The 111,499-nt window shown below is 64.6% G+C and carries 101 protein-coding genes, 7 tRNA genes and 1 pseudogene (1 of these 109 cut by a window edge); 64 read left to right on the top strand and 45 right to left on the bottom strand.

Annotation, left to right across the window (positions count from 1 at the left end):
- Positions 1–196, bottom strand: the 5' portion of a protein-coding gene (locus tag ACWKWX_RS10980; RefSeq protein ID WP_027978767.1) for an FmdB family zinc ribbon protein. It extends 26 nt beyond the left edge of the window; 196 of the gene's 222 nt are visible here — the first part of the coding sequence; its start codon is at positions 194–196; its stop codon lies beyond the left edge, outside the window.
- A gap of 131 nt (positions 197–327) precedes the next feature.
- On the bottom strand, positions 328–660 hold the full coding sequence (locus ACWKWX_RS10975) for a ribbon-helix-helix domain-containing protein (protein ID WP_416427450.1): 333 nt from the start codon (positions 658–660) through the stop codon (positions 328–330).
- 597 nt (positions 661–1,257) lie between these two features.
- Between ACWKWX_RS10975 and ACWKWX_RS10970 the strand changes: the two genes are divergently transcribed.
- Positions 1,258–1,860, top strand: coding sequence for a cold shock domain-containing protein membrane protein (locus ACWKWX_RS10970; protein WP_416426303.1), 603 nt, complete (start codon positions 1,258–1,260; stop codon positions 1,858–1,860).
- A 108-nt stretch (positions 1,861–1,968) separates the two neighbouring features.
- Here ACWKWX_RS10970 and ACWKWX_RS10965 read toward each other — a convergent pair whose 3' ends face one another.
- Both ACWKWX_RS10965 and ACWKWX_RS10960 read right to left on the bottom strand, forming a co-directional pair.
- The gene (locus ACWKWX_RS10965) at positions 1,969–2,175 is read right to left on the bottom strand and encodes a SlyX family protein (protein WP_416427451.1); all 207 of its coding nucleotides are present in this window, start codon (positions 2,173–2,175) and stop codon (positions 1,969–1,971) included.
- Positions 2,165–2,602, bottom strand: a complete 438-nt coding sequence (locus ACWKWX_RS10960; RefSeq protein WP_416426305.1) for an HIT domain-containing protein — start codon at positions 2,600–2,602, stop codon at positions 2,165–2,167. The genes ACWKWX_RS10965 and ACWKWX_RS10960 overlap by 11 nt, the downstream gene beginning before the upstream one ends.
- 912 nt (positions 2,603–3,514) lie before the next feature.
- Between ACWKWX_RS10960 and ACWKWX_RS10955 the strand changes: the two genes are divergently transcribed.
- From ACWKWX_RS10955 to ACWKWX_RS10945, 3 genes are all read left to right on the top strand, one after another.
- Positions 3,515–4,840, top strand: a complete 1,326-nt coding sequence (locus ACWKWX_RS10955) for an OprD family porin (protein WP_416426307.1) — start codon at positions 3,515–3,517, stop codon at positions 4,838–4,840.
- A 164-nt stretch (positions 4,841–5,004) separates the two neighbouring features.
- Positions 5,005–6,720: a proline--tRNA ligase gene (locus tag ACWKWX_RS10950; protein ID WP_416426309.1), complete on the top strand. Its 1,716-nt coding sequence runs from the start codon at positions 5,005–5,007 to the stop codon at positions 6,718–6,720.
- 18 nt (positions 6,721–6,738) lie between these two features.
- Positions 6,739–7,689 carry a hypothetical protein gene (locus ACWKWX_RS10945; protein WP_416426310.1) on the top strand — a complete coding sequence of 317 codons (951 nt, stop codon included), beginning with the start codon at positions 6,739–6,741 and terminating at the stop codon, positions 7,687–7,689.
- A gap of 80 nt (positions 7,690–7,769) precedes the next feature.
- Here the strand turns inward: ACWKWX_RS10945 and dinB are convergent, their stop codons facing one another.
- Entirely contained in the window at positions 7,770–8,837 is a 1,068-nt protein-coding gene (dinB, locus tag ACWKWX_RS10940) for a DNA polymerase IV (RefSeq protein WP_416426312.1), read from the bottom strand.
- Between the two features lie 261 nt (positions 8,838–9,098).
- Between dinB and ACWKWX_RS10935 the strand changes: the two genes are divergently transcribed.
- The 5 genes from ACWKWX_RS10935 to ACWKWX_RS10915 all read left to right on the top strand — a co-directional run bounded on the left by ACWKWX_RS10935 (position 9,099) and on the right by ACWKWX_RS10915 (position 13,955).
- Positions 9,099–9,175, top strand: a tRNA-Met gene (locus ACWKWX_RS10935).
- Positions 9,176–9,373: 198 nt separating this feature from the next.
- Positions 9,374–9,450: transfer RNA gene (locus ACWKWX_RS10930), tRNA-Met, on the top strand.
- Between the two features lie 231 nt (positions 9,451–9,681).
- A tRNA-Met gene (locus tag ACWKWX_RS10925) sits at positions 9,682–9,758 on the top strand.
- A 322-nt stretch (positions 9,759–10,080) separates the two neighbouring features.
- Positions 10,081–12,657, top strand: a complete 2,577-nt coding sequence (gene mprF, locus ACWKWX_RS10920) for a bifunctional lysylphosphatidylglycerol flippase/synthetase MprF (RefSeq protein WP_416427452.1) — start codon at positions 10,081–10,083, stop codon at positions 12,655–12,657.
- Entirely contained in the window at positions 12,657–13,955 is a 1,299-nt protein-coding gene (locus ACWKWX_RS10915; RefSeq protein WP_473004154.1) for a virulence factor family protein, read from the top strand. The genes mprF and ACWKWX_RS10915 overlap by 1 nt, the downstream gene beginning before the upstream one ends.
- A 148-nt stretch (positions 13,956–14,103) precedes the next feature.
- On the opposite strand, the gene ACWKWX_RS10910 is transcribed toward ACWKWX_RS10915, so the two are convergent.
- Positions 14,104–14,988 carry a LysR family transcriptional regulator gene (locus ACWKWX_RS10910; protein ID WP_483827762.1) on the bottom strand — a complete coding sequence of 295 codons (885 nt, stop codon included), beginning with the start codon at positions 14,986–14,988 and terminating at the stop codon, positions 14,104–14,106.
- Positions 14,989–15,090: 102 nt separating this feature from the next.
- On the opposite strand from ACWKWX_RS10910, the gene ACWKWX_RS10905 reads away from it, so the two are divergent.
- The 4 genes from ACWKWX_RS10905 to nhaA all read left to right on the top strand — a co-directional run bounded on the left by ACWKWX_RS10905 (position 15,091) and on the right by nhaA (position 19,588).
- Entirely contained in the window at positions 15,091–15,690 is a 600-nt protein-coding gene (locus ACWKWX_RS10905) for a short chain dehydrogenase (protein WP_416426315.1), read from the top strand.
- Between the two features lie 62 nt (positions 15,691–15,752).
- Positions 15,753–16,430, top strand: coding sequence for a COG3650 family protein (locus ACWKWX_RS10900; RefSeq protein ID WP_416426316.1), 678 nt, complete (start codon positions 15,753–15,755; stop codon positions 16,428–16,430).
- A 113-nt stretch (positions 16,431–16,543) separates the two neighbouring features.
- Entirely contained in the window at positions 16,544–18,157 is a 1,614-nt protein-coding gene (locus ACWKWX_RS10895) for an NAD(P)/FAD-dependent oxidoreductase (protein ID WP_473004158.1), read from the top strand.
- 258 nt (positions 18,158–18,415) lie between these two features.
- The gene (nhaA, locus tag ACWKWX_RS10890; RefSeq protein WP_473004160.1) at positions 18,416–19,588 is read left to right on the top strand and encodes a Na+/H+ antiporter NhaA; all 1,173 of its coding nucleotides are present in this window, start codon (positions 18,416–18,418) and stop codon (positions 19,586–19,588) included.
- Between the two features lie 63 nt (positions 19,589–19,651).
- Here the strand turns inward: nhaA and ACWKWX_RS10885 are convergent, their stop codons facing one another.
- The 6 genes from ACWKWX_RS10885 to dinG all read right to left on the bottom strand — a co-directional run bounded on the left by ACWKWX_RS10885 (position 19,652) and on the right by dinG (position 27,943).
- Positions 19,652–20,116 (bottom strand): outer membrane lipoprotein, encoded by a 465-nt coding sequence (locus ACWKWX_RS10885; protein WP_416426319.1) that lies wholly within the window; start codon positions 20,114–20,116, stop codon positions 19,652–19,654.
- A 202-nt stretch (positions 20,117–20,318) separates the two neighbouring features.
- Positions 20,319–20,966 (bottom strand): pyridoxamine 5'-phosphate oxidase, encoded by a 648-nt coding sequence (gene pdxH / locus ACWKWX_RS10880; protein ID WP_473004163.1) that lies wholly within the window; start codon positions 20,964–20,966, stop codon positions 20,319–20,321.
- 18 nt (positions 20,967–20,984) lie between these two features.
- Positions 20,985–21,992 (bottom strand): OmpA family protein, encoded by a 1,008-nt coding sequence (locus ACWKWX_RS10875; protein WP_416426321.1) that lies wholly within the window; start codon positions 21,990–21,992, stop codon positions 20,985–20,987.
- A gap of 116 nt (positions 21,993–22,108) precedes the next feature.
- On the bottom strand, positions 22,109–23,254 hold the full coding sequence (locus ACWKWX_RS10870; protein WP_483827761.1) for a serine hydrolase domain-containing protein: 1,146 nt from the start codon (positions 23,252–23,254) through the stop codon (positions 22,109–22,111).
- A gap of 189 nt (positions 23,255–23,443) precedes the next feature.
- Positions 23,444–25,714, bottom strand: coding sequence for a beta-agarase (locus tag ACWKWX_RS10865; protein WP_483827760.1), 2,271 nt, complete (start codon positions 25,712–25,714; stop codon positions 23,444–23,446).
- Between the two features lie 84 nt (positions 25,715–25,798).
- Positions 25,799–27,943, bottom strand: a complete 2,145-nt coding sequence (gene dinG / locus ACWKWX_RS10860) for an ATP-dependent DNA helicase DinG (RefSeq protein WP_483827759.1) — start codon at positions 27,941–27,943, stop codon at positions 25,799–25,801.
- Positions 27,944–28,039: 96 nt separating this feature from the next.
- On the opposite strand from dinG, the gene ACWKWX_RS10855 reads away from it, so the two are divergent.
- The gene (locus tag ACWKWX_RS10855) at positions 28,040–28,504 is read left to right on the top strand and encodes a CopD family protein (protein ID WP_483827758.1); all 465 of its coding nucleotides are present in this window, start codon (positions 28,040–28,042) and stop codon (positions 28,502–28,504) included.
- 6 nt (positions 28,505–28,510) lie between these two features.
- Here ACWKWX_RS10855 and ACWKWX_RS10850 read toward each other — a convergent pair whose 3' ends face one another.
- The 4 genes from ACWKWX_RS10850 to ACWKWX_RS10835 all read right to left on the bottom strand — a co-directional run bounded on the left by ACWKWX_RS10850 (position 28,511) and on the right by ACWKWX_RS10835 (position 31,260).
- The gene (locus tag ACWKWX_RS10850; RefSeq protein WP_416426329.1) at positions 28,511–29,269 is read right to left on the bottom strand and encodes a collagen-like protein; all 759 of its coding nucleotides are present in this window, start codon (positions 29,267–29,269) and stop codon (positions 28,511–28,513) included.
- Entirely contained in the window at positions 29,262–29,552 is a 291-nt protein-coding gene (locus ACWKWX_RS10845) for a DUF1145 domain-containing protein (protein WP_416426331.1), read from the bottom strand. The genes ACWKWX_RS10850 and ACWKWX_RS10845 overlap by 8 nt, the downstream gene beginning before the upstream one ends.
- A gap of 192 nt (positions 29,553–29,744) precedes the next feature.
- Complete coding sequence (locus ACWKWX_RS10840) at positions 29,745–30,470, bottom strand: PA1041 family peptidoglycan-binding anchor lipoprotein (RefSeq protein WP_416426333.1); 726 nt, start codon at positions 30,468–30,470, stop codon at positions 29,745–29,747.
- An 88-nt stretch (positions 30,471–30,558) separates the two neighbouring features.
- The gene (locus tag ACWKWX_RS10835; protein WP_416426335.1) at positions 30,559–31,260 is read right to left on the bottom strand and encodes a PA1041 family peptidoglycan-binding anchor lipoprotein; all 702 of its coding nucleotides are present in this window, start codon (positions 31,258–31,260) and stop codon (positions 30,559–30,561) included.
- Positions 31,261–31,412: 152 nt separating this feature from the next.
- On the opposite strand from ACWKWX_RS10835, the gene ACWKWX_RS10830 reads away from it, so the two are divergent.
- Together ACWKWX_RS10830 and ACWKWX_RS10825 are read left to right on the top strand one after the other, a co-directional pair.
- Positions 31,413–31,910 (top strand): DUF6231 family protein, encoded by a 498-nt coding sequence (locus ACWKWX_RS10830; protein WP_473004176.1) that lies wholly within the window; start codon positions 31,413–31,415, stop codon positions 31,908–31,910.
- A 4-nt stretch (positions 31,911–31,914) separates the two neighbouring features.
- Positions 31,915–32,391, top strand: coding sequence for a YchJ family protein (locus ACWKWX_RS10825; RefSeq protein WP_416426339.1), 477 nt, complete (start codon positions 31,915–31,917; stop codon positions 32,389–32,391).
- On the opposite strand, the gene ACWKWX_RS10820 is transcribed toward ACWKWX_RS10825, so the two are convergent.
- Positions 32,381–32,917, bottom strand: coding sequence for a hypothetical protein (locus ACWKWX_RS10820; RefSeq protein ID WP_416426341.1), 537 nt, complete (start codon positions 32,915–32,917; stop codon positions 32,381–32,383). The two genes, ACWKWX_RS10825 and ACWKWX_RS10820, sit on opposite strands and share 11 nt — an antisense overlap.
- Before the next feature lie 126 nt (positions 32,918–33,043).
- Between ACWKWX_RS10820 and ACWKWX_RS10815 the strand changes: the two genes are divergently transcribed.
- The 4 genes from ACWKWX_RS10815 (at position 33,044) to ACWKWX_RS10800 (ending at position 37,575) form a co-directional block, all read left to right on the top strand.
- Positions 33,044–33,523 (top strand): LEA/WHy family protein, encoded by a 480-nt coding sequence (locus ACWKWX_RS10815; RefSeq protein WP_473004181.1) that lies wholly within the window; start codon positions 33,044–33,046, stop codon positions 33,521–33,523.
- A 480-nt stretch (positions 33,524–34,003) separates the two neighbouring features.
- The gene (locus tag ACWKWX_RS10810) at positions 34,004–34,207 is read left to right on the top strand and encodes an SEC-C metal-binding domain-containing protein (RefSeq protein ID WP_027977214.1); all 204 of its coding nucleotides are present in this window, start codon (positions 34,004–34,006) and stop codon (positions 34,205–34,207) included.
- Between the two features lie 122 nt (positions 34,208–34,329).
- Positions 34,330–34,974: a glutathione binding-like protein gene (locus ACWKWX_RS10805; RefSeq protein WP_483827757.1), complete on the top strand. Its 645-nt coding sequence runs from the start codon at positions 34,330–34,332 to the stop codon at positions 34,972–34,974.
- A gap of 147 nt (positions 34,975–35,121) precedes the next feature.
- Complete coding sequence (locus ACWKWX_RS10800; RefSeq protein WP_483827756.1) at positions 35,122–37,575, top strand: penicillin acylase family protein; 2,454 nt, start codon at positions 35,122–35,124, stop codon at positions 37,573–37,575.
- 152 nt (positions 37,576–37,727) lie between these two features.
- Here ACWKWX_RS10800 and ACWKWX_RS10795 read toward each other — a convergent pair.
- From ACWKWX_RS10795 to ACWKWX_RS10780, 4 genes are all read right to left on the bottom strand, one after another.
- A tRNA-Asp gene (locus ACWKWX_RS10795) sits at positions 37,728–37,804 on the bottom strand.
- A 13-nt stretch (positions 37,805–37,817) separates the two neighbouring features.
- A tRNA-Val gene (locus tag ACWKWX_RS10790) sits at positions 37,818–37,893 on the bottom strand.
- 169 nt (positions 37,894–38,062) lie between these two features.
- Positions 38,063–38,139, bottom strand: a tRNA-Asp gene (locus ACWKWX_RS10785).
- A gap of 13 nt (positions 38,140–38,152) precedes the next feature.
- A tRNA-Val gene (locus tag ACWKWX_RS10780) sits at positions 38,153–38,228 on the bottom strand.
- Positions 38,229–38,390: 162 nt separating this feature from the next.
- On the opposite strand from ACWKWX_RS10780, the gene rdgC reads away from it, so the two are divergent.
- From rdgC to sugE, 3 genes are all read left to right on the top strand, one after another.
- Positions 38,391–39,311 carry a recombination-associated protein RdgC gene (gene rdgC, locus ACWKWX_RS10775; protein ID WP_416426349.1) on the top strand — a complete coding sequence of 307 codons (921 nt, stop codon included), beginning with the start codon at positions 38,391–38,393 and terminating at the stop codon, positions 39,309–39,311.
- A 99-nt stretch (positions 39,312–39,410) separates the two neighbouring features.
- A complete protein-coding gene (locus ACWKWX_RS10770; protein WP_483827755.1) occupies positions 39,411–40,343 on the top strand; it encodes a bile acid:sodium symporter family protein in 933 nt (310 codons plus the stop codon).
- Positions 40,344–40,469: 126 nt separating this feature from the next.
- The gene (sugE, locus tag ACWKWX_RS10765; protein ID WP_483827754.1) at positions 40,470–40,784 is read left to right on the top strand and encodes a quaternary ammonium compound efflux SMR transporter SugE; all 315 of its coding nucleotides are present in this window, start codon (positions 40,470–40,472) and stop codon (positions 40,782–40,784) included.
- Positions 40,785–40,801: 17 nt separating this feature from the next.
- Here the strand turns inward: sugE and ACWKWX_RS10760 are convergent, their stop codons facing one another.
- From ACWKWX_RS10760 to ACWKWX_RS10750, 3 genes are all read right to left on the bottom strand, one after another.
- Complete coding sequence (locus tag ACWKWX_RS10760) at positions 40,802–42,676, bottom strand: MFS transporter (protein ID WP_483827753.1); 1,875 nt, start codon at positions 42,674–42,676, stop codon at positions 40,802–40,804.
- Positions 42,677–42,771: 95 nt separating this feature from the next.
- Positions 42,772–43,920: a TDT family transporter gene (locus tag ACWKWX_RS10755; protein WP_483827752.1), complete on the bottom strand. Its 1,149-nt coding sequence runs from the start codon at positions 43,918–43,920 to the stop codon at positions 42,772–42,774.
- A 90-nt stretch (positions 43,921–44,010) separates the two neighbouring features.
- Entirely contained in the window at positions 44,011–45,195 is a 1,185-nt protein-coding gene (locus ACWKWX_RS10750) for an MFS transporter (protein WP_476295415.1), read from the bottom strand.
- Positions 45,196–45,283: 88 nt separating this feature from the next.
- Between ACWKWX_RS10750 and ACWKWX_RS10745 the strand changes: the two genes are divergently transcribed.
- Both ACWKWX_RS10745 and ACWKWX_RS10740 read left to right on the top strand, forming a co-directional pair.
- Complete coding sequence (locus tag ACWKWX_RS10745; RefSeq protein WP_416426356.1) at positions 45,284–45,844, top strand: TetR/AcrR family transcriptional regulator; 561 nt, start codon at positions 45,284–45,286, stop codon at positions 45,842–45,844.
- A gap of 163 nt (positions 45,845–46,007) precedes the next feature.
- The gene (locus tag ACWKWX_RS10740) at positions 46,008–49,481 is read left to right on the top strand and encodes a hybrid sensor histidine kinase/response regulator (RefSeq protein ID WP_416426357.1); all 3,474 of its coding nucleotides are present in this window, start codon (positions 46,008–46,010) and stop codon (positions 49,479–49,481) included.
- Here ACWKWX_RS10740 and ACWKWX_RS10735 read toward each other — a convergent pair.
- Positions 49,452–50,828 carry a DNA recombination protein RmuC gene (locus ACWKWX_RS10735; RefSeq protein WP_416427453.1) on the bottom strand — a complete coding sequence of 459 codons (1,377 nt, stop codon included), beginning with the start codon at positions 50,826–50,828 and terminating at the stop codon, positions 49,452–49,454. The two genes, ACWKWX_RS10740 and ACWKWX_RS10735, sit on opposite strands and share 30 nt — an antisense overlap.
- Positions 50,829–52,032: 1,204 nt before the next feature.
- On the opposite strand from ACWKWX_RS10735, the gene ACWKWX_RS10730 reads away from it, so the two are divergent.
- The 3 genes from ACWKWX_RS10730 to ACWKWX_RS10720 all read left to right on the top strand — a co-directional run bounded on the left by ACWKWX_RS10730 (position 52,033) and on the right by ACWKWX_RS10720 (position 54,600).
- The gene (locus ACWKWX_RS10730) at positions 52,033–52,254 is read left to right on the top strand and encodes a hypothetical protein (protein ID WP_027977204.1); all 222 of its coding nucleotides are present in this window, start codon (positions 52,033–52,035) and stop codon (positions 52,252–52,254) included.
- A 447-nt stretch (positions 52,255–52,701) separates the two neighbouring features.
- The gene (locus ACWKWX_RS10725; RefSeq protein ID WP_416426360.1) at positions 52,702–53,184 is read left to right on the top strand and encodes a hypothetical protein; all 483 of its coding nucleotides are present in this window, start codon (positions 52,702–52,704) and stop codon (positions 53,182–53,184) included.
- 144 nt (positions 53,185–53,328) lie between these two features.
- Complete coding sequence (locus tag ACWKWX_RS10720) at positions 53,329–54,600, top strand: OmpP1/FadL family transporter (protein ID WP_416426361.1); 1,272 nt, start codon at positions 53,329–53,331, stop codon at positions 54,598–54,600.
- 51 nt (positions 54,601–54,651) lie between these two features.
- Here the strand turns inward: ACWKWX_RS10720 and ACWKWX_RS10715 are convergent, their stop codons facing one another.
- The gene (locus tag ACWKWX_RS10715; protein WP_416426362.1) at positions 54,652–55,203 is read right to left on the bottom strand and encodes a glutathione peroxidase; all 552 of its coding nucleotides are present in this window, start codon (positions 55,201–55,203) and stop codon (positions 54,652–54,654) included.
- Positions 55,204–55,335: 132 nt separating this feature from the next.
- Between ACWKWX_RS10715 and ACWKWX_RS10710 the strand changes: the two genes are divergently transcribed.
- The 9 genes from ACWKWX_RS10710 (at position 55,336) to pdeM (ending at position 65,644) form a co-directional block, all read left to right on the top strand.
- On the top strand, positions 55,336–56,343 hold the full coding sequence (locus tag ACWKWX_RS10710; RefSeq protein ID WP_483827751.1) for a ligase-associated DNA damage response exonuclease: 1,008 nt from the start codon (positions 55,336–55,338) through the stop codon (positions 56,341–56,343).
- Complete coding sequence (locus ACWKWX_RS10705; protein ID WP_416426364.1) at positions 56,340–57,989, top strand: ATP-dependent DNA ligase; 1,650 nt, start codon at positions 56,340–56,342, stop codon at positions 57,987–57,989. The genes ACWKWX_RS10710 and ACWKWX_RS10705 overlap by 4 nt, the downstream gene beginning before the upstream one ends.
- Before the next feature lie 197 nt (positions 57,990–58,186).
- Positions 58,187–58,966 carry a transporter substrate-binding domain-containing protein gene (locus tag ACWKWX_RS10700; protein WP_416426365.1) on the top strand — a complete coding sequence of 260 codons (780 nt, stop codon included), beginning with the start codon at positions 58,187–58,189 and terminating at the stop codon, positions 58,964–58,966.
- Between the two features lie 66 nt (positions 58,967–59,032).
- A complete protein-coding gene (locus ACWKWX_RS10695; RefSeq protein WP_416426366.1) occupies positions 59,033–59,761 on the top strand; it encodes an ABC transporter permease in 729 nt (242 codons plus the stop codon).
- A complete protein-coding gene (locus ACWKWX_RS10690) occupies positions 59,758–60,468 on the top strand; it encodes an ABC transporter permease (protein WP_416426368.1) in 711 nt (236 codons plus the stop codon). Before ACWKWX_RS10695 ends, ACWKWX_RS10690 begins: the two co-directional genes overlap by 4 nt.
- A 9-nt stretch (positions 60,469–60,477) precedes the next feature.
- On the top strand, positions 60,478–61,596 hold the full coding sequence (locus tag ACWKWX_RS10685; RefSeq protein WP_416426369.1) for a succinylglutamate desuccinylase/aspartoacylase family protein: 1,119 nt from the start codon (positions 60,478–60,480) through the stop codon (positions 61,594–61,596).
- A gap of 13 nt (positions 61,597–61,609) precedes the next feature.
- Entirely contained in the window at positions 61,610–62,374 is a 765-nt protein-coding gene (locus ACWKWX_RS10680; protein ID WP_473004210.1) for an ABC transporter ATP-binding protein, read from the top strand.
- A gap of 151 nt (positions 62,375–62,525) precedes the next feature.
- Entirely contained in the window at positions 62,526–64,964 is a 2,439-nt protein-coding gene (locus ACWKWX_RS10675; RefSeq protein WP_483827750.1) for a ligase-associated DNA damage response DEXH box helicase, read from the top strand.
- Complete coding sequence (pdeM, locus tag ACWKWX_RS10670) at positions 64,961–65,644, top strand: ligase-associated DNA damage response endonuclease PdeM (protein WP_483827749.1); 684 nt, start codon at positions 64,961–64,963, stop codon at positions 65,642–65,644. Before ACWKWX_RS10675 ends, pdeM begins: the two co-directional genes overlap by 4 nt.
- On the opposite strand, the gene ACWKWX_RS10665 is transcribed toward pdeM, so the two are convergent.
- Both ACWKWX_RS10665 and dcd read right to left on the bottom strand, forming a co-directional pair.
- Positions 65,617–65,832 carry a hypothetical protein gene (locus ACWKWX_RS10665; RefSeq protein ID WP_416426377.1) on the bottom strand — a complete coding sequence of 72 codons (216 nt, stop codon included), beginning with the start codon at positions 65,830–65,832 and terminating at the stop codon, positions 65,617–65,619. The two genes, pdeM and ACWKWX_RS10665, sit on opposite strands and share 28 nt — an antisense overlap.
- Positions 65,833–65,932: 100 nt before the next feature.
- Positions 65,933–66,499 carry a dCTP deaminase gene (gene dcd, locus ACWKWX_RS10660; RefSeq protein ID WP_003184751.1) on the bottom strand — a complete coding sequence of 189 codons (567 nt, stop codon included), beginning with the start codon at positions 66,497–66,499 and terminating at the stop codon, positions 65,933–65,935.
- A gap of 361 nt (positions 66,500–66,860) precedes the next feature.
- Here dcd and ACWKWX_RS10655 point away from each other — a divergent pair, with 361 nt between their 5' ends.
- Positions 66,861–67,070 (top strand): cold-shock protein, encoded by a 210-nt coding sequence (locus ACWKWX_RS10655; RefSeq protein ID WP_008365925.1) that lies wholly within the window; start codon positions 66,861–66,863, stop codon positions 67,068–67,070.
- Positions 67,071–67,170: 100 nt separating this feature from the next.
- Here ACWKWX_RS10655 and apbC read toward each other — a convergent pair whose 3' ends face one another.
- A complete protein-coding gene (apbC, locus tag ACWKWX_RS10650) occupies positions 67,171–68,265 on the bottom strand; it encodes an iron-sulfur cluster carrier protein ApbC (protein WP_416426379.1) in 1,095 nt (364 codons plus the stop codon).
- Between the two features lie 430 nt (positions 68,266–68,695).
- Here apbC and metG point away from each other — a divergent pair, with 430 nt between their 5' ends.
- The 4 genes and pseudogenes from metG to ACWKWX_RS10630 all read left to right on the top strand — a co-directional run bounded on the left by metG (position 68,696) and on the right by ACWKWX_RS10630 (position 72,438).
- Positions 68,696–70,738 carry a methionine--tRNA ligase gene (gene metG, locus ACWKWX_RS10645; RefSeq protein ID WP_416426381.1) on the top strand — a complete coding sequence of 681 codons (2,043 nt, stop codon included), beginning with the start codon at positions 68,696–68,698 and terminating at the stop codon, positions 70,736–70,738.
- 103 nt (positions 70,739–70,841) lie between these two features.
- A pseudogene (gene rsxB / locus ACWKWX_RS10640) lies at positions 70,842–71,358 on the top strand (electron transport complex subunit RsxB); the annotation flags it as partial.
- A gap of 154 nt (positions 71,359–71,512) precedes the next feature.
- Positions 71,513–72,151, top strand: a complete 639-nt coding sequence (nth, locus tag ACWKWX_RS10635; protein WP_416426382.1) for an endonuclease III — start codon at positions 71,513–71,515, stop codon at positions 72,149–72,151.
- Between the two features lie 107 nt (positions 72,152–72,258).
- Entirely contained in the window at positions 72,259–72,438 is a 180-nt protein-coding gene (locus tag ACWKWX_RS10630; RefSeq protein ID WP_416426384.1) for a PA3496 family putative envelope integrity protein, read from the top strand.
- 44 nt (positions 72,439–72,482) lie between these two features.
- Here ACWKWX_RS10630 and ACWKWX_RS10625 read toward each other — a convergent pair whose 3' ends face one another.
- Entirely contained in the window at positions 72,483–73,109 is a 627-nt protein-coding gene (locus ACWKWX_RS10625; RefSeq protein ID WP_416426386.1) for a response regulator, read from the bottom strand.
- A gap of 601 nt (positions 73,110–73,710) precedes the next feature.
- On the opposite strand from ACWKWX_RS10625, the gene ACWKWX_RS10620 reads away from it, so the two are divergent.
- Entirely contained in the window at positions 73,711–74,391 is a 681-nt protein-coding gene (locus ACWKWX_RS10620; RefSeq protein WP_483827748.1) for a hypothetical protein, read from the top strand.
- A gap of 67 nt (positions 74,392–74,458) precedes the next feature.
- Here the strand turns inward: ACWKWX_RS10620 and ACWKWX_RS10615 are convergent, their stop codons facing one another.
- Both ACWKWX_RS10615 and ACWKWX_RS10610 read right to left on the bottom strand, forming a co-directional pair.
- A complete protein-coding gene (locus tag ACWKWX_RS10615; RefSeq protein WP_262147423.1) occupies positions 74,459–75,676 on the bottom strand; it encodes an argininosuccinate synthase in 1,218 nt (405 codons plus the stop codon).
- A 207-nt stretch (positions 75,677–75,883) separates the two neighbouring features.
- Entirely contained in the window at positions 75,884–76,828 is a 945-nt protein-coding gene (locus ACWKWX_RS10610) for a flagellar protein MotY (RefSeq protein ID WP_416426389.1), read from the bottom strand.
- A gap of 131 nt (positions 76,829–76,959) precedes the next feature.
- Between ACWKWX_RS10610 and pyrC the strand changes: the two genes are divergently transcribed.
- The 5 genes from pyrC to ACWKWX_RS10585 all read left to right on the top strand — a co-directional run bounded on the left by pyrC (position 76,960) and on the right by ACWKWX_RS10585 (position 80,318).
- Positions 76,960–78,006, top strand: coding sequence for a dihydroorotase (gene pyrC, locus ACWKWX_RS10605; protein ID WP_416426391.1), 1,047 nt, complete (start codon positions 76,960–76,962; stop codon positions 78,004–78,006).
- Entirely contained in the window at positions 78,003–78,674 is a 672-nt protein-coding gene (gene rnt, locus ACWKWX_RS10600) for a ribonuclease T (RefSeq protein WP_416426392.1), read from the top strand. The genes pyrC and rnt overlap by 4 nt, the downstream gene beginning before the upstream one ends.
- Before the next feature lie 230 nt (positions 78,675–78,904).
- A complete protein-coding gene (locus tag ACWKWX_RS10595) occupies positions 78,905–79,123 on the top strand; it encodes a bacterioferritin-associated ferredoxin (protein ID WP_008365903.1) in 219 nt (72 codons plus the stop codon).
- A 201-nt stretch (positions 79,124–79,324) separates the two neighbouring features.
- Positions 79,325–79,801, top strand: coding sequence for a bacterioferritin (gene bfr, locus ACWKWX_RS10590; protein ID WP_416426394.1), 477 nt, complete (start codon positions 79,325–79,327; stop codon positions 79,799–79,801).
- Between the two features lie 334 nt (positions 79,802–80,135).
- The gene (locus ACWKWX_RS10585; protein ID WP_416426396.1) at positions 80,136–80,318 is read left to right on the top strand and encodes a hypothetical protein; all 183 of its coding nucleotides are present in this window, start codon (positions 80,136–80,138) and stop codon (positions 80,316–80,318) included.
- 71 nt (positions 80,319–80,389) lie between these two features.
- On the opposite strand, the gene ACWKWX_RS10580 is transcribed toward ACWKWX_RS10585, so the two are convergent.
- From ACWKWX_RS10580 to ACWKWX_RS10550, 7 genes are all read right to left on the bottom strand, one after another.
- Positions 80,390–80,929 (bottom strand): DUF2058 domain-containing protein, encoded by a 540-nt coding sequence (locus tag ACWKWX_RS10580; RefSeq protein WP_416426398.1) that lies wholly within the window; start codon positions 80,927–80,929, stop codon positions 80,390–80,392.
- Positions 80,930–80,954: 25 nt separating this feature from the next.
- On the bottom strand, positions 80,955–81,788 hold the full coding sequence (mazG, locus tag ACWKWX_RS10575; protein ID WP_483827747.1) for a nucleoside triphosphate pyrophosphohydrolase: 834 nt from the start codon (positions 81,786–81,788) through the stop codon (positions 80,955–80,957).
- Between the two features lie 131 nt (positions 81,789–81,919).
- Entirely contained in the window at positions 81,920–84,166 is a 2,247-nt protein-coding gene (gene relA, locus ACWKWX_RS10570) for a GTP diphosphokinase (protein WP_416426401.1), read from the bottom strand.
- An 85-nt stretch (positions 84,167–84,251) separates the two neighbouring features.
- The gene (gene rlmD, locus ACWKWX_RS10565) at positions 84,252–85,634 is read right to left on the bottom strand and encodes a 23S rRNA (uracil(1939)-C(5))-methyltransferase RlmD (RefSeq protein ID WP_416426403.1); all 1,383 of its coding nucleotides are present in this window, start codon (positions 85,632–85,634) and stop codon (positions 84,252–84,254) included.
- Positions 85,634–86,536, bottom strand: a complete 903-nt coding sequence (gene cysM, locus ACWKWX_RS10560; RefSeq protein WP_416426405.1) for a cysteine synthase CysM — start codon at positions 86,534–86,536, stop codon at positions 85,634–85,636. The genes rlmD and cysM overlap by 1 nt, the downstream gene beginning before the upstream one ends.
- 80 nt (positions 86,537–86,616) lie before the next feature.
- Positions 86,617–87,972: a histidine kinase sensor domain-containing protein gene (locus tag ACWKWX_RS10555; RefSeq protein WP_483827746.1), complete on the bottom strand. Its 1,356-nt coding sequence runs from the start codon at positions 87,970–87,972 to the stop codon at positions 86,617–86,619.
- A 1-nt stretch (position 87,973) separates the two neighbouring features.
- Positions 87,974–88,693 carry a response regulator transcription factor gene (locus ACWKWX_RS10550; RefSeq protein WP_416426408.1) on the bottom strand — a complete coding sequence of 240 codons (720 nt, stop codon included), beginning with the start codon at positions 88,691–88,693 and terminating at the stop codon, positions 87,974–87,976.
- A 157-nt stretch (positions 88,694–88,850) separates the two neighbouring features.
- Here ACWKWX_RS10550 and ACWKWX_RS10545 point away from each other — a divergent pair, with 157 nt between their 5' ends.
- Genes ACWKWX_RS10545 through ACWKWX_RS10530 form a run of 4 tightly spaced genes read left to right on the top strand, consistent with a single transcriptional unit; the run spans position 88,851 to position 93,503 of the window.
- Complete coding sequence (locus ACWKWX_RS10545) at positions 88,851–91,610, top strand: response regulator (protein WP_483827745.1); 2,760 nt, start codon at positions 88,851–88,853, stop codon at positions 91,608–91,610.
- A gap of 25 nt (positions 91,611–91,635) precedes the next feature.
- Positions 91,636–92,625 carry a 2-hydroxyacid dehydrogenase gene (locus ACWKWX_RS10540; protein WP_473004229.1) on the top strand — a complete coding sequence of 330 codons (990 nt, stop codon included), beginning with the start codon at positions 91,636–91,638 and terminating at the stop codon, positions 92,623–92,625.
- A 42-nt stretch (positions 92,626–92,667) separates the two neighbouring features.
- Positions 92,668–93,105: a hypothetical protein gene (locus ACWKWX_RS10535; protein ID WP_416426413.1), complete on the top strand. Its 438-nt coding sequence runs from the start codon at positions 92,668–92,670 to the stop codon at positions 93,103–93,105.
- A gap of 23 nt (positions 93,106–93,128) precedes the next feature.
- Positions 93,129–93,503 carry an META domain-containing protein gene (locus tag ACWKWX_RS10530; RefSeq protein ID WP_416427454.1) on the top strand — a complete coding sequence of 125 codons (375 nt, stop codon included), beginning with the start codon at positions 93,129–93,131 and terminating at the stop codon, positions 93,501–93,503.
- 88 nt (positions 93,504–93,591) lie between these two features.
- On the opposite strand, the gene ACWKWX_RS10525 is transcribed toward ACWKWX_RS10530, so the two are convergent.
- Positions 93,592–94,047: a TlpA disulfide reductase family protein gene (locus ACWKWX_RS10525; RefSeq protein WP_416426415.1), complete on the bottom strand. Its 456-nt coding sequence runs from the start codon at positions 94,045–94,047 to the stop codon at positions 93,592–93,594.
- A 104-nt stretch (positions 94,048–94,151) separates the two neighbouring features.
- Here ACWKWX_RS10525 and arsC point away from each other — a divergent pair, with 104 nt between their 5' ends.
- From arsC to ACWKWX_RS10500, 5 genes are read left to right on the top strand one after another with little or no spacing between them, the layout of a single operon-like run.
- Positions 94,152–94,505: an arsenate reductase (glutaredoxin) gene (arsC, locus tag ACWKWX_RS10520; protein ID WP_416426417.1), complete on the top strand. Its 354-nt coding sequence runs from the start codon at positions 94,152–94,154 to the stop codon at positions 94,503–94,505.
- Complete coding sequence (gene wrbA, locus ACWKWX_RS10515) at positions 94,502–95,107, top strand: NAD(P)H:quinone oxidoreductase (protein WP_416426419.1); 606 nt, start codon at positions 94,502–94,504, stop codon at positions 95,105–95,107. Before arsC ends, wrbA begins: the two co-directional genes overlap by 4 nt.
- On the top strand, positions 95,100–95,516 hold the full coding sequence (locus ACWKWX_RS10510; RefSeq protein ID WP_416426421.1) for a DUF2069 domain-containing protein: 417 nt from the start codon (positions 95,100–95,102) through the stop codon (positions 95,514–95,516). Before wrbA ends, ACWKWX_RS10510 begins: the two co-directional genes overlap by 8 nt.
- A complete protein-coding gene (locus tag ACWKWX_RS10505) occupies positions 95,517–96,188 on the top strand; it encodes a DNA-3-methyladenine glycosylase I (RefSeq protein WP_416426423.1) in 672 nt (223 codons plus the stop codon). It abuts the gene before it with no gap.
- A 15-nt stretch (positions 96,189–96,203) separates the two neighbouring features.
- Complete coding sequence (locus ACWKWX_RS10500; protein WP_483827744.1) at positions 96,204–97,037, top strand: SMP-30/gluconolactonase/LRE family protein; 834 nt, start codon at positions 96,204–96,206, stop codon at positions 97,035–97,037.
- Between the two features lie 69 nt (positions 97,038–97,106).
- On the opposite strand, the gene ttcA is transcribed toward ACWKWX_RS10500, so the two are convergent.
- The gene (gene ttcA, locus ACWKWX_RS10495) at positions 97,107–97,931 is read right to left on the bottom strand and encodes a tRNA 2-thiocytidine(32) synthetase TtcA (RefSeq protein ID WP_027977162.1); all 825 of its coding nucleotides are present in this window, start codon (positions 97,929–97,931) and stop codon (positions 97,107–97,109) included.
- Positions 97,932–98,144: 213 nt separating this feature from the next.
- On the opposite strand from ttcA, the gene ACWKWX_RS10490 reads away from it, so the two are divergent.
- Both ACWKWX_RS10490 and ACWKWX_RS10485 read left to right on the top strand, forming a co-directional pair.
- Complete coding sequence (locus ACWKWX_RS10490; protein ID WP_416426428.1) at positions 98,145–98,744, top strand: Yip1 family protein; 600 nt, start codon at positions 98,145–98,147, stop codon at positions 98,742–98,744.
- 83 nt (positions 98,745–98,827) lie between these two features.
- On the top strand, positions 98,828–99,322 hold the full coding sequence (locus ACWKWX_RS10485; protein WP_416426429.1) for a SprT family zinc-dependent metalloprotease: 495 nt from the start codon (positions 98,828–98,830) through the stop codon (positions 99,320–99,322).
- Between the two features lie 54 nt (positions 99,323–99,376).
- Here ACWKWX_RS10485 and ACWKWX_RS10480 read toward each other — a convergent pair whose 3' ends face one another.
- The 3 genes from ACWKWX_RS10480 to ACWKWX_RS10470 all read right to left on the bottom strand — a co-directional run bounded on the left by ACWKWX_RS10480 (position 99,377) and on the right by ACWKWX_RS10470 (position 103,144).
- On the bottom strand, positions 99,377–100,693 hold the full coding sequence (locus ACWKWX_RS10480; protein WP_416426430.1) for a dicarboxylate/amino acid:cation symporter: 1,317 nt from the start codon (positions 100,691–100,693) through the stop codon (positions 99,377–99,379).
- A gap of 430 nt (positions 100,694–101,123) precedes the next feature.
- Positions 101,124–102,470 (bottom strand): ATP-binding protein, encoded by a 1,347-nt coding sequence (locus tag ACWKWX_RS10475; protein WP_416426432.1) that lies wholly within the window; start codon positions 102,468–102,470, stop codon positions 101,124–101,126.
- Positions 102,467–103,144, bottom strand: a complete 678-nt coding sequence (locus ACWKWX_RS10470; protein ID WP_268149043.1) for a response regulator — start codon at positions 103,142–103,144, stop codon at positions 102,467–102,469. The genes ACWKWX_RS10475 and ACWKWX_RS10470 overlap by 4 nt, the downstream gene beginning before the upstream one ends.
- Positions 103,145–103,337: 193 nt before the next feature.
- On the opposite strand from ACWKWX_RS10470, the gene ACWKWX_RS10465 reads away from it, so the two are divergent.
- Positions 103,338–104,129, top strand: coding sequence for a dienelactone hydrolase family protein (locus ACWKWX_RS10465; protein ID WP_416426433.1), 792 nt, complete (start codon positions 103,338–103,340; stop codon positions 104,127–104,129).
- An 80-nt stretch (positions 104,130–104,209) separates the two neighbouring features.
- Positions 104,210–104,917 carry a 4'-phosphopantetheinyl transferase family protein gene (locus ACWKWX_RS10460; protein ID WP_416426435.1) on the top strand — a complete coding sequence of 236 codons (708 nt, stop codon included), beginning with the start codon at positions 104,210–104,212 and terminating at the stop codon, positions 104,915–104,917.
- Between the two features lie 97 nt (positions 104,918–105,014).
- On the opposite strand, the gene fhuF is transcribed toward ACWKWX_RS10460, so the two are convergent.
- Complete coding sequence (fhuF, locus tag ACWKWX_RS10455; protein ID WP_483827743.1) at positions 105,015–105,692, bottom strand: siderophore-iron reductase FhuF; 678 nt, start codon at positions 105,690–105,692, stop codon at positions 105,015–105,017.
- A 511-nt stretch (positions 105,693–106,203) separates the two neighbouring features.
- On the opposite strand from fhuF, the gene ACWKWX_RS10450 reads away from it, so the two are divergent.
- The 3 genes from ACWKWX_RS10450 to ACWKWX_RS10440 all read left to right on the top strand — a co-directional run bounded on the left by ACWKWX_RS10450 (position 106,204) and on the right by ACWKWX_RS10440 (position 111,226).
- On the top strand, positions 106,204–109,083 hold the full coding sequence (locus tag ACWKWX_RS10450; protein ID WP_473004245.1) for a ribonucleoside-diphosphate reductase subunit alpha: 2,880 nt from the start codon (positions 106,204–106,206) through the stop codon (positions 109,081–109,083).
- Between the two features lie 108 nt (positions 109,084–109,191).
- Positions 109,192–109,395 carry a YhfG family protein gene (locus ACWKWX_RS10445; protein ID WP_483827742.1) on the top strand — a complete coding sequence of 68 codons (204 nt, stop codon included), beginning with the start codon at positions 109,192–109,194 and terminating at the stop codon, positions 109,393–109,395.
- A 583-nt stretch (positions 109,396–109,978) separates the two neighbouring features.
- On the top strand, positions 109,979–111,226 hold the full coding sequence (locus ACWKWX_RS10440) for a ribonucleotide-diphosphate reductase subunit beta (protein ID WP_416426443.1): 1,248 nt from the start codon (positions 109,979–109,981) through the stop codon (positions 111,224–111,226).
- The last annotated feature ends 273 nt before the right edge of the window (positions 111,227–111,499 follow it).

Below are 111,499 nucleotides of genomic sequence, written 5' to 3'. Positions count from 1 at the left end.
GATTCTTTTTGCTGCCGGTCTTGAAGTCGGTTTCGTACCAGCCCGTGCCACTCAGGCGAAAGCCTGGCATGGAGAGCATCTTCTTCAGCTCCGGGGCCTGGCAGGCCGGGCAGTCCGTCAACGGCGACGCACTGATCTTCTGGATGACTTCCATCTGGTGACCACAGGAAGCGCATTGATAGTCATACATGGGCATGGGAACGTCTCGGCAAGCAGGTACACGGCACAGGCCGCACTTTGCGGCAAAGAGCGGGATTATATCCTTATACCGCGCGCCTGTGCAGCCGTGACGACACCCCGAATGTCGCCCTCCCCCTACAAGCCCGCTCACTGGGCCCTGGCACACCGTTCGAGCAGGTGCACCACGCAGACCACGCGCACCAGCCCGCTGAAGTTCTTTACCCCACCGTGACGCAGGTGCACCTCGCGATCGACGTGGGACAGGATGGCATTGACCGAACAGCCATTGGCCCTGGCGATGCGCTCCAGCACCTTCCAGTACACCGACTCCAGGCGCAGGCAAGTGGCAAAGCCGTTCAGCCGCACCGACCGCGACAAAGGCTGCGCCAATTGCATATTGAAATCCGCAAGAAAAGGATCATGGGGTATCTTTCCCGTTCTGGCCACTGTTCGACTAATTGGAAGTATTTCGCTGGGCATATTCATCACCACATCCTTGTGTAAAACAACACTGAGAAAAAACAGTTACAGTTTTAGCAATTCCCTCTCCCCATGAAGCCCTAACTAAATATCTACAACCAGCGGAAGCGCCACTTCAAACCGTAGGAACACGCCGCCAAACACAAGTAAATTATTTACCTCAACACCACTTCAAAACCCTGCCCATGCAGCTTAAAGCCAAGCTGGCTGGTGCCTGCAGGCCGACGCCCGACTTCGCTGCGAGCGGCTCACCACGCGCGCGCCAACCGAATGTTTTAATCGCCGACCAACAAGTAGCCCTACCGGTAAATGGCGCGCCCCCTACAACATCAGCAGCCTGTTCTTATTGCAGCGCCACACCACCCTGCTGGCAGACCGCAAACGTTTGGTGACTCGTCGTCGAAATGACCGTCCGGTGCGCTGATTTGAGTACCTACCGGCTTTGCTGTTAAATAGAACACCTGTGCCACGTACACCTTCATTGCGTGCGTGCGCACAGGCTGAGCCCGCCCCGTGAACTGCGTCTCATTTTGTTCCGATGCGCACCGTGTCGTGCCAGCTCTTCCTCGTGATCCGTCTGAACGTGAGTTAAATAAAATGTTGAAAATTGTTCACCTCCTAACGGGCGCTGCAGCCTTGCTGCTGTCGTTCATACCCAGCCTGCGGGCCGAAGCCGTGCCTTACCTGCAACAACCCGAAGCTATCTACCTGGCACTGTTCGGCCTGCTCAACCTGACCCTGGCCCCAGTGATTCCCTACTGGAACAAAGGCCCTCGCCATCAGGCGCAAAACCTGGTCAGCGTGCTGCTGATCCTGGCCGTAGTGACGCAGACCGTGGCCCTGCTGGCCGAATGGCCGACCATCGCCGGCTTCCCGGCGCAACTGCCAGGCCTGGCCTGCGCGGTGCTGGCGGTGCTGGTACACCTGGCGGTCAGCTTCTACAAGTCGTCGCCTGCCGCTGCCGCGCCGTCCTACGACATGAGCAACCGCGATACCGGCACCGTGAAGTGGTTCAATACTTCCAAGGGGTTCGGCTTTATCTCCCGCGATTCGGGCGATGACATCTTCGTGCACTTTCGCGCCATTCGTGGCGAGGGCCACCGTGTATTGGTCGAAGGCCAGCGCGTCGAGTTCTCGGTCATGAACCGCGACAAGGGCCTGCAGGCCGAAGACGTGATCGCCGCCTCGCCGCGGCGCTGATCGCCAGCCACAAAAAAACCGCGCCTGGCGCGGTTTTTTTATGCCTGCAAATCCCCCCCGTAGCAGCTGCCGCCAGGCAGCGTCCCGGACACCGCGACGGGGCGGCGCTCAATAGTGCGGCGGCGGCGCCTCATGCTCACTGACACCGAACTGCCCCACCATCTCCTCCTGGCGCTTGAGCAAGGCGGCCATCTGCAACTGCAGGCGCTCCACTTGCCGCTGCTGCTGCACCAGCTCGTCGTTGAGCGCCTGGATGGTGTCATCCTGGAACGCCAGGCGACTCTCCAGCTCCATTACCCGCGCCTCAAGCGTCATCATGAGCCTCCAGGAACACGAAGTCTGCCGGCAACAGCCCTTTCAGCCGCTCGCGAATAGCCACTACTTGTTCTGCGCTGTAAGGCTGGCCAACAACTTTGCCCCAGACCGGCGCCGGCCATGCGGCATCTTCCTTGTAACGAACTATGACGTGCATATGTAACTGACTGACAACGTTGCCCAGGGTGGCGACATTCATCTTGTCGGCTGAGAAATGTTGGTGAAGAAGTTTCGCCAGAGAGTTGGTTTCTTCCCACAGTTGCAGTTGCTCGGTGTCATTGAGCTGAAACAGCTCGCTGATACCGTCGCGGCGTGGCACCAGGATAAACCATGGATAGTTGGCGTCGTTGCTCAGCAGCAGCCGGCTCAGGGGAAAATCCCCTATGACGTGGGTGTCGTGCTGCAGGCGCGAATCTAAAGAAAACACCGCGAGATCTCCGGCAAGGTGAAAATTTTTTTAGCCCCATGAACCAGGAGGGACCATGCACCGACAGGATACCCGCGATCACTCCTGCGTTCACGGAGAACGTGCTGGCGCCTCCGGAGAAGGGTCGCCAGGACCTTTGAAAATCGCACCACTACAGTGCGTGACGCACCAAAAAACCACCTTCCCTTCAAGGTTTTTTGGCCGGCCCCTCACCTCCCGCCAGAGCCCGCCGCGCAATCGTTTAATTCGGAAACACTCCCGTCCGGCGGGGCGGTTTGCCAAAGTGCAACTGTGGGCTAGGCTGCCTGGGGCAACCGCTACTTTTCGCACCAAAATAGACCGGAGTGAGTAATGCCAGTGCGCCAGTCATCCGCCAAGTTCCCACTTGCGCACGACAACGGTAACGTTTCCGTCACGCCCTGGAAGCGCACCCGATCTTCACCACCGCGTCAAGTTCCCCGGCGCACCCCCGATTTCATGAGGCGGCAGGGCCCTACCGCAAAAAAAGTGAAAGAAATGTCATGCTCTGGCACGTTTGGGCGCGCTTGTTGCATTCCTACCCACCCAAGTCGGCAGGCAGCCCGGGACGGGATGACTTGCGACAAATAACAACAGCTGCACGGAAGACCAAGGAGTTTTCAGGCAGGAGCTTAGAACCATTTTTCCTATGCTCGCCCCCTTGAAAACAGCGCTGTAGTTGTGCAGCTTGTGTTACCCGAAGCTGTGGTTTGCGACACGGACGGAAGTTTTTGCGACAGGCTCGAGAAGAAGCCGGACGATTGAGCTTAGAAGTATCGCCATAAAGCGTCAGCGTGATATAAGTTCACGCCGACACAAAAAGAAAGAGCCGCCCAGATAATAAACCAGGTGGGACGGCAGTACTCTTCCTAAAAACCAAAGGAGCAAATCACGATGAAAGTGATTAAGTGGAGCGCAATCGCACTGGCAGTTACCGCGGCTAGCACGCAGCTGGCCAGCGCCGCAGCATTCGTTAGCGATCAAGCAGACTCGAAGGGCTTCGTCGAAGACGCCACCCTGAACATGCTGCTGCGCAACTACTACTTCAACCGCTACTCGTTCGGTTCCGACCACAAGTCGGCTGACTGGACCCAGGGCATCCAGGGCGTATTCACCTCCGGCTTCACCCAAGGCACCATCGGCGTCGGTATCGATGCGTTCGGCTACCTGGGCCTGAAACTGGACGGCTCCAAAGGCACCACCGGCACCAACAACCTGACCGTGGGCGAAGACGGCCCGAACGACAGCTACGGCAAGGCCGGCGCCGCGATCAAGTTCCGCGTCTCCAAGACCATGTTGAAAATCGGTGACCAGCAGCCAAGCACCGCGCCGGTATTCGCCGTGGGCGGCTCGCGCCTGACCCCGCAGACCGCGTCGGGTATCTCCCTGATGAGCAGCGAGATCAAGGGCCTGGACCTGGAAGGCGGTCACTTCTACTCGGCTTCGAGCGAAAGCAGCACCAACCGTGATGGCTCCCTCTGGGCCACCTACGCCAACGTGCCAGCCGACTCGATCGACTACGCTGGCGGCAAGTATGCGTTCAACGACAACTTCACCGCTTCGCTGTATGGCGCCAAGCTGGAAGACATCTGGAACCAGTACTACACCAACCTGAACTACGTGCTGCCACTGGCTGATACCCAGTCGCTGACCTTCGACTTCAACTACTACCGCACCACCGACACCGGTAGCGCGAAAGCAGGCACCATCGACAACAACACGTTCTCGCTGTCGGCTGCCTACTCGTTCCTGTCGGCACACACCATTACCCTGGGCTTCCAGAAGGTCAACGGCGACACCCCGTTCGACTACATCGGTGTGGGTGACAACAACCGCGGTGGCGACTCGATCTTCCTCGCCAACTCCATCCAATACTCCGACTTCAACGGCCCAGGCGAGAAATCGTTCCAGGCTCGTTATGACCTGAACATGGCTACCTTCGGCGTGCCTGGCCTGAGCTTCATGGCCCGTTACGCCCACGGTGATGACATCGACGGCACCAAGATGGCTGCTGACAGCCCTTACCGCGCCTACGGCTACGGTGAAGACGGCAAGCACCACGAGACCAACGTCGAGGCCAAATACGTAGTACAGGAAGGCCCAGCCAAAGACCTGTCCTTCCGTATCCGCCAAGCCTGGCACCGCGGCAACGCCGACCAGGCCGAAGGCAACGTCGACGAGTTCCGCCTGATCGTCGACTACCCACTGTCGATCCTGTAACCACAGGGCACTCGCCAGCGGTAACGACAGCTATATAAAGAAGCCCGGCGCACGCCGGGCTTTCTTTTGCTCGCGACACCTCATGACCGCTACCCTGTACGTCGCCGGGCGTGCACCGTACAATGCCCAGCTTCGATAAAATTCAGCAACAGACACGGCCTATCATGCGCACCAGTCAATATTTGCTCGCCACCCAGAAAGAAATCCCCAACGACGCGGTCGTCATCAGCCATCAGCTGATGCTGCGCGCCGGCATGATCCGCAAGCTTGCCTCGGGCCTGTACACCTGGCTGCCGATGGGCCTGCGCGTGATGCGCAAGGTGGAAAACATCGTGCGCGAGGAAATGGACGCCGCCGGCGCCCTGGAAGTGCTGATGCCCGGCATCCAGCCTGCCGAGCTGTGGCAGGAATCGGGCCGCTGGGAACAGTATGGCCCTGAGCTGCTGCGCCTGAACGACCGCCACGGTCGTGATTTCTGCGCCGGCCCAACCCACGAAGAAGTCATCACTGACCTGGCGCGCAACGAGCTCAACAGCTACAAGCAGCTGCCGATCAACCTGTACCAGATCCAGACCAAATTCCGTGACGAGATCCGTCCACGCTTCGGCTTGATGCGCGGCCGCGAATTCATCATGAAGGATGCCTACTCCTTCCACGCCGACCAGGCCTCGCTGCAGCAGACCTATGACCGCATGCACCAGGCCTACTGCAACGTGTTCACCCGCCTGGGCCTGAAGTTCCGCCCGGTGGAAGCCGACAACGGCTCGATCGGCGGCGCCGGCTCCCACGAGTTCCACGTGCTGGCCGAGTCCGGTGAAGACGATATCGTCTTCAGCGACACGTCCGACTACGCCGCCAACATCGAGAAGGCCGAGGCCATCCCGCGCGAAACCGTACGTGGCGCCGCCACCGAGGAACTGCGCCTGGTCGACACGCCGAACGCCAAGACCATCGCCGAGCTGGTGGAAAACTTCGGCCTGGCCATCGAGAAGACCGTCAAGACCTTGATCGTGCACGCCGCCGAAGAAGGCAAGCTGATCGCCCTGGTGGTCCGTGGCGACCACGAGCTGAACGAAATCAAGGCCGGCAACCACCCACTGGTTGCCAGCCCGCTGGTCATGGCCAGCGACGCCGAACTGCGTGACGCCATCGGCGCCGGCGCTGGCTCCCTGGGCCCGCTGAACCTGCCGCTGCCGTGCATCATCGACCGCTCCGTGGCGCTGATGAGCGACTTCGGCGTGGGCGCCAACATCGACGACAAGCACTACTTCGGCGTGAACTGGGAGCGCGACCTGCCGCTGCCGGAAGTCGCCGACCTGCGCAACGTCGTAGAGGGCGACCCAAGCCCGGACGGCCAGGGCACCCTGGTGATCAAGCGCGGCATCGAAGTGGGCCACATCTTCCAACTGGGCACCAAGTACAGCGAAGCGATGAAGTGCCAGGTGCTGGGCGAGAACGGCAAGCCGGTCACCCTGACCATGGGTTGCTACGGCATTGGCGTGTCGCGCGTGGTGGCTGCGGCCATCGAGCAGAACAACGACGCCGGCGGCATTATCTGGAACGACACCCTGGCGCCGTTCCAGATCGCCCTGGTACCGCTGCGCTACGAAACCGAGCAGGTTCGCGAGGCGACTGACAAGCTGTACGCCGACCTGACCGCCGCAGGCTTCGAGGTGCTGCTGGACGACCGCGACAAGAAGACCAGCCCCGGCATCAAGTTCGCCGACATGGAGCTGATCGGCATTCCGCATCGCATCGTCGTCAGCGACCGCGGCCTGGCCGAAGGCAACCTGGAATACAAGAGCCGCACCGAAGGCGAGGCCCAGGCCATTCCGGTCGCCGACGTGCTGTCGTTCATCCAGGCCCGCGTGCGTCGCTGATCCAGACTCAGGGAAACCATGTACAAGCGAAGTGGCTTAAAACTGGGGAGCACCGCCTTGTGCGGTGCCCTGCTGCTGGGCGGCTGTGCCAACCACATGTCCCAGCGCAGCGAACATGACGAGCGCGTGGAGCGCAAGCTGATCGACCACAGCCTGCAGATCGACGCCGGCAGCCCGGCGGCCCTGGAGCTGCCGCAACGGCGGGTGCGCATCCATGAACAGAAAACCTTCGAAGTCACCGAGTTCGAGGTAACCCGCCGTTACGATCGCTACACGCCCTACCAGCCCTGGCGCGAGTTGTACGAAGTGCCGTTGGGCGCGGTGGCGGTAGTCGCCGGCGTCGGCGCCAACGTGGTGAACGTGCTGATGTTCGGGCAACTGCCTGACAGCGTCACCAAGGATTGGATCAACTACGGTTTCGCCGGCCTCAACCCGTTCATGAACGTGCAGTCCAACGGCCGCGCGCAACAGAATCTCGCGGGTGTCGACCAGGTGCAGAAAGACAAGCGCCTGGAAACCACCAGCCTGCCCTGGAGCGAGCGCCCGGTGGACGTGCAGTCGGGCAAGCAGACCTATGAGCTGACCACCGACCGCAACGGCGTGCTCAAGATCAACCTGCTGGACAGCCCCTTCGCTGACCAGGACCTGAAGAACGTCAACCAGCTGAAGATCAGTGTCGAGGACGCCGACGACAACGTGCGCGCCGATGCGACGCTGGGGCTGGGCAGTGACCTGCGCGGCAAGCTGGTGGAGGCCCATGGCCTGATCTACGACGACCTCGAAGGCGAGGACGTGCGCCAGTGGGTGCACCGGGTCAAGCGCCTGTCGGACCTGGGCATGGAAGAGGAAGCCAGCGAACTGGAGCAGAGCCTGATCGAGCTGACCCGCAACGATCCGGAACTGCAACAGCAATTCCTGCGCTCGCTGACCCGCGACGCGGGGCGCCTGGTGGCCGATCCCGGCCTGTAGCCCGGGACGCCGATGGACGCGGCCTGCGGCCGCTGCTACGGGATCGCATGTAGCAGCTGCCGCCAGGCGGCGTCCAGCCGTTACCCATTCTCACCAAACAACTCCAACTGCTCCAACGCGCCACGCAGGTCCTGCAGGCGCACACCAATTCCCAGCAGGCGCACTGGCTTGCCGCCGCGCGCCACCGCCTGGCTCAACAGCTGCCGGTAGCTGTCCAGGTCCCTGCCCGCCCCCGCCTGCTCCAGGGTGGTCTGGCTGAAATCATGAAACTTGACCTTCACGAACGGCTTGCCCGGCTTGTAGCTGCTGTCGATGCGCGCCATGCGCGTGGCCAGGGTTTCCATCAGCTCCGGCAATTTCGCCAGGCAGGCCTCCACGTCCGGCAGGTCAGTGTCGTAGGTGTTTTCCACGCTGATCGACTGCCGGCGGCTGTCGTTGTGCACCGGGCGCTCATCGATGCCACGGGCCAGCCCCCACAACCGCTCGCCAAAGCTGCCGAACTCGCGCACCAGGGCCAGCTTGCTCCAGTCCCGCAGCTCCAGGCAGCTGCTGATGCCCAGGCGTGCCAGCTTGTCGGCGGTGACCTTGCCCACGCCATGCAGCTTGCTGACCGGCAAGGCGGCTACAAAGTCCTCCACCTCCCGCGGCGTCACCACAAACAGGCCGTTGGGCTTGCGCCAGTCACTGGCGATCTTGGCGAGAAACTTGTTGGGTGCAACCCCGGCCGAGACGGTGATGTGCAACCGCCGCGACACCTTGCGGCGAATATCCTCGGCAATGCGGGTGGCGCTGCCGGCAAAGTGCGCGCACTCCGACACGTCCAGGTAGGCCTCGTCCAGCGACAGCGGCTCGATCAGCTCGGTGTACTCGCGGAAAATGCCATGAATTTCCCGCGACGCTTCCTTATAGGCCTCCATGCGCGGCTTGACGATGGTCAGGTCGGGGCACAACTTGAGCGCGTGGCGCGACGACATGGCCGAACGCACGCCATAGGCGCGGGCCTCGTAGTTGCAGGTCGCTATCACGCCGCGCCGGTCCGCCGAGCCGCCCACAGCCAAGGGCTTGCCGGCCAGGCTGGGGTCGTCGCGCATTTCGATGGCGGCGTAGAAGCAGTCACAGTCGACGTGGATGATTTTGCGCTGCGTCATGGCCAAAATGTGTCTGTGTATAAAGGAGGCGTTTTCGTACGAAACGCTGACCAGTATCTCACCCAGCCTGCCGCCATGGCGAACCCAAGGCGGATCCGATATTTATTTTTTTAATTGAACAGCGCCTTGCGATAGGGCTGAAACCCCCGCCCCGCCTGCCTCGCAGCCTTTTTTCGAAGTGCTAAGCGCTTGAACGAAAAGACTTTTCCTGCAGCGGGCGTTTGACACGCCTGGGGAAGTCTGTAGAATCAATCCCACAGACGCGGGATGGAGCAGTCTGGTAGCTCGTCGGGCTCATAACCCGAAGGTCGTCGGTTCAAATCCGGCTCCCGCAACCAAACATCGAAGAAGGCCACTTGAAAAAGTGGCCTTTTTTGTTTCCGCTTGTTTCAAATAATACGCTCCCCCGTAGCAGCTGCCGAAGGCTGCGTTGCTCCTGGACGCAGCCTTCGGCAGCTGCTACGGGAATTATTTGGTAGTTCAAGGAGTTAACGGTTGACACACTGCCGCTGTGCTGTAGAATCCGCCCCCACAGACGCGGGATGGAGCAGTCTGGTAGCTCGTCGGGCTCATAACCCGAAGGTCGTCGGTTCAAATCCGGCTCCCGCAACCAAACATCAAAGAAGGCCACTTGAAAAAGTGGCCTTTTTTGTGCGCGTGTATTTTGCATCCCGTAGCAGCTGCCGAAGGCTGCGCCGCTCCTGGACGCAGCCTTCGGCAGCTGCTACGGAGATTGATGAATTCCTAAGCACTTCAAAGACTTGCCTAAAGCGCGCCAGTTTGTCGCAGCACTGGATTAACGGTTGACACCCGGCCGCCGTGCTGTAGAATCCGCCCCCACAGACGCGGGATGGAGCAGTCTGGTAGCTCGTCGGGCTCATAACCCGAAGGTCGTCGGTTCAAATCCGGCTCCCGCAACCAAATATCGTAGAAGGCCACTCGCAAGAGTGGCCTTTTTCGTTTGCGCGCAGAAATAAAATCGGCACAAACCTGCCGTATTGTTGTCCACCCTTGCGGGACCTGCAGGTGGAAGAAACATGAAACTTCCCCTATAGATAAAGCGTCCGAGCCCGATAAAAGGTCAAACGGGTTAATATATTCCGAATTATTTTTGTATAGGGATTGGTAACTTGACTGGATACCTTCATCCTGTTGCGCACAATCCACGAGGTGATTGATGCGCCCCGACTCGCCAGAACTGCCTGAAACCGTGACTGCCCCACATCCGTTGAACCCAAGCAAAATGCGCTGGCTGGAACTGCTGAGCAAGTACCGCCAACCCATCGGCCTGGTCGTAACCCTGTTGCTGTTCGGTATCGCCCTGATCGCCTGCCGCCACCTGCTGGCGGAACTCGACATCTATGCCCTGCATGATTCGGTATTGAGCACGCCCAAGGCTTCCCTGTTCGGTGCATTGGCCGCAGCCGCCGCCGGTTTCGTCGTGCTGCTGGGCTATGAATGGTCGGCCAGCCGCTACGCTGCCGTGACCCTGCCACGCCGTACCCTGGTGCTGGGCGGCTTCACCGCGTTCGCCATTGGCAATGCCATCGGCCTGTCGCTGCTGTCCGGTGGCTCGGTGCGTTACCGCCTGTACGCTCGCCACGGCATCGGCGCCGCCGAAGTGGCGCGCATGACCCTGTTCGCCAGCCTGTCGCTGGGCTGCGCCCTGCCGCCCTTGGCTGCCCTGGCCACCCTCAGCAATCTGCCGGCCGCATCCGCCGCCTTGCACATCGCCCCCGGCGTGCTGGGCGCCATCGCGGGTGCCGTGATTGCCCTGACTCTGCTGCTGGCCGCCGGCATCTATCGCCGCCGCCTGGGCGAGCAACCGATTGCGGACAACCTGCTGGTCAAGGTCGGCCGTCGCACCCTGCGCCTGCCGGGCGTGCGCCTGACCCTGCTGCAACTGGTGATCACCGCCCTCGACGTGTTGCTGGCCGCTACCGTGCTGTACCTGCTGTTGCCCGAAGCGCCGCCGTTCGGCGCCTTCGTGCTGGTGTACCTGCTGGCCCTGGCGGCTGGCGTGCTCAGCCACGTGCCGGGCGGGGTTGGCGTGTTCGAGGCCATCCTGCTGGCCGCGTTCACCAACGAACTGGGCGCCGCGCCCCTGGCCGCCGCCCTGCTGCTGTACCGCCTGATCTACGTGATGCTGCCGCTGCTGCTGGCCTGTATCGTGCTGCTGGCCACCGAAGCCAAGCGCTTCTTCTTCGCCCAGCAGGCCATTCGCGTGGCCTCGGGCATGGCGGCGCCGATCCTGGCGCTGCTGGTGTTCCTGTCCGGCGTGGTGCTGCTGTTCTCGGGCGCCACCCCGGAAATCGATACGCGCCTGGAGCACCTGGGCTTCCTGATCCCCCACCGCCTGATCGACGCCTCGCACTTCGGCGCCAGCCTGATCGGCGTGCTGTGCCTGCTGCTGGCCCAGGGCCTGCGCCGGCGCCTGTCCGCCGCGTGGATGCTGACCACCACCTTGCTGCTGGTGGGCGCGCTGCTGTCGCTGCTCAAGGGCTTTGACTGGGAGGAAGCCAGCCTGCTGATCTTCACGGCGGGCCTGCTGGCGATCTTCCGCCGCTCGTTCTACCGCCCCAGCCGCCTGCTGGAGCTGCCGTTCTCGCCGTTCTACCTGATGGCCAGCGCCTGCGTGGTCGGTGCCTCGATCTGGCTGCTGCTGTTCGCCTACCAGGACATTCCGTACAAACATCAACTGTGGTGGCAGTTCACCCTCGACGCCGACGCCCCGCGCGGCCTGCGTTCGGCCCTGGGCAGCGCCGTGCTGCTGGTGATCGTCGCCCTGACCTGGCTGCTGCGCACTGCGCGGCCGGTGATCCACCTGCCCGACAGTGAGGAACTGCACAAGGCGGCGAAGATCCTGATGACCTCCGATCAGCCGGACGGTGGCCTGGCGCTGACGGGTGACAAGGCCCTGCTCTTCCACCCCAACGATAACGCCTTCATGATGTACGCCCGCCGCGGGCGGAGCCTGGTGGCGCTGTACGACCCCATTGGCTCGACCCAGCAACGGGCGGAAATGATCTGGCAGTTCCGTGACCTGTGCGATTTCCATCATGCCCGCCCGGTGTTTTACCAGGTGCGTGCCGAGAACCTGCCGTTCTACATGGACATCGGCCTGACTGCGATCAAGCTGGGCGAGGAAGCCCGGGTGGACCTGGAACGCTTCGACCTGGAAGCCAAGGGCAAGGAGATGAAGGACCTGCGCTACACCTGGAACCGCGGTACCCGCGACGGCCTGTCGCTGGAGATCCACGAACCGGGCCAGGCGCCGCTGGACGAGCTGAAGGTGATTTCCGATGCCTGGCTGACCGGCAAGAACGTTCGGGAAAAAGGCTTCTCCCTGGGTCGTTTCAGCCCGGAGTACCTGCAGCATTTTCGTATTGCAATCATTCATTTCGAGGGACGCCCCGTGGCGTTCGCCAACCTGCTCGAGACCCACAGCCATGAGCTGGCCAGTCTCGACCTGATGCGCGCACACCCCGAGGCACCAAAGCTGACCATGGAGTTCATGATGGTCGGCCTGATTCAACATTATAAGAGTCATGGTTACGCGCGCTTCAGCCTGGGCATGGTGCCGTTGTCGGGCCTGCAACCACGTCGCGGCGCACCGCTGACCCAGCGCCTGGGTTCGATGGTGTTCCGCCGTGGCGAGCAGCTCTACAACTTCCAGGGCCTGCGGCGCTTCAAGGATAAATTCCAGCCCGACTGGGAACCCCGTTACATGGCCGTGCCCGCAGGACTCGATCCGCTGGTGGCACTGGCCGATACCGCCGCCCTTATCGCGGGCGGCCTGACAGGATTGGTGAAACGCTGATGATTCGACGCAACTGGCGTAAAGGGCTGGCGGTCGTGGTGGTAGTGATCGCTGGCGCCGCGGCGGTCTACTGGTACATGAACCGCCCCGCCCCCGCGCCCCTTCTAGAACAGGTGAAGCTGGACGACGGCAACACCGTGACCCTGGTCACCCCCGGCAGCCACATCAAGGCCCGGGTCGTGCTGTCGGTGCCGGCCGAACAGGCGCTGACCGACAAGCAACTGACCGACCTCAGCAAGGACGGCTCGGCGCAGTTGGTGCAGGTACTGTTGGCCAAGTCCGACTGCGACGAGCAGGAAAACGACATCAAGGCCGCCGCCCAGCACCTGGACGGCCCGGTGACCGTGTTCGGCGGCATTGGCTCCGGCGCGGCCGAAGCCTGGTCATGGCTGGCCAAGCAGACCGACGACAAGGCCACCGCCGTGTCGGTGGGCTTCAGCCTGGAACAGCCTGGCTGTGCCACCCCGCTGCCGAAGAAGGCCGACCACGGCCACTGGATCGTCGCCTGGAACGACAACCCGGACGACGCCAGCGCCTCGTTCGTGCGCGACACCCCCAACGCCGAGACCAGCATCAGCGACTACGACGTGCACCTGCCGCAGGTGCTCAAGAACGAGCTGACCAAGCTGCTGGTGGGTGACAACAAGGACGCCCTGAGCATGCCCGTGGTGGAAGTGCCGGCTGGCCAGGCCACCGACACCGTGACCCTGTTCCTGTCCGGCGACGGCGGCTGGCGCGACCTGGACCGCGACGTTGCGGGCGAGATGGCGAAGATGGGCTACCCGGTGGTGGGCATCGACATGCTGCGCTACTACTGGCAGCACAAGACGCCTGAGCAAAGCGCCGAGGACCTGTCCGCGCTGATGCTGCACTATCGCCAGAAGTGGGGCACCAAGCGCTTCATCCTGGCCGGTTATTCGTTCGGCGCCGACGTGCTGCCTGCGACCTACAACCGCCTGCCGGCCGATGACCAGAAGCGCATCGACGGCGTGCTGCTGCTGGCCTTCGCCCGCAGCGGCAGCTTCGAGATCGAGGTCGAGGGTTGGCTGGGCAACGCCGGCAAGGAAGCACCGACCGGGCCGGAAATCGCCAAGATGCCGCAGAACAAGATTCTGTGCGTGTACGGTGTCGAGGAGGCCGATGAAACCGGCTGCACCGACAACAAGACCTACACCGGCGAGACCCTCAAGCTGCCTGGCGGCCACCACTTCGATGAAGATTACCCGGCGCTGGCCAAGCGCCTGATCGACGCCATCGAGAAGCTGCAAGGCAAGCCACCGGTGGCCAAGGCCAACTAAGGCCCTGCCCCACCGTTAAAAAAGCCTCCCTTGTGGAGGCTTTTTTGTTCGCACAACCAACTTGTGGGAGCTGGCTTGCCAGCGAGCTGTTGAGGCCCCAAAAGCTCGCTGGCAAGCCAGCTCCCACAAGGACAATTACAGCCACCGCCTACTGCGTCGACCAGGCCGTCAGGTAATCCGCCACCACCTGCACCCGGCGTGGCAAGCCACCCTGGTAAGGATGCACTAGGAACAACGGCGCGCTGGAGGTCTGGTACTCACGCAGCAGCCACACCAACCTGCCCTCTGCCAGGTCCTCGTGCAGCATGTATGACGGCAACCTGGCCACCCCGGCCCCCGCCAGCGCAGCTTTCTTCAGCAGGCTGTAATGGTTGCTGGCGAACGGCCCGGCCACGGCCACGCGGATCAGCTCATGCTGCAGGTGGTAGCGCCACTCCTCCCGTCCACTGTAGTGGCTGTTGAGCAGGCAGGCGTGCGCGGCCAGGTCCTGCGGGGTTTGCGGGGCCGGCCGCGCAGCCAGGTAGGCCGGGCTGGCGCAGGTAATCTCCTGCATGGTCAACAGCGGCCGCGCCACCAGGCGCTCGTCGCTGGCCACGCTCTCGCGCACCGCCAGGTCAAAGCCCTCGCGGGCCAGGTCGCGGTAGGCGTTGCTCAGGTCCAGTTCCAGGTTGATCTGCGGGTAATCGCGGCCCAGCGCCAGCAGCAACCCTTCGAAAAAAGTCTCGCCCAGGGACACCGGCACCGTCAGCCGCACCGGCCCGGCCAGCTCGTCCTTGAGCTGCGCCAAAGCCCGATGGGCGCGCTGCATCTGCGCCACAAGGGCCTGCGCCTCCGGCAACAGCGCCGCGCCCGCCGCTGTAAGGCTCAAACGCCGGGTGCTGCGGTGCAGCAGTTGCACGCCGTGGCCGGCCTCCAGGGCGCTGATGCGCTTGGACAGCTGCCCCTTGCTCCAGCCCAGCTGCTCGGCGGCCCGGGTAAAGGTGCCCGCCTCGACCAGCACGGCGAAGGCCGCCAGGTCATCAAGTTCACTCATGGATTGTTTCCACACGAAAACCAAAGGTTGCCTATTAGAGGGATTATCCGCAAAAAGCAAATCCCTACACTGGTCGCACACTCTCCCCACGAGGATTCAGCCATGAAGATTCTGTTGCTCGGTGCCAGCGGCACCGTCGGTTCCGCCATCGCCAGCGAGCTTGCCCAGCGCCACGAGGTCGTTCGCGTGGGCCGCACCAGCGGTGACTTCCAGGTGGACATCAGCGACCCGGCTTCCATCCGCGCACTGTTCGAGCAGACCGGGCGTTTCGATGCCCTGGTCAGCGCCGTAGGCAGCGTCACCTTCAAGCCACTGGGGGAAATGACCGACAGCGATTTCAGCCTCGGCCTGCACAACAAGCTGATGGGGCAGGTAAACCTGCTGTTGATCGGCCGCGAGTTCGCCAACGACGGCGCCTCGTTCACCCTGACCTCGGGCATTCTCAACCGCGACCCGATCCGCAGCGGCGCTTCGGCGGCCATGGTCAACGGCGCGCTGGACGCCTTCGTTCGCGCCGCAGCCATCGAACTGCCTCGCGGCCTGCGCATCAACGCCGTCAGCCCTACGGTGCTGGTGGAAGCCATGGGCAGCTACGCGCCGTACTTCCGCGGCTACAAGCCGGTGCCCGCTGCCGAGGTGGCACTGGCCTACGCCAAGAGCGTGGAAGGCCTGCAGACCGGCCAGGTGTTTATCGTCGGCTAGCGGGCCGCAGAATTTTCACTTCTGCTGTGCTAGGGTGCGCCCCACTGACCAGGAGGCCCCCGATGCGCGTTGCCCGTAATCTGCTGTGTTTTGCCCTGCTACCGCTGTTCGCCGGTTGCCAGCTGTTCGCCTCCGCGCCCAGCCAGCCTTCCCACGCCGACCTCACGCGCATGCAGGGCGTGCTGATGGGCAATAACGGCCACTTGCTGTTCCAGCCCTGCGGCGAACAGCGCCACTACACCGTCACCGATGTCGGCAATACCGGCGTGCTGCAGGAAGCCGCCGGCATCGTCGGCAAGTCCGGGCAGGTCTACGCCGACGTGCGCGGGCGCTTCGAGGCCAGCAAGACCGGTGGCCTGGACGGCACCATCGACCTGCGCCAGTTCTACCGCCTGGAACGCTCCACCACCGCCTGCAACGACCCCAACTTCAAGCTGCTGACCCTTCGCGCCGCCGGCACCGAGCCGTCGAAGTGGGAGCTGCGCGCCAGCGGCAAGGGCCTGGAACTGAGCCGCGCCGACCAGCCACCGCTGGCCGTGCCCTTCGTCGAGGAAACCCTGCCCGACGGCCGCCTGAGCCTGAGTACCGAGGCCAACGGCCTGAAGGTGGAATTGTGGGTGGCCCCCCAGCGCTGCGTAGACCCGACCACCGGCGGGGTGATGCAGATGAGCGCCGAATTGCGCGTCAATGACCAGCCATACCGGGGCTGCGCCTACTTCGGTGGCGCCCGCAACGACTGAAGATCTGCCGTCGGGCAGTTAAAACCTGACGGCAACCGCCTCCGAACGCTTATAATGGCCGGTTAGTGCAAAGCTGCCGGGTCAACCCTGTGGCCCGGATATTGGACCCTGTCATGTTACGAATCACCGAACTCAAACTGCCCCTGGACCACGCCGACGAGGCCCTGCGCCCGGCCATCGTGCAGCGCCTGGGGATCGCCGACGCCGATCTGCTGGACTTCACCCTGTTCAAGCGCAGCTACGACGCGCGCAAGAAGAACAGCGAGCTGCAATTCATCTACACCATCGACCTCAACGTGCGCGACGAAGCCGCCGTGCTGGCGCGCTTCGCCGAGGACCGCAACGTCGGCCCGGCGCCGGACGTCAGCTACAAGGTGGTGGGCCATGCCCCCGAAGGCCTGGAAGAGCGCCCACTGGTGGTCGGCTTCGGCCCGTGCGGCATCTTCGCCGCCCTGCTGCTGGCGCAGATGGGCTTCAAGCCGATCGTGCTGGAGCGTGGCAAGGAAGTGCGCCAGCGCACCAAGGACACCTGGGGCCTGTGGCGTAAAAGCGTGCTCAACCCCGAGTCCAACGTGCAGTTCGGCGAAGGCGGCGCAGGCACCTTCTCCGACGGCAAGCTGTACAGCCAGATCAAGGACCCGCTGCACCACGGCCGCAAGGTGCTGCACGAGTTCGTCAAATCCGGCGCGCCGGAAGAGATCCTCTACGTCAGCAAGCCGCACATCGGCACCTTCCGTCTCACGGGCATGGTCGAGACCATGCGCAAGGAGATCGAGGCCCTGGGCGGCGAGATTCGTTTCGAGCACAAGGTCACCGACCTGCTGATCGACAACGAACAGCTGCAAGGCGTGGTGCTGGAGAACGGCGAACAGTTGATGTCCCGCCACGTGGTCATGGCCCTGGGCCACAGCGCCCGCGACACCTTCCGCATGCTGCACGCCCGCGGCGTGTTCATGGAAGCCAAGCCGTTCTCCATCGGCTTCCGCATCGAGCACCCACAAGGCCTGATCGACCAGGCGCGCCTGGGCAAGTACGCCGGCCACCCGAAGCTGGGCGCTGCCGACTACAAGCTGGTGCACCACGCCAAGAACGGCCGCTCGGTGTACAGCTTCTGCATGTGCCCGGGCGGCACCGTGGTAGCCGCCACTTCCGAGCCAGGCCGGGTGGTCACCAACGGCATGAGCCAGTACTCGCGTAACGAGCGCAATGCCAACTCGGGCATCGTCGTTGGCATTACCCCGGAAGTCGACTACCCGGGTGGCCCGCTGGCCGGCATCGAGCTGCAGGAAAAGCTGGAGTCCACCGCCTACCTGCTGGGTGGCAGCAACTACCAGGCGCCGGCGCAACTGGTGGGCGATTTCATCGCCAACACGCCGTCCACGGCCTTGGGTGACGTGGAACCTTCCTACAAACCGGGCGTGTCCCTGGGCGACCTGGCGCTGTCGCTGCCGGCCTTCGCCATCGAGGCGATCCGCGAAGCACTGCCGGCCTTCGACAAGCAGATCCGCGGCTTCGCCCGCCCGGACGCGATCCTCACCGGCATCGAGACCCGCACCTCGTCGCCGCTGCGCATCACCCGTGATGCCAGCTTCCAGAGCCTCAACGTCAAGGGCCTGTTCCCGGCCGGCGAAGGCGCTGGTTACGCCGGTGGCATCCTGTCCGCCGGCGTGGACGGCATCCGCATCGCCGAAGCCGTAGCCCGCAGCATGCTGGGCATCGACGCCTGATGTTCCCTGTAGCAGCTGCCGAAGGCGGCGTCCGAAGCACTTGGGTGCTCAAGACGCAGCCTGCGGCAGCTGCTACGGGAAATGTCCTACATCCGAATCAGACACGTCCTATCTCCACTGGCGTCCTTCGCTGTTAGGGTCCACTGCCCTGCCTTGCCTGCCATTTTTGTTATAACAAAAACGAATATAACTTTTGTTTTAACAACTGCCGGTACGGGTTAGGGTGTCCCCCTTCGAACACCAGGATGGAGCGCGACCGTGCCTCTGCGTAGTACTTTGACACGTTTCTTTCAGTTGGAAGCGGCCAGCGGCCTGCTGCTGATCGCGGCCGCCGTGCTGGCGCTGATCATCAACAATTCGCCGCTTTCCGGCCTGTACAACAGTTTCCTCGACACGCCGGTAGTGGCCCAGGTTGGCGCCTTGCAAATCGCCAAGCCGCTGCTGCTGTGGATCAACGACGGGCTGATGGCGCTGTTCTTCCTGATTATTGGCCTGGAGGTGAAACGCGAAGTGCTGGAGGGCCAGCTGTCCAGCGTCTCGCAGGTAGCCCTGCCGGGCGCCGCAGCCATTGGCGGCATGGTGGTGCCGGCGCTGATCTTCTGGGCCCTGAACAAGGACAACCCCGCCGCCCTCAGTGGCTGGGCCATTCCCATGGCCACCGACATTGCCTTCGCCCTGGGCGTGCTGGCCCTGCTGGGCAAGCGCGTGCCGGTGTCGTTGAAGCTGTTCCTCATGACCCTGGCGATCATCGACGACCTGGGCGCCATCGTGGTCATCGCCCTGTTCTATTCGGGGGCCATCTCCAGCCTGGCGCTGATGCTGGCGGGCGCTTGCCTGCTGGCCCTGATCGCCATGAACCGCCTGGGGGTGGTGAAGCTGGCGCCCTACCTGGTGGTGGGCGCCATCCTTTGGGTGTGCGTGCTCAAGAGCGGGGTGCACGCCACCCTGGCGGGCGTCACCCTGGCCTTCTGCATTCCCTTGCGCACCCGCAACGCCGAGCCATCGCCGTCGCGCAGCCTGGAGCATGCCCTGCATCCCTGGGTGGCCTACGCCATCCTGCCGCTGTTTGCCTTCGCCAACGCCGGCGTGCCACTGGCGGGCGTGACCCTGGAAAGCTTCACCCACCACGTGCCGTTGGGCATCGCCACCGGCTTGCTGGTGGGCAAGACCCTGGGCGTGTTCGGCCTGACCTGGCTGGCGATCAAGGCAGGCCTGGCGGCACTGCCCGAAGGCGCCAGCTGGAGGCAGCTGCTGGGGGTGTCGATACTGTGCGGCATCGGCTTTACCATGAGTCTGTTCGTCGGCTCGTTGGCCTACGTGCCGGGGCAAAGCCCGTTCGCCGGCGAGGACCGCATGGGCATCCTGACGGGCTCGATCCTGGCGGCGTTCATCGGTTATGCGGTGACGGCGATGGCCAGCCGCAAAGCCTGACCTGGCCATGCGGCACAAAAAAACCCGGCCTAGGCCGGGTTTTTCGTGTGCTGCGTGCGGGTATCAGTGCGAAACGCGGCTGGTACCGTCCACGGTCATGATGCGCACACGCTCGCCGACGCGGAAGATCTCGTTTTCCTGCACCTGCTGCACGTAGGCACGCATGCTGCCGTCGTCTTCGCGCACGGTGATTTCCACGCCCTGGGCGCGGGTCATGCCTTCTTCGGCAGCGGAGCCTACCAGGCCACCGGCCACGGCGCCGATCACGGCAGTGATGATGCTGCCACGGCCGCCACCGATGGCGCTACCGGCCACGCCGCCGACCACGGCGCCGGCGCCAGCGCCGATCGGGGTCTTGGTGCCTTCGATTTTCACCGGGCGCAGGGACTCGATGGTGCCCATGCGCACGGTTTGCACACGACGTGCTTCATCACGCGAGTAGGTGTCGCCCTGCAGGTTGGAGACGCAACCACCCAGGAACAGGGACGAAGTCGTGAAGCAGGCAAGAAGCAGTGCGGATTTACGCATGAAAATTCTCCGTGGGGCGTAGGTGCCCATTAAACGCTGGCCGTCGCAGGGTGTCACGACGCCAGCTGTAATAAATTGCGTCCATTCAGCTGAAGTACAGCCGTTCTGGCGGGCTTTGGAGGGCCGACGAAATGGCACGCTTGCGTGCAATCATGCCACATCGTCTGGACAACTGAGGAGAGGAAAAGGTCTGCCGCGCCGATCAGGGGGCCAGGCGCTCGCGCTGCCAGGCCTGGTCCACCAGGCGGTAGTTGAGCCGATCGTGCAGGCGGCTGGAGCGCCCCTGCCAGAACTCGATGCGCTCGGGCACAAGGCGGAAGCCGCCCCAGTGCTCGGGACAGTGGGGCTGGGTGTCGCTGAAGCGCTGCTCGGTGGCCTTGAGCAGGCCCTCGAGTTCAGCGCGGTCGGCGATCACCCGGCTCTGCGGCGAGGCCCAGGCACCCAGGCGGCTGCCCAGCGGGCGCACCTGGAAGTAGGCGTCGGACTCGTCATGGCTGACCTTGCTCACCCGCCCTTCGATGCGCACCTGGCGCTCCAGGGTGGGCCAGAAGAACGTCATGGCGGCAAAGGGGTTGGCGTCCAGCTGCCGGCCCTTGTCGCTTTCGTAGTTGGTGAAGAAGGTAAAGCCCTGGGGGTCCAGGGCCTTGAGCAACAGCACGCGGCAGTGTGGCCGGCCCTGTGCATCGACGGTGGCCAACGTCATGGCGTTGGCCTCCACGGGCGCTTGCTCGGTGGCAAGCGCTTCTTCGAACCAGCGCGTGAACAGCGCAAACGGCTCGACCGGGGCATTCGCCTCGGTCAGGCCGTCACGGGTGTAGTCACGGCGCATGTCGGCGAGTGCCTGGGTCATTGCGCGCTTCCTGGACTATCAGTTCTGGGTCTGGGCTACCGCGTCAGCCTTTTTCTTGGCCGGCGCTGCCGCCTTGGCAGGGGTCACTTTCTTCTTGGCCGCGGGTTTGGCCGGGGCCTTCTTCGCGGTGGCTTTCTTGGCCGCGGCTTTCTTGCTGGCCGGCGCCGGTGCTACCACTGGCTTGACGTCCTGGGTGGCGACCATTTCGGCCACTGGCGGCGTTGGCGAGTTGTACTTGGCAACCAGGGCCACCATGGTTTCCTGCGGGGTCAGCAGGATTTCGACACGGCGGTTCAGGGCACGGCCCTGGGCGCTGTCGTTGGCGGCACGTGGCATCAGCGAGCCCATGCCACGCATGGCCAGGCGCTTACGGTCCAGGCCGCTCAGGTGGAAGATGGCAGCCACGGAACCCGCACGCTTCTGGCTGATTTCCTGCACGTCGGCGGCGCCGCTGGCGTCAGCGTGGCCCAGGACCAGCACGGCGGTCTTGGGGTCGTTCTCGACAGCCTTGGCGATGTTGGTGATGGGGCTCAGGGTGATAGGCAGCAGCAGTTCGGGACGGCGCGGGTTGAAGCTGCTGTCGATCGGGGCGATGACCACCAGCACGTCTTCGCGGCGCTCGACCTGGAAGTTGCTGCCCTTGACCGCTTCACGCACTTTCGGCTCGTAGCTGTCGAGCCACGCCTGGGTCATCTTGGTGTCGATCTTGGGCACCACGGCAACGGCCGGGGCGGCTGGCTTGGCGGCATCGCTGCTGCCGCCGAACGGCCAGTACCAGTGCTTGCCGGTGTCGGCAGGCGCGGCAGCAACGGCAGGGGCAACTACAGGGGCGGCTGCAGACTTGGCTTCATCCTTGGCAACTTTGTCGTTGATCGCGCCGGCCACGTTCTTGTCGGCCGCGTGGTCCGCAGCACCGAACGGCCACCAGCGGAAGCCGCTGTTGTCTGCCGTGCTGTTCTGTGGAGTCTGGGCGCAACCGGTCACGGCCAGGCACAGGGCAAACGCGATGGATTTATTGGAGTACATAAGCTTTCCACAAGGATGAGGTTGATACAAAGCGGGTTAGAAAACCCGTTTAAACCGTTGATTTGATATTAGATGAATCGACCGCTTGCAACTGCCCGTCGGTCGATTCGCGCAGTTTATAGACAAGTGGCAAGTACCCGCACCAGCTTTTGTGCGCGCGGGTCCATCAGGATGTACGGGCCCAGCGTGTTGGTGACGAAACCGAAGGCCACGTCGTGCTCGGGATCGGCAAAACCAACCGAGCCACCGGCGCCAGGATGGCCGAACGCCTTGGCCCCGAGGCCGAAGGTGGCGTTGGCCAGGGCCGGCTGGTCGAGCATGCAGCCCAGGCCGAAACGGGTCGGGGTCAGCAGGGTCTTGTCCGGGCCAACGCTGTGCTCGCGGGTCAGTTCGCCCAGCAGTTCGGGCTCCAGCAGGCTGCCGTCGAGCAGGCCGCTGTAGAAGCCCGCCAGGCTGCGGGCATTGCCGTGGCCATTGGCCGCCGGCTGCTGCATGCGCCGCCACTCGGGCTTGTTGGTGCTGGTGAGTACCGACGGCGGATTGGTGAAGGCACGGGTGCTCATGGCGGTGGGCTCGCGCATGGTGACCTGCAGCAGGCGCTGGGCGGCTTCGTCGCCCATGTTGCCCTTGCCACGGGCGATGTGCGCGACGCGGTGGAACTCCGAGTCGGCCAGGCCGACGTGGAAGTCCAGCCCCAGGGGGCGGGCGACCCGGGCGACGATGGACTCGCCGGGGCCGCGGCCATCGGCACGGCGCAGCAGCTCGCCCACCAGCCAGCCGTAGGTGATGGCGGCGTAGCCGTGGCCGGTGCCCGGCGTCCACCAGGGCGCCTCGGCCGCCAGCGCATCGACCATCACCTGCCAGTCATACAGGGCCTCGGGCGGCAGCAGCTCGCGCAGCGCCGGCAGGCCGGCCTGGTGGCAGAGCAGCTGGCGCAGGGTGACGTTTTCCTTGCCGGCCGCAGCGAACTCGGGCCAGTAGCGGGCCACGGGCAGGTCGAGGTCGAGCTTGCCCTCGCCCACCAGTTGCAGCGCCGTGACGGCCGTGAAGGTCTTGGTGCAGGAGAACAGGTTGGCGATGGTGTCGCTGTGCCAGGCTTCCTGGCCGTCCTTGTCGGCGGTGCCCGCCCACAGGTCGATGACCGTCCGCCCGCCCACCTGGATGCACAGCGCTGCGCCACGCTCCTGGGGATCGTCGAACAAGGCGGCAAACGCCTCGCGCACCGCTTCGAATTGAAGCTCGTAATGACCCTGAATCTGCACCCAGTGACTCCTGCACGACATTGAACGAAGTGGCCGGCATTGTTTCAGCCCTTGGGGCTTTTGTGAACAGATGCCGGTCAGTTGGTGGGTATCTTTCTGCATACAGCGTGTAACTGCTGCTGCGAGGGAAATGGCCTGGACCGCAGGGCGCGGCCTTCCCGCGGATGGCCGCCCCGCCGCTGCTACAGGTTATTTGTGGGCTGCGCCGCCTTTGTCGCCTTTCTCGGCCGGGGCTGGTGCGGGCAGGGTCTTGGCCAGCTGGTCCAGGGTGTCCTGGTTGCTCTTGCGCACCGCAGCGACGAAGCCCTGGTACGGCACGTCGGTGATGCCCACCAGGCCGAAGTGGCCGTTCTCGCCGTCCAGCAGGCGGCCCGTCACGGGCTGGTCGAGGTACTGGAACCAGTGCACGCCGACGATCGTCGGTTCCTGCAAGGCCGCCTTGAGGAAGCCGGCGTAGGCGTTGCCACGGTCCTCTTCCTTGGCCACTTCCATGGGGCCAGGCCAGAACGGGCCGCGGTCGCGGGAGCCGAAGGTGAACTCGGAGACCAGCACCGGCTTGTCCAACTGGCGCAGGCGGGCGAAGTCATAGCCGTCCTGGGGCTTGGGCGTATAGAAATTGAAGCTGAGCACGTCGCAGTACTGCGCGCACGAGTCCACCGCCTCGGGGCTGGACACGGCGTAGCGGCCACCCAGCAGCAGGTGGTTGGGCGCATGCCACTTCAGGGCGTCGGCGATGGTCTTGAAGTAGGTGTCGGCGAACACGCGCTGGAACTGCTTGAGGTCGGCCTCGATCTCCGGGTGTTCCGGGTTGGGCAGCGGCGCCTCGAAGCCGGGGTCTTCCATCAGTTCCCAGGCCGGCAGGCTGATGCCCCAGGCCTTGGACAGGCCCTCCTGGTTGCGGTACTTGTCACGCAGCTGCTTGAGGAACGCGCGCTTGGCCGGCACGTCGGTGGTCTGGCGCAGGGTACCGTAGGCCAGCGCATAGCGCGATTTCGGGTCGTTGCCGGGGCCGGCCCAGGCCAGTTCGTTGTCGGCGAAGTAGCCAATCAGGAATGGGTCGTCGCGGTGGTCGCGGGCGGCGATGGCCACGGCACGCTCGGTGGCCATGGCGAAACGCGGGTCGAACGGGTCAGGCATGCGTCCCCACCAGTCCATGCCGGTGCTGATGCTGGCGTAATCGCCGACGATCGATAACGGCAGCACGTAGGGCACCCGCTGGTTGCCTTCCAGCGCCGGCGCGCTCCAGTTGCCCAACGTGTTGAAGCCCCAGGCCTGCAGGCGGTCCAGGGTGTGCTGCTGCCAGCGAATGGCATCGAACGGCTGCTTCGCGCACGGCGCCTGGGCCGTTGGCGTGCACGGCGTGGCATAGGTGCGTTGCAGGTTGGCGCCATAGAAGTCGAACCAGCGGCCGCTGCCGAACCCACGGCCCACGGACGAGCCATTGCCGTCCTGGTTGTTGCTTTGCCCGTAGTACTGGGCCTCGGGCTCGTCGGCCTTGGGCAGGTGGGTAAACATCCACTCGCGGCCCTGCACGTAGGTGCGGTCGTTGTCGGCGGCCACGGCGTTCACGCCCAGGGAATAGAACGGGTGCCCTTCGGGGGTCACCAGGTACCAGCGGCCATCGCGCTTTTCGGTGCGGAAGAAGCCACTGGCGTTGAACGCCGGCCCCTGGACCAGGCCACCGAACTTGTCCAGCGGTGCCTTGCCGCGCTCGGCCAGCCAGCCCTTGAGCTGCTGCTGTTCGCGGCTGGCGGCGGCCTTGAGTTGATCGTCACTGCTGACCTTTTCCGGCCAGCGCCCACGGTTGAACTGCCCGTACTCGTCGACCAGGTCGGCGTAGGCAGCCTTCTGCAACTCATCGCCCTCCACCACGCCGAAGCGCTCGAGCAGGATGTTCTGGGCCACCGCCGGCTTGTCCATGGACAGGGTCACCGACACCACCTGGCTGGCGGTCAGCTCGCCCTGGCTGCTGGCCAGCAGGGTGCGCTGGCCGTCATGCATCCACGGCATCGGCGGGCCTGCGCGCATGCCCTGGCTGAGGGCCGAATTGGCCTGCAGCGGGATGACCAGGGTCTGCGCCGGGCCGGCCGGCAGGTCGATGCGGCTGGTCAGGGTCTTGCCGTCGTTGCTCTGGATTTTCACGTACAGGGTCACCGCCCAGTCCATGGCGCTCTGGGCACGCAGGGTCATGGCGCTGTCGGCAGACCAGTCCCAGGCCCCGGCCTGGGGCTTGAGGGTGAGGCTCGGCGCGGCCACCGGGTTGAACGTCACCCGGCGCAACACCTCCCCTTCGGCCGTCTGTTCGGCGTTGTACTGCGGCAGGCTGGCATCCGCGACCGTCACCTGTACCACATCGGCGGGACGGACGAAGTTGAACAGCGTCTGCTGCGCACCGGGGGCCGCCAACAGCGGGGTGGTGCACAGCAGTGCGAATACAGCGGGTAACGAACGGCGAATCATGGGGTTCCAGCTCTCCTTGATGGCCGGTGTCGGCCTCGGTCAGGGTTATAGACAGCAAAGCAGGGATTTTTCACCCTGCGTGCTTCAGGAAATTTCGCGACGGAATGGCGGCAGCGCGTTGAGGATTGCCTTGCCGTAGCGCTGGGTGACCAGGCGGCGGTCCAGCAGGGTGATGGTGCCGCGGTCCTGTTCGGTGCGCAGCAACCGGCCACAGGCCTGGATCAGCTTCAGGGACGCGTCGGGCACGGCGATTTCCATGAATGGATTGCCGCCCCGCGCTTCGATCCACTCGGCCAGCGCCGCTTCCACCGGGTCGTCCGGCACGGCGAAGGGGATCTTGGCGATGACCACGTGCTCGCAGTAGGCACCCGGCAAGTCGACACCTTCGGCGAAGCTGGCCAGGCCGAACAGCACGCTGGAATCGCCGCCATCGACGCGCGCCTTGTGCTTGTTCAAGGTTTCCTGCTTGGACAGGTTGCCCTGGATGAACACCTGCTTGCGCCAGTCGCGGTCCAGGCCGTCGAACACGTCCTGCATCTGCCGGCGCGAGGAGAACAGCACCAGGGTGCCGCGCGAGCCTTCCACCAGGCCGGGCAGGTCGCGAATGATGGCCGCGGTGTGCGCCGTGGCGTCGCGCGGGTCGGCGCGCAGGTCTGGCACGCGCAGCAAACCAGCATCCGCGTGGTGGAACGGGCTGGGCACTACGGCGGTAACAGCCGTCTTGGGCAGGCCCGAGCGCATGCGGAAACGGTCGAACTTGCCCAGCGCAGTCAGGGTGGCCGAGGTCACCACCGCGCCATGGGCGACGTTCCACAGGTTGCGCCGCAGCATCTCGGCGGCCAGGATGGGGCTGGCGTTGACCTCGATGTCGAACATGGCGCCGGCCTCGGCCAGGGTCAACCAGCGCGCCATGGGCGGGCTGTCTTCCGGGTCCTCGGCGGTGAAAGCGGTCCACAGCTCCCAGTTGCCCAGGGCGCGGGACTGCAGGCTGCCGAACAGCGGGTACCATTCCTCGGCCTGGTGGCTGGGGATGCCGATACTCTTCTCGGCGTCCATGCCTTCCTTGAGCAGGTCCGCCAGGCGGGTGAACAGGTCATTGAGACGGGCAAAGCCCTTCTTCAGCTCGATGCCCATTTCACGCATGTGCTCGGGCACCACGCCGCCGACGAAGCGATGGCGTGGGCGTTCGCGGCCTTCCATGTCCTCGCCGGCGCGGAAATCGGCCAGTTGCTCGCAGGCACTGAACATGAACTGCTGGTGGGTCTTGATCTCGCGCGCCAGCTCCGGCACCTGCTCGATCCACTTGCCCAGGTCACCCGGCAGCGGGTGCTGGGCCAGCAGCTTGGTAAGGTTCTTGGCCGTGCTTTCCAGCCAGTCGGCGGTGGAGCGCAGGCGGGTGTAATGGGCGAAATGGCCGATGGCCTTGTCCGGCAGGTGGTGGCCTTCGTCGAACACGTACATGGTGTCGCGCGGGTCGGGCAGCACGGCGCCGCCGCCCAGGGCCAGGTCGGCCAGCACCATGTCGTGGTTGGTGACGATCACGTCGACCTTGCCCATGCCTTCGCGGGCCTTGTAGAAGGCGCACTGCTGGAAGTTGGGGCAATGGCGGCTGGTGCACTGGCTATGGTCGGTGGTGACGCGCGCCCAGTCCTTGTCTTCCAGGGCGGTTGCCCAGCTGTCGCGATCACCGTCCCATTTGTTGCCGGCCAGCTTCTCGATCATGCTGGTGAACAGCTTCTGGCTGGCTTCGTCCACCTCGATGCGGAAGCCCTCCTCCTCGAACAGCTGGGCGGTGGCGGTCTGCGCGTGGCCTTCCTGCAACAGGATGTCGAGCTTGGACAGGCACAGGTAGCGCCCACGGCCCTTGGCCAGCGAGAACGTGAAGTTCAGGCCGCTGTTCTTCATCAGGTCCGGCAGGTCCTTGTAGACGATCTGCTCCTGCAGGGCGACGGTGGCCGTGGCAATGACCAGGCGCTTGCCCGCTTCCTTGGCAGCCGCGATCGCCGCCAGGCTGTAGGCCACGGTCTTGCCGGTGCCGGTGCCGGCCTCGACGGCCACCACGGCGCATTCGCCCGAGCGACGCCCTTCGTCGTCACACTCGATGTCGCCCAGTACCTTGGCGACTTCGGCGATCATCAAGCGCTGGCCATAGCGAGGCTTGAGGCTCTTGGCTTCGAGGAAACGCGTGTAGGCGCCCTGGATCTGGGTTTTGAGTTGGTTGCTGATCATGATTCTGGGGCGTGAACGCCTGGATAAATTTTCAGTGTTTCATTAAGGGCCGCTATCATACCCCGCTAAACCCTCGCGCGCTGAACGGAGATCCACATGGCTGCATATGCCCCCCTCTACACCTTGCATGTCTGGGCAGCACTCATCTGGGTGGGCGGCATGTTCTTCGCCTGGCTGGTGCTGCGCCCGGCGGCGGTTACAGCCCTGGAGGCACCTGCGCGGCTGAAGCTGTGGGCGGAAGTTTTCCGACGCTTTTTTCTCTGGGTCTGGCTGGCCGTGTTGATTCTTCCGATAAGTGGCATCGCCATGATCCAGATCAGCTTCAGCGGGTTCGAGACCGCGCCGCGCTACGTGCAGGTGATGATGGGCCTGTACCTGGTGATGGTGGCGTTGTTCATTCGCATCACCCTGCTGCAGTTGCCGACCTTCAATACGGCGGTCCAGGCCCAGGACTGGGCCACGGCGGGTACCAACCTGGCGCAGATACGCCGGCTGGTGGGCATCAACCTGATCATCGGGTTCCTGCTGGTGGCGGTGGCCGCGGCGCGGCCACCGTTCTGACGCTGCCTACAGGCGCTGCACCGTCAGCGCGCCCGGCTGGCCGGCAACACCGGGTTCGCCCGGCTGGCCAGGGCGGCCGGCCTTGGCACCGGCAGTGCTATAGATGAAGCAGCCCTTGGCCTTGCCACCGGCACCGGCCTTGCCCGCTGCGCCCGCCAGGCCGCCGACGCCGCCGTCGAGTTGCACCTTGATGGCGTCGTTGGGATAGTCGCGGGGCACCTGCAGGCGCACTTGCGCGCCGTTGGCGCCGTCATGGCCATTGCCGCCATTGAGACCATCGGCACCGCGGCCGGCCTCGCCCCACAGGCAGCCCGGCGCCTGGCCATTGGCGCCGTCGAGGCCGAAGTAGCCTGGCGCGCCGGCGCCGCCACGGGCGTCCACCGCCAGTTGCGGGCCTTGCAGCGCTTGCAGTTGAAGCACCAGGTTGCGCCCAGGCAGCGCGGCCTTCTCATAGGTGCCGGGGGCGCCACGGGCAAGAATCTGGCTGCCTTCGCCCAGTTCGGCGCGGCGCGCCTCGATACGCAGCTCCTGCTGGCCCGGCACGATGGCGATGCGCGCCTCATGGCCCAGGCGCAGCTCGCCCACCTTCAGTTCCACCAGGTTGTCCGGCACCAGCAGGGTGGCGTAGTCCTCCACCACCAGGCGGTCGAGGGTCAGCACGCCGTCCTTGCCCGGCAGACGCATCAATGAATGAGGTTCGACACTCAGGCTTTCGGCCATCGCCAAAGGCGTGAACAACGCCGCTACCAGACACAACCTACGCATTGTTGCTCTCCTGCACCGACCGGGTCGGAATTGAACGCACATGAAATATACCCACCAGCAGGATCTGCAGGCGGTCAAACCAGGGATGGGTGCGGCCACGCAGGCTGGCCTGGAACAGCAGGACTTCGAGCACGTGCAGAAGCATCAGCGTCGCGCCGGTGAAGTTGATCAGCGTGCGGAACGGATGTGTCATGGGCATGAGCAGATTGACCAGCACCACCCACCAGAACAACACCGTCAAGGCCTTGCCCAGGGTACACCACCACGCCATGCCCGCCCCCATTGATTATTCTTTCCCCGCACAGTAACGCCGGGGTGGTGTTTGTGCCATATCTGCATGAACAAAAAATGACAGTATTGTGCTGACAATCCGTAGCCGCTGCCGCCAGGCTGCGCTGGCCGGTGTGAACCCTGAAGAACTTCAGCGCAGCACAGGACCAGCGCAGCCTGGCGGCAGCGGCTACAGCACGCGTGACTAGCGGTTGATGTGCAGCTCCACGCGGCGGTTTTTCGCCCGGCCCTCGTCGGTGTCGTTGTCGGCCACCGGCTTGCGTTCGCCGTCGCCTTCGCTGGTCACCTTGTTGGCAGGCACGCCCTGGCTGATCAGGAACTTCGCCACGCTGTCGGCACGCCGCTCCGAGAGCTTCTGGTTGTAGGCATCGCTGCCCTTGCTGTCGGTATTGCCCACCACCTTGATGCTCACCACGTCGGCGGCCTTGAGCTTGTCGAGCAAGGCGACCAGCTGGTTGCGCGCCTCCTGGGTCAGGGCCGAGGAATCGAAGGCAAACAGCACGTTGCCGGCGTCGCTCAGGGTGATCACTTCCTCGGGTACGGGGGTGGGTTCAGGGGCCTTCACGGTTGCCGGGTACTGCGGCAACGGGCAACCCATGTGGTCCACCGGGGTGTTGGGCGGGGTGCCCGGGCAATGGTCGCGGCGGTCGAACACGCCGTCGCCGTCCTCGTCGCCATCCTGCGCGTAACAGATCAAGCCACCGGTGATCGCGCCCAAAACCCCCAGGCCGCCGGCCCAGGAAGAGCTCTTGATGGCGCCTAGGCCGCCACCCACCACACCACCGATAAGGCTGCAGATAGGCCAGTTCCTTTGATTGAGCGGGGCACTGCCATCACTGGTAGTGGCGCAACCGGAGAGAACACTGCTGACCAGAAGAACGGGAAGTGCTGCCCGCCAGATTAATCTCATATGAATGCTCCTGTGTCACCGGCCGGTGCCGGTAACACAGGAGTAAAGACCGGCCTGTGAAATTCACAAGCCGCGCGGGGCGAGGTTTTCAGCGGTCGATGCGGATCTCCACGCGACGGTTCTGCGCGCGGCCATCGGCGGTCTTGTTGCTGGCCACCGGCTGGGTCTCGCCGGCGCCACTGATGGACACGAAGCTTGAGCGAGGAATGCCTGCGCCTACCAGGTAGTCGACAACCGAATGGGCGCGGCGGTCGGACAGCTTTTTGTTGTAGCCAGGCTTGCCGACGCTGTCGGTATGGCCGGTCACGGTCAGCTGGGTAGAAGGCGCCTCGGTCTTCAGCTTGGTGGCGACCTTGTCCAACTGCATCTTGTCAGGGCCGGTCAGCTTGGCCGAGTCGAACTCGAAGTGCACGTCACGAATGACGATGACTTCCTGCTTGGGCAGCGGCGCCGGCTCCGCGACAGGCGCTGGGGCCGGTGGCGGGAATGGGCAGCCGGTGGCATCCACCGGGGTGCCTTTAGGCGTGTGCGGGCACTTGTCGCGGCTGTCCGGCACGCCATCACCGTCCTCGTCGCCATCGCCGTGCACCCAGCAGTAGGCCGCTGCCACGCCGCCGCCCACCAGCACGCCCCAACCGGCGTAGGTGGAGTTCTGCAGCGAGCCCAGCGCCGCACCGGTAACACCCCCGACAGCCGCGCACTTGGGCCAATCGGTCTTCTGCAACCCTGCGCAACCAGTCAACACACTGGTTAGCAGTACCAAAGGTAATGCCTTACTCACTATGCTCATCAGGTCTCTCTCCAGATGGGGGGTAAATCGGCGCATGAACCGATGCATTGGGAGTAAAGACGGCACTTTGCAGATGCGCCAGCAATAAGCCATATGGCTAGGCTGCCGGCGTGAACAACGCTACCCTTGGCAGCTCTGACCGAGGACGTTCAATGACCGCACGCTTTTCTTCGCGCACGCCGCAACAAGCCCTGGCCGCCCTGCTGGACCGCTACGCCCCGCAGCGCCTGCTGGTGGTGGGCGCCAGTGATTTCCCGGCCCTGGCCGCCTTCAAGGACGCCCACCCCGACAGCGTCGTCGCCCAGGCCGCGCCGGGCGTGCTGCCGCCGGAACTGGCCAGCCAGCGCTTCGACCTGGCGGTAGTGGTCGACTGCCTGGAACATGTGCCCAAGCGCACGGCCCTGGAGCTGCTGGGCGGCATCCGCAACCTCAACGCCAGCCGCCTGGCCGTGCTGGTGGACCTGGCGGCCAGCGGCTGGAGCGAAACCGACTTCTATGCCCTGGCGCTGCAGGCCAACGAACGCTTCCAGCGCGACGACCAGGTGCTGACCCTGTTCAACTACGACCTGCGTGAATACAAGCAGGTGCCTGACTGGCTCAACTCGCGGTTCTGGGCCAACCCGGAAAACTTCGGCAAGTACTGGTGGTGATGCAATGAGTACAAGCATTTGCCCGTGCGGCAGCGGCAACCTGCTGGACGCCTGCTGCGGCCATTACCATGGCGGCGTACCCGCCCCCGACGCCCAGGCATTGATGCGCTCGCGCTACAGCGCCTATGTGCTGGGGCTGATCGATTACCTGGTGGCCACCACGTTGCCAGTGCAGCAAGCGGGCCTGGACCGCCAGTCCATCAGCGACTGGAGCGCGCAAAGCACCTGGCTGGGGCTGACCGTGGAAAGCGCCGAGGTGTTTGGCGGGCAGCCGGAGCATGCGTTCGTGACCTTCGTCGCGCGCTGGCATGACCTGGGCGGGGAACACAGCCACCGCGAACGTTCATCCTTCGTACAGAACGGCGGGCGCTGGTACTTCATCGACCCGACCGTGCCGCTGAAGGCTGGCCGCAACGACGCCTGCCCCTGCACCAGCGGGCAGAAATTCAAGAAGTGCTGCGCCGCCTACGTCACGGCATAAGCTTGATATGCCCGGTGTCCGGCGCCGGCGGCGCGGCGGGCGCGCGGGCCTGGCCCATGTCGCTGCCGGCCGGCGCCAGGCTGAACTGCGACAGGTTCAGGCGCGGCGGCTCCACGTCGGGCTTCTGCGGCTGCAGGTCGGCACCCGCCTCGGCCACTTCATAGCCAGGGGCCTGCACCTCGACGAACGCCGCCATGTAGCAATCACGTGGCACCCACGGCTCGACCATCTTGCTGGGCTTGCGCACAAAGCCGGGAGCGTCCGGCGGCGGTGCCATCTCGATTTCTTCCATCTGCACCGGCACCGCTTCCACCGTGACGATGATGCCCGCGCGTTCCAGGGTAGAGCGATATTTTTCCGCTGCCTGGGGGTCCAGGTCACTTTTGAGCACCAGCCGCCGGCCGCTGAACAGCGCATCGATACGCGCGCCATCGGACTGGAACAGCTTGGCCAGGTTGGCCTTCACCAGCGCCAGCTGCGCGCCGGGCACCAATTGGCCCCTGAAGACAATTTCGAACAACCCCATCATGTGCCTCCTGCCTGACGGGCACTGGCCCACCGAGAGTAATGGCATCAGTATGGCCCATCTGCGATTTTGCCAACAAGCGAGCCGTGGCATTGGGTAGACTCAAGGCATCGCGAGGGATCAGCCATGCACACACGGACACTGCGCCAGCTCACCTTCTGCCTGTTCCTGGGCCTGGGCGGCTGCGCCAGCTGGTTTGCCGACGACAGCCAGGCCCCGCAGGTGCACCTGCTGGCCGTGGAGGTGGTAAAGGCCAAGCTGGTGCAGCAGAAGTTCATGCTGCACTTCCGCATCGACAACCCTAACGACAGCACCCTCACCGTGCGCGGCCTGCATTACCGCGTGCACCTGGCCGATATTCTGCTGGCCGACGACGAATACGACGAATGGCTGCGCGTGGACGGCCACTCCAGCGCCCGCTTCAACGTGCCGATCCGCACCAACCTGTGGCAGCACCTGCGCGACGTGGTCAAGCTGCTGCGCCACCCCGACCGGCCGATTCCCTACCGGCTGGAGGGGGAACTGAAGACCGGGTGGTTCTGGGGCGATGACGTGGTGCTGCGGCGCAGCGGGGAGATCATGCCTGGGGAGTTGATGGGTAAGTAGCCACAATTACCGGCGCCATCGATCCTGTAGCCGCTGCCGACAGGCTGCGCTCGCTGGTGTGCACATTGGAGATCTTCAGCATAGCCAAGGGCCAGCGCAGCCTTCGGCAGCGGCTACTTCGCCCCCCTCCATATCGAGCCAGGAGGGCTGTAGCTCGGCCTTGCGCACCCCGGTTCGGAATCATCGCCAAGCAGTAGCAAATGGCGGTTTCTGCAAACGACCCTTGTCACCAGAACAGGGCGCTTGGCCCCCCGATGGATTTCACCCATTTCCTTCATCCCCTTCAGCAGGCGCTCAAACAGGGCTTTTTCCATAATGACTCCGCGTCGCAGTGCGAAAGAAGAAAGCCTGGGGAAAAACCTCATTCCTCGCAGTCAGCCGCTTCCGATCCCAACGCAGGACATTTCTTTTATCCCCGACCTCCCCTCCCCTCACCAGCAATGAGATAATTCCCCCCAGTTCTAATTCGGAGACACCCAGATGACCCAGCAACCCCATGTCCATGGCCCTGACTGCAACCACGATCATGACCATGATCACCACCACGACCACGGCCATGTACACGGTCCGCACTGCAACCACGAACCCCAGGAGCCTGTGCGCAACGCCCTGAAGGACGTTGGCCGCAACGACCCGTGCCCCTGCGGCAACGGCAAGAAATTCAAGAAGTGCCACGGCGCCTGATTGAATGATCCACGGCCAGGCGCCCGCGCCCTGGCCGTGGAATACTGAAATGCTTTGAAACAAAAACGCTGGCGCAGTACAACAGTCGTTCTTGATGTAGCCCCCTCAACGTGGAGCGTTTCATGATCGACCTGCATTACTGGACCACCCCCAACGGCCACAAGATCACCCTGTTCCTGGAAGAAGCCGGGCTTGAGTACCAGGTCCATCCGGTGAACATCGGCAAGAACGAACAGTTCGCGCCAGCCTTCCTGAAGATTTCCCCCAACAATCGCATTCCGGCCATTGTCGACAGCCAGCCTGCCGACGGCGGTGAGCCGATTTCGCTGTTCGAGTCCGGGGCCATCCTTTTATACCTGGCGGAAAAGACCGGCCAGTTCCTGCCCAAGGACCTGCGTGGCCGTGAAGAAGTGCTGCAGTGGCTGTTCTGGCAGATGGGCGGCCTGGGGCCGATGGCGGGGCAGAACCACCACTTCAACGTGTTCGCTCCGGAAAAAATCCCCTACGCCATGAAGCGCTACATCGACGAGACCGCGCGCCTGTATGGCGTGCTGGACAAGCGCCTGGCCGACCGTGCCTTCGTGGCGGGCGAGGCCTACAGCATCGCCGACATGGCCATTTACCCCTGGGTGGTGCCTTACCAGCGCCAGAGCCAGGACCTCGACGATTTCCCGAACCTGAAACGCTGGTTCCTGGCCATCCAGGCGCGCCCGGCCACCGGGCGTGCGTACGTCTGGGTCGAGCGGATCAACCCGCCAAAAGCCTGATTTTCGTCGCGCCTCCGGACCTTGCCTGCAAGGCCCGGGGCACCGGCCGTCCTGCCATGCAAATAAAGCTGGCCGCCCGCTTGCGTGGCGTGTGCGCGCTCACTAACGTAGCGCCTTTTAGCCGCCAGCCCCGCAGGAGCTTCCGCCATGGCCTCGCCAGCCTTTACTCACTTCATTCCCCGGTTCGGCGCCGCCGCGACCCTGGCCGGGCTGATCAGCCTGAGCGGTTGCCAGGCCTGGCTCGACAGCCGCTACGCCGACAGCGTGCCGCCCGACAGCGGCGTGCAGCCACTCAAGGGGCTGGCCCAGAACGTCTCGGTGCGCCGCAACGCCAGCGGCATGCCGCTGATCGAAAGCAGCAGCTTCCATGACGCGCTGTTCGCCCAAGGCTACGTGGCCGCCAGCGACCGCATCAGCCAGATGGTGGGCATGCGCCTGCTGGCCCAGGGGCGCCTGTCCGAGATGGCCGGCCCGCAGATGCTGGATGTCGACCGCTTCATGCGCGCCGTCAATCTCAAGAAGAATGCCGATGAGCTGTACGCAGCGGCGTCGCCGCGCCTCAAGCGCTTCTTCGAGGTGTACGCCCGCGGCGTCAACGCCTACCTGTTCCGCTACCGCGACAAGCTGCCGATGGACCTGGCCGAGTCGGGCTACAAGCCCGAATACTGGAAGCCGGAAGACTCGGCGCTGATCTTCGCCCTGTTCAATTTCAGCCTGTCGGTGAACCTGCGCGAAGAGCTGGCGTCGCTGACCCTGGCGCAGAAAGTGGGCGTCGACAAGCTGGCCTGGCTGATCCCCACCTACCCGGACGAACCGCTGCCCTTCGACGAGACCGACAAGCTCAAGGGCGTCAGCCTGGCGCAGATCCCGGGCCTGGCCAACGTCGACAAGGTCGCCGGCGACCTGGCGGGCCTGAACCTGTCGAGCATCAGCAGCGGCGACAACTGGGCCATCACCCCGGCGCGCGCCCGCAGCGGCCGCAGCCTGCTGGCCAACGACACGCACCAGCCACTGGCCAGCCCGTCGCTGTGGAACTACGTGCAGCTCCGCGCGCCGAAGTTCCAGGCAGCGGGCGTCTCCCTGGCGGGCATCCCTGGCATCATGGCCGGCTTCAACGGCAAGGTCGCCTGGGGCATGGCCCCGGCCATGGGCGACAACCAGGACCTGTTCCTGGAGAAGCTGCAACGCCAGGGCAACCAGCTGCAGTACCTGGCCGACGGCAAGTGGCGCCCAGCGGGCGTGCGCCAGGAGACCTTCTTCATCAAGGGCCAGGCGCCGTTGCGCGAAGCCGTGTACGACACCCGCCACGGCGCACTGCTCAACAGCGCCCTGGCCGGCGCCCCGCTCGCCAACGGCCTGGGCCTGGCGCTGCAAACCCCGGACTACAAGGACGACAAGAGCCTGGACGCGCTGTTCGACCTGTCGCGCGCGCAGTCGGTGGAAGCGGCGTCCGATGCCAGCCGTGAGGTTCGCGCCATCGCCGTCAACATGGTCTTTGCCGACGCCCAGCACGTGGGCTGGCAGGTGACCGGCCGCCTGCCCAACCGCCGTGAAGGCCGCGGGCTGGTGCCGTCGCCGGGCTGGGATGGGCGCTACGACTGGGACGGCTACGCCGACGCCATGCTGCACCCCTACGACCAGGACCCGCCGCAAGGCTGGCTGGGCACCGCCAACCAGCGCACCGTGCCGAAGGGTTACGGCATGCAGCTGTCCAACTCCTGGTACTACCCGGAGCGCAGCGAGCGCCTGGCCGAACTGGCCGGCGCCGGCAAGCAGGACACGCGCAGCATGATCGCCATGCAGTACGACCAGACCACCACCTTCGCCAACAAGCTCAAGGCGATGTTCCAGGCACCGGGCATGGCCCAGCCGTTGAAGCAGGCCATCGACGCCCTGCCCGCCACCGACCGCGCCAAGGCCCAGGAAGCGCTGACGCGCCTGCTGGCGTTCAACGGCAACCTGGCGCCGCAGTCCGCGGACGCCGCCCTGTACGAACTGTTCCTGCAGGAAAGCGCCAAGCAGACCTTCCTCGACAAACTCGGCCCGCAGGACAGCCAGGCCTGGAAAGCCTTCGTCACCGTGGGCAGCCTGTCGTACTCGGCCCAGGCCGACCACCTGCTGGCGCGCGAGGACAGCCCGTTCTGGGATGACTCGCGCACCCCGCAGAAGGAAGACAAGCCGGCCATCCTGGCCCGCAGCCTGGCGGCGGCGGTCAACGAGGGCGAGCGGCAACTGGGCGCCGACCACAAGGCCTGGCAGTGGGGCAACCTGCACCGTTACCAATGGGCCACCAAGGGCCCGCAGCTGCCCGTGCGCCAGGCCGGTGGCGACCACACCACCCTGAATGCCGCGGCCTACGCCTGGGGCGCGAACTTCGACGTCACCCAGGCGGCGTCCATGCGCTTCATCGTCGACTTCGCGCAGAACGAACCGCTGCTTGCGCAGAACAGCCCGGGCCAGTCCGGCAACCCGGCCAGCCCGCACTACGCCGACGGCATCGATGGCTGGATGAAGGCGCAGTACGTGAGCATTCCGCTGCAGTCGCAGAACTATGACCGCGCCTACGGCACCCAGCGCCTGACGCTCACGCCCGGCAAGTAAAGACGCGGCCTTCGGCCACTGCTACAACCCCGTAGCAGCGGCCCCAGGCCGCGTCCCACTCCCCCCCACACAAAAATCGCAGACGAAAAAAAACCTGCACAAGGCAGGCTTCTTTTTTGGTACCAGGCGTTCAGTGTTCCTGGTGCCGAATATGGCGCAGCGGACGGGACTCGAACCCGCGACCCCCGGCGTGACAGGCCGGTATTCTAACCGACTGAACTACCGCTGCGCGATACACTGAGTGGTGGGTGATGACGGGATCGAACCGCCGACCCTCTGCTTGTAAGGCAGATGCTCTCCCGGCTGAGCTAATCACCCTTCGTCTCTCGGTGTGGCGCGCATTCTACGGATGGATTCTGCATATGGCAAGCCGCAAAATGACAATTATTGCATCGAGACACCAATCATTTTCTGCAGACGAAAAAAAACCTGCACTAGGCAGGCTTTTTCGTAGGTATCAGGCGTTCAGCGTTCCTGATACCGAATATGGCGCAGCGGACGGGACTCGAACCCGCGACCCCCGGCGTGACAGGCCGGTATTCTAACCGACTGAACTACCGCTGCGCGATACACTGAGTGGTGGGTGATGACGGGATCGAACCGCCGACCCTCTGCTTGTAAGGCAGATGCTCTCCCGGCTGAGCTAATCACCCTTGTCTCTCGGTGTGGCGCGCATTCTACGGACGCACCCAGGGCCTGGCAAGCTCTTTTTTAAATTATTTTTCCAAGCCTTCCAAACACTTAGCGCAGGGTTGGCCTGCGCCCTCACACGGGACAATAATGCGCCCCTTATGTGCTGAGGAGTGATTCACCCCATGTGGTTCAAAAACCTGCTTGTCTACCGTTTGACCCAAGATATTCCTTTCGACGCCGAAGCACTGGAAACCGCATTGGCCACCAAGCCGGCCCGCCCCTGCGCCAGCCAGGAGCTGACCACCTACGGCTTCGTCGCTCCCTTTGGCAAAGGTGAGGACGCGCCCCTGGTTCACGTCAGCGGCGACTTCCTGCTGATCAGCGCCCGCAAGGAAGAACGCATCCTGCCAGGCAGCGTCGTGCGCGACGCCGTCAAGGAGAAGGTCGAAGAGATCGAAGCCGAGCAGATGCGCAAGGTCTATAAGAAAGAGCGCGACCAGATCAAGGACGAGATCATCCAGGCCTTCCTGCCGCGCGCCTTCATCCGCCGCTCGGCCACCTTCGCCGCCATCGCCCCCAAGCAGGGCCTGATCCTGGTGAACTCGGCCAGCCCGAAACGCGCCGAAGACCTGCTGTCCACCCTGCGCGAAGTGCTGGGCTCGCTGCCGGTGCGCCCACTGACCGTGAAGACCTCGCCGACCGCCGTGATGACCGAGTGGGTGAAAACCCAGCAAGCCGCGCCGGACTTCTATGTACTGGACGAGTGCGAACTGCGCGACGTCGAAGAAGACGGCGGCATCGTGCGCTGCAAGCGTCAGGACCTGACCGCCGACGAGATCCAGCTGCACCTGAGCACCGGCAAGCTGGTGACCCAGCTGGCCCTGGCCTGGCAGGACAAGCTGTCGTTCGTGCTGGACGACAAGATGGTGGTCAAGCGCCTGAAGTTCGAGGAACTGCTGCAGGACCAGGCCGAGGAAGACGGCGGCGACGAGGCCCTGGGCCAGCTGGACGCCAGCTTCACCCTGATGATGCTGACCTTCGGCGACTTCCTGCCGGCGCTGTTCGAAGCGCTGGGCGGCGAAGAGCTGCCGCAGGGTATCTGATGCGGCCCTGACGCGGCCTACGGCCACTGCTACAAAAACCTGTAGCAGCGGCCGAAGGCCGCGTCATTGCCACCGCGAACCATAATAAGGAAACACCCCATGCGCGCCCTGGCCGCCCTCAGCCGCTTCGTCGGCAACACCTTCGCTTACTGGGTCCTGCTGTTCGCCGTGCTGGCGTTCCTGTTCCCGCAATGGTTCGTCGCCCTCAAGGTGCTGATCGTGCCGCTGCTGGGCCTGGTGATGTTCGGCATGGGCCTGACCCTGAAAATGGACGACTTCGCCGAACTCAGCCGCCACCCCTGGCGGGTGCTGCTGGGCGTGGGCGCCCACTTCGTGATTATGCCGGGCATGGCCTGGTTGCTGTGCCAGCTGTTCCACCTGCCGGCCGAGATCGCCGTGGGCGTGATCCTGGTAGGCTGCTGCCCAAGCGGCACTGCCTCCAACGTCATGACCTGGCTGGCCAAGGGCGACCTGGCGCTGTCGGTGGCGATTGCCGCCGTGACCACCCTGCTCGCCCCGCTGCTGACGCCGGCGCTGATCTGGCTGCTGGCCTCGGCCTGGCTGCCGGTGTCATTCATGGAGATGTTCTGGTCGATCCTGCAGCTGGTGATGCTGCCGATCGTGCTGGGCGTGGTTGCCCAGCGCCTGCTGGGCGCGCGGGTGCGCTACGCGGTGGAAGTGCTGCCGCTGGTGTCGGTGGTCAGCATTGTCATGATCGTCTGCGCGGTGGTGGCCGCCAGCCAGGCGAAAATCGCCGAGTCGGGCCTGCTGATCATGGCGGTGGTCATCCTGCACAACAGCTTCGGCTTCGTGCTGGGCTACGCCACCGGTCGCCTGTTCAAGCTGCCCTTGGCACAGCGCAAGTCGCTGGCCCTGGAGGTGGGCATGCAGAACTCCGGCCTGGGCGCCGCCCTGGCCAGCGCGCACTTCTCGCCCCTGGCGGCGGTGCCCAGCGCGCTGTTCAGTGTGTGGCACAACATTTCCGGGGCCCTGCTGGCGACCTTCTTCCGCAAGATGAAAGACCGCCCATAAGGGCTGGCTTGCCCTTGCGCGGCAAAATGTGCACTATAATGCGCATCGACGGGACGACCCGGCGATGCGCTTTTTTATTGCCCAGGGGACGACCCCATCACTGAAACTGGATGATGGAGCGTGCTCATGTCCTGGTTGATTCTGTTCTTCGCCGGCCTGTTCGAGGTGGGCTGGGCCATTGGCCTGAAATACACCGACGGCTTTTCCCGCCCCCTGCCTACCCTGCTCACCGTTGCCGCCATGGCGGCCAGCCTTGGCCTGCTGGGCCTGGCCATGCGCGACCTGCCTTTGGGCACCGCCTACGCCATCTGGACCGGCGTGGGCGCGGTGGGCACGGTGATCGCCGGCATCGCGCTGTTCGGCGAATCAGTGGCGCCCATGCGCATCGCCAGCGTGGCGCTGATCATCACCGGCCTGATTGGCCTGAAAATCAGCGCCTGAACCTCAACGCCTGCTGCTCAACGGCCGGCGCCGCGCAGCTCGCTCACCCGGGCGCGCAGCTGCGCCGGCACCGCGTCGTCGCCCTGCACCGGCTGCCCGGCCACCAGCACCACGCGCGACCACAAGCGGCGGAAGAAGCCCTTGGCCGGGTCGCGGCTGAAGAAACTGCCCCATAGCCCCAGCAACGCCAACGGCACCACCGGCACCGGGGTCTGCTCCAGCACCCGGGTCACACCGCTCTTGAACTCGTCGATCTCGCCATCGGTGGTCAGCTTGCCCTCGGGGAAGATGCACACCAGCTCGCCGTCGGCCAGGTACTGGGCGATGCGCTTGAACGCCTGCTCGTAGACCTGCGGGTCCTCGCTGCGCCCGGCGATGGGAACCGCCCCGGCAGTGCGGAAGATGAAGTTGAGCACCGGCAGGCGGAAGATCTTGTAGTACATCACGAAGCGAATCGGCCGCCGCACCGCGCCGCCAATCAGCAACGCGTCGACGAACGACACGTGGTTGCACACCAGCAGCGCCGGGCCTTCGTCGGGAATGCGCTCGAGGTCGCGGTGCTCCACCCGGTACATGGAATGGCTGAGCAGCCAGATCATGAAACGCATGGTGAACTCGGGGACGATCTTGAAGATGTAGGCGTTGACCGCGATATTCATCACCGACACCACCAGGAACAGCTGCGGAATCGACAGCTTGGCCACGCTCAACAGAATGATGGAGACGATGGCCGACACCACCATGAACAGCGCGTTGAGGATGTTGTTGGCGGCAATTACCCGCGCCCGCTCGTTCTCGGCGGTGCGCGACTGGATCAGCGCGTACAGCGGCACGATATAGAAGCCGCCGAACATGCCCAGGCCGAGAATATCCAGCAGCACCCACCAGGTGTGGCCGATGCCCAGCAGGGTCAGCCAGTCATTGGCCTGGGACGCCTGGGCGAACTCGCCCGAATGCCACCACAGCAGCAGGCCGAACAGGGTCAGGCCGAACGAGCCGAACGGCACCAGGCCGATCTCCACCTTGCGCCCCGACAGCTTCTCGCACAGCACCGAGCCCAGGGCGATGCCCACCGAGAACACCGTGAGAATCAGGGTGACCACGGTTTCATCGCCGTTGAGCCAGTCCTTGGCGTAGGCCGGAATCTGCGTCAGGTAGATAGCCCCGACGAACCAGAACCACGAGTTGCCCACCACCGAACGCGACACCGCAGGCGTCTGGTTCAGGCCCATTTTCAGCGTGGCCCAGGACTGGCTGAAGATGTTCCAGTCAAGCTTCAACCCGGGGGTGTCGGCCGCCGCGCGCGGGATACCGCGGCTGGCCAGGTAGCCCAGCACGGCCACGCCGACGATCGCGGCACTGACCAACGGCGCGTAGTGTGCCTGGGACATCAGCACGCCCGCGCTGATGGTGCCCGCCAGAATGGCCAGGAAGGTACCCATTTCCACCAAGCCGTTGCCGCCTACCAGCTCTTCTTCGCGCAGGGCCTGGGGCATGATCGAGTACTTCACCGGGCCGAACAGCGCCGAATGGGTGCCCATGGCGAACAGCGCCGCCAGCATCATCCACAGGTGGTCGAACAGGAAACCGGTGGCGCCCACGGCCATGATCACGATCTCGCCCAGCTTGATCAGGCGGATCAGCGTGTCCTTGTCGAATTTCTCGCCAAACTGCCCCGCCAGCGCGGAAAACAGGAAGAACGGCAAAATAAACAGCAGCGCGCACAGGTTGACCCAGATGGAGCGGTCGCCGCCGATGCTCAATTTGTAGAGGATGGCCAGGATCAACGACTGCTTGAACACGTTGTCGTTGAAGGCCCCCAGGGACTGGGTGAGGAAAAACGGCAGGAAGCGCCGCTTGCCCAACAGGCTGAATTGCGAGGGGTGACTCATCGTCCTTTGCACCTTGGTGGCGCCGCTTGCGGCATAGGCTTTTGGCATTGGATGCGGCCTGCTGCCCTGCAAGCCACATCCGCCACCTAGATTACCTAAAGTTTGCGCGCCGCGATGCACGGCGACACAAACAGCTCGCCGCGCCAGGCACCGCCCAGGGTGCGCGCCATCACCACCGCCCACAACATTGCCAGGCAGGCCACCAGGCCCTGGCCGCACCAGGTGAAAAAGCCCAGGTGCAGCACGTTGCCCAGGCGCAGCGTGGCCAGGGTGTACACGCCCAACGGGAAGATGAACGCCCACCAGCCCAGGTTGAACGGCATGCCGCTGCGCAGGTAGCGCACGGTGATCAGCACCGCCAACAGCATCCACCACAGGCCCATGCCCCAAAGGATCACCGCGCTGACCACGCCCAGGCCGTCGATCATGCTGCCCACACCGGGCAGCACGCCGGCTGCGGCGAAAATCGCCGGGGCGTCACCACCCAGCAGCAACATGCCCAAGGCGCCGGTGCCGATGGGCCCCAGGGCCAGCCAGCTCGACGCCGCCATGCTTTCATGGGGCAGTTTGTGCAGGGCCATGCGCAGCATCAGGATGGTCAGGATGGCGAACGCCACCGGCACCGAGAACGCCCACAGCACGAAGCTGGTGATAAGCATGCCGAACTGCGCCGCCGGGTCCGGCAGGTGCGGGGCCAGCAGGCCGCCGCTGGCCGCAGCCACTTCCGCGGCCACCACCGGCAGCAGCCATACGGCGGTCATCTGGTCGATGCTGTGCTGCTGGCGAGTGAACATCAGGAACGGTATACCCACCCCGCACAGCAGCGACAGGGCCACGTCCAGCCACCATAGCCCCTGCAGCCATGGCAGCGCGGCGTTGCCCACCTGGGGCAAGGCGAACAGCACGAAGCCGTTGATCAGGGTGGCCAGGGCCATGGGAATGGTGCCGATGAACATCGACACGGTGGAATGCCCGAAAATGCGCCGCGCCTCGTCGAAGAACAGCACCCAGCGCGCGCCGTACAGAGCGGTGAACACGCCAAACAGCACGGCCGCCAGCAGCCACAGGCCATGGGCCAGGCCATGCACCAGCGGCCAGCCGGCCGGCAATTGCGCCAGGGCCAGGGCCAGCACGCCGGTGCCCATGACCACGGCGAACCAGTTGGGGGTGAATTGGCGAATCACTTCGCGGGGGTGCTGAAGCGCACTGAACGGCCGGGTGGCCAGGGGAATCGGGCGTTTCATGATGGGGTCTCCTGTCCTCGTGTGAGGTCAGGCCATGCTAGCCGTCCTTGGCTTATCTGCTAAACGGGTAGTTTCGCTATAGGTCATCGATTATGCAGATATAGCTCGCGCATCCCGGCGCAGCCACATGCCCAGCAGGGCGGCCAGGCACAGGGCAATCTGCAGCAGGCCGTAGCCTTCGCTGGTGGCCAGCAAGCCAACGCTGCGCACCAGGAAGCCCGCGAGAATGGCCGGCACGCAGAACGCCAGGTAGCTGAGCACATAGAAGGTTGACATCAGCCCGGCGCGCTCGTGGGCGTGGGCCAGGGGCAGCACGCTGCGGGCCGAGCCGAGGAAGCCGCTGCCGAAACCGGCGCCGGCGATCACCGCACCGATGAAGAACAGCATCAGCACCTGCTGGCTGGCCGCCACCAATACCAGCGCCACACCGATGGGCAGCAGCACGGTGCCCAGGCGCAGCACCTTGTCAGCGGCGCTGGCGCGCAGGGCATAGATCGCCGCCGCGCCGCTGAGGGTCAGGGTCGCTACCAGCGCGCCGCCGATCAGGTTCGAAGTGGCGCCAGTAGCGGCGCGCACCAGCGACGGCGCCAGCGACAGGAAGAAGCCGCCGGTCATCCACACCGCGGTGTTCACCGGCAGCATGCGCCACACCGCCGCGCGGGCCTGGGCGGGCACGGCCAGGCGTGGGCGCAGCGACGCCAGCGCGCCGGGCTGGGCGCTGACGCTTTCCGGCAGCCACACCAGCAAACCCGCCTGCGCTACCAGCAACACCAGCAGCACGATGTACACCAGGCTCAGCGGCATGGGCGCGTACTGCACCAGCAGGCCGCTACCCAGGCCGCCCAGGGCCATGCCCAGCAGCGGCGCCAGGCTGTTGAGCAGCGGGCCTTTCTGCCGGTCGTTGTCCAGCAGCGCAGCGCCCAGGGAGCTGGTGGCCATGCCCGTGGCGAAGCCCTGGAGGATGCGCGCGGCCAGCAGCCAATTGACGTCGCGGGCGTAGATAAAGCCCAGCATCGACACCATGTTCAGCACCAGCGCCATGCGCAGCACCGGCCGCCGGCCGATATAATCCGACAACGCGCCCACAGTCAGCAGCGCTGCCAGAAGAGCCAGGGCGTAGACGCCGAAGATCATCGTCAGCATGCCCGGCGAAAACTGCCAGGCCTCCTGGTACAGATGGTACAGCGGCGTCGGCGCGCTGGAGGCGGCCAGGAAGGTCAGCAGCACCACCGAGAGGTAGGCCAGGCTGTTTCTCGCAGAGAAGACGTTGGACATGGCGGGCTCCGTAAAGCTAATTTATTGCGTTAGTGGAGTCTGCACCTGCTTCGCGCTTAAAGCAAACGCTTTGTGTTAAGGTACATGCATGGCTATCAAAGAAGGTATTCGCACGGGCGGCCGCAGTGCCCGTGTGCAAGAGTCCGTACACGCGGCCGTCCGCGCCTTGCTGCAAGAGCAGGAGCGCGACACCCTCACCGTGCCGCTGATCGCCAGCCGCGCCGGCGTCACCCCGTCGACCATCTACCGGCGCTGGGGCGAGCTGGCCGCGCTGCTGGCCGACGTCAGCCTGGCGCGCCTGCGCCCCGACAGCGACCCTGCCGACACCGGCACCCTGCGCGGCGACCTGCTGGCCTGGGCCGAGCAGTACCTGGACGAGATGAACTCGGAGCCGGGGCGCAACATGATGCGCGACTTCATCGCCAGCGGCTGCTCGTTCCAGTGCGCCACCGTGCTGCGCGGCCAGCTGCAGACCATCATCGAGCGCGCCAGGCTGCGCGGCGACACCGCGCCCGATGCCGACCACCTGCTGAACCTGATCGTCGCCCCGGTGGTGTACCGCATCCTGTTCGCCGAATCGGCGCCCAGCATCGAGCAGATGCACGAGCTGGTGGACCTGAGCCTGGCCTGCGACCTTCGTCGCCGCTGACGCGCCGCCCCGCGCCATGCGAGACTGAACGCACCACGCTACCCCGTAGCAGCGGCCGCCAGGCCGCGTCCTGGCCCACCCGGTCTTCCTGCCCCGGCGCGTCGCCGGTGACGCGGCCTGTGGCCGCTGCTACGGGAGCCCTTCCTTTGCAACGGAGCCTTTGATGTCGCTGTCCAGCGGGCTGATCGCCGCGGTTGCCCTGGCCTACATGGCCGTCATGTTCGCCATTGCCTTCTACGGCGACCGGCGCGCCACGCCGTTGTCGCCGCGCCTGCGCGCCTGGGTGTACAGCCTGTCGCTGGCGGTGTATTGCACCAGCTGGACCTTCTTCGGCGCCGTCGGCCAGGCCGCCGAGCAGCTGTGGGCGTTCCTGCCCATCTACCTGGGGCCGGTGCTGCTGATGGTGTTCGCGCCGTGGGTGCAGCAGAAGATGATCCTGATCAGCAAACAGGAAAACATCACCTCCATCGCCGACTTCATCGCCGCCCGCTACGGCAAGTCGCAATCGCTGGCGGTGGTGGTGGCGCTGATTTGCCTGGTGGGCGTGCTGCCGTACATCGCCTTGCAGCTCAAGGGCATCGTGCTCGGCGTGAACCTGCTGATCGGCGCCGGCGCCGACGCCAGCGGCACCCGCGTGCAGGACACGGCCCTGGTGGTGTCGCTGGTGCTGGCGCTGTTCACCATTGTCTTCGGCACCCGCAGCCTGGACGTCACCGAGCACCACCGCGGCATGGTCCTGGCCATCGCCTTCGAGGCCCTGGTCAAGCTGTTCGCCTTCATGGGCGTGGGCGCCTTCATCACCTACGGCCTGTACGATGGCTTCGACGACCTGCTCAGCCAGGCCAGCCTGGCGCCGCGCCTGGAAACCTATTGGCAGGAGACCATCAACTGGCCGTCCATGGTGGTGCAGACCGGCGTGGCGCTGATGGCGATGATCTGCCTGCCCCGCCAGTTCCACGTCACCGTGGTGGAGAACATCGAGCCCCAGGACCTGCGCCTGGCGCGCTGGGTATTCCCCGCCTACCTGGTGCTGGCCGCGCTGTTCGTGGTGCCCATCGCCCTGGCCGGGCAACTGCGCCTGCCCAGCTCGGTAATTCCCGATTCCTTCGTGATCAGCCTGCCCCTGGCCGAATCCCACCCGGCCCTGGCGCTGCTGGCGTTCATCGGTGGCGCCAGCGCCGCCACCGGCATGGTCATCGTCGCCAGCGTGGCGCTGTCGACCATGGTCTCCAACGACATGCTGCTGCCGTGGCTGCTGCGCCGGCAGAGCGCCGAGCGGCCGTTCGAGGTGTTCCGCCACTGGATGCTGTCGGTGCGCCGCATCAGCATCGTGATGATCCTGTTGCTCGCCTACGTCAGCTACCGCCTGCTGGGCAGCACCGCCAGCCTGGCCACCATCGGCCAGATCGCCTTCGCCGCCGTGGCCCAATTGGCGCCGGCCATGCTGGGGGCGTTGTACTGGAAAAAAGCCAACCGCCGCGGCGTGTTCGCCGGCCTTGCCGCTGGCACCTTCGTGTGGTTCTACACCCTGGTGCTGCCACTGGCGGCCCACAGCCTGGGCTTGTCGCTGCATGTGTTCCCGGGCCTGGCCTGGCTGCACGACGACGCCATGGGCCTGCCCATCACGCCGCTGACCCTGGGCGTGGTGCTGTCGCTCGCCGGCAACTTCACCCTCTTCGCCTGGGTCTCGGCGTTGTCGCGCACGCGGGTCTCGGAACACTGGCAGGCAGGCCGCTTCATCGGCCAGGAAACCAGCGCCCGCCCCGGCGGCCGCTTGCCGCTGTCGGTGCAGATCGAGGACCTGCTGACCCTCGCGTCGCGCTTCGTCGGCGAAGAACGGGCGCGCCAGAGCTTCATCCGCTTCGCCTACCGCCAGGGCATCGGCTTCGACCCCAGCCAGAGCGCCGACAACGACTGGATCGCCCACACCGAGCGCCTGCTGGCGGGCGTGCTGGGCAGCTCATCGACCCGTGCGGTGGTGCGCGCGGCCATCGAAGGCCGCGACATGCAGCTGGAAGATGTGGTCAAGATCGCCGACGAAGCCAGCGAAGTGCTTCAGTTCAACCGGGCGCTGCTGCAGGGCGCCATCGAGAATATCAGCCAGGGCGTGAGCGTGGTCGACCAGTCGCTGCACCTGGTGGCCTGGAACCGCCGCTACCTGGAGCTGTTCAACTACCCCGACGGCCTGATCAGCGTCGGGCGGCCCATTGCCGACATCATCCGCTACAACGCCGAGCGCGGCCTGTGCGGCCCCGGCGAAGCCGAGGTGCATGTGGCGCGCCGCCTGCACTGGATGCGCCAGGGCCGTGCGCACACCTCCGAACGGCTGTTCCCCAATGGCCGGGTGATCGAGCTGATCGGCAACCCCATGCCCGGCGGCGGCTTCGTCATGAGCTTCACCGACATTACCGCGTTCCGCGAGGCGGAACAGGCTCTGACCGCCGCCAACGAGGGCCTGGAGCAGCGCGTGGCGGAGCGCACCCACGAGCTGTCGCAGCTCAACCAGGCGCTGACCCAGGCCACCAACACCGCCGAAGCCGCCAACCAGTCGAAGACGCGCTTCCTGGCCGCGGTCAGCCATGACCTGATGCAACCGCTGAACGCTGCGCGGCTGTTCTCGGCGGCGCTGTCGCACCAGGGCGACGGCCTGTCCGGCGAAGCGCAGCAACTGGTGCAGCACCTGGACAGCTCGCTGCGCTCGGCCGAGGACCTGATCAGCGACCTGCTGGACATCTCGCGCCTGGAAAACGGCAAGATCACCCCGGACAGCAAGCCCTTCGCCCTGGGTGACCTGTACGACACCCTGGGCGCCGAGTTCAAGGCCCTGGCCCAGGAGCAAGGCCTGGCGTTCCACCTGCGCTCGTCGAAGCTGCGGGTGAACAGCGACATCAAGCTGCTGCGGCGTATTTTGCAGAACTTCCTGACCAACGCCTTCCGCTACGGCAAGAGCCCGATCCTGCTGGGCGTGCGCCGCCAGGGTGACGCCCTGAGCCTGGAGGTGTGGGACCGTGGCCCGGGCATCCCCGAGGACAAGCTGCAGGTGATCTTCGAGGAGTTCAAGCGCCTGGACAGCCACCAGACCCGCGCCGAGAAGGGCCTGGGCCTGGGCCTGGCGATTGCCGACGGCTTGTGCCGGGTGCTGGGCCACAGCCTGCAGGTGCGCTCATGGCCGGGCAAGGGCAGCGTGTTCAGTGTGCGCGTGCCGCTGGCGGCCGCCGAAACCAGCGCGCCAGTCACCGCCATCGCCAGCAAGGGCCAGGACCTCACCGGCCTGCAGGTGCTGTGCGTGGACAACGAGGACAGCATTCTCATGGGCATGCACAGCCTGCTCAGCCGCTGGGGCTGCCAGGTGTTCACCGCTCGCGACCGCGCCACTTGCGGCCAGCTGCTGGCCCAGGGCATGCGCCCGCACCTGGCGCTGGTGGACTTTCACCTGGACGAAGGCGACACCGGCCCGCAGCTGATGGCCTGGCTGCGCGCGCAATTGGGCGCGCCCTTGCCGGGCATGGTGATCAGCGCCGACGGCCGCCCCGAGATACTGGCCCAGGTGCACGCCGCCGGCCTCGACTATCTGGCCAAGCCGGTGAAACCGGCGGCGCTGCGTGCCTTACTGAACCGGCACCTCAGCCGGCAGTGAGGCGCCCTCGGCGTCGGTCATGGCGCGCTCCAGCAGGTCGGCCGGCAGGCTCTTGCTGGCGCGGGCGCCCAGCAGCTTGAGCTGCTCGGTGCGGCTGACCAGGTTGCCACGGCCGTCAGTGAGCTTGTTGCGCGCCGCGCTGTAGGCCTTGTCCAACTGCTGCAGGCGGTTGCCCACCTCGTCCAGGTCCTGGATGAATAGCACGAACTTGTCGTACAGCCAGCCGGCGCGCTCGGCGATCTCCCGGGCGTTCTGGCTCTGGCGCTCCTGCTTCCACAGGCTGTCGATCACCCGCAGGGTGGCCAGCAGCGTGGTCGGGCTGACGATTACGATCTGCCGGTCGAAGGCCTCCTGGAACAGGTTGGGCTCAGCCTGCAACGCCGCCGAGAAGGCTGCCTCGATAGGCACGAACAGCAGGACGAAATCCAGGCTGTGCAGGCCTTCCAGGCGGTTGTAGTCCTTGCCCGACAAACCCTTGACGTGGTTGCGCAGCGACAGCACGTGCTGCTTGAGCGCCGTCTGCGCCACCGCCGGGTCATCGGCGCTGATGTACTGCTGGTACGCCGTGAGGCTGACCTTGGAGTCCACCACCACCTGCTTGTCGCCCGGCAGCATGATCAGCACGTCCGGCTGGAAGCGCTCGCCGTCGGGCCCCTTGAGGCTGACCTGGGTCTGGTACTCGCGGCCCTTCTCCAGGCCCGCATGCTCGAGCACGCGCTCCAGGATCAGCTCGCCCCAGTTGCCCTGGGTTTTCTGCCCCTTGAGGGCCTGGGTGAGGTTGGTGGCCTCGTCGCTCAGGCGCTGGTTGAGCTGCTGCAGGCGTTCCAGTTCCTTGCCCAGGGAGAAGCGCTCGCGGGCCTCCTGCTGGTAGCTTTCCTCCACGCGCTTCTCGAACGACTGGATGCGTTCCTTCAGCGGGTCCAGCAGTTGCCCCAGGCGCTGCTGGCTGGTCTCGGCGAAGCGCTGTTCGCGCTCGTCGAAGATTTTCCCGGCCAGCTCGGCGAACTGCGCCCGCAGCTCGTCGCGCGAGCCCTGCAGGTCGGTGAGGCGCTGCTGGTGGCTGTCCTGCTGCTCGCGCAGCTCGGCCTGCAATGCCGCGCATTGGGCATCCAGGCGGCGCAACTCGCCTTCCTTGCCGCTGCGCTCGATATTCCAGGCGTGGGCGGCATCGCGGGCGTTGTCGCGCTCGATCTGCAGCAGGTCCAGCTCACGCCCCTGGGCCGCCAGCTCCGCCTGCTTGACCGCGTTGGCCTGGGACAGGTCGCTGACCTCGTCGCGGCTGGCATCGAGCTGCGCACTCAGGCCGTCCTGGGCCAATTGCGCGGTGGTCAGGCGCTCCTGCCACAGCGCCGACTCGGCGCTCAAGGCGCTCAGGCGACGCTGTATGCCCCAGGCCAGCGCCAGGCTCGGCGCCCCCGCCAGCAGCAGGCCGAGCAACAGGCTGGTGATGTCAAATGCCATTTCAAATTCCACCGCGTTCTAACAAAGGTCACAGTCTGAGCGAAGCGACGACTGGCGGCAAACCCGTACAGGTGAATGCCTCCGGTCGGGCGATAGCCGCACGTTTTTGCATCGGTTGGAAAAAAAAATATCAGCGCCCGGCCGATGAAATTTTCCCCCCTCCCACCATTGACAAAATCCGCTGGCGACTTGGTAAGAAACATGAAATATCCGGGTACGCCCGTGCTAGAGCAAGCGCTCGGGACAATCCACAGAAGCTGTGGATAAGTCAGTGGACAACCGCCCTTCCCCGCCCGCAAACCCTTGTAGAATAGGGCCTCCAGTCAAACTGTCGATTTTTTCACCAGTTAAAAAAAGCGTTTTTTTTCATTGACTTAAATTTTCAATGCGGCGTAGGGGAACTTTCGGCAAGGCGTTTGCAGGGACATGACGGTTTCATTGCCACATGTGTACAACCGCCCTGAATGGAGGCACGGGGCCGCACCATTTTCGTACTCCCTGTCAAGCGTGGGGCGCGAAAAAGCGACTTCAGGGGCTTCACAGGGCGAGTTTTTGTAGGCAAACTGGTCTGCTGCTGATCTGAGGCACAAGGGTGCACCCCGGGCCGCCGGTGATACAGCAGGTGAATTGAAAAAACACTTGCAAGTCACCCAGGCTATCAGTTAGGCTTGCCACTGTTAGTACCAAGCTGAAAGTCAATTTCTGGTCGACACAGTCCTCCAGCACGTCGTTCGCAGCAAAGCGAACCCCCTGCTGAAACAGCGGACCCGACCTACTCGATGGTTTCCAGGTAAACACTTCACGAGCCGTGGCCAACGCCAGGCATCGCTGACAAGCCTCTTTACTCTGACCTAACCAACCTGCTGATTGATCAGGATCTTCACCCACGGGCAGCGAACCTTTGCCCCGGTGTGTTGCCTGTCCTCCTAAGTACCTACCGGTCAGCCCAAGCGCCACATTTTAAATGCGCTCACACTGGCTGCTTTGTTCCAGTCAGGTTCTTCGTCCGGCCAATGGTGGCCCGCGTTACTGGAACGTTTTTAGTGTGCACGGATCATATCCGTGTCTTTTGCAGGAACATCCAATAACTATGAACACTATTCATACCCAAGACGCCATGCGCACCCTGACTGACGCCTTCGCACCGCTGAACTGCCTGATCATGGCAGCTCGCAAAGGCTGCTTCAGCTTCACCGTCGTCAACGAGCACGGTATTGCCCGCCACAGCGAACGCCTGTACCCGGAGCAATACTCCAGCGCCGAGCCGCTGCAGGCCGTGATCGACCGTACGCGCCAGGCACTGGTCGCCTAAAACGCCCAGGCTGCACCCAAGGCCCCGCCATGAGCGGGGCTTTTTTATGGGTGATCACTTAACGCGCCCTGTAGCAGCCGCCGAAGGCGGCGTCCGGGCTCACCGCGGTGGGCCGGGAACAGCGCGGCGCCTTGGACGCGGCCTGCGGCCGCTGCTACATCCTGTGGGAGCTGGCTTGCCAGCGAGCTGTTGGGGCCATAAAAGCTCGCTGGCAAGCCAGCTCCCACAAGACAGTTGCTGCTACGTGCTGCAAGGTTTCTTTATCACCTGAGGGCATATGCGCCGCCCCCTCAAACGGGCAAATAATTTAAAAACAGCCCTTTACAGCACAAATATGACACTACACTTCAATTCAAGCGGCCCCAAGCCGCTTCCGGCGGAGCCATCCGATTCACTGCTGCCAAGCACCCAGGTTCCGTCGGCCAGACAGAGAGGTCGAAGGGTTTTATGGGGATCGCCGCACGGGAATTGAGCCAGTACGTGATACGCCCGACGCTGCTGTACCTGGGCCGTCACTGCGCTACCGCCGAGGCCTTGCTGTTGGGCGTGGCGGCCAGCCAATCGGCCCTGGGCACCGCCCTGCACGATCGTCGTGGCCACGGCCTGTACCGCATCGGCGCGTTGCGCCACCAGGCCTTGTGGGACCATTACCTGGCCCTGGACCCCGATTTGGCCAGCCTCGTGAGGGGGCTCGCCAGCCAGCATGCTTTTTTAAGTGGCCCGCATCAGGAATTGACCGTCAACCTTCGGTACGCCACGGCTATTGCCTGGCTGTTGATCGAAGAGCAGAAAACGCCCTTGCCACAGGCCGATGATGTTATCGGCATGGCCAGAATATGGCGCCAAACCTTCCAACCCCAGGGTCGTTTAAGGGATTTCACCGCCGCCTGGGCAAGCTGCATCACCGTTACTGACAGATTAGCCAGCTGAAGATCATGGCATAACGCCAGCTTATAAGCTTCCAGCCTGGTCGGATTGTCCTACAAAACCGCTCTATCTCCTGCGATACGGGCTATAGCGCCGCGGCGAAAATGTTGGTAGTTTTCGCTTCGGTGATCACATGGAGTTCTAATAATGAAAAAAGTAATGCTCAAGACCACAATCAGCATCGCCGTCGCACTCGCCTCTACCCAGCTGTTCGCCAGTGGCTTTGCCATCAACGAAACCAGCATCAGCGGCATGGGCACCGGCTTCGCCGGCCGTTCGTCTTCTGCCGATGACGCCAGCACCATCTACGGCAACCCTGCCGGCATGTCGCGCCTCAAGAAAGCCCAAGCCACCGTGGGCGCGGCCGTGATTGACGCGAAGACCGACATCAGCGACACCAAGGCCACCCTGGGGGGCAAAGAGGGTGGCGACATGGTGCCGGTGACTACCGTGCCCATGGGTTACTACGTACAGCCAATCGATGACCACTGGGCCTTCGGTGTCGGCTTCTACGTGCCGTTCGGCCTGATCACCGACTACCACAGCGACTTCGCTGGCCGTTACTACGCCAACAAGAGCAAGGTCTCGGTCATGACCTTCCAGCCTACCGTCAGCTATGCGTTCAACGATATCGTGTCGATCGGTTTCGGCCCGACCATCAACCGCATCGACGGCGAGCTGAGCTCCATGGTGCCCAACTCCTTCACCCCCGGCACCAACGACGGCAAGGTGAAGATCAACGGCAACGACACCGCCATCGGCTTCAACGCCGGTATCCTGGTGCAGGCCACGCCGACCACCAGCCTGGGCCTGACCTACCACTCCAAGGTGGACTACCACCTGGACGGCGACACCAAGGTCACCGGCGGCACCTTCAGCCTGCTGGGCCTGAGCGGCCACAGCTACGACGCCTCGCTGGACCTGGACACCCCGGAATCCGTGGACTTCTCCGTGACCCAGAAGCTGGGTGACGACTGGACCGTGTACGCCGGCAGCACCTGGACCCGCTGGAGCCGCCTGAAAGACATCACCGTGGAGAACAAAGGCGTGCCTGCGCTGCTGTCGGGCTCGCTGAGCACCATCACCGAAGAGCAGAACTGGCACGACACCTGGGCCCACGCCATCGGTGCCGCCTACCAGCTGAACAAGGAAGTGGTGCTGCGCGCCGGTTACTCGGTTGACCAGTCGCCTACCAACAACGTCGACCGTTCGCCACGCATCCCTACCGGCGACCGCCAGGCCGTCAGCTTCGGCGTGGGCTACACCCCCGTGGAAAACATCACCCTGGACTTCGCCTACTCCTACCTGTGGGAAGAGAGCGTGAAGATCAACGAAGTGTCGGCTACCAAGCTGGCCTACAGCTCCAAGTACAAGAACAGCGCCAGCGGCTTCGGTACCTCGATTACCTACCGCTTCTGATTCACGTACCTGCAGCACGAAAAAACCCGCCTCGGCGGGTTTTTTCATGCCTCAGGGTTTTGAGGCGATGGCTTTTTCCACGGCGGCGATCAGGTCCGGGTCGTCGGGCTTGGTGATGCTGGAAAAGCTCGCCACCACATTGCCCTGGCGGTCCACCACGTACTTGTAAAAGTTCCACTTGGGCGCGCTACTTTGCTCCGCCAGTACCTTGAACAAATGGGTGGCGTCGGCACCGCGCACGGGCGCCGGCTGGGTCATGGTGAAAGTGACGCCGTAGTTGGCGTAGCAGACCTTGGCGGTCTCGGCGCTGTCCTGGGCCTCCTGCTTGAAGTCATTGGACGGCACGCCGATCATTTCCAGGCCCTTGTCCTTGTAGCGAATGTACAGGCCTTCCAGCCCACTGAACTGCGGGGCGAAGCCGCAGTAGCTGGCGGTGTTGACCACCACCAGCGGCTTGCCGGCAAAGCGCTGGCACAGGTCGATGGCCTCCTTGCCGCGCAGTTTGGTCATCTGCCCTTGCAGCAGTTCCGGGCAATCGGCGGCCAGCACCGGCCCACTGGCGGCAAGCATCAAGAGCGGAACCGTTATCCAGCGCAGGTTCATGGCAGCCATCCTCAGTGATTTGAACCTCCAACCTACCCTCAGTCACGTCCCTACGCAAACGCGCACAATTAGCGAACTTCCGGCGGCGGCGCAGCCTCTGACGATTAAGCCCCCTGCCACAGGCCGCCGCCCATGGACCTCGTCATTGCCCGCCCCGAAGGCCTGTACTGCCCGCCCGGGGATTTCTACATCGACCCCTGGCGGCCCGTGGAACGCTCTGTGATCACCCACGGCCACGGCGACCACGCGCGCACCGGCAACACTCATTACCTGGCCGCCAGCCCCGGCGCCGGCATTCTGCGCGCCAGGCTGGGCGCCGACATCAACCTGCAGACCCTGGCCTACGGCGAGCGCCTGGTGCACCACGGCGTTACCCTCAGCTTCCACCCGGCCGGCCACGTGCTGGGCTCGGCGCAGGTGCGCCTGGAGTACCAGGGCGAGGTGTGGGTGGCCTCCGGCGACTACAAGGTGGAGGCCGACGGCACCTGCGCGCCCTTCGAGCCGGTGCGTTGCCATACCTTCATCACCGAATCCACCTTCGGCCTGCCCATCTACCGCTGGCAGCCGCAACGGGAGATCTTCGCCGAAATAGATGACTGGTGGCGGGCCAACGCCCAAGCCGGCAAGGCCAGCGTGTTGTTCGCCTACGCGTTCGGCAAGGCCCAGCGCATCCTCCACGGCATCGACGCCAGCATTGGCCCGATTCTGGTGCACGGGGCCGTCGAGCCGCTGAACCGGGTGTACCGCGAGGGCGGCATCCACATTCCCCAGACCCAGTACGCCGGCGACTTCAAGAAGACCGACCCGGCCCTGCGCCAGGCGCTGATCCTGGCCCCGCCCTCGGCCGGCGGCAGCACCTGGATGCGCCGTTTCGGCGACTACAGCGACGCCTTCGCCAGCGGCTGGATGCGCTTGCGCGGCACCCGCCGGCGGCGCGGCGTGGACCGCGGCTTCGTGCTGTCCGACCACGCCGACTGGCCCGGCCTGCTGTGGGCCATCGAGCAGACCGGCGCCGAACGGGTCATGGTCACCCACGGCTCGGTGGCGGTGCTGGTGCGCTACCTGCGCGACCTGGGGCTGGACGCCCAAGGCTTTACCACCGAGTACGGTGATGAAGACGAGGAGCAAGCCAGCGCATGAAAGCCTTTGCCGAACTCTACGGGCGCCTGGACGAAACCACCTCCACCAACGCCAAGCGCGACGCACTGCTGGCCTACTTCAGCCAGGCCGACGCCGCCGACGCCGCCTGGGCGGTGTATTTCCTTTCCGGTGGCCGCCCGCGCCAGCTGGTGCCCAGCCGCGTGCTGCGTGACATAGCAGTGCACACCAGTGGCCTGCCCGAGTGGCTGTTCGAGGAAAGCTACCAGGCCGTCGGCGACCTGGCCGAGACCTTTTCCCTGCTGCTGCCGGAAACCGCCCACAGCAGCGACCAGGGCCTGGCCTGGTGGGTGGAAGAAGCCTTGCTGCCCCTGCGCGGCCTGCCGCCGGAGGCCCTGGCCGAGCGCCTGCCGCAGCTATGGGCGCAACTGGACCGGCAGAGCCTGATGGTGTGCCTGAAGCTGATCACCGGCAGCTTCCGCGTCGGTGTGTCGAAACTGCTGGTAACCCGCGCCCTGGCGCAGTTGGCCGGCATCGACAGCAAGCGCGTGGCCCAGCGCCTGGTGGGCTACACCGACCTGTCCCACCGGCCCACCGCCGACAGCTACCGCACGCTGATCGCCGCTGAATCCGCCGACGAACACGCTCAGCGCGGCGGCCAGCCCTACCCGTTTTTCCTCGCCCACTCGCAGCAGCAGCCAGTGGACCAGTTCGACGCCCTGCTGGGGCCGGTCGACGCCTGGCAGGTGGAGTGGAAATGGGACGGCATCCGCGCGCAACTGGTCAAGCGCGACGGCCGCCTGTGGATCTGGTCCCGCGGTGAAGAACTGGTCAGCGAACGCTTCCCGGAGCTGATGGCGCTGGAGCAAAGCCTGCCCGACGGCACCGTCATCGACGGCGAGATCGTGGTGTGGAAAGCCGACGCCCAGCCCCAGGTGCAGCCGTTCGCCCTGCTGCAGCAGCGCATCGGCCGCAAGACCCTGGGCAAGAAGCTGCTGGCAGAGGTGCCCGTGGTGGTGCTGGCCTATGACCTCCTGGAATGGCAGGGCCACGACTGGCGCAGCCGGCCCCAGGGGCAACGGCGCGCCGAGCTGGAGCGTCTGGTGGCGGCCACGGCGGCGCCCGTGCTGCAGCTGTCGCCACTGCTGCATGGCGAGAGCTGGCTGGACCTGGCCCGCCTGCGCGAACAGTCGCGGCGCCTGGGCGTGGAAGGCATGATGCTCAAGGCCCGCGACGCCCTGTATGGCGTGGGCCGCACCAAGGACATGGGCACCTGGTGGAAATGGAAGGTCGACCCCTTCAGCGTCGACGCCGTGCTGATCTACGCCCAGGCCGGCCACGGCCGCCGCGCCAGCCTGTACAGCGACTACACCTTCGCCGTGTGGGACGGCCCGCCCGAGGCCAGCGAGCGCACCCTGGTGCCGTTCGCCAAGGCCTACTCGGGGCTGACCGACGAGGAAATGCGCCAGGTGGACGCCATCGTGCGCAAGACCACGGTGGAGAAATTCGGCCCGGTGCGCAGCGTGCGCCCTACCCTGGTGTTCGAGCTGGGTTTCGAGGGCATTGCCCTGTCAAAACGTCATAAAAGCGGCATTGCCGTACGTTTTCCGCGCATGTTGCGCTGGCGGCATGACAAGCCGGTGGAAGAAGCCGATAGTCTGGCTACGCTGCAAGACCTGTTGAGCTGATTGCCCACTTTTGGGGCGCGTTTGCGGGGCTGCCCGATTTTGGGCAGGCCGCAGCGCCAGAGCCTTCCGGGCGCCCCATTTAAACGCTCGTTCGGGTACTGTGGTGCGAAAATTGCTATCAGAATGATGTCTGGCATCCGCCGGTAACGAATGTCGCGTACACCTGTACGCTCTTCTCAGGTTCTAAGGACTGCACAATGAAAAAAGCATTGCTGACCCTTTCTGCACTGGCCTTATGTTTGTCTGCTGGCGCCGCGATGGCCAAGGATTACAAGGTATTGCGCTTCGGCGTCGACCCATCCTACGCACCGTTCGAATCCAAGGCCGCCGACGGCAGCCTGGTGGGCTTTGACATCGACCTGGGCAATGCCATCTGCAAAGAGCTGAAAGTGGAGTGCAAGTGGGTCGAGAATGACTTCGACGGCATGATCCCCGGCCTCAACGCCGGCAAGTTCGACGGCGTGATCTCGTCCATGACCGTGACTGACGCGCGCGCCAAGGTCATCGACTTCTCCAGCGAACTGTTCTCCGGCCCGACCGCGCTGGTGTTCAAAAAAGGTGCAGGCTACAGCACCCCCGAGTCGCTCAAAGGCAAGACCGTGGGCTACGAGCAGGGCACCATCCAGGAAGCCTACGCCAAGGCCGTGCTGGACAAGGCCGGCGTGACCACCAAGGCCTACGCCAACCAGGACCAGGTCTATGCCGACCTGACCTCGGGCCGCCTGGACGCTTCCATCCAGGACATGCTGCAGGCCGAACTGGGCTTCCTGAAATCGCCACAGGGCGCCGACTACGAAGTCAGCAAGCCGGTTGACGACCCACTGCTGCCGGCCAAGACCGCCGTCGGTATCAAAAAGGGTAACAAAGAGCTCAAGGCCCTGCTGGACAAAGGTATCGAAGCGTTACACAAGGACGGCACCTACGACACCATTCAGAAGAAACACTTCGGTGATCTGAACCTGTACAGCGGCAAGTAACAATTGGTAACGACGCCTTCTCCCGTCCGGGGGAAGGCGTTTTTTCTACCTGCACAGGCACCATCCATGTTCGACGACCTATTACAAAACCTGGGGCTTTCGGCATTCAGCCTGAAGGGCTTTGGCCCGATCCTGCTGGAAGGCACCTGGATGACCATCAAGCTGGCGGTGCTGTCACTGCTGGTGAGCGTTGGCCTGGGCCTGCTGGGCGCCAGCGCCAAGCTATCAAGCCTTAAAGTGCTGCGGGTTCCCGCACAGTTGTACACCACCCTGATTCGCGGCGTGCCCGACCTGGTGCTGATGCTGCTGATCTTCTACAGCCTGCAAACCTGGCTGACCAATCTCACAGATGCCATGGACTGGGACTACATCGAGATCGATCCTTTCACCTCTGGTGTGATCACCCTCGGGTTCATCTATGGCGCCTATTTCACCGAAACCTTCCGTGGCGCCATCCTCGCCGTGCCGCGCGGCCAGGTGGAAGCGGCCACCGCCTATGGCCTGAAACGCGGCCAGCGGTTCCGCTACGTGGTGTTCCCGCAGATGATGCGCTTCGCCCTGCCAGGCATCGGCAACAACTGGATGGTGATGCTCAAGGCCACCGCCCTGGTGTCGATCATCGGCCTGGCCGACCTGGTCAAGGCCGCCCAGGACGCAGGCAAGAGCACCTACCAGCTGTTCTACTTCCTGGTCCTGGCGGCCGTCATCTACCTGCTGATCACCAGCGCCTCCAACGTGGTGTTGCGCTGGGCCGAGCGGCGTTACAGCGCTGGCAGCCGGGAGGCCGTGCGATGATTGAACTGTTGCAACAATACTGGCGCCCGTTCCTCTATTCGGACGGCCAGCACATCACCGGCCTGGCCATGACCATGTGGCTGCTGACCGCCTCCATCGCCATCGGCTTCGTGGTGTCCATCCCGCTGTCCATCGCCCGGGTGTCCACGCACTTCTGGCTGCGCTGGCCGGTGCAGTTCTACACCTACCTGTTCCGCGGCACGCCGCTGTATATCCAGCTGCTGATCTGCTACACGGGCATCTACAGCATCGAGGCGGTGCGCAACCAGCCAGAGCTGAACGCGTTCTTCCGCGACGCCATGAACTGCACCATCCTGGCCTTCGCCCTGAACACCTGCGCCTACACCACCGAGATCTTCGCCGGCGCCATCCGCAGCATGAACCACGGCGAGGTGGAAGCGGCCAAGGCCTACGGCCTGACCGGCTGGAAGCTCTACACTTACGTGATCATGCCGTCGGCCCTGCGCCGCTCGCTGCCGTTCTACAGCAACGAAGTGATCCTGATGCTCCACTCCACCACCGTCGCCTTCACCGCCACGGTGCCGGACATCCTGAAAGTGGCCCGCGACGCCAACTCGGCCACCTTCATGACCTTCCAGTCGTTCGGCATCGCCGCGCTGATCTACCTGACCATCACCTTCACGCTGGTGGGCCTGTTTCGCCTGGCGGAACGCCGCTGGCTGGCCTTCCTCGGCCCTGCGCACTAGGAACCGGAAATGCACCATCGCACCCATGACCTGATCAGCCCGGTGCCAGGCACCGGCCGGCAGATCCACAGCTTTCACTACGGCCCCACGGACGGCGCCGGCAAGATCTACATCCAGGCCTCGCTGCACGCCGACGAACTGCCCGGCATGCTGGTGGCCTGGCACCTCAAGCAGCGCCTGGCCGAGCTGGAGCAGGCCGGGCAGCTGAACAGCGAGATCGTCCTGGTGCCCGTGGCCAACCCGGTAGGGTTGGAGCAGGTGCTGATGGACGTGCCCCTGGGCCGCTACGAGCTGGAGAGCGGGCAGAACTTCAACCGCCTGTTCGTCGACCTCAGCGACGAAGTGGGCACCGAGGTGGCGCCGCACCTGGGCGACGACCCGCAGCACAATGCGCGGCTGATCCGCGCGGCCCTGCGCCGGGCGCTGGAAGCCCAGGTGCCGGCCACGCAGTTGCAGTCCCAGCGCCTGATCCTGCAGCGCCTGGCCTGCGACGCCGACATGGTGCTGGACCTGCACTGCGACTTCGAGGCCGTGGCGCACCTGTACACCACGCCCGAGGCCTGGCCGAAGGTGGAGCCACTGTCGCGCTACCTGGGCGCCCAGGCCAGCCTGCTGGCAACCGACTCGGGCGGGCAGTCGTTCGACGAGTGCTTCACCCTGGTGTGGTGGGAGCTGCAGCAGCGCTTCAACCACCGTTTCGAGATTCCCCAGGGCAGCTTCTCGGTGACCCTGGAGCTGCGCGGCCAGGGCGATGTCGACCACCACACCGCCGCCACAGACTGCCAGGCGATCATCGACTACCTGACCCACCACGGCGCCATCGCCGGCGAGCAGCCGCCGCTGCCCGAACTGCCCTACCCGGCCACGCCCCTGGCGGCGGTGGAGCCGGTGGTCAGCGCCGCCGGCGGCCTGCTGGTGTTCCATGTGCTGCCGGGCGAGGTCGTGAGCGCCGGCCAACTGATCGCCGACGTCATCGACCCCATCAGCGACCGCATCACCGCCGTGCGCTGCGCCCAGGCCGGGGTGATGTACGCCCGCTCGCTGCGGCGCATGGCCACCGCCGGCATGGTGGTGGCCCACGTCGCCGGCCGCGAAGCCTACCGCAGCGGCTACCTTCTTTCGCCTTGAGACCTGATTGCCCATGTACAAACTGACCATCGATGGCCTGCACAAACGCTACGGCGACAACGAAGTACTCAAGGGGGTTTCGCTCAAGGCCAAGACCGGCGACGTCATCAGCCTGATCGGCGCCAGCGGCTCGGGCAAGAGTACCTTCCTGCGCTGCATCAACTTCCTGGAAACCCCCAACGACGGCGCCATGAGCCTGGACGGCAAGCAGATCCGCATGGTGCAGGACAGCCACGGCATGCGCGTGGCCGACCCTGACGAGCTGCAGCGCATCCGCACACGCCTGGCCATGGTGTTCCAGCACTTCAACCTGTGGAGCCACATGAGCGTGCTCGAGAACGTCACCATGGCCCCGCGGCGGGTGCTGGGCGTGAGCAAGCACGAGGCCGAGGACCGTGCCCGCCGCTACCTGGACAAGGTCGGCCTGCCGGCGCGCGTCGCCGACCAGTACCCGGCGTTCCTCTCCGGCGGCCAGCAACAGCGCGTGGCCATCGCCCGCGCCCTGGCCATGGAGCCCGAGGTGATGCTGTTCGACGAACCCACCTCGGCGCTCGACCCGGAGCTGGTGGGTGAAGTGCTGAAGGTGATCCAGGGCCTGGCCGAGGAAGGCCGCACCATGATCATGGTCACCCACGAGATGAGCTTCGCGCGCCAGGTGTCCAGCCAGGTGATGTTCCTGCACAAGGGGCTGGTGGAAGAGGAAGGGGTGCCGGCGGACGTGCTGGGCAACCCGAAGAGCGAGCGGTTGCGCCAGTTCCTCAGTGGCAACCTGAAGTAACCCTATCGCCCTCATCGCGAGCAAGCTCGGCTCCTACGGAACGCATCAATCCCGTAGGAGCCGAGCTTGCTCGCGATGAGGCCAGCCCAGACCACACTAAACTAACTTGCCCGCCCCGCTGTCACTGGTTTAACCCCCACGGACAGCGCCCATGCCCGACCACGCCAAACCCTGGTTCGCCGCCCGCCACTGGAAGCCCTTCGCGTTCCAGAAACAGGTCTGGGCGGCCGTCAAGGCTGGGCAGTCGGGGTTGCTGCACGCCAGCACCGGCGCCGGCAAGACCTACGCCTTGTGGTTCGCCGCCCTCAACCGTTTCGCCAGGCCCGGCCCGCGCACCGCGCCGCTGACGGTGCTGTGGCTGACGCCCATGCGCGCCCTGGCCGCCGACACCCATCGCGCCCTGCAAGCGCCCCTGGACGACCTGCAACTGCCCTGGTCACTGGGCCTGCGCACCGGCGACACCAGCAGCGCCGAGCGCGCCCGCCAGGGCCGGCGGCTGCCCACCACGCTGATCACCACCCCGGAAAGCCTGACCCTGCTGCTGGCTCGCGAGCACGCCAAGACAGAATTCTCCAGCCTGGCCATGGTGGTGGTGGATGAATGGCACGAGCTGATCGGCAACAAGCGCGGCGTGCAGTTGCAGTTGGCCCTGGCGCGCCTGCGCCGCTGGCAGCCGGGGCTGATCGTGTGGGGTATTTCGGCCACCCTGGGCAACCAGGCCCACGCCCAGGACGTGCTGCTGGGCGCCGGCCAGGGCATCACTGTGCAAGGCGCCGAAGCCAAGCGCATCGAAGTCGACACGCTGCTGCCGGCGGCCATCGAACGCTTCCCCTGGGGCGGCCACATGGGCCTGCGCATGCTCGACCAGGTAGTGGGCGAGATCGACACCAGCAGCAGTTGCCTGGTGTTCACCAACACCCGCTCCCAGGCGGAGATCTGGTTTCAATCGATTCTCGATGCGCGCCCCGACTGGGCCGGCATCATTGCCCTGCACCACAGCTCCCTGGCCCGGGAGACCCGCGACTGGGTGGAGCGCGCGCTCAAGGACGGCCAACTCAAGGCGGTGATCTGCACCTCCAGCCTCGACCTGGGGGTGGACTTCCTGCCCGTGGAGCGGGTGCTGCAGATAGGCTCGGCCAAGGGCGTGGCGCGCCTGATGCAGCGCGCCGGGCGCTCGGGCCACGCCCCCGGCAGGCCATCGCGGGTGACCCTGGTGCCCACCCACAGCCTGGAACTGGTGGAAGCCGCCGCTGCCGAGCAGGCGGTGGCGGCGCGGCAGATCGAGCCGCGCGAATCCCCGCACAAACCCTTGGACGTGCTGGTGCAGCACCTGGTGAGCATGGCCCTGGGCGGCGGCTTTCGGCCCGATGAACTGTTGGCCGAAGTGCGCAGCGCCTGGGCCTACCGCGACCTCACCGACGACGAATGGGCCTGGGCCCTGGCGTTCGTGCGCCACGGCGGCCACTCGCTCACCGCCTACCCCGATTACCGCCGCGTGGAACCCGACGAACACGGCGTATGGCGCGTGCCCGACGCGCGCCTGGCGCGCCGCCACCGCATGAGCATCGGCACCATCGTCAGCGACGCCAGCCTGCAACTGAAGTTCTGGAGCAAGGGCGGTGGCGGGCGCTCCCTGGGCAGTGTCGAGGAAGGCTTCATCGCCCGCCTGCGGCCCGGCGACGGTTTCCTGTTCGCCGGGCGCCAGCTGGAGCTGGTACGGGTGGAAAACATGACCGCCTACGTCAAGCGCAGCACCGCGAAGAAGGCCGCCGTGCCGCGCTGGAATGGTGGGCGTATGCCGCTGTCCAGCGAACTGGCCGCCGCCCTGGTGCGCCAGCTGGGCCTGGCCGCGCAGGGCGAATACCAGAGCCCACCCATGCGCGCGGTGCGGCCGCTGCTGGAGGTGCAGCAGCACTGGTCGGCCCTGCCCACCCCCGACACCCTGCTGGCGGAAACCCTGAAGTCCCGCGAAGGCTGGCACCTGTTCCTCTACCCCTTCGCCGGCCGCCAGGTGCACCTGGGGCTGGGCAGCCTGCTGGCCTCGCGGATGAGCCAACGCCAGCCGCTGACCTTCTCCATCGCCGTCAACGACTACGGCTTCGAGCTGCTTAGCGCCACCGCCGTGGACTGGTCGCAGTGGCTGAACGGCGCGCTGCTGAGCCCCGAGCAACTGCTGGCCGACGTGCTCGCCAGCCTCAATGCCGGCGAACTGGCGTTGCGGCGCTTCCGCGAGATCGCGCGTATCTCCGGGCTGGTGTTCGGCGGCTACCCCGGCTCGCAAAAGAGCACCCGCCAGGTGCAGGCCTCCAGCGGGCTGTTCTTCGAGGTGTTCAAGCAATACGACGCCGGCAACCTGCTGCTGACCCAGGCCCAGGAAGAAGTGCTGCGCCAGGAGTTGGACGTGCAGCGCCTGGAACAGACGCTGGTGCGCATGCAAGGCCAGCGCCTGGACCTGCACGCGCTCAAGCGCGCCACGCCGTTGGGCTTTCCGCTGATGGTGGAGCGCTTCCGCGAAAGCCTCAGCTCGGAGAAGCTGGCGGACCGCATCGCGCGCATGGTCAGCGACCTGGAAACGGCGGCGGGGCCATGAGCGGCCATCACGCCTTCGACTTCCACGGCACCACCTTGTGGCTGCTGCCGGAGAAGGCCATCTACTGGCCCGGGCAACGCGCCCTGCTGATCGCCGACGCGCACTTCGGCAAGGCTGCCGCCTACCGCCGCCTGGGCCAGCCGGTGCCCCATGGCACCACCGCGAGCAACCTGGCGGTGCTGGACCGGCTGTTGGCACGGCATGACTGCCAGCGGCTGATCTTCCTCGGTGATTTCCTCCACGCCCCCGGCTCCCAGGGGCCGGCGACCCTGGCGGCGCTGCAGCAGTGGCGTGATCGGCATGGCGGCTTGGCGGTGACGCTGATTCGCGGCAACCACGACCGCCGCGCCGGCGACCCGCCTGCCTCGCTGGCGTTCGAGGTGGTGGCCGAGCCGCTGCCGCTGGGGCCGTTCGCGTTGCAACATGAACCCGAGCCGCACCCGCGGCTGCCGGTGCTGGCCGGCCACGTGCACCCGGTGTACCGCTTGCAGGGCAAAGGGCGGCAAAGCCTGCGGCTGCCGTGTTTCAGCTTTGGGGAAGAGGTCAGCCTGCTACCGGCGTTCGGCGCCTTCACAGGGGGGCATGCGCTGCGCCCCGGCCGGGCCGACCAGCTGTTCGTGGTCGGCGACGGCCAGGTGTGGCCGGTGCGGCGTCAGGCCACGGGCGCGGGTGGGGGTTGATCGGGGATGGTCGGCTCGCCCGGTTCTTCGGGCTGCGGGTAATCGGGGTTGGGGTCGGGGTCCGGTTGGCCCGGTACGCCGCCCGCCTGGTGGGCCATGGGGTTGGCCAGCAAGGTCCAGGCAAGCACGCCAACCTGGTTGGGCTCCAGCCTGGCCAGTTCGGCGCTGATGGTCGGGTCGATTTTCATAGGCACTCCCTGGTCAATGGCCCGCTTCGCATGACGCGAAACGGAACAGTTCACCTCGATAGAGTGCCTTTTTCCCGACTAATTCCTTGCGCCGGTCGGATTATGTACGCGGCAGGGTCACGCCACGCTGGCCCTGGTACTTGCCACCACGGTCCTTGTAGGACACTTCACATTCTTCGTCGGACTCCAGGAACAGCATCTGCGCCACCCCTTCGTTGGCGTAGATTTTCGCCGGCAGCGTGGTGGTGTTGGAGAACTCCAGGGTCACGTGGCCTTCCCACTCCGGTTCCAGCGGGGTGACGTTGACGATGATGCCGCAGCGCGCGTAGGTGCTCTTGCCCAGGCAGATGGTCAGCACGTTGCGCGGGATGCGGAAGTACTCGACGGTGCGGGCCAAAGCGAAGGAGTTCGGCGGGATGATGCAGACGTCGCTTTTCACGTCGACGAAGCTTTTCTCGTCGAAGTTCTTCGGGTCCACGGTGGCCGAGTTGATGTTGGTGAACACCTTGAATTCATCGGCGCAGCGTACGTCGTAGCCGTAGCTGGACACGCCGAAGGAGATCAGCCGGTCGGCGCCTTCACCGCGCATCTGGCGCTCGACGAAAGGCTCGATCATGCCGTGCTCTTGCGCCATGCGGCGAATCCACTTGTCCGATTTGATGCTCATGGCGGGGTGTCCTGAATAGCGAGGTGGTGAAAATGTTGCCCGCATCTTACCGGACCGGGCGCCACGGCTCAAAGCACCGTGGTCATTTGTTCGGACCGCCCGGTCATTTCATGCCTTGCAGCCCGCGAAAACTGCGACTTTTCGCCACCCGCCGGCACCGTCAGTCATGATTTGTGTTATTCGCGGCGAATGGCATTGGCAGGCCCCGGAAAAAGGGTTAAGGTGGCGTCACTGTGTTGCTTGTGTCACTGAGAATCTCTACCCGATGTTTTACATCTCCATGAATTTTCCTGCTCTTTGCACTCAGTCTCGGCCAGGGCATTTCCTGAACCGCAGTTAACTTTGTCCAAGGAGACTCACCATGTCCAATCGCCAAACCGGTACCGTTAAGTGGTTCAACGATGAAAAAGGCTTCGGCTTCATCACTCCACAATCCGGTGACGACCTGTTCGTTCACTTCAAAGCTATCCAGGCTGACGGCTTCAAAAGCCTGAAAGAAGGCCAGCAGGTTTCTTTCGTCGCTACCCGCGGCCAGAAAGGCATGCAAGCTGAAGAAGTTCAAGTTATCTAACTTGTACTGAACAGTTCAAAAGAACCCCGCTCACGAGCGGGGTTTTTTTATGCCTGCGGTTTACCGTAGCCGCTGCCAGAGGCAGCGGCGACAGGCAGGTTCAGTCGTCGCTGACGGTGATGCTCGGCATGGCCGGCGCCGCCGCTTCCTGCATCACGATGCGCGCACCCACGTGGCGCGCCAGCTCCTGGTAGACCATGGCGATCTGGCTTTCGGGCTCGGCAATGGCGGTAGGCTTGCCGCTATCGGCCTGCTCGCGAATCAGCATCGACAACGGCAACGACGCCAGCACCTCGACACCGTATTGCGCCGCCAGCTTCTCGCCACCGCCCTCGCCGAACAGGTGCTCGGCATGGCCGCAGTTGGAGCAGATGTGCACGGCCATGTTCTCGACCACACCCAGCACCGGGATGTTGACCTTGCGGAACATCTCCACGCCTTTCTTGGCGTCCAGCAGGGCCAGGTCCTGGGGCGTGGTAACGATGACCGCGCCGGCCACCGGTACTTTCTGCGCCAGGGTCAGCTGGATGTCACCGGTGCCTGGCGGCATGTCGATGACCAGGTAGTCCAGGTCGTCCCAGGCGGTCTGGGTGATCAGCTGCAGCAGGGCGCCGGAGACCATGGGGCCGCGCCACACCATGGGGGTGTTGTCGTCGGTGAGGAAGGCCATGGACATCACTTCCACGCCATGGGCCTTGAGCGGCACGAACCATTTCTGGTCCTTGACCTGCGGGCGGGTGCCTTCGGCGATGCCGAACATCACGCCCTGGCTGGGGCCATAGATGTCGGCGTCGAGGATACCCACGCGCGCACCCTCGCGGGCCAGGGCCAGGGCCAGGTTGGCGGCGGTGGTGGACTTGCCCACCCCGCCCTTGCCCGAGGCCACGGCGACGACGTTCTTGACGTTGGCCATGCCCGGCACCTGGGCCTGGGCCTTGTGGGCGCCGATCACGCAGTCGATGCGCACGGTGGCGCGGCTCACGCCGTCCAGGCCTTCGACGGCGGTCTGCAGCACCTGGGCGAAGCCGTTCTTGAACAGGCCGGCGGCGTAGCCCAGCTCCAGTACCACGTTGACCTGCCCGCCGTCGATATCGATGGCCCGCACACACCCGGCGCTGACCGGGTCCTGGTTCAGGTAGGGATCGGTGTACTGGCCAAGTACGGCTTCGACGGCGGCGCGATTGACGGCACCCATGGGTTCTCCCGTTATAAAGACAGAGCAAGACAGACGGCTATCCTAGCGCGTCCAGCGCACCGGTGGAAAAACAATGAGCCCAACACGCGACAGGCGCCGCGCAGGCTCTGGCACCACGCATCGGCCAGGACGCAGCCTGCGGCAGCTGCTACGCCCCGCGCCATCTCTGTGGCGGCGGCCACAGGCCGCGTCACAGGCGCCGCGCAGGCTCTGGCACCACGCATTGGCCAGGACGCAGCCTGCGGCAGCTGCTACGCCCCGCGCCATCTCTGTAGCAGCGGCCGCAGGCCGCGTCACAGGCGCCGCGCAGGCTCTGGCACCGCGCACTGGCCAGGACGCAGCCTGCGGCAGCTGCTACGGGGGTTTGTCCGCACCGCGCGGGTCCTTTATAGTGGCCGATCTTGTTTTGACTTCTAAGTAGCCGAGCCCCATGTCCGAGCCCCGCAAGATTCTCGTCACCAGCGCCCTGCCCTATGCCAACGGTTCGATCCACCTTGGCCACATGGTCGAGTACATCCAGACCGACATGTGGGTGCGTTTCCAGAAGCACCGCGGCAACCAGTGCACCTACGTCTGCGCCGACGACGCCCACGGCTCGGCCATCATGCTGCGCGCGGAAAAGGAAGGCATCACGCCTGAACAGCTGATCGCCGGCGTACAGGTCGAGCACAGCACCGATTTCGCCGACTTCCTGGTGGAGTTCGACAACTTCCACTCCACCCACGCCGAAGAGAACCGCGAGCTGTCCTCGCAGATCTACCTGAAGCTGCGTGACGCCGGCCACATCTCCCAGCGCTCGGTCACCCAGTACTTCGACCCGGACAAGCAGATGTTCCTGGCCGACCGCTTCATCAAGGGCACCTGCCCCAAGTGCGCGGCCGAAGACCAGTACGGCGACAACTGCGAGAAATGCGGCGCCACCTACGCGCCCACCGAGCTGAAGAACCCCAAGTCGGCGATCTCCGGCGCCACCCCGGTGCTCAAGGATTCCCAGCACTTCTTCTTCAAGCTGCCCGACTTCCAGGCCATGCTGCAGGAGTGGACCCGCAGCGGCACCCTGCAGGACGCCGTCGCCAACAAGCTGGCCGAATGGCTGGACAGCGGCCTGCAGGAATGGGACATCTCCCGTGACGCGCCGTACTTCGGCTTCGAGATCCCGGGCGAGCCAGGCAAGTACTTCTACGTGTGGCTGGACGCGCCGATCGGCTACATGGCCAGCTTCAAGAACCTGTGCGCGCGCCGTCCGGACCTGGACTTCGATGCCTACTGGGCCAAGGATTCCACCGCCGAGCTGTACCACTTCATCGGCAAGGACATCATCAACTTCCACGCCCTGTTCTGGCCCGCCATGCTCGAAGGCGCCGGCTACCGCAAGCCGACCGCGGTGAACGTGCACGGCTACCTGACCGTCAACGGCCAGAAAATGTCCAAGTCGCGCGGCACCTTCGTCAAGGCGCGCACCTACCTGGACCACCTGTCGCCCGAATACCTGCGCTACTACTACGCCTCCAAGCTGGGCCGTGGCGTCGACGACATGGACCTGAACCTGGAAGACTTCGTGCAGAAGGTCAACTCCGATCTGGTGGGCAAGGTGGTCAACATCGCCAGCCGCTGCGCAGGCTTCATCCACAAGGGCAATGCCGGCGTGCTGGTGGCCGAGAACGCCGCGCCGGAGCTGACCGACGCCTTCCTGGCCGCCGCGCCAAGCATCGCCGAAGCCTACGAGAACCGTGACTTCGCCCGCGCCATGCGCGAGATCATGGCCCTGGCCGACCGCGCCAACGCCTTCATCGCCGACAAGGCACCGTGGGCCCTGGCCAAGCAGGAAGGCAAACAGGCCGAAGTGCAGGCCGTGTGCGCCCTGGGCGTGAACCTGTTCCGCCAGCTGGTGATCTTCCTCAAGCCGGTGCTGCCACAACTGGCCGCCGACGCCGAGGCGTTCCTCAACGTCGCACCGCTGACCTGGGCCGACCATGCCACGCTGCTGGCCAACCACCAGCTCAACCCGTTCCAGGCGCTGATGAGCCGCATCGACCCGGTGAAGGTGCAAGCCATGGTCGACGCCTCCAAGGAAGACCTGGAAGCCGCCCAGGCCTCCAACGCCCCGGCCGGCAACGGCGAGCTGGTCAAGGAACCCCTGGCTGCGGAAATCGAGTTCGACACCTTTGCTGCCGTGGACCTGCGCGTGGCCCTGATCGTCAAGGCTGAGCACGTGGAGGGCGCCGACAAACTGCTGCGCCTGACCCTGGACATCGGTGACGAGCAGCGCAACGTGTTCTCGGGCATCAAGAGCGCCTACCCGAACCCGGCCGAGCTGGAAGGCCGCCTGACCATGATGATCGCCAACCTCAAGCCGCGCAAAATGCGCTTCGGCATGTCCGAAGGCATGGTCATGGCGGCCGGCCCTGGCGGCGAAGAGATCTACCTGCTGAGCCCCGACAGCGGCGCCAAGCCGGGCCAGCGCATCAAGTAATACTCTTGTGGGAGCTGGCTTGCCAGCGAGCTTTTTGGGACACCTCAAAATCTCGCTGGCCAGCCAGCTCCCACAATTGTTCATGGCCCTGCCGGACAGAAAGATGAGCCTGACCCAACGCATCGACGCCCTGCTGCCCCAGACCCAGTGCGGCAAATGCGGCCATGGCGGCTGCCTGCCCTATGCGCAGGCGATGTCGAGGGGCGACGCAATCAACAAATGCCCGCCCGGCGGCACCGAGACCCTCGCCGCCCTGGCGAACCTGCTGCAGGTGCCGGTCATCGCCCTGGACACCAGCCGCGGCAGCGCACCACCCCAGGTGGCCTATATCCGTGAAGCCGAATGCATCGGCTGCACCAAATGCATCCAGGCCTGCCCGGTGGACGCCATCGTCGGCGCGGCCAAGCTGATGCACACCGTGATCGTCGACGAATGCACGGGCTGCGACCTGTGCCTGGCGCCCTGCCCGGTGGACTGCATCGAACTGCGGCCGTTGCCAGCCAACGCCAGCGTGGCCATCGTCGGCGGCCTGGCGCAGACCGATGGCGAACGCCAGGCGCGCACCCTCAAGCGTGACCGCGCCCGCAGGCGTTTCGAACAGCGCAACGCGCGGCTGGCCAGCCTGGCCGCACGGCGCGAGGCCCAGCGCCCGGCGCCAGCCGCACAGGCGCCTGCGCCCACCGCCATCAGCGACCCGATACAAGCGGCCTTGGCGCGGATCAAGGCGCAGCAGGCCGCCACCGCCGACGCCCCGAACCCAGGACACCGTGACCGATGAACAACGTCAAACGCCGGGAAATCTTTCGCCGGCTGCATGAAGACAACCCCGAACCCAAGACCGAACTGGCCTACACCTCGGCCTTCGAGCTATTGATTGCGGTGATTCTGTCTGCCCAGTCCACGGACGTGGGCGTGAACAAGGCCACCGCCAAGTTGTACCCGGTGGCCAACACCCCGGCGGCCATCCATGCCCTGGGCGTGGAAGGCCTGTCCGAGTACATCAAGACCATCGGCCTGTACAACAGCAAGGCACGCAACGTGATCGAAGCCTGCCGCATGCTGGTGGAGCTGCACGGCGGCGAGGTGCCCCAGGACCGCGAGTCCCTGGAAGCACTGCCCGGCGTGGGCCGCAAGACCGCCAACGTGGTGCTCAACACCGCTTTCCGGCAGCCGACCATGGCGGTGGACACGCACATATTCCGCGTGGCCAACCGCACCGGCATCGCGCCAGGCAAGAACGTGCTGGAGGTGGAGAAGAACCTGCTCAAGTTCGTGCCCAGGGAATACCTGCTCGACTCCCACCACTGGCTGATCCTGCACGGCCGCTACGTGTGCCAGGCTCGCAAGCCGCGCTGCGGCAGCTGCCGTATCGAAGATTTGTGCGATTACAAGCACAAGACCTCCGACGATTGAAGGCTTATTGAAAAAGCTGATCAGGCGATTGAAAAAATCTTTTTTACGCGCGAAAGATTTACCGATATAAGGTGCGCCAATGGCACTGCAAGCCTGGAGTTGACTTTATGAGCACCGGTAAAGAAGAACTGGATGTGGAAGACGAGTTTGCCCCTGTCGACAACGATGAAGCCGAAGCCCCTGCGGAAACCGCAAAAACCAACCTGAGCAAGCGCCGCACCATCGACAACCTGCTGGAAGAACGTCGCCTGCAGAAGCAGCTGGCCGACTACGACTTCGATCTATAACCCTTTTTCCACCCTGCCCTTTCGCGCGCCGGCCGCGGGCCGGCTCACGCCAGGCCGTTGCGCTGTGCCAGCTCGATCAGGTCCACCAGCGACCGCGCATTGAGCTTGAGCAGCAGGCGGGTCTTGTAGGTGCTGACGGTCTTGTTGCTGAGGAACATGCCGTCGGCGATTTCCTTGTTGCTCTTGCCCCGCGCCAACTGCTGCAACACCATCATCTCGCGGCCCGAGAGGCGCTCGATCATCTGCGACTCGGAAGCGTTGCCCAGGCTGGAGCGCACCGAATGCAGGGCCTGGTTGGGGAAGTAGCTGTAGCCTGACAGCACCGCCTTGATGGCACTGAGCAGCTCGGTCAGCTCCTGCTGCTTGCACACGTAGCCCGCCGCGCCGGTCTGCATGCAACGCATGGAAAAATGCCCGGGCATCTGCGAGGTCAGCACCAGCACCTTGGTGGCACGGCGCTCGCTGCTCAGGCGCGCCATCACCTCCAGGCCGTCGAGCTTGGGAATGCAGATGTCGAGTATGACGAGGTCCGGTTGGTACTCACGGGCCATTTGCAAGGCATCCACGCCATTGTTGGTTTCGCCGACCACTTCGTAGCAGTGGCGCTCCATCAGCATGCGCAACGCCAGGCGAACCACAGGGTGATCATCCACGATCAGCACTTTATTCATGGGAAAATCCAATTTTCGCTGTTCGAATTTTTAGAGCCCGCACAATAGCCTAGTCGTCCGGCACTTTGCATTGCGTCACTGCCAGCTACCTAACGGCAAAGACAAGACCTACAACCGAGAGAGACTATTCCTACAGAAAACCTCACTCCTTGAAGTTCTCTCCAGATTTTTCCGACAATTGGTAGCCCTACATTGAAAAATATCTGACACCAAGAAGCATTGCACATCGGTTTATGAGCAGCAATTGAGTATTTGCTTACAAGCCATTCATTCTGTGTCGGACAGCCAGACGGGCACATTATCCGACCTGCGGATAACGTCGTGGGGTGGCAGATACTGCTCACTGCCGTTGTCTCTCTTTATATCGAACTGTAAATAACCTTACACCTGTCACTTCCTGCAGATCCTCCTACAGGCCGGGCCCGGCGAGGCATCCAGCGGGAAAGCCGTTCCCGCCCCGACGGAAATGACAACTGAATAAATCGATATATTCGCAACATGCGCAAATAAAATAACTATACATAGCCGGTCGACCACCGCAGAAACTCTAGAATTCCAACGACAGATACGGCCCGGTAACAGGCCGTGCCAAGGAGTTTTCATGTCCAGCCCGCCGCCCCATACAAAGAACCCGCTGACCATCATTGCCATATTTGCCGCCATAGTCGAAGCGTCAGCCCTGGCCTCGCTGCCCTTTCTAAAGGACGACAGCCAGGACCTGTATACATGGTTCCTTATCGGCTTCCCGCCGTTCCTGACACTGTTGTTCTTTGTAACATTGAATTTCAACTACAAGGTGCTTTATTCCCCCTCCGACTTCAGCAACGAACAGGACTTCCTGGACATTGCCAAAGGTCAGCCGGCACCCGCCCAGGCTGGCAACATCAACACGCCTCCACCGCCGCTCCCGCCACCTTCGGCCGCCCCTGGCCACCCGCTGCCCGTTGCCGATGTGCCGGTGGTCCGCCAAGGCCGCAGCGAGGAGTTCCGGGCCCTGTACATCCTCGACTACAGCCATTTCGCCAACGAGCAGGACCTGGACGCCATGATCAAGGAGATCTTGCGCCCCAAAGCGCCTGGGGAACGACATTTGATCATGCTGTATCGCCTGTCGCAGCTGCGCAGCCCGGTGAGCGTGGTGCTGGGGCACCTGCTGGGCAAAGCCTTCGAGCACAACGCCGAATGCACCATCAGCGCCTACGACCTGGATGAAGCCGCGCTCACCACGCTGAGCCGCCGCCAGGGCGGCCTGCCGGCCCGGCAAGCGGCGCCGCCGGCATGAAAACTGGCGCCCGGAAACGCGAAAGCCCCGGCAAGGGCCGGGGCTTTCGGGTGCAACCAGGGGGCAATCAGAACAGCTTGCGGCCCTTGTTGGCAGCGATGCGCATGCGCAGGGCGTTGAGCTTGATGAAGCCCGCCGCGTCGGCCTGGTTGTACGCGCCACCATCTTCCTCGAAGGTAGCGATGTTGGCGTCGAACAGCGAGTCGTCGGACTTGCGGCCGGTGACGATGACGTTGCCCTTGTACAGTTTCAGGCGTACCACGCCGTTCACGTTGACCTGGGAGGCGTCGATCATCTGTTGCAGCATCAGGCGCTCAGGGCTCCACCAGTAGCCGGTGTAGATCAGGCTGGCGTACTTGGCCATCAGCTCGTCTTTCAGGTGAGCGACTTCGCGGTCCAGGGTGATGGACTCGATGGCACGGTGGGCGCGCAGCATGATGGTGCCGCCAGGGGTTTCGTAGCAGCCACGGGACTTCATGCCCACGTAACGGTTCTCGACGATGTCCAGACGACCGATGCCATGGGCGCCGCCGATCTTGTTCAGGGTCGCCAGCACGGTGGCCGGGGTCATCTCGACGCCGTCCAGCGCGACGATGTCACCGTTGCGGTAGGTCAGTTCCAGGTACTGCGCGGTGTCCGGAGCGTTCTCTGGCGAGACGGTCCAGCGCCACATGTCTTCTTCGTGCTCGGTCCAGGTGTCTTCCAGCACGCCGCCTTCATAGGAGATGTGCAGCAGGTTGGCGTCCATCGAGTACGGGGACTTCTTCTTGCCGTGACGCTCGATCGGGATCGCGTGCTTCTCGGCGTAGTCCATCAGCTTCTCGCGCGACAGCAGGTCCCATTCACGCCAAGGGGCGATCACTTTCACGCCTGGCTTGAGGGCGTAGGCGCCCAGCTCGAAACGCACCTGGTCGTTGCCCTTGCCGGTAGCGCCGTGGGAAATGGCGTCGGCGCCAGTTTCGTTGGCGATCTCGATCAGGCGCTTGGCGATCAGCGGACGGGCGATGGAGGTACCCAGCAGGTACTCGCCTTCATAGACGGTGTTGGCGCGGAACATCGGGAACACGAAGTCACGCACGAATTCTTCGCGCAGGTCGTCGATGTAGATCTCTTTCACGCCCATGGCTTGCGCCTTGGCACGTGCAGGCTCTACTTCTTCGCCCTGACCCAGGTCAGCGGTGAAGGTCACCACTTCGCAGTTATAAGTGTCCTGCAGCCACTTGAGGATCACCGAAGTGTCCAGGCCGCCGGAATACGCCAGAACGACCTTGTTTACGTCCGCCATGCCATCACTCCACGGGGTTGTACGGAAAGCCGATTAGTCTACCGTTCAAACCCGCAGAATTACAGAGGCGCGACAGCAAATGACGATGAAGCGACAATAACTTTCGCCTCGGCGACCCCGTAGCCGCTGCCGACAGGCTGCGCTGGCCCCTTCATACACTGGAGTTTTCCGGCGAGGCATAGGGCCAGCGCAGCCTGCCGGCAGCGGCTACAGTTGCGCGGGAGGCTTGGGTTGCGCCGGGCCCGGCTGCGCAGGCGCCTGCTGCACCGCTTCAGGCGGCACCGCTGGCTTGTCCGCCGCGGCCACCCGCGACAGCTGGATGTTCACCCGGCGGTTGAGCGCCCGGTTGGCGGCATTGGTGTTCGGCGCTACCGGGAACTGCTCGCCATGGAAGCGCATGACGATGTCGGACTCCGGCACGCCGGCGGCCTTGAGGTAATCCATCACCGCCAGGGCGCGGCGGCGCGAAACGTCGCGGTTGGTCAGGCGGTTGCCGCTGTTGTCGGAGTGGCCGTCCAGTTCCACATGGTTCACCGTCGGGTCGGCCTTCATGTAGGCCAGGATGGTGTCCAGGCGCCGCTTGGCGGCCGCGTCCAGGTCATTGCCGCCGCCGGGGAAGCCCACCTGGGTGCGGCTGACCTGGTCGAAGTTCATCGGCAGCAGCTTGGTGGTGCAGGCCTGGAAGTCGCTGTAGCCCTGGCTGAACTTCACTGGCAGCACGCGCACTTCGGTGGGCCGCCCGGTAGTGCCGGAAAAGGTGCGGATGACGGTGCTGCGGCCCTCGATCAAGCCGCCGATCAGGCGGCTGGCCTGGCCCTGGGAGCTGCTGAACAGCGTCGCGCCGTCACCCATGCGCACCGCCCCCAGGTTGATGTCGCCACGCCCTGGCTGCCACGGCGCGGCGGCGGCCAGCAGGGTCGCCGAGCCACGGCCGAGCAGGCGGCTGCTGGACTTGAGGCTGAACACGGCGCCCTCGCCCGCGCGCTGGACGAACTCACCCGAGCCGAAGTCGGTGATCGGCTGGACAAGACGGCATTCGAACTGGTCGCCCTCGACCTTCCACTCGACGTTCTCCAGGCGGGTCTGGAAAGTGATAGCCATGGCGGGCAGGCTGGCGAAGATACTGAACAGGGCTAGATAACGCTGGCGCACGGGAGGCTCCACAGATTTGTACCACATACCCTCGGGCTATCGGACGTCATCGGCAAAACTTGATAGCGAGTGCCTGCCGAGGCCATTTGCGGTAGCATTCCCCCGAGTTCGAACCGCCTGGAACCCCCCCAATGTCCGACCGCCTGACCCTCCTGCGTCCCGATGACTGGCACATCCATCTTCGCGATGGCGCCGTGCTGCCCCACACCGTCGGCGACGTCGCGCGCACCTTTGGCCGCGCGATCATCATGCCCAACCTGGTCCCACCCGTGCGCAACGCCCAGGAAGCCGACGCCTATCGTCAGCGCATCCTGGCCGCACGCCCGGCCGGCAGCCAGTTCCAGCCGTTGATGGTGCTCTACCTCACCGACCTGACCACCCCCGACGAGATCCGCGCCGCCAAGGCCAGCGGCTTCGTGCACGCCGCCAAGCTGTACCCGGCCGGCGCCACCACCAACTCCGACTCGGGCGTGACCAGCGTCGACAAGATCTTCCCGGTGCTCGAAGCCATGGCCGAAGTGGGCATGCTGCTGCTGGTGCACGGTGAAGTGACCCGTGGCGAAGTCGACGTGTTCGACCGCGAGAAGCAATTCATCGACGAGCACATGCGCCGCGTCGTCGAACGCTTCCCGACCCTGAAAGTGGTGTTCGAACACATCACCACCGGCGATGCCGTGCAGTTCGTCAACGAGGCCTCGGCCAACGTGGCGGCCACCATCACCGCGCACCACCTGCTGTACAACCGCAACCACATGCTGGTGGGCGGCATTCGCCCGCACTTCTACTGCCTGCCGATCCTCAAGCGCAACACCCACCAGGTGGCGCTGCTGGACGCGGCCACCAGTGGCAGCCCGAAATTCTTCCTGGGCACCGACTCGGCGCCCCACGCCCAGCACGCCAAGGAATCGGCCTGCGGCTGCGCCGGTTGCTACACCGCCTATGCGGCGATCGAGCTGTACGCCGAGGCCTTCGAGCAGCGCAACGCACTGGACAAGCTGGAAGGCTTCGCCAGCCTGTTCGGCCCGGCCTTCTACGGCCTGCCGGTGAACACCGACACCATCACCCTGGTCCGCGAAGAGTGGACTGCCCCGGCCAGCCTGCCGTTCGGCGAGCTGTCCGTCATCCCGCTGCGCGCCGGTGAAAAACTGCGCTGGCGCCTGCTGGAGCAAAACGCGTGAGTGAAGACCAATTCGACGAAGACCTGGACAGCGGCAGCAGCGCGTCGCGCCACCCCATGGCGGCGCGTTTCCGCGGCTACCTGCCAGTCGTGGTCGATGTCGAGACCGGCGGCTTCAACAGCGCCACTGACGCCCTGCTGGAGATCGCCGCGACCATCATCGGCATGGACGAGATGGGCTTCCTGTACCCCGAGCACACCCTGTTCTTCCGGGTGGAGCCGTTCGAGGGCGCCAACATCGAGGCCGCCGCACTGGAGTTCACCGGCATCAAGCTGGACCACCCGCTGCGCATGGCGGTGAGCGAGGAGTCGGCGCTGACGGAAATCTTCCGCAGCATCCGCAAGTCGCTGAAGTCCAACGGCTGCAAGCGCGCGGTGCTGGTTGGCCACAACGCCAGCTTCGACCTGGGGTTCCTCAACGCCGCCGTGGCGCGCAACGACCTCAAGCGCAACCCGTTCCACCCCTTCTCCAGCTTCGACACCGCCACCCTGGCGGGCCTGGCCTACGGCCAGACAGTGCTGGCCAAGGCGTGCCAGGCCGCCGACATCGACTTCGATGGCCGCGAGGCCCACTCGGCGCGCTACGACACAGAGAAGACCGCCGAGCTGTTCTGCGGCATCGTCAACCGCTGGAAGGAAATGGGCGGCTGGGAAGATTTCGATCATTGATTGCGCCTCTCTGATCACTTCGTGATCATTGTGGGAGCTGGCTTGCCAGCGAGTTTTTGCCTCTGCAAAGCTCGCTGGCAAGCCAGCTCCCACATTTCTTTCCCCATCCAGCCTCCCTGAATGACCGCTCATCGACCCTCACGCTTTATAGAGCGAAGTTGTTTTGACAAGCATTCTCATTACGATTAGTCTCACCGCACCAAGACGACACAGCGACGGTGTGTACCCCTATGTATGTTTGCCTCTGCCAAGGTGTGACCGACGGTCAGATCCGTGACGCGATCTATGAAGGATGCTGCAGCTACAAGGACGTCCGCCAGACCCTGGGCGTGGCCTCGCAATGTGGCAAATGCGCGTGCCTGGCCAAGCAGGTGGTGCGTGAAACCCTCACCGAACTGCAAGCCACCCAGGCCGCCCTGCCCTACCCGGTAGAATTTACCGCCGCCTGATTCACCGAATTCAAAGGAACCGGACCCAGTGTCCGGTTTTTTTATGCCTGCAATTCAAGTAGTTACGCGCTGGATGCAGAACTCAAACATTCTTATTCCGATTAATTTTTATATATTATTCAATAACTTAGGTTTGACAGCCGAAGTTGTCGGGCTCAAACTTCCTGAATTGGCACACTTCAACCAGGACAGGACCCCACCATGAAAGGCGATATCAGCGTCATCCAGCATCTCAACAAGATCCTCGGGAACGAGCTCATCGCCATCAACCAATACTTCCTGCATGCGCGCATGTACGAAGACTGGGGCCTGAACAAGCTGGGCAAGTTCGAGTACAAAGAGTCCATCCAGGCCATGAAGGACGCTGACAAGCTGATCAAGCGCATCCTGTTCCTGGAAGGCATCCCCAACCTGCAGGAACTGGGCAAGATCCTGATCGGCGAGCACACCCGCGAAATGCTGGAATGCGACCTGAAGATCGAGCGCAAGGCCCATGGCGACATCAAGGCCGCCATCGCCCACTGCGAAACTTCTGGCGACTACGGCAGCCGCGAAATGCTGGAAGACATCCTCGAAGACCAGGAAGAGCACATCGACTGGCTGGAGACCCAGCTGGGCCTGATCGACAAGGTCAGCCTGGAGAACTACCTGCAGTCGGGCATGGGCGACGACGAATAAGTAGCCTTGCCATTTGCGATGTGGGAGCGGGCTCTGCCCGCGAACGGGCCACCGCGGTGTTCTTTTCGCGGGCAGAGCCCGCTCCCACGTCGATGAAGAGCCCCGCCTTCGCGGGGCTTTTTTTGTTCCATAAAACAATATGAAGATACTTTCATGAACCCCGAGCAGGGTGCGACAAACCGCCGCAGGCCGCCTGGGCCGGGGCTTTCGGCCATTCGCGCAGTTCCTGCAAAAAACCCTTGCAGAAATCGAGTGTTTACTTAGGAAGCTAACAAATTCTATAAAAGAGTCATGCAGAGCCTTGCTGCATAACTTGAGAAATTGGAGCTTTCAAATGACTGTAAAAGTAACCGAACGCGACGATTCACATATGTCCCACGAAGGCGTGGCCGCTGGCATCCGCATCTGGGACGTATACCAACAAGACCTGCTGGTCGGCATGTTCCACAACGAGAACGACGCCCACAGCTATAAGGCCGAACTGGAAAACCTGGAAGCGCAACGCACCCAGCAGTAAGTCACCTTTCCAACTTTACTGCCTTCAATAAAAAACCCCGCCTCGGCGGGGTTTTGTTTAACGGGCGTGGCTTACCACATCAGGTCATCCGGGATGACGTAGGCGGCATACGGGTCATCCGCGTCCGGCTCTTCGGTCACCACGTTCAACAGCACGATACGCTCGGGCGCGCGCTCCTGGATCTTCAGGGCCGCCTCGCGCGGGATCACTTCGTAACCGCCGGCGTGGTGCACGATAGCCAGGGAGCCTGAGCTCAGCTTGGCGCGCATCAGGGTGTTGACCGACAGGCGCTTGACCTTCTTGTCGTCGACGAAGTTGTAGTAGTCCTCGGTGTTCAGCTTGGGCAGGCGCGACACCTCGATCAGCTGCTTGACCTGGGCGGCACGGGCCTTCTGCTCGGCCTTTTCCTGCTGCTGGCGGTTCAGCTCCTGGTCACGCTTGACCTTCTCGGCCATGGCTTCCTTGGCCAGGCGCTGCTGGGTGTCGTCGACTTCGACCTGGCCCTTCTGCTCCAGGCGTTTCTGTTTCTGCTGGGTCTTGCTGGCTTGCTTGACCTGTTTCTGGTTGACCAGACCGGCTTTCAGCAATTGGTCACGAAGAGAGATGCTCATGTACGGGCTCACTTATGCAACGGGCTCAGCCACAGCTGGGCAGGTTCTTTTCCTGACGTTTGGCCTCGCCCCACAGGGCGTCCAATTCTTCCAGGGTGCAATCTTCAATGGGACGGTGGGTGTCGCGCAATGCCTGTTCGATAAAACGGAAGCGCCGCTCGAATTTGCCGTTGGCGCCACGCAGGGCGTTTTCCGGGTCGACCTTGAGGTGCCGCGCCAGGTTGACCACGCTGAACAGCAGGTCGCCGACCTCCTCGGCCACCGCGGCCTGGTCGTCGCCGGCCATGGCCTCCAGCACCTCGTCCAGTTCTTCGCGCACCTTGTCCAGCACCGGCAACGCTTCAGGCCAGTCGAAGCCAACGCCGGCGGCGCGCCTCTGCAGCTTGGCCGAACGGGCCAGGGCCGGCAAGGCGTGGGGCACGTCGTCGAGCAGGGATAGCTGCTCGGGGGCCGTGGCCTTCTCGGCGCGCTCCTGGGCCTTGATCTCTTCCCAGCGGTGCTTGACCTGCTCCTCGCTCAGGCGCGGGGTGTCCAGGGGCGCATAGAGGTCGCCGGTGGGGAACACGTGAGGGTGGCGACGGATTAGTTTGCGGGTGATGCTGTCGACCACGCCGTCGAACTCGAAGCGCCCTTCCTCGCGGGCCAGCTGGCTGTAGTACACCACCTGGAACAGCAGGTCGCCGAGTTCGCCCTGCAGGTGTTCGAAATCGCTGCGCTCGATGGCGTCGGCGACCTCGTAGGCCTCCTCCAGGGTGTAGGGCACGATGGTGGCGTAGGTCTGCTTGATGTCCCACGGGCATCCGTGTTGCGGGTCGCGCAGGCGGGCCATGAGGTGTAGCAGGTCTTCAAGTGAGTACATCAATCAGCCTCGGTACATGCCCTGTGGGAGCTGGCTTGCCAGTGAGCTTTTGGGGGCCTCAAAAGCTCGCTGGCAAGCCAGCTCCCACAGGTGTTCTCAAACCCTGACAGGTTCAGTGTCAGGATCGTAACTCATGGGGTACGGTTGCGGCGGGTCTCGATGATGTTCGGCAACTGCGAGATACGCCCCAGCAGGCGCCCCAGGGCGTCCAGGCCGGGGATCTCGATGGTCAGCGACATCAGCGCGGTGTTGTCTTCCTTGTTCGAGCGGGTGTTCACCGCCAGCACGTTGATGCGCTCGTTGAGCAGCACCTGGGAGACGTCACGCAGCAGGCCGGAACGGTCGTACGCACGGATGATGATGTCCACCGGGTAGGTGAGCACCGGCACCGGGCCCCAGCTGACCTGGATGATGCGCTCCGGCTCGCGGCCGGCCAGTTGCAGCACCGAGGCGCAGTCCTGGCGGTGAATGCTCACGCCGCGGCCCTGGGTAATGTAGCCAACGATGGCGTCGCCCGGCAGCGGCTGGCAGCAGCCTGCCATCTGCGTCATCAGGTTGCCCACGCCCTGGATCTGGATGTCGCCGCGCTTGCCCGGCTTGTAACCGGTGCTGGACTTGCGCGGTATCAGTTCCAGCTGCTCGTTGCCGCGCTCCGGCTCCACCAGCTGCTGGGCCGAATTGACCAGGTGCGCCAGGCGCAGGTCGCCGGCACCGAGGGCGGCGAACATGTCCTCGGCGGTCTTGTGGTTGGCTTTCTCGGCCAGCTGCTCGAAGTCCACCTGGGGCAGGCCCAGGCGGCTGAGTTCGCGCTCCAGCAGGGTCTTGCCGGCCGCCACGTTCTGGTCGCGGGCCTGCAGCTTGAACCAGTGGACGATCTTCGCCCGGGCGCGCGAAGTAGTCACGTAGCCCAGGTTGGAGTTCAGCCAGTCGCGGCTCGGCGTGCCGTGCTTGCTGGTGATGATCTCCACCTGCTCGCCGGTCTGCAGGCTGTAGTTGAGCGGCACGATGCGCCCGTTGATCTTGGCGCCACGGCAGTTGTGGCCGATCTCGGTGTGCACCCGGTAGGCGAAGTCCAGCGGCGTGGCGCCCTTGGGCAGGTCGATGGCGTGGCCGTCGGGAGTGAAGACGTAGACGCGGTCAGGCTCGATGTCCACGCGCAGCTGTTCGGCCAGGCCGCCGATGTCGCCCAGTTCCTCGTGCCATTCCAGCACCTGGCGCAACCACGAGATCTTCTCTTCGTAGTGGTTGGAGCCCGACTTGACGTCGGTGCCCTTGTAGCGCCAGTGCGCGCACACGCCCAGCTCAGCTTCCTCGTGCATGGCGTGGGTGCGGATCTGCACCTCCAGCACCTTGCCTTCGGGGCCGATCACGGCGGTGTGCAGCGAGCGGTAGCCGTTCTCCTTGGGGTTGGCGATGTAGTCGTCGAACTCCTTGGGAATGTGCCGCCACAGGGTGTGGACGATGCCCAGCGCGGTGTAGCAGTCGCGCATTTCCGGCACCAGCACGCGCACCGCACGCACGTCGTAGATCTGGCTGAACTCCAGGCCCTTGCGCTGCATTTTGCGCCAGATGGAGTAGATGTGCTTGGCGCGGCCGCTGATGTCGGCCTTGACGCCGGTGGCCAGCAACTCGTTCTGCAGCTGGGTCATCACGTCGCTGATGAAGCGCTCGCGGTCCAGCCGCCGTTCATGCAGCAGCTTGGCGATCTGCTTGTACTGGTCGGGCTCCAGGTAGCGGAAGGACAGGTCCTCCAGCTCCCACTTGATGTGGCCGATGCCCAGGCGGTGGGCCAGCGGCGCGTAGATGTCGAACACCTCGCGGGCCACGCGGTTGCGCTTCTCCTCGTCGGCGTTCTTCACCGCGCGGATGGCGCAGGTACGCTCGGCCAGCTTGATCAGCGCCACGCGCACGTCGTCGACCATGGCGACGAGCATCTTGCGCAGGTTTTCCACCTGGCCCTGGCTGCCCAGCACCAGCGACTGGCGCGGGCTGAGGCTGGCGCTGATGGCGGCCATGCGCAGCACGCCGTCGATCAGCTTGGTGACCACGGCGCCGAAGCGCTCGCCGACCTCGGCCAGGGTCACCCGGCCTTCGCGCACGGCGCGGTAGATGACCGCGGCCACCAGGGTGTCCTGGTCCAGCTTGAGGTCGGCGAGAATTTCGGCTATTTCCAGGCCGGCCTGGAAACACGACGTGCCGTCGGCCCAGGAATGCTTGGCCATGTTGCCTTGCTGCTCGGCCTGCAGGGCGAACTCGCACGCCGCCTTCAGGGCCTCACGGTCCAGTGCCAGGTCGACACTGACAATGTGGTCCAGCCATGCATCGAGATTGATACTGCCGTCAGTGTTGATCGGCTGGTGTGCTCTCACCTGTACCATCTTGTTTACCTTCCCTATGACACGTTGCTAACGCATCAACAGATCGCTGGCTTTGACCTTCGCTGGGCCGGCGAAGGACTTGCTTTCAAGCACCAGTCGGATTAGACGGACCGTCCTGGTCCGCTTCAAATAACGCCATCGCCTCGACATGCGCTGTCTGGGGGAACATGTCGAGGATTGCGGCACGTTTTAACCGGTAGCCCTGCTTGATCAATTCGACCGCGTCGCGAGCCAAAGTTGCCGGGTTGCAGGACACATACACCAATCGCTTGGCACCCAATGCCGGCAGGTTCCTGACCACCTCGAACGCACCGTCGCGCGGTGGGTCCAAGAGTACCGCAGAAAAGCCCCCGGCGGCCCAGTCGGCGCCAGCCAGCGGCTGGGACAGATCGGCCTGAAAAACCTTCACGTTATCCAGCTTGTTGCTCTGGGCGTTGGCCTGCGCGCGGTCCACCATGGCCTGCACGCCTTCCACCGCCACCACCTCGGCCACCCGTGTGGCCAGCGGCAAGGCGAAGTTGCCCAAACCACAGAATAGATCCAGCACGCGCTCCTGGGGTTGCGGCTCGAGCCAGGCCAAAGCCTGTTCGATCATCGCGGTATTGACCCCTTCGTTCACCTGCACGAAATCGCCCGGGCGGTATGCCAGGGTCAGGTCCCACGGCGCCAGGGCAAAACCCAGCGTGGCATTGGTATCCACCGGTTGCGGCGCGCCTTCGCCTTGCAGCCACAGCTGCGCGCCGTGCTGGGCGCAGAACGCCAGCAGGGCTTGCAGGTCGGCGTCGGGCAACGCTGCGGTATGACGCACCAGCACGCACAGCGCGGTGCCGGCGAACAGTTCCACATGGCCGATGGCCTGGGGTTTGTTCAAGCCGGCCAGCGCCGCGGGCAGGCCGCTCATGATCGGTTGCAAGGGCTGTACCAGCACCGGGCACTCATCGATGGCGACGATGTCCTGGCTGGCGGCGGCGCGGAAGCCGACGTCGAGCTTGCGCGCCTTGATGTCCCAGCGCACGGCCACGCGGGCACGGCGGCGGTAGGCGAATTCGGGCCCGGTGAGGGGCGCGTCCCACTGCAGCGGGGCGATATTGCCCGCACGCTGCAGGTGCTCGGCGAGCATGCGCTGTTTCAGCGCCAGCTGCTCTTCGCGGGGCACGTGCTGCACACTGCAACCGCCGCAGCGGTCGGCATGCTTGCAGGATGCGGGGCGGCGCATGGCGCTGGCCTTGAGCACCTTTTCGGTGCGTGCTTCCACCACCTTGCCGTGGGCGTTGAGCACCCGGGCTTCCACCTGCTCGCCCGCCAGGGCGCCCAGCACGAACCAGGTGCGGCCTTCGAGGAAGGCGATGCCGCGGCCATCGTTGCTCAGGCGCTCGATGTCCAGGCGCTGTTTCTTGCCGGTAGGGACCTGCACGGCGCGCTGCCCGCCCGTGGGCTGGAAGCGCAGGCCGACGTTCTTCTTAGCCATCAGTTGGTCGCATCGAAAATGCCGCTGGACAGGTAGCGGTCGCCGCGGTCGCAGATGATCGCGACGATGGTGGCGTTTTCCACTTCCCGGGACAGGCGCAGCATGGCCGCCACGGCACCGCCCGAGGACACGCCGCAGAAGATGCCTTCCTCGCGCGCCAGGCGGCGAGTGACGTCCTCGGCTTCGGCCTGGGCCATGTCGACGATACGGTCGACGCGGTCGGCCTGGTAGATTTTCGGCAGGTATTCGGTGGGCCAGCGACGGATGCCAGGGATGGCCGAGCCTTCCATCGGCTGCAGGCCGACGATCTGCACGTTGGGGTTCTGCTCCTTGAGGTAGCGCGAAGTGCCCATGATGGTGCCGGTGGTGCCCATGGAGCTGACGAAATGGGTGATGGTGCCGTTGGTCTGCCGCCAGATCTCCGGGCCGGTGCTCACGTAGTGGGCCTCGGGGTTGTCGCCGTTGGCGAACTGGTCCAGCACCTTGCCGCGGCCTTCGGCCTGCATGCGCTCGGCCAGGTCGCGGGCGCCTTCCATGCCCTGCTCACGGGTCACCAGGATCAACTCGGCGCCGTAGGCGGTCATGGCCGCCTTGCGTTCGGCAGTGGAGTTGTCGGGCATGATCAGGATCATCTTGTAGCCCTTGATCGCTGCCGCCATGGCCAGGGCGATGCCGGTGTTGCCGGAGGTGGCCTCGATCAGGGTGTCACCGGGCTGGATCTGGCCACGCGCTTCGGCACGGCTGATCATCGACAGCGCCGGGCGGTCTTTCACCGAACCTGCCGGGTTGTTGCCTTCGAGCTTGAGCAAGAGAATGTTGCTGGTCTCGCCGGCCAGGCGCTGCAAGCGCACCAGCGGCGTGTTGCCGACGCAATCGGCGATGGTTGGGTACTGCAGGGTCATGGCGTCTTCGCAATCCGGACTGCGGGGGCGCCTATCATACCGGCAAACGCCCCAAGGCCATATCACGCAAAGTGCGCGGCTTATTCCATTGAACTATAAGCAGCCGGCACGCGCAGGTTCAGGCGCAGGCCCACGCCGGTGTTTTGCGCCCACATCGCCCCACCCTGGCGGGCCAGGGCATTGCGCGCGATGCTCAACCCGAGGCCGAAGCCACCGTCGCCGGGGCGCGAGCCGTCCAGCCGAATGAAGGGGTGGAAGATGCGCTCCAGATCACGCTCGGCCACGCCGCCGCCCTGGTCGTCCAACCACAGCAGCCATTGGTCGCCTTCGCGGCGCCCGTGCAGGCTGACCACGCCGCGCGGCGGCGAATGGCGGATGGCGTTGCGCAGGATGTTCTCCAGCGCCTGGGCCAGGGCGTTGAGGTTGCCCTGCACCCAGCAGTCGGCGCTCACCGCGCAGTGCAGCTGGCTGCTGGGCCAGCCGCTCTCGTAGCAGGCGTTCTCGGCCAGCATGTCCCACAGTGCCTGCACCTGGATGGGTTCCAGGGCCGGGGCGTTGCGCTCGGTGTCCAGCCAGGCCAGTTGCAGGGTGTCGTCCACCAGCCGCTGCATGCCCTGCACCTCGCGCTGCACCCGGTCGCGCAGGCGCGCGCAGTCCTGTTCGCTGTCGCCGGCCACCCGCAGGCGGCTCAGGGGCGTGCGCAGTTCATGGGACAGGTCGCGCAGCAGCTGGCGTTGCAGGGCCACGGTGCTTTGCAGGCGCTCGGCCATGTGGTCGAAGGCGCGCCCCAGCTCGCCCAGCTCATCGGCACGGCTGGTGGCCTGGGCGTTCAGGCGCCCTTGCAGCGGGTCGGCGCGCCAGGCGTTGGCCTGTTCGCGCAGGCGGTTCAACGGCGCGATCAGCAGGCGGTACAGGCCCACGCACAACAGAAAGGTGAACACCCCGGGGATGATGCCGGTGATGGTCAGGTGCCACATCAGCGCGTAGCGGCCGGGCATCAGCCGTTCGGGCAACTCGATCACCAGGCTGCCGGCGCGGGGGTTGCCGGGAAACGGCACGCGCAGCCACGGCAGGCCCATGCTGCGCCGGCTCACGGGCCAGTCCAGGCCGCGCAGAAAGGTCATGCGCTGGGCCTGGGCGTCGGTCAGGGGCTGGCTGCCCAGCGGCTGCAGGTCGTGGCCGATCACGCCCATCCAGCCCTTCTCGCGCCGGGCCATGGTCGCCAGCCAGGCATCCACCCCGGCGCTGCCGCCCTGCTCCCAGGCCCGCTCGGCGTCTTCGGCGTAGTCGGCCAGCAGCGCCTTGGCGTCGCGGGAGAGGAAGGCGTTCTGGGTCTCCATGTAGCGCCCCCACGACCAGCTCAGCCAGATCATCAGCAGGCAGAAGGCGACCAGCAGCACCACCAGTTTCCAGAACAGCGACTGACGCCCCGGCACCTCAGACGTCCTCGTTGGCGGTGAACACGTAGCCTTTGCCCCACACGGTGCGCACCTGGCGCGCCAGGTAGCCCACGGCCTTGAGCTTGCGGCGGATCTGGCTGATGTGCATGTCCAGGCTGCGGTCGTGCTGGGCGTAGCCGCGCTGCAGCACGTGCTGGTAGAGGAAGGCCTTGGTCAGCACCTCGTCGGCGCTGCGGTTGAGCGTGTCCAGCAGGCGGAATTCGCTGCGGGTGAGGCCGGCGGCCTTATCGCCGAACGTCACGTCGAACAGCGTGTCGTGGAAGTGCAGGCCGTCGCCCTCGCTGCGCTGGGGCACCTGGCTGCGCCGCCGCTCCAGGGCCACGCGGCGCAGGATGGCCTCTACCCGCGCCTGCAACTCGTCGACGCTGAACGGCTTGGGCAGGTAGTCGTCGGCGCCACGGCGGAAGCCGGTGATGCGGTCCGCCTCGGCGCCCAGCGCCGACATCAGGATCACCGGCGTGGCCGAGTGCTCGCGCAGGTGCTGCAGCACGTCCAGGCCGTTCATGCCCGGCAGCAGGATGTCCATCAACACCACGTCGAAGCCTTCGCCGCGGGCCAGGGCCAGGCCGTCGCTGCCGTTCTGGCACCAGGTCACCTGGAACCCGCAGCGGCCCAGTTCCTCGTGCACGTAGGCGCCCAGCACCGGGTCGTCTTCGATGGCGAGGATGTGGCCGACACAACTGATTGCAGGATTCATTGGCATCTAGAAGTGATTATCAATAACTAATTATTCAGGATGTTTCATCTTCTAGGCAACCATTGCCCGACACAACGGCAGGTATGAAGTGCATAAGTGGCGCTATCGAGGTATTTTCCCCGGGTAAACCACCACGGCCCTGAAGGGAGAAACAGGCGTGCTGAAACGACTCGGGATCCGCGGCCGCGTGCTGTTGCTGGCGCTGCTGCCCGCCACCTTGATGGCGGTGCTGCTGGGCGGCTATTTCAGCTGGATGCAGCAGGCCGAACTGCAGGCGCAGTTGCTGCGCCGCGGGCAGATGATTGCCGAGCAGCTGGCGCCGCTGGTGGCCCGCGGCATGGCCCGCAACGACTCGCCGCTGCTGGAGCGCATCGCCGCCCAGGCGCTGGAACAGGCCGATGTGCGCGCGGTGTCGTTCCTCGCCGCCGACCACACGCCCCTGGCCCACGCCGGGCCGAGCATGCTCAACCCGGTGCCCATCGGCAACAGCACCCACCTGCTGCTGCGCAGCGGCAACGACGCCACCCGCTACCTGCTACCGGTGTTCGGCCACCATCGCGACCTGGCCGGGGAAGTGGTACCCAGCGAGGCCGACCTGCTGCTGGGCTGGGTGGAGCTGGAGCTGTCCCACGACGGCACGTTGCTGCGGGTGTACCGCGGCCTGTTCGCCAGCCTCATGCTGATTGCCGGCGGGCTTTTGGCCACCGGCCTGCTGGCCATGCGCATGAGCCGCGGCATCAACGGCCCCATCAGCCAGATCAAGCAGACCGTGGTGCAGCTCAAGGACGGCAACCTGGAAGCACGCTTGCCGGCGCTGGGCAGCCACGAACTGGACGAGTTGGCCGCCGGCATCAACCGCATGGCCGAGACCCTGCAAGGCGCCCAGGAAGAACTGCAGCACAGCGTCGACCAGGCCACCGAAGACGTGCGCCAGAACCTGGAGACCATCGAGATCCAGAACATCGAGCTGGACCTGGCGCGCAAGGAGGCCCTGGAGGCCAGCCGCATCAAGTCCGAGTTCCTGGCCAACATGAGCCACGAGATTCGCACCCCGCTCAATGGCATCCTGGGCTTCACCCACCTGCTGCAGAAAAGCGACCTCACGCCGCGCCAGCTGGACTACCTGGGCACCATCGAGAAGTCGGCAGACAGCCTGCTCGGCATCATCAACGAGATCCTCGACTTCTCCAAGATCGAGGCCGGCAAGCTGGTGCTCGACAGCATTCCGTTCAACCTGCGCGACCTGCTGCAGGACACCCTCACCATCCTCGCCCCCGCCGCCCACGCCAAGCAGCTGGAGTTGGTGAGCCTGGTGTACCGCGACACCCCCATCTCGCTGATCGGCGACCCGCTGCGGCTCAAGCAGATCCTCACGAACCTGGTGAGCAATGCCATCAAGTTCACCCGCGAAGGCACCATCGTCGCCCGCGCCATGCTGGAGGATGAAAGCGACGACGGCGTGCAGCTGCGCATCAGCGTCAAGGACACCGGCATCGGCCTGTCCAGCCAGGACGTGCGCACCCTGTTCCAGGCCTTCAGCCAGGCCGACAACTCCCTCAGCCGCCAGCCCGGCGGCACCGGCCTGGGCCTGGTGATTTCCAAGCGCCTGATCGAACAGATGGGCGGCGAGATCGGCGTCGACAGCACCCCCGGCGAAGGCTCGGAGTTCTGGATCAGCCTGCGCCTGCCCAAGGCCCGCGACGACGCCGAGGACCTGCCCGGCGAGCCGCTCAACGGCCGCAGCATCGCCGTGGTCGAACAGCACGAGCTGGCGCGCCAGGCCTTGCAGCACCAGCTGGAAGACCTGGGCCTGAACGTGGTGACCTTCCCCTCGGTGGAAAAACTGATCACCGCCGCCGACGCCGCGCACCTGGCCGGCCAGCCCATCGACCTGGCCGTGCTGGGCCTGACCAGCTACGACGTCGGCCCCGACCGCCTGGCCCAGCAGGTGCGCGACGTGGAGAAATCCGGCTGCCGGGTGCTGGTACTTTGCCCCACCACCGAGCAGACGCTGTTCCACCCTGCCGTGCCCAACCCGCACAGCCAACTGCAGCCCAAGCCGGCCTGCACGCGCAAGCTGCGCCGCGGCCTCAGCGACCTGATCAACCCCAAGCGCCTGCGCCACGACAGCCCCGACGGCAGCGAACCGCTGATCAACCGCGCCCCACGGGTGCTGTGCGTGGACGACAACCCGGCCAACCTGCTGCTGGTGCAAACCCTGCTCGAAGACCTGGGCGCCGAGGTGCTGGCCGTGGACAACGGCGCCAGCGCCGTGCGCGCGGTGCAAGAGGAGCGCTTCGACCTGGTGCTGATGGACGTGCAGATGCCGGGCATGGACGGCCGCGAGACCACCGAGAAAATCCGCCTGTGGGAAGCCGCGCAGCCGGGGCCGGCGCTACCCATCGTGGCGCTCACCGCCCACGCCATGGCCAACGAGAAACGCGCCCTGCTGCAAAGCGGCATGGACGACTACCTGACCAAGCCGATCAGCGACCGCCAGCTGGCCCAGGTGGTGCTCAAGTGGACCGGCCTGGTGCTGCGCACGCGCACCAGCGAGCGCGGCGAATGGGTGCAGGAAGACGACGTGCTGCACGTGCTCGACCCCGACGAAGGCCTGCGCCTGGCCGCCGGCAAGGAAGACCTGGCCGCCGACATGCTGGCCATGTTGCTGGCCTCGCTGGAAGAAGAGCGTCAGGCCATCCAGGCCGCCCGCAAGGACGCCGACCACACCCTGACCATCGAACGCGTGCACCGCCTGCACGGCGCCACCCGCTACTGCGGCGTGCCGCAACTGCGCGCGGCCTGCCAGCGCAGCGAGACGCTGCTCAAGCAGAACGACAGCGAGGCGCAGGACGCACTGGATGAGCTGGATGCCGCCATCCTGCGCCTGGCCGAGCACGCCCGAATCGCCGTGTAGCTACTGCCCCCAAGGAAGCCCGACCATGCGCACCCTCCTGTTCAGCAGCCAGCACTACGACCAGGACAGCTTCCTGGCCGTGCCTCGCGACCTCGATATCGACCTGCACTTCCAGCCGGCGCGCCTGACCCCGGACACCGCGCCGCTGGCCGCCGGCTTCGAGGTGGTGTGCGCGTTCATCAACGATGACCTCGGCGCCGCGGTGCTGGAGCAACTGGCCGCCGGCGGCACGCGGCTGATTGCCCTGCGCTCGGCCGGCTACAACCACGTGGACCTGGCTTGCGCCCGGCGCCTGGGCCTGGCCGTGGTGCGCGTGCCGGCCTATTCGCCCCACGCCGTGGCCGAGCACGCCGTGGCGCTGATCCTGGCGCTGAACCGCCACCTGCACCGCGCCTACAACCGCACCCGCGACGGCGACTTCACCCTGCACGGCCTGACCGGCTTCGACCTGGTGGGCAAGACCGTGGGCGTGGTCGGCACCGGCCAGATCGGCGCCGCCTTCGCGCGCATCATGCACGGCTTCGGCTGCCAGCTGCTGGCCTACGACCCCTACCCCAACGACGCGGTGCTGGCCCTGGGCGCGCGCTACCTGCCGCTGGACGAGGTGCTGGCGCAGGCGCAGATAATCAGCCTGCACTGCCCGCTCACGCCCGCCACCCAGCACCTGATCAACGCCCACAGCCTGGCGACCCTGCAGCCCGGCGCCATGCTCATCAACACCGGCCGTGGCGCGCTGGTGGACACCCCGGCGCTGATCGACGCGCTGAAAAGCGGCCAACTGGGCTACCTGGGCCTGGACGTGTATGAAGAGGAAGCCCAGCTATTCTTCGAGGACCGCTCTGACCTGCCCCTGCAGGACGACGTGCTGGCCCGGCTGCTGACTTTCCCCAACGTGATTATCACCGCGCACCAGGCGTTCCTGACCCGCGAGGCCCTGGCCGCCATCGCCAGCACCACCCTGGCCAATATTTCCGACTGGGGGCGTGGTTGCCCGCAGAATCTGGTCGAGGCTTGACCCGCCGCCCGTGCTAGCATGTCGCGCAGATTTGGAGGACCCATGGTCGAACACGATTTTCGCTACAGCCTGCTCAACCCGCACCACACCCTGATTGAATGCCGCGCCCTGGCGCCAGGCCGTTATCAGGTCACCGGCAACGGTGGTTCGATTCACAACGACGACGTTCTGTTGGTGACCCTCAAGGGCAGCAAGACCCTGTCCATGCGCCTGACCATCGAAAAAGTCCGCCACCTGATCAACCCGCCCGGGCAATGGGTAGCCGTGGCCCGTGGCCCGGTGTTCGGCGAGCTGGCCATTCATCAGTGGCACGTGCAGTGCGACGCCTGTGCAGCGGACCTCGAGTTCGAATTCGCGGTCGACGCCAAGCTGGGCACCAAGGCGCAGAAGCCTGCCGCCACGGCGCGCATCGCCGAGCTGGGCTGGAGCACCGAGGGCGACAAGCACCTGTGCCGCAAATGCCAGGAGCCGCGCCCGTGAAACAAGCCCTGCTGCTGGCGGCAATGACCGCCACCCTCGCGGGCTGCGCGTCCGGGCCCAAGCTGCAACAGGAACAGGCATACACCCTGGAGTGGATCGGCGACAAGCCGCTGATGGACTACAGCCACATCAGCCTGACCCTGGGCGAAGACGGCCGCGCCTACGGCAACGCCGGCTGCAACCACTGGTTCGCGCCCTACACGCTGTCGCATCACCACCTGACGTTTGGTGCGGTGGGCAGCACGCGCCGCCTGTGCGACCCGGCCACCATGGAGCAGGAACAGCGCTTCCTGCAGGCCCTGGGTGGCGTGCAGCGCTGGAGCGTGTCCAAGGAAGGCCAGATTCGCCTCTGGCCCGAAGAAGGCAAGCCGCTGCGCCTGTGGCCTGACGAAGGCTGACCTTGTGGGAGCTGGCTTGCCAGCGAGCTGTTGAGGCCTTAAAAGCTCGCTGGCAAGCCAGCTCCCACAAAGGCCGCGTCCGGCGCCCTCACGAACTCTTCAACTTCGCCAGCTTCTCGCTGATCCCCGCCGCCGTCTGCTCCCCCACCAACTGCTCGCGCACCTTGCCCTTGGCATCGATGATGTAGGTGATGGGCAGCGCGTCATTCTGCGGCAGGTCGAAACGCGGCGCCGGGTCGTCGGCCAGCACCGTGAAGGTGATGCCCAGCTCCTGGGCGGCCTTCTTCAGGTCATCGCCGTGCAGGCCGTCGAAGTTCACCCCCAGCACCGCCACACCCTTGCCCTTGAGCTGCTCGGCCAGGGCGTTGAGCTGTGGCACCTCGCTGCGGCACGGGCCGCACCAGTCCGCCCAGTAATTCACCACCAGCCACTGATCCTGCAACTGCCGCGCCTTGACCAGCTTGCCGTTCTGGTCCACCCCGTAGTCCGCCCCGCACCCGCTCAACAACACCAGGGCCAGACACACCGCCACACGCCATGCCATGATTGCTACCTTCCTTAAAGTGCTGCCAAAAAGGTGGCGAGCGGTTAGACACTGCCCGCCACAGGGTTAGAATAGCCCCCACTTGACTCAAGGTGCGACCGCAAATGACCGACCTGACGCTTTATCACAACCCGCGCTGCTCCAAGTCCCGTGCCGCGCTGGAACTGCTGCAGGCCCGCGGCCTGGAACCCAACGTGGTGAAATACCTGGAAACCCCGCCTGACGCCGCCGCCCTCAAGGCCGTACTGGCCAAGCTGGGCCTGCACGCACGGGCCCTGCTGCGCACCGGCGAAGACGAATACAAGGCCCTGAACCTGGCCGACGCCACCCTGGGCGAAGACCAGTTGATCGCGGCCATGGTGCAGCACCCGCGCCTGATCGAACGGCCCATCCTGATCGCCGGCGACAAGGCCGCCATCGGCCGCCCACCGGAGAAAGTGCTGGAGATCCTGTCGTGACCCAGCCGTACATCCTGGTGTTGTACTACAGCCGTGGCGGCGCCACGGCGCAGATGGCCAAGCATATCGCCCGCGGCGTGGAGCTGAGCGGCATCGAGGCGCGCCTGCGCACCGTGCCGCCGGTGTCTGCCGACCACGAGGCCAGCGGCCCCAGCATTCCCGAGCACGGCGCGCCCTACGCCAGCATCGACGACTTGAAAAACTGCGCCGGCCTGGCCATGGGCAGCCCTACCCGCTACGGCAACATGGCGGCGCCGCTCAAGTACTACCTGGACGGCACCAGCAGCCTGTGGCTGAGCGGCGCCCTGGTGGGCAAGCCGGCCTCGGTGTTCACCTCCACCGCCAGCCTGCACGGCGGCCAGGAAACCACCCTGCTGTCGATGATGATGCCGTTGCTGCACCACGGCATGCTGATCAGCGGCATTCCCTACAGCGAATCTGCACTGCTGGACACCCGCGGCGGCGGCACGCCCTACGGCGCCAGCCACCACGCCGGGGCGGACAGCAAGCGCGCCCTGGACGAGCACGAGATTGCCCTGTGCCGCGCCCTGGGCCAGCGCCTGGGCGGCATCGCCCAGAAACTGGAGCCGGCGCGTGGCTAAACGCGCCAGGGTGCTGCCCGGCGTCGACTGGTTGCAACCGCGGGTGCGGGCCGCGCGCTGGGCCAGCCTTGGCTGCTTCCTGGGTTTCATCGCGCTGCTGTGCGGCTACTACCTGCTGGTGGCCGACCTGCACGGCGCACGGCCCTGGGTCATCCTGCTGATCGAGCTGGTGCCGCTGTTGCTGCTCACCCCGGGCATGCTGCTGGGCAGCCCACGCGGGCATTCGTGGACCTGCTTTGCGGTCAACCTGTACTTCATCAAGGGCGCCCTGGCCGCCTTCGACCCCAACCGCCAACTGTTCGGCCTGCTGGAAATGGCCGCCAGCCTGGCGGTGTTCACCAGCGCCCTGCTGTACGTGCGCTGGCGCTTTCAATTGAATCGGAAACTGGCCGGAGAGGGCCTGGTGTGAATGCAGGACTACAAGTGGCTACACGAATACTGCCTTAACCGCTTCGGCTCGGCGCAGGCACTGCAAGACCATCTCCCCGACGCGAAAACCCCGGCACAACTGCGCAAAATCCCCGCTGACCGCTACCTGTCGACCATGGCCCTGCGGGTGTTCCGTGCCGGCCTCAAGCACAGCCTGGTGGACGCCAAGTGGCCGGCCTTCGAGCAGGTGTTCTTCGGCTTCGACCCGGAGAAAGTGGTGCTGATGGGCGCCGAGCACCTGGAGCGGCTGATGCAGGACACGCGCATCATCCGCCACCTGGGCAAGCTCAAGAGCGTGCCGCGCAACGCCCAGCTGATCCTCGACATCGAGCACGAACACAAGAGCTTCGGCGACTTCATCGCCGACTGGCCAGTGACCGACATCACCGGCCTGTGGCAGTACCTGGCCAAGCACGGCAACCAGATGGGCGGCCTGTCGGCGCCACGCTTCCTGCGCATGGTGGGCAAGGACACCTTCATCCCCACCTGGGACGTGGTGGCCGCGCTCAACGCCCAGGGCATCGTCGACAAGGTGCCCAGCAGCAAGCGCGACCAGGCCAAGGTCCAGGAAGTGTTCAACCAATGGCAGGCCGAGAGCGGGCGCCCCATGTGCCAGCTGTCGGCAATGCTGGCCTACACCGTCAATCACTAACCGCATGGAACGCTGATGAAACTCAAACCGCTGTTGTTGCTGGCCGCCGTCCCCGTTGTCGGGGCACTGGGTTTTCTGGGCTGGCAGCATTACTGGCCGGTGCAGGCCGCCTCCGGCTGGAGCACGCGCCTGGTCTACGACAAGGTCGAGAAGGCCGCGGGCCTGGGCCTGGACGGCGCCAACGTGTTGGTCACCGAGGAACTGCGTGACGACAAGGGCCGCCTGAGCAGTATCGCCCCGGACGGCACCCGCACGGTGATTGTCGACGGCCTGACCAAGCCCGACGGCCTGGCACCCTTCCTGGGTGGCCACGCCTTCAGCCAGGAGTTCGACAACAAGCCAGTGCAGTTGCTCAAGGACGGCAAGGTCACCCAGCTGTTCATGGGCCGCGACGTGCAGGGCCTGAAGGCCGACGGCGACAAGCTGTACGCCATCGAGGACCGCCACGACGACGGCCGGCTGATGCGCTACGACGCCGCCGACGGCTCGCTGACCGTGCTGCGCGACAAGCTGGCGCAGACCGAGTCGGTGGAGCTCTGCCCCGGTGGCAAGCTGCTGTACACGGTGAAGAAGGAAGGCGTGATCCGCCAGTTCGACGAATCGGGCAAGGACCCGGTGTACGTGGCCGGCATCACCAACCCCACGTTCATCCTGTGCGACAAGCGCGGGCTATGGATAGTGGAAGACCAGACGCACCTGGCGCGGCTGTGGCTGCGCACGCCGGATGGCAAGCTGCAGGTGATCCTGTCGCACCTGCGGGCGCCGCAGGAGTTGCTGCCTACGGGCGACAATACGTATCTACTGGCTGAGGGTGGGCGTAATCGGGTGATCGAGCTTAAGGCGGAGTAGCGGCGGGACGCGGCCTGTGGCCGCTGCTACAGGGTGTGTAGCAGCGGCCGAAGGCCGCGTCCAGCAACCTCAGATATTCAACACGTTCAACACGCGCGAAGGCGCGCTTTCGTCGATCGCCAGGTTGACGAAGTCGAACAGGTTGCGGTCCGCGAGCTGCGACGGCACCACGTTCTGCAGGCCGCGGAAGATGCTCTCGGTGCGCCCCGGGTGCTTGCGCTCCCACTCCACCAGCATGTCCTTGACCACCTGGCGCTGCAGGTTCTCCTGGGAGCCGCACAGGTTGCACGGGATGATCGGGAACTGCTTCAGGTCCGAATACGCCTGGATGTCCTTCTCGTTGCAGTACGCCAGCGGGCGGATCACCACGTTGCGGCCGTCGTCGGCGCGCAGCTTGGGGGGCATGGCCTTCATGCTGCCGTTGAAGAACATGTTCAGGAAGAAGGTCTCGACGATGTCGTCGCGGTGGTGCCCCAGGGCCATCTTGGTGGCGCCGATCTCGTCCGCGAAGGTGTACAGGGTGCCACGGCGCAGGCGCGAGCACAGCGAGCAGGTGGTCTTGCCTTCCGGAATCAGCTCCTTCACCACCGAGTAGGTGTCTTTCTCGACGATGTGGTATTCCACGCCCAGCTCTTTGAGGTAGGCCGGCAGCACGTGCTCGGGGAAGCCAGGCTGCTTCTGGTCCATGTTCACGGCGACGATGTCGAACTTGATCGGCGCAACCTTCTGCAGGTGCAGCAGCACGTCGAGCATGGTGTAGCTGTCCTTGCCGCCCGACAGGCAGACCATGACCTTGTCACCGTCCTCGATCATGTTGTAGTCGGCGACGGCTTCGCCCGCCAGCCGGCGAAGGCGTTTCTGCAGTTTGTTCTGGTTGACCGAAAGGGTGCCCATGGCGCTTGAAATCCGCGTGGTGAGACGAAAAGCCGGGCATTTTACCTGTAAAGACGGCGCGGGGGTACGGTATCTGGTCAACTCACCCACCCGCCCAGGCAAATACTGCAAAGTCATTACAGCCCGCCCCTACAGCGCGATTTGCTCTAAAACTGCCGACATCTGCGCCCTATACTCCCGTGTGAGGCTGTAACTACCGTAGGAGTGACTGGCATGATCCATCACGTCGTGGGGTTGTTCACCCATCCCGATCAAGAATGGCACCAGATCCGTGGCGAAGAAGAATCCATCGGCCACATGTACCTCACCCACACCCTGATATTGGCGGCGATACCGCCCATATCGGCGTTCATCGGCACCACCAAGGTGGGTTGGGTGATCGGCAACCGGGCGCCGGTGATGCTGACCCTCGACAGCGCCATCTGGATGACCATCATGTCGTACATCGCCATGCTGGCCGGCGTGGCGGTGATGGGCGCGTTCATTCACTGGATGGCCCGCACCTACGACGCCAGCCCTAGCCTGGCGCGCTGCATTGCCTTTGCCACCTACACCGCCACGCCGCTGTTCATTGGCGGCCTGGCGGCGCTGTACCCGCACCTGTGGCTGGGCATGATGGTAGGCACCGCCGCCATCTGCTACACCGTGTACCTGCTGTACGTGGGCCTGCCCACCTTCATGAACATCCACGCCGACGAGGGGTTCCTGTTCTCAAGCTCGGTGCTGGCGGTGGGCCTGGTGGTGCTGGTGGCGATCATGGCGTTCACGGTGATCATCTGGGGGCTGGGCGTAGGCCCGGTCTACACCAACTGAACAGCGCTGGCCGCCCGGCGACGGGCGGCTCGGCATGCCCTTGTGGTTGCGGCATAATCGGCACATATGGAGTGTCGTCTAGCATGCCCGAAGTACTCAATTCCCGCGTCGAATCCTGTTTCCAGCAAGCCGAAGCCTTCTTCAAACGTTCCTTCGCCCGCCCCCAGGTGAGCTTTAAGCTGCGCGGGCAGAAAGCCGGCGTTGCCCACCTGCACGAGAACCTGCTGCGCTTCAACCCGCAGCTGTACCGCGAGAACAGCGAAGACTTCCTGCGCCAGACCGTGCCCCACGAGGTGGCCCACCTGGTGGCGCACCAGCTGTTCGGCGACCGCATCGCGCCCCATGGCGAGGAGTGGCAGCTGATCATGCGTGGCGTGTACGAGCTGCCGCCCAACCGCTGCCACACCTATGAGGTCAAGCGCCGGCGGGTGACGCGCTATATCTACCGCTGCCCCTGCGCCGACAGCGACTTCCCGTTCAGCGCCCAGCGCCACAGCCTGGTGCGCCAGGGCCGGCGGTACCTATGCAGGCGTTGCCGGCACACGCTGGTGTTCACCGGCGAGACCCGCGTCGAATAACGCGCAGGCATGAAAAAACCCATCCGAAGATGGGTTTTTCTTTTGCGCCAGCGCTTAACGCGGAGCGTCGACTGCCACGGCTTCGTGGGCTTCAGCCACTTCGATGGCGGTAGGGCCTGCGGCCAGTTGCGCCTTCATGGTGTCTTCGTCCAGCTCGCCTACCCACTTGGCAACCACCAGGGTGGCCACGGCGTTGCCGACCAGGTTGGTCAGGGCGCGGGCTTCGGACATGAAGCGGTCGATGCCCAGGATCAGCGCCAGGCCAGCCACCGGCAGGTGGCCAACGGCCGACAGGGTGGCGGCCAGCACGATGAAGCCGCTACCGGTAACGCCGGCGGCGCCCTTGGAGGAGATCAGCAGCACCGCCAGCAAGGTCAGCTGGTGGAACAGGTCCATGTGCGTGTCGGTGGCCTGGGCGATGAACACTGCGGCCATGGTCAGGTAGATGGCGGTGCCGTCCAGGTTGAACGAGTAGCCGGTAGGAATCACCAGGCCAACCACCGACTTCTGCGCGCCCAGGCGCTCCAGCTTCACCAGCATGCGCGGCAGGGCCGATTCCGATGAGGAGGTACCCAGCACGATCAGCAGTTCTTCACGGATATAGCGCACCAGCTTGATGATGCTGAAACCGTGGAAGCGTGCGATCGAGCCCAGCACCAGCAGCACGAACAGGATGCAGGTGATGTAGAAGCAGATCATCAGCTGGCCGAGCTGCACCAGCGAGCTCACGCCGTAGGCGCCAATGGTGAAGGCCATGGCACCCAGCGCACCCAGGGGGGCCAGCTTCATGATCATGCTGATGATGTTGAACATCACGTGGGCGAACCGGTCGATCAGGTCCAGCAGCGGCTTGCCATAGGCGCCCAGGCGGTGCAGGGCGAAGCCGAACAGCACGGCGAACATCAGCACTTGCAGGATGTCACCGGTGGCGAAGGCGCCGACGATGGTGTTGGGGATGATGTTCAGGAAGAACGCGATCACGCTCTGGTCTTTACCGGCGGCCACGTAGGTGGCGACCTTGGAGGCGTCCAGGGTGGCGGGGTCGATGTGCATGCCGTTGCCCGGGCCAACCACGTTGACCACGACCAGGCCGATCAGCAGGGCGATGGTGGAGACGATCTCGAAGTACAGCAGCGCGTAGCCACCGGTCTTGCCCACGGCCTTCATGCTTTCCATGCCGGCGATGCCGCTGACCACGGTGCAGAAGATGATGGGGGCGATGACCATTTTGATCAGTTTGATGAACCCGTCGCCCAGTGGCTTCAGGGTTACCGCGGTGTCAGGGTAGAAGTGCCCCAACGCGATACCGATGATGATCGCGATGATCACCTGGAAATACAGCGATTTGTACAGTGGCTGACGAGTCGTCATTGCAAGTTCCTCAAGTGCATCGCCTGGCATCCATTCCTGTGATGCACACGACACCTAAAGCACGAACCCTCCTGTACTGGAGGGATTTATTGTCGAGCTGCGCGCGGCAGACCTTGCGACTTGTATCGCAAGGGCCGTGCCAGGTCGCGCGCCAAGGCGAACGGTCAATGATTGTGGGGGTTGGGTGCCATCATGTTAGCCACTATTGGGGAACTTGCCTGGCGGAAATCCGCCATTTGCCCGGGACAACTTCCGCCACATGGCGGATTTCCGCCGCAATATTGCGTAACGGCTGGACGCAGCCTGGCGGCAGCTGCTACACATTTCCTGTAGCAGCGGCCGAAGGCCGCGTCACAGCCACCCCGCAATTCCCGTAGCAGCGGCCGAAGGCCGCGTCACCGGCTATCCCTACCTAAAGGTATAGCCCACTTCAGAGCGGTTTAAAGCGCACCCGGAACGCCGCCCCACCCAAGGGCGAATCATCCAGGATCAGCTGCGCGTCATAGCTTTCGATGATGTCCTTGACCACCGCCAGGCCAATACCCTGCCCCGGGTTCTGCCGGTCCAGCCGCTCACCCCGTTGCAGGATACGCGCGCGCTGGCTCTCGGGCACGCCCGGGCCGTCGTCCTCGATGCTCAGCTGGGTGCCGAACTCGCCAGAGGCCAGGCTCACCCGCACCTCGCCCAGGCACAGGCGGTAGGCGTTCTCCAGCAGGTTGCCGAGCATTTCCAGTAGCGCGCCCTCCTCCATCGGCACCTGGGCCGAGTCAGCCACATGAAAACTGACGTGCACGCGCTTGTCGCGGTACACCTTGGCCAGGGTGCTGCAGAGGCTGTCCAGCAGCGGCATCAGCAGCACCTGGTGGCGCACCAGGCCACTCTTGCGCAGGCTGGCGCGCTGCAGCTGGTAGCCGATCTGCTGGCTCATGCGCTCGATCTGGCTTTGCAGGATGCGCGCCTGCTCGATGTTCTCCGGGCGCTGGGCGATGGTCTCGCTCACGCCCTGCAGCACCGCCAGGGGCGTCTTCAGGCTGTGGGCCAGGTCGCCCAGGGAATCACGGTAGCGGCCGCGCTGCTCGCGCTCGCTGCTGAGCAGGCGGTTCAGCGAGCCGGTCAGGCGCAGCAGTTCGCGCGGGTGGGTCTCGCTGAGGCTGTCACGCTGGCCGGATTCGATCTGGTCCAGCTCCAGGCTCAGCTGGCGCAGGGCGCGCAGGCCCCAGGTCAGGCCGGCCCACAGCAGCACCAGCAGGGCCAGCAACGCGGCGCCGAAGCCCAGCGAGAGCTTCTCGCGCAGGCCCGAGAGAATCATCTTGTAGCCCTTCACCGATTGCAGGGCGACGATGCTGTAAGCCGCGCTCTTGCCGCCCAGCAGCTTCACCTCCACGTCGTAGACGAAGTACTCCTCGCCATTGGGCTCGTGGATGTGCGCGAACTGCGCACCCATGCCGTCATAGCGCGGCTTGTAGTTGATACTCTGTTCGGTGGTGGCCCGCGAGCGCCATACCAGCTCGCCCTCGCGGTTGTAGATGTAGCCCAGCAGGCGGCTGTCGGGCAGGTTGTAGCGCTCGTCGGGCAGCAGGTCGGGCATCTGCAGCTTGCCGTTCTCGACCCGGGCGGCAGAGATCAGGGTGGTCACGTCCGACGCCAGGCGCTGCTCGATGGACTCGCGCAGCGCCAGGCTGAAGGTGCTTTGCAACGCTGGCAGCAGGCCGATCATGAACAGCACCGACAGCAGGAAGGCCGCCAGCATCAACCGTACGCGCAGCGATCGAATCATTTACACCGCTCGGTGAACAGGTAGCCCAGGCCGCGCACGGTCTCGATGGGCTTGAAGCCGTTGGTGCCTTCCAGCTTGCGGCGCAGGCGGCCCACCAGCACTTCGATCACGTTCGGGTCGCGCTCGTCGTCGTCCGGGTACAGCTGTTCCATCAGGCGGTCCTTGGCCACCACCTGCTGGTGATGACGCATGAGGTATTCGAGAATGCGGTATTCGTAGGCGGTCAGGGCCAGGGGCTGCTCGTCCAGGCTCGCCTGCTTGCGGTTGAGGTCCAGCAGCAGGGGGCCGGCGACGATGGTCGACTGGATGAAACCGCTGGAGCGGCGCAGCAGGGCGTTGAGGCGCGCTTCCAGCTCTTCGAACTGGAAGGGTTTTACCACGTAGTCATCGGCGCCGGTAGCCAGGCCTTCGACCTTGTCCTGCCAGTTGCCGCGGGCGGTGAGGATCAGCACCGGGAAGGCCTTGCCGTCGGCGCGCAGGCGCCGAATCAGCTCCAGGCCACCCATGCCGGGCAGGCCCAGGTCGACCACGGCCAGGTCATGATTGTACTGCGAGGCCTGGTACAAGGCTTCCTCTGCATTGGCCACGGCCTCCACCACATGACCGCTCTCGGTCAGGCGGGTATACAAGTGGTGCCGCAACAGCGCCTCATCTTCTACCACCAGCAGTTTCATAGTGCTCCCCGGTTGGTGCCCTGCTTTGCGGGCCGCCGTGTTACCTCGTCCGTATGACGGCACCGGGCGCTTGCACGAACAAGCCCCGGCGCCAAGAGTGTACCTGTAACAAGCTTAGTCAGGCAGCGCTGAACCCTTACTGAACCAGCCATGGTCTAGGCTGAGCTGACTGCTTATACGAGGAGCCACGAACATGCGTGTACTGTTGATGTGCCTGCTGCTGGCGGCCAGCACCCTGGCCCAGGCCGAAATCAAGACCCAGGAACTGCACTACAAGGACCTCAATGGCACGCCGCTGGTGGGTTACTTTGCCTACGACGATGCCATCCAGGGCCCACGCCCCGGCGTGGTGGTGGTGCACGAATGGTGGGGCCTGAACGACTACGCCAAGGGCCGCGCCCGCGCCCTCGCCGCCCTGGGCTACAGCGCCCTGGCCATCGACATGTACGGCGACGGCAAGAACACCGAGCACCCGAAAGATGCCATGGCCTTCATGCAGGAAGCCTCGGCCAACGCCCAGGTCTCCAGTGCCCGTTTCGATGCCGGCGTGCAACTGCTTAAAAAGCAGCCGCAGACCAACCCGGCGAAAATCGCCGCCATCGGCTACTGCTTCGGCGGCACCGTGGTGCTCAACGCCGCCCGCCATGGTGAAAGCCTGGCCGGTGTAGTGAGCTTCCACGGCGGCCTGGCGGCCAAGACCCGGGCCACCAAGGGCAGCGTGAAAACCCCGATCCTGGTGGAGCACGGCGAGCTGGACAGCATGAGCACGCCCAAGGACGTGGCGGACTTCAAGACCGAGATGTCCACCGCCGGGGTCAACTACCAATTCGTGGTGCAGCCCGGCGCCAAGCATGGCTTCACCAACCCCGACGCCGACCGCCTGGCCCATGGCGACCATGGCGGCCCGGACATTGGCTACAACAAGGCCGCCGACGAGAAATCCTGGGCGGACATGCAGGCGTTCCTGAAGAAGGTATTCGGCTGACCCGGACGCGGCCTGTAGCAGCGGCCGCAGGCCGCGTCCCGCCAAACCTGCGCGGTAAACATTTATGGCAAACTACCGCCATGAACGCGCCCATCGCCTGCTGCACCGCCCCCCACGCCCACTGGCCCCTGCCCTTCGCCCTCCCCGGCGTGGTGCTGGCCAGCAACCGCTTCGACCCCAAGGCCCTGGCCGCCGACGATTTCGTCCGCGCCGGCATCCAGCCGCCCGCCAACATCCAGCGCTCGGTCGCCAAGCGCCAGGCCGAATTCCTCGCCGGCCGCCTGTGCGCCCGCAGCGCCCTGCAGCAGTTGGCCGACATCGATCACGTGCCCGCCATCGGCGAGGACCGCGCGCCCATCTGGCCAGCCGGCATCAGCGGCTCCATCACCCACGGCACCGGCTGGGCCGGCGCCGTCGTCGCCCGCAGCGGCGTTTGGCAAGGCCTGGGCCTGGACATGGAAACCCTGCTGGGCGACGACCGCGCCGCGCGCCTGGCGGGGGAAATCCTCACCCCAGGCGAGCTGGCGCGCATGGACCCGGCCCAGCTGTCACTGACCGTGACCCTGACCTTCTCCATCAAGGAAAGCCTGTTCAAGGCGCTCTACCCGATCGTCGGCCAGCGCTTCTATTTCGAGCATGCCGAGGTGCTGGGGTGGGACGCCGCCGGCAGGGTGCGCATGCGCCTGCTGACGGACCTGTCAGCGCAGTGGTGCCATGGACGCGAGATCGAAGGGCAGTTCGGGCTGGAGAACGATCACCTGCTGAGCCTGGTGGCGATACAAGCCTGACACCGATCCCGTAGCCGCTGCCGCCAGGCTGCGCTGGGCCGTGTGAACCCTGGAGATCTTCAGCGAGGCGCAGGGCCAGCGCAGCCTTCGGCAGCGGCTACGGGCCAACCAACGGGCAATGCTCGCAATGGCCCACCCAACCAACCTTGTACGCCAGGCAGCAACTGCGCCGCTGGCGCTTGCCATCGGGCAGGTAGCGCACCGGCTCATATAAAGGGTTGCCACGGCCATCCGCCGCCTTGCGCGAATGCAGCAGCGCCAGCGCCGGCCCCACCGCCACGCCCAGCGCCTGCAGGCGCACCGTGGCCTGCTCCAGGTAATCGCCGGCGTTGCCCCACAGCACCGCCGTCGGCACCTCGCCATAGGCACTCAGGCGCTCGATGAACGGCCGCAGGCTGGCCTGCACCACCGGCTCCAGCGACTCATCGGCCTCGCCCGGCTCGCCCTCCTCCAGCAGCTTCACCGCCAGCGGCAAGCCACGCTCGTTGAGCACCAGCCCCAGTTGGTCCAGTTGCAGCGGCAGGTACCAGCCATGCACCAGCTGCGTCACCAGGATGGCCGGCCACCAATGCATAAAAAAATACTTCGACCATTGGGAAACCAACACCGGCTTCTGCTCATCGAACAGCGGCTGCCCATAGATGCGTAAAAGTGCCGCATCCAGCTCGGCCGCCTGCAGGGCCTGGTGCAGCGGTTGCGCTGGCCTCGAGTCGTCCATGGGCAACAGGCCCTGTAGGAAAGCGGCGTAGGGACCAGTGGTCCAGTCGTGGTTCATCGGGACTCCAAAGGGCGCTGCGGGGAGCCGTCGAGCGCTTGAAACAACAGCATGCCAAAAACGTGTCGGTGGCTGTGTTTTTTTGTGTTAGGGTGCGCGCCCGCAAAAAACCGAGCGCCTATTTTGCCTCACGAAAATGCCGGACAAATGGTCTTCGGTACGTGAGACACGGCCTACGCGGGCTACGCCGTTTCCTACACAAATTACTCACAAGTTATCCACAGAACACTCTGTTGCAATCCTGCCGAAGGGGCCTTATCTTGTATCGCCGGCGCGATGAACCACTACATGTTGGGTTTTCATCAAATTGCCAACCATATTTTTTACGCTAATCTCAAGCCTGTTTTAACGCTCTGACCTCTTTTTTTTTTGCTCTTTTAAATCACCGCGAACGGTACCAGCACGGCCAATGGCCGGTGGCTGGATATTTTCCGTTCCGGTGTGCCCCCAGGGATGGCTCTGCAAAACCACTCCTGGCCGTTTCGACATATTTCTGACCCCGGAGAAACCGATGCAGACCGACACAACTCGCGAGAACCCAGCGGGCAAGGCGCCCCAGGCTACAGAGTCCAACCTGGACCTGAACGCCACCGCGCCGGGCCAACTGCGCGTGATCAAGCGCAACGGCACCGTCGTCGCCTACACCGACGACAAGATCACCGTCGCCATCACCAAGGCATTCCTCGCAGTTGAAGGCGGCACCGCTGCCGCCTCGTCGCGCATCCACGACACCGTGGCGCGCCTGACCGAACAAGTCACCGCCACCTTCAAGCGTCGCATGCCTTCGGGCGGCACCATCCACATCGAGGAAATCCAGGACCAGGTCGAACTGGCCCTGATGCGTGCCGGCGAGCAGAAAGTGGCCCGCGACTACGTCATCTACCGTGACGCCCGCTCGAAAGAACGCGCCGTGCGCACCACCGCCGAAGCCCCGGTCGATGCCCACCCAAGCATCCGCATCACCCTGGCCGACGGCTCCCTGGCGCCGCTGGACATGGGCCGCCTGAACACCATCATCACCGAAGCGTGCGAAGGCCTGGCCGAAGTCGACGGCGACCTGATCCAGCGCGAAACCCTGAAGAACCTGTACGACGGCGTGGCCCTGAAAGACGTCAACACCGCCCTGGTGATGACCGCCCGTACCCTGGTAGAGCGCGAGCCGAACTACTCGTTCGTGACCGCCCGCCTGCTGATGGACACCCTGCGCGCCGAAGGCCTGGGCTTCCTGGAAGTGGCCGACAGCGCCACCCACCACGAGATGGCCGACCTGTACGCCAAGGCACTGCCTGCCTACGTGGCAAAAGGCATCGAGTTCGAACTGCTGAACCCGGTACTGGCCGAGTTCGACCTGGTGAAACTGGGCAACGCCATCAACCACGAGCGCGACCAGCAGTTCACCTACCTGGGCCTGCAAACCCTGTACGACCGCTACTTCATCCACAAGGATGGCGTGCGTTTCGAACTGCCGCAGATCTTCTTCATGCGCGTGGCCATGGGCCTGGCGATCGAAGAGAAGCAACGCGAAGACCGCGCGATCGAGTTCTACAACCTGCTGTCGTCCTTCGACTACATGGCCTCGACCCCGACCCTGTTCAACGCCGGTACCCTGCGTCCACAGCTGTCCAGCTGCTACCTGACCACCGTGCCGGATGACCTGTCGGGCATCTACCACGCCATCCACGACAACGCCATGCTGTCCAAATTCGCCGGCGGCCTGGGCAACGACTGGACTCCGGTCCGTGCGCTGGGTTCGTACATCAAGGGCACCAACGGCAAGTCCCAGGGCGTCGTACCCTTCCTGAAAGTGGTGAACGACACCGCCGTGGCCGTGAACCAGGGTGGCAAGCGCAAGGGCGCTGTCTGTGCCTACCTGGAAACCTGGCACCTGGACATCGAAGAGTTCATCGAACTGCGCAAGAACACCGGTGATGACCGTCGTCGTACCCACGACATGAACACCGCCAACTGGATCCCTGACCTGTTCATGAAGCGCGTCTTCGATGACGGCAAGTGGACCCTGTTCTCGCCGAACGAAGTGCCAGACCTGCACGACCTGACCGGCAAGGCCTTCGAAGAGCGCTACGAGTACTACGAAGCCCTGACCGAGTACAACAAGATCAAGGTGTTCAAGACCATCCAGGCCAAAGACCTGTGGCGCAAGATGCTGTCGATGTTGTTCGAGACCGGCCACCCATGGTTGACCTTCAAGGACCCATGCAACCTGCGTTCGCCGCAGCAGCACGTGGGCGTGGTCCACAGCTCGAACCTCTGCACCGAGATCACCCTGAACACCAACAAGGACGAGATCGCCGTCTGCAACCTGGGCTCCATCAACCTGCCGAACCACATCGTCGACGGCAAGCTGGACACCGCCAAGCTGCAGCGCACCGTGAACACCGCAGTCCGCATGCTCGATAACGTTATCGACATCAACTACTACTCGGTGCCACAGGCCAAGAACTCGAACTTCAAGCACCGTCCAGTCGGCCTGGGCATCATGGGCTTCCAGGACGCGCTGTACCTGCAGCACATCCCGTACGGTTCCGACGCTGCCGTCGAGTTCGCCGACAAGTCCATGGAAGCGGTGAGCTACTTCGCCATCCAGGCTTCCTGCGACCTGGCCGACGAGCGCGGCGCCTACGAGACCTTCCAGGGTTCGCTGTGGTCCAAGGGCATCCTGCCACTGGACTCGCAACAGATCCTGATCGAAGCGCGTGGCCAGAAGTACATCGACGTCGACCTGAACGAATCGCTGGACTGGGCCCCGGTCCGTGCCCGCGTGCAGAAAGGCATTCGTAACTCGAACATCATGGCCATCGCACCGACCGCCACCATCGCCAACATCACTGGCGTGTCGCAGTCGATCGAACCGACCTACCAGAACCTGTACGTGAAATCGAACCTGTCGGGCGAATTCACCGTGATCAACCCGTACCTGGTACGCGACCTGAAGGCCCGCGGCCTGTGGGACGCGGTCATGATCAACGACCTGAAGTACTACGACGGTTCCGTGCAGCAGATCGAGCGCATCCCGCAAGAGCTCAAAGACCTCTACGCGACCGCCTTCGAAGTGGAAACCAAGTGGATCGTCGACGCCGCCAGCCGTCGCCAGAAGTGGATCGACCAGGCTCAGTCGCTGAACCTGTACATCGCCGGCGCCTCGGGCAAGAAACTGGACGTGACCTACCGCATGGCCTGGTACCGTGGCCTGAAAACCACCTACTACCTCCGTGCCCTGGCCGCGACCAGCACCGAGAAGTCGACCATCAACACCGGCAAGCTGAACGCCGTGTCGAGCGGTGGTGACAGCGCACCTGTACAGGCAGCGGGCCCAGCGCCAGTGCCTAAGGCTTGCGCGATTGACGAGCCGGATTGCGAAGCTTGCCAATAAGGCTTAGCTAGCAGCACGAAAAGGCCAACCTTCGGGTTGGCTTTTTTGTGCCTGCGGTTCTCTGCATCGCCACCTGCTTTACACTACCGACATCAAAAGGAGGCCTCCATGCACGCCATACCCCTTCAGGCCAAGCAGGCGTACTACGCCAAGGTCCGCCGCTCGAACTATCTGGCGAGCCTCCGTCTGGCAGGCTACCCCACCACGCCGGCAGACGCAGAAACGCCCCTCCCCACCCGTGAATCCATCCTGGCCAAATACCGGAAGCCCCCCACCCAAACCACTGGAGGCGCCGACGAAGATTTTTTGTAGCCGCTGCCGCCAGGCTGCGCTGGCCCCCACAGGCAAACACCAGCCCCGTGGGACCGGGCCCTGCCCGGGAAGAGGCCACCCGCCCCCACGTAAAACCCAACCGCGACACACAGCCACACACCCCGGAAACACCCCGAAATCCGCCTTGCGATTCCGCCACCAAAACACTATATTTAGTGCCTGCAAACGCACAGCAACACCACATACGCGATTCGCCCGCCTACTCAGGCAAAACCCGTTTGCAAACAAAGGGCTCCATGACGCCCTATCCAAAATAGCGAATTGATTGCGCCACGATGAACACGGACGCTGCAATATTCCGTATAATCGCGTCCCCCAACACAGGGCAAAAACCATGACGACTTGCATACCTGACTTCGGCCTCAACCCCGCCGTTCACCGCAAGCGTCACTGCTGATTCCGATCATGCGCAGCGGTCGCCACGAAACGTAGCGGCCGGGCAATCCGAACAATTTAGCAATGCCAGCCGTCCAGCCTTCGTGCGCTAAACGGCCAATGGCAACCTCATCTTAAAATCCATCCGGTCGCCCGCGGGCAGACCCAAGCAGGAGCCTTCATCACCATGCTGAGCTGGGACGAATTCGACAAAGAAGACGGCGAACAACCCGCCAAAGGCGCCAACGCCGGCCACGCCGCTGAAGCAGCCATGGACAAACTCGACAGCGCCGGTGCCGGTGCTGCCCAGGAAGCCCGCGCCGTCACCGCCAACGACTCCGCCGCCGTAGCCCGCGCCAAGGCCGCCCTCGACAAGCTCGACGTCGCCGAAGGCCTGGCCGAGCTGGAAGGCTCCGCCGCCCGCGTCGCCGTTGACGAAAAGCGCATGATCAACTGCCGCGCCGACCTCAACCAACTCGTACCGTTCAAGTACGACTGGGCCTGGCAGAAGTACCTGGACGGCTGCGCAAACCACTGGATGCCGCAAGAAGTCAACATGACCGCCGACATCGCCACCTGGCGTAACCCGGAAGGCCTGACCGACGACGAGCGCCGCATCGTCATGCGCAACCTGGGCTTCTTCAGCACCGCCGACTCCCTGGTTGCCAACAACCTGGCCCTGGCCGTGTACCGCCTGATCACCAACCCGGAGTGCCGCCAGTACATCCTGCGCCAGGCCTTCGAAGAGGCGATCCACACCCACGCCTACCAGTACTGCATCGAATCGCTGGGCATGGACGAGGGCGAAATCTTCAACATGTACCACGAGATCCCATCGGTCGCCAAAAAGGCAGCCTGGGGCCTGAAGTACACCCGCGCCATCTCTGACCCGGAATTCAACACCGGCACCCCAGAGACCGACAAGGAACTGCTGCGCAACCTGATCGCCTACTACTGCGTACTGGAAGGCATCTTCTTCTACTGCGGCTTCACCCAGATCCTCTCCATGGGCCGCCGCAATAAAATGACCGGCGTCGCCGAACAGTTCCAGTACATCCTGCGCGACGAGTCGATGCACCTGAACTTCGGTATCGACGTGATCAACCAGATCAAGATCGAAAACCCGCACCTGTGGGACGCCGAGCTGAAGGAAGAAGCTTCGCAGATGATTCTGCAGGGCACCCAGCTGGAAATCGAATACGCGCGTGACACCATGCCTCGCGGCGTGCTGGGCATGAACGCGGCGATGATGGAAGACTACCTGAAGTTCATCGCCAACCGTCGCCTGTCGCAGATTGGCTTGAAGGAAGAATACCCAGGCACTACTAACCCGTTCCCTTGGATGAGCGAGATCATGGACTTGAAGAAGGAGAAGAACTTCTTTGAGACTCGGGTTATTGAGTATCAGACTGGTGGGGCGTTGAGCTGGGATTGATTTCCACCTTACAACCCAATCCAACTTAAAAAAGCCCCCAGCAAGGGGCTTTTTTAATTTCCAGCATGTACGACAGCACTCATCTCAAACACTTTTTGATACGCAGCATTACGAGCGCACGGGCCTCTTGAGCTTTAACCAAGTGACTAGAATCAGGCCTCGAAACGATCACCCCTCTAAGCTCGCATGGTGATATTGTAGTGGTCAACTGATCCCGGACACTGCGTTAAGTTTTTCCTCGGCAACGGCAGGCGCCAAGCCGTCGTTGAACTG

It is taken from the genome of Pseudomonas imperatae, from assembly GCF_057128625.1.
The sequence above is the reverse complement of the archived record's forward strand: the minus strand, read 5'-3'. Positions and strand labels throughout refer to the sequence as shown.

What these genes read in the sequence shown, in the direction of transcription:
- ACWKWX_RS10965 (WP_416427451.1), bottom strand. Translation starts at nt 2,175, where the DNA reads ATGACGCTTGAGGCGCGGGTAATGGAGCTGGAGAGTCGCCTGGCGTTC.
- dcd (WP_003184751.1), bottom strand. Translation starts at nt 66,499, where the DNA reads ATGAGCATCAAATCGGACAAGTGGATTCGCCGCATGGCGCAAGAGCAC.
- ACWKWX_RS10840 (WP_416426333.1), bottom strand. Translation starts at nt 30,470, where the DNA reads ATGAGATTAATCTGGCGGGCAGCACTTCCCGTTCTTCTGGTCAGCAGT.
- ACWKWX_RS10805 (WP_483827757.1), top strand. Translation starts at nt 34,330, where the DNA reads ATGATCGACCTGCATTACTGGACCACCCCCAACGGCCACAAGATCACC.
- ACWKWX_RS10475 (WP_416426432.1), bottom strand. Translation starts at nt 102,470, where the DNA reads ATGATTCGATCGCTGCGCGTACGGTTGATGCTGGCGGCCTTCCTGCTG.
- rdgC (WP_416426349.1), top strand. Translation starts at nt 38,391, where the DNA reads ATGTGGTTCAAAAACCTGCTTGTCTACCGTTTGACCCAAGATATTCCT.
- ACWKWX_RS10815 (WP_473004181.1), top strand. Translation starts at nt 33,044, where the DNA reads ATGCACACACGGACACTGCGCCAGCTCACCTTCTGCCTGTTCCTGGGC.
- ACWKWX_RS10875 (WP_416426321.1), bottom strand. Translation starts at nt 21,992, where the DNA reads ATGTACTCCAATAAATCCATCGCGTTTGCCCTGTGCCTGGCCGTGACC.
- fhuF (WP_483827743.1), bottom strand. Translation starts at nt 105,692, where the DNA reads ATGAACCACGACTGGACCACTGGTCCCTACGCCGCTTTCCTACAGGGC.
- ACWKWX_RS10685 (WP_416426369.1), top strand. Translation starts at nt 60,478, where the DNA reads ATGCACCATCGCACCCATGACCTGATCAGCCCGGTGCCAGGCACCGGC.
- ACWKWX_RS10620 (WP_483827748.1), top strand. Translation starts at nt 73,711, where the DNA reads ATGTCCAGCCCGCCGCCCCATACAAAGAACCCGCTGACCATCATTGCC.
- ACWKWX_RS10460 (WP_416426435.1), top strand. Translation starts at nt 104,210, where the DNA reads ATGAACGCGCCCATCGCCTGCTGCACCGCCCCCCACGCCCACTGGCCC.
- ACWKWX_RS10800 (WP_483827756.1), top strand. Translation starts at nt 35,122, where the DNA reads ATGGCCTCGCCAGCCTTTACTCACTTCATTCCCCGGTTCGGCGCCGCC.
- ACWKWX_RS10830 (WP_473004176.1), top strand. Translation starts at nt 31,413, where the DNA reads ATGACCGCACGCTTTTCTTCGCGCACGCCGCAACAAGCCCTGGCCGCC.
- ACWKWX_RS10845 (WP_416426331.1), bottom strand. Translation starts at nt 29,552, where the DNA reads ATGGGGGCGGGCATGGCGTGGTGGTGTACCCTGGGCAAGGCCTTGACG.
- ACWKWX_RS10445 (WP_483827742.1), top strand. Translation starts at nt 109,192, where the DNA reads ATGCACGCCATACCCCTTCAGGCCAAGCAGGCGTACTACGCCAAGGTC.
- ACWKWX_RS10720 (WP_416426361.1), top strand. Translation starts at nt 53,329, where the DNA reads ATGAAAAAAGTAATGCTCAAGACCACAATCAGCATCGCCGTCGCACTC.
- ACWKWX_RS10655 (WP_008365925.1), top strand. Translation starts at nt 66,861, where the DNA reads ATGTCCAATCGCCAAACCGGTACCGTTAAGTGGTTCAACGATGAAAAA.
- ACWKWX_RS10465 (WP_416426433.1), top strand. Translation starts at nt 103,338, where the DNA reads ATGCGTGTACTGTTGATGTGCCTGCTGCTGGCGGCCAGCACCCTGGCC.
- ACWKWX_RS10760 (WP_483827753.1), bottom strand. Translation starts at nt 42,676, where the DNA reads ATGAGTCACCCCTCGCAATTCAGCCTGTTGGGCAAGCGGCGCTTCCTG.
- sugE (WP_483827754.1), top strand. Translation starts at nt 40,470, where the DNA reads ATGTCCTGGTTGATTCTGTTCTTCGCCGGCCTGTTCGAGGTGGGCTGG.
- ACWKWX_RS10730 (WP_027977204.1), top strand. Translation starts at nt 52,033, where the DNA reads ATGAACACTATTCATACCCAAGACGCCATGCGCACCCTGACTGACGCC.
- ACWKWX_RS10715 (WP_416426362.1), bottom strand. Translation starts at nt 55,203, where the DNA reads ATGAACCTGCGCTGGATAACGGTTCCGCTCTTGATGCTTGCCGCCAGT.
- ACWKWX_RS10835 (WP_416426335.1), bottom strand. Translation starts at nt 31,260, where the DNA reads ATGAGCATAGTGAGTAAGGCATTACCTTTGGTACTGCTAACCAGTGTG.
- ACWKWX_RS10665 (WP_416426377.1), bottom strand. Translation starts at nt 65,832, where the DNA reads ATGAAAATCGACCCGACCATCAGCGCCGAACTGGCCAGGCTGGAGCCC.
- ttcA (WP_027977162.1), bottom strand. Translation starts at nt 97,931, where the DNA reads ATGGGCACCCTTTCGGTCAACCAGAACAAACTGCAGAAACGCCTTCGC.
- ACWKWX_RS10630 (WP_416426384.1), top strand. Translation starts at nt 72,259, where the DNA reads ATGAGCACCGGTAAAGAAGAACTGGATGTGGAAGACGAGTTTGCCCCT.
- ACWKWX_RS10695 (WP_416426366.1), top strand. Translation starts at nt 59,033, where the DNA reads ATGTTCGACGACCTATTACAAAACCTGGGGCTTTCGGCATTCAGCCTG.
- ACWKWX_RS10885 (WP_416426319.1), bottom strand. Translation starts at nt 20,116, where the DNA reads ATGCGTAAATCCGCACTGCTTCTTGCCTGCTTCACGACTTCGTCCCTG.
- mazG (WP_483827747.1), bottom strand. Translation starts at nt 81,788, where the DNA reads ATGTACTCACTTGAAGACCTGCTACACCTCATGGCCCGCCTGCGCGAC.
- pdxH (WP_473004163.1), bottom strand. Translation starts at nt 20,966, where the DNA reads ATGACCCAGGCACTCGCCGACATGCGCCGTGACTACACCCGTGACGGC.
- pdeM (WP_483827749.1), top strand. Translation starts at nt 64,961, where the DNA reads ATGAGCGGCCATCACGCCTTCGACTTCCACGGCACCACCTTGTGGCTG.
- ACWKWX_RS10750 (WP_476295415.1), bottom strand. Translation starts at nt 45,195, where the DNA reads ATGTCCAACGTCTTCTCTGCGAGAAACAGCCTGGCCTACCTCTCGGTG.
- cysM (WP_416426405.1), bottom strand. Translation starts at nt 86,536, where the DNA reads ATGACCCTGCAGTACCCAACCATCGCCGATTGCGTCGGCAACACGCCG.
- ACWKWX_RS10490 (WP_416426428.1), top strand. Translation starts at nt 98,145, where the DNA reads ATGATCCATCACGTCGTGGGGTTGTTCACCCATCCCGATCAAGAATGG.
- ACWKWX_RS10810 (WP_027977214.1), top strand. Translation starts at nt 34,004, where the DNA reads ATGACCCAGCAACCCCATGTCCATGGCCCTGACTGCAACCACGATCAT.
- ACWKWX_RS10525 (WP_416426415.1), bottom strand. Translation starts at nt 94,047, where the DNA reads ATGGCATGGCGTGTGGCGGTGTGTCTGGCCCTGGTGTTGTTGAGCGGG.
- ACWKWX_RS10910 (WP_483827762.1), bottom strand. Translation starts at nt 14,988, where the DNA reads ATGAGTGAACTTGATGACCTGGCGGCCTTCGCCGTGCTGGTCGAGGCG.
- ACWKWX_RS10740 (WP_416426357.1), top strand. Translation starts at nt 46,008, where the DNA reads ATGTCGCTGTCCAGCGGGCTGATCGCCGCGGTTGCCCTGGCCTACATG.
- ACWKWX_RS10615 (WP_262147423.1), bottom strand. Translation starts at nt 75,676, where the DNA reads ATGGCGGACGTAAACAAGGTCGTTCTGGCGTATTCCGGCGGCCTGGAC.
- ACWKWX_RS10595 (WP_008365903.1), top strand. Translation starts at nt 78,905, where the DNA reads ATGTATGTTTGCCTCTGCCAAGGTGTGACCGACGGTCAGATCCGTGAC.
- ACWKWX_RS10585 (WP_416426396.1), top strand. Translation starts at nt 80,136, where the DNA reads ATGACTGTAAAAGTAACCGAACGCGACGATTCACATATGTCCCACGAA.
- bfr (WP_416426394.1), top strand. Translation starts at nt 79,325, where the DNA reads ATGAAAGGCGATATCAGCGTCATCCAGCATCTCAACAAGATCCTCGGG.
- ACWKWX_RS10540 (WP_473004229.1), top strand. Translation starts at nt 91,636, where the DNA reads ATGCGCACCCTCCTGTTCAGCAGCCAGCACTACGACCAGGACAGCTTC.
- relA (WP_416426401.1), bottom strand. Translation starts at nt 84,166, where the DNA reads ATGGTACAGGTGAGAGCACACCAGCCGATCAACACTGACGGCAGTATC.
- ACWKWX_RS10680 (WP_473004210.1), top strand. Translation starts at nt 61,610, where the DNA reads ATGTACAAACTGACCATCGATGGCCTGCACAAACGCTACGGCGACAAC.
- ACWKWX_RS10530 (WP_416427454.1), top strand. Translation starts at nt 93,129, where the DNA reads ATGACCGCCACCCTCGCGGGCTGCGCGTCCGGGCCCAAGCTGCAACAG.
- ACWKWX_RS10535 (WP_416426413.1), top strand. Translation starts at nt 92,668, where the DNA reads ATGGTCGAACACGATTTTCGCTACAGCCTGCTCAACCCGCACCACACC.
- ACWKWX_RS10820 (WP_416426341.1), bottom strand. Translation starts at nt 32,917, where the DNA reads ATGGGGTTGTTCGAAATTGTCTTCAGGGGCCAATTGGTGCCCGGCGCG.
- ACWKWX_RS10700 (WP_416426365.1), top strand. Translation starts at nt 58,187, where the DNA reads ATGAAAAAAGCATTGCTGACCCTTTCTGCACTGGCCTTATGTTTGTCT.
- ACWKWX_RS10905 (WP_416426315.1), top strand. Translation starts at nt 15,091, where the DNA reads ATGAAGATTCTGTTGCTCGGTGCCAGCGGCACCGTCGGTTCCGCCATC.
- nth (WP_416426382.1), top strand. Translation starts at nt 71,513, where the DNA reads ATGAACAACGTCAAACGCCGGGAAATCTTTCGCCGGCTGCATGAAGAC.
- ACWKWX_RS10755 (WP_483827752.1), bottom strand. Translation starts at nt 43,920, where the DNA reads ATGAAACGCCCGATTCCCCTGGCCACCCGGCCGTTCAGTGCGCTTCAG.
- rlmD (WP_416426403.1), bottom strand. Translation starts at nt 85,634, where the DNA reads ATGGCTAAGAAGAACGTCGGCCTGCGCTTCCAGCCCACGGGCGGGCAG.
- ACWKWX_RS10550 (WP_416426408.1), bottom strand. Translation starts at nt 88,693, where the DNA reads ATGAATCCTGCAATCAGTTGTGTCGGCCACATCCTCGCCATCGAAGAC.
- metG (WP_416426381.1), top strand. Translation starts at nt 68,696, where the DNA reads ATGTCCGAGCCCCGCAAGATTCTCGTCACCAGCGCCCTGCCCTATGCC.
- ACWKWX_RS10500 (WP_483827744.1), top strand. Translation starts at nt 96,204, where the DNA reads ATGAAACTCAAACCGCTGTTGTTGCTGGCCGCCGTCCCCGTTGTCGGG.
- ACWKWX_RS10450 (WP_473004245.1), top strand. Translation starts at nt 106,204, where the DNA reads ATGCAGACCGACACAACTCGCGAGAACCCAGCGGGCAAGGCGCCCCAG.
- ACWKWX_RS10440 (WP_416426443.1), top strand. Translation starts at nt 109,979, where the DNA reads ATGCTGAGCTGGGACGAATTCGACAAAGAAGACGGCGAACAACCCGCC.
- ACWKWX_RS10710 (WP_483827751.1), top strand. Translation starts at nt 55,336, where the DNA reads ATGGACCTCGTCATTGCCCGCCCCGAAGGCCTGTACTGCCCGCCCGGG.
- ACWKWX_RS10480 (WP_416426430.1), bottom strand. Translation starts at nt 100,693, where the DNA reads ATGACGACTCGTCAGCCACTGTACAAATCGCTGTATTTCCAGGTGATC.
- ACWKWX_RS10770 (WP_483827755.1), top strand. Translation starts at nt 39,411, where the DNA reads ATGCGCGCCCTGGCCGCCCTCAGCCGCTTCGTCGGCAACACCTTCGCT.
- ACWKWX_RS10690 (WP_416426368.1), top strand. Translation starts at nt 59,758, where the DNA reads ATGATTGAACTGTTGCAACAATACTGGCGCCCGTTCCTCTATTCGGAC.
- ACWKWX_RS10945 (WP_416426310.1), top strand. Translation starts at nt 6,739, where the DNA reads ATGTACAAGCGAAGTGGCTTAAAACTGGGGAGCACCGCCTTGTGCGGT.
- ACWKWX_RS10725 (WP_416426360.1), top strand. Translation starts at nt 52,702, where the DNA reads ATGGGGATCGCCGCACGGGAATTGAGCCAGTACGTGATACGCCCGACG.
- ACWKWX_RS10955 (WP_416426307.1), top strand. Translation starts at nt 3,515, where the DNA reads ATGAAAGTGATTAAGTGGAGCGCAATCGCACTGGCAGTTACCGCGGCT.
- mprF (WP_416427452.1), top strand. Translation starts at nt 10,081, where the DNA reads ATGCGCTGGCTGGAACTGCTGAGCAAGTACCGCCAACCCATCGGCCTG.
- ACWKWX_RS10470 (WP_268149043.1), bottom strand. Translation starts at nt 103,144, where the DNA reads ATGAAACTGCTGGTGGTAGAAGATGAGGCGCTGTTGCGGCACCACTTG.
- ACWKWX_RS10850 (WP_416426329.1), bottom strand. Translation starts at nt 29,269, where the DNA reads ATGCGTAGGTTGTGTCTGGTAGCGGCGTTGTTCACGCCTTTGGCGATG.
- dinB (WP_416426312.1), bottom strand. Translation starts at nt 8,837, where the DNA reads ATGACGCAGCGCAAAATCATCCACGTCGACTGTGACTGCTTCTACGCC.
- ACWKWX_RS10865 (WP_483827760.1), bottom strand. Translation starts at nt 25,714, where the DNA reads ATGATTCGCCGTTCGTTACCCGCTGTATTCGCACTGCTGTGCACCACC.
- ACWKWX_RS10505 (WP_416426423.1), top strand. Translation starts at nt 95,517, where the DNA reads ATGCAGGACTACAAGTGGCTACACGAATACTGCCTTAACCGCTTCGGC.
- apbC (WP_416426379.1), bottom strand. Translation starts at nt 68,265, where the DNA reads ATGGGTGCCGTCAATCGCGCCGCCGTCGAAGCCGTACTTGGCCAGTAC.
- ACWKWX_RS10705 (WP_416426364.1), top strand. Translation starts at nt 56,340, where the DNA reads ATGAAAGCCTTTGCCGAACTCTACGGGCGCCTGGACGAAACCACCTCC.
- pyrC (WP_416426391.1), top strand. Translation starts at nt 76,960, where the DNA reads ATGTCCGACCGCCTGACCCTCCTGCGTCCCGATGACTGGCACATCCAT.
- ACWKWX_RS10895 (WP_473004158.1), top strand. Translation starts at nt 16,544, where the DNA reads ATGTTACGAATCACCGAACTCAAACTGCCCCTGGACCACGCCGACGAG.
- ACWKWX_RS10675 (WP_483827750.1), top strand. Translation starts at nt 62,526, where the DNA reads ATGCCCGACCACGCCAAACCCTGGTTCGCCGCCCGCCACTGGAAGCCC.
- ACWKWX_RS10915 (WP_473004154.1), top strand. Translation starts at nt 12,657, where the DNA reads ATGATTCGACGCAACTGGCGTAAAGGGCTGGCGGTCGTGGTGGTAGTG.
- ACWKWX_RS10485 (WP_416426429.1), top strand. Translation starts at nt 98,828, where the DNA reads ATGCCCGAAGTACTCAATTCCCGCGTCGAATCCTGTTTCCAGCAAGCC.
- arsC (WP_416426417.1), top strand. Translation starts at nt 94,152, where the DNA reads ATGACCGACCTGACGCTTTATCACAACCCGCGCTGCTCCAAGTCCCGT.
- ACWKWX_RS10970 (WP_416426303.1), top strand. Translation starts at nt 1,258, where the DNA reads ATGTTGAAAATTGTTCACCTCCTAACGGGCGCTGCAGCCTTGCTGCTG.
- dinG (WP_483827759.1), bottom strand. Translation starts at nt 27,943, where the DNA reads ATGATCAGCAACCAACTCAAAACCCAGATCCAGGGCGCCTACACGCGT.
- ACWKWX_RS10855 (WP_483827758.1), top strand. Translation starts at nt 28,040, where the DNA reads ATGGCTGCATATGCCCCCCTCTACACCTTGCATGTCTGGGCAGCACTC.
- ACWKWX_RS10745 (WP_416426356.1), top strand. Translation starts at nt 45,284, where the DNA reads ATGGCTATCAAAGAAGGTATTCGCACGGGCGGCCGCAGTGCCCGTGTG.
- ACWKWX_RS10900 (WP_416426316.1), top strand. Translation starts at nt 15,753, where the DNA reads ATGCGCGTTGCCCGTAATCTGCTGTGTTTTGCCCTGCTACCGCTGTTC.
- ACWKWX_RS10950 (WP_416426309.1), top strand. Translation starts at nt 5,005, where the DNA reads ATGCGCACCAGTCAATATTTGCTCGCCACCCAGAAAGAAATCCCCAAC.
- ACWKWX_RS10580 (WP_416426398.1), bottom strand. Translation starts at nt 80,929, where the DNA reads ATGAGCATCTCTCTTCGTGACCAATTGCTGAAAGCCGGTCTGGTCAAC.
- ACWKWX_RS10975 (WP_416427450.1), bottom strand. Translation starts at nt 660, where the DNA reads ATGCCCAGCGAAATACTTCCAATTAGTCGAACAGTGGCCAGAACGGGA.
- ACWKWX_RS10625 (WP_416426386.1), bottom strand. Translation starts at nt 73,109, where the DNA reads ATGAATAAAGTGCTGATCGTGGATGATCACCCTGTGGTTCGCCTGGCG.
- ACWKWX_RS10825 (WP_416426339.1), top strand. Translation starts at nt 31,915, where the DNA reads ATGAGTACAAGCATTTGCCCGTGCGGCAGCGGCAACCTGCTGGACGCC.